Annotated in this window: 106 protein-coding genes and 3 tRNA genes (1 of these 109 running past the window's edge); 59 read left to right on the plus strand and 50 right to left on the minus strand. The window is 62.2% G+C overall.

Translation table 11 applies throughout. The annotated features are described in order from the left end of the window. The first annotated feature begins 92 nt into the window (after positions 1-92). The 3 genes from Hrd1104_RS13355 to Hrd1104_RS09940 all read left to right on the plus strand — a co-directional run bounded on the left by Hrd1104_RS13355 (position 93) and on the right by Hrd1104_RS09940 (position 3,483). Positions 93-989, plus strand: coding sequence for a hypothetical protein (locus Hrd1104_RS13355; RefSeq protein WP_229770455.1), 897 nt, complete (start codon positions 93-95; stop codon positions 987-989). Between the two features lie 50 nt (positions 990-1,039). Continuing rightward, positions 1,040-2,356, plus strand: a complete 1,317-nt coding sequence (locus Hrd1104_RS13360) for a hypothetical protein (RefSeq protein WP_229770456.1) — start codon at positions 1,040-1,042, stop codon at positions 2,354-2,356. A gap of 131 nt (positions 2,357-2,487) precedes the next feature. Continuing rightward, the gene (locus Hrd1104_RS09940; protein ID WP_154552612.1) at positions 2,488-3,483 is read left to right on the plus strand and encodes a site-specific DNA-methyltransferase; all 996 of its coding nucleotides are present in this window, start codon (positions 2,488-2,490) and stop codon (positions 3,481-3,483) included. Between the two features lie 236 nt (positions 3,484-3,719). On the opposite strand, the gene Hrd1104_RS09945 is transcribed toward Hrd1104_RS09940, so the two are convergent. Beyond that, on the minus strand, positions 3,720-4,385 hold the full coding sequence (locus Hrd1104_RS09945; RefSeq protein ID WP_154552613.1) for a hypothetical protein: 666 nt from the start codon (positions 4,383-4,385) through the stop codon (positions 3,720-3,722). Between the two features lie 54 nt (positions 4,386-4,439). On the opposite strand from Hrd1104_RS09945, the gene Hrd1104_RS09950 reads away from it, so the two are divergent. Then, positions 4,440-4,991, plus strand: a complete 552-nt coding sequence (locus Hrd1104_RS09950) for a hypothetical protein (RefSeq protein ID WP_154552614.1) — start codon at positions 4,440-4,442, stop codon at positions 4,989-4,991. 178 nt (positions 4,992-5,169) lie between these two features. Then, on the plus strand, positions 5,170-6,324 hold the full coding sequence (locus Hrd1104_RS09955) for a PH domain-containing protein (RefSeq protein WP_154552615.1): 1,155 nt from the start codon (positions 5,170-5,172) through the stop codon (positions 6,322-6,324). A gap of 473 nt (positions 6,325-6,797) precedes the next feature. On the opposite strand, the gene Hrd1104_RS09960 is transcribed toward Hrd1104_RS09955, so the two are convergent. From Hrd1104_RS09960 to Hrd1104_RS09980, 5 genes are all read right to left on the minus strand, one after another. Continuing rightward, positions 6,798-6,871, minus strand: a tRNA-Phe gene (locus tag Hrd1104_RS09960). A gap of 58 nt (positions 6,872-6,929) precedes the next feature. Next, positions 6,930-7,301 carry a methylglyoxal synthase gene (locus Hrd1104_RS09965; protein ID WP_154552616.1) on the minus strand — a complete coding sequence of 124 codons (372 nt, stop codon included), beginning with the start codon at positions 7,299-7,301 and terminating at the stop codon, positions 6,930-6,932. Positions 7,302-7,363: 62 nt separating this feature from the next. Further along, positions 7,364-7,663, minus strand: a complete 300-nt coding sequence (locus Hrd1104_RS09970) for a HalOD1 output domain-containing protein (protein ID WP_229770457.1) — start codon at positions 7,661-7,663, stop codon at positions 7,364-7,366. Positions 7,664-7,766: 103 nt separating this feature from the next. Continuing rightward, positions 7,767-8,432 carry a helix-turn-helix domain-containing protein gene (locus Hrd1104_RS09975; protein ID WP_154552617.1) on the minus strand — a complete coding sequence of 222 codons (666 nt, stop codon included), beginning with the start codon at positions 8,430-8,432 and terminating at the stop codon, positions 7,767-7,769. 301 nt (positions 8,433-8,733) lie between these two features. After that, entirely contained in the window at positions 8,734-9,198 is a 465-nt protein-coding gene (locus Hrd1104_RS09980; protein ID WP_154552618.1) for a deoxyuridine 5'-triphosphate nucleotidohydrolase, read from the minus strand. A gap of 276 nt (positions 9,199-9,474) precedes the next feature. Here Hrd1104_RS09980 and Hrd1104_RS09985 point away from each other — a divergent pair, with 276 nt between their 5' ends. The 7 genes from Hrd1104_RS09985 (at position 9,475) to Hrd1104_RS10015 (ending at position 14,423) form a co-directional block, all read left to right on the plus strand. Next, positions 9,475-11,448, plus strand: coding sequence for an aconitate hydratase (locus Hrd1104_RS09985; protein ID WP_154552619.1), 1,974 nt, complete (start codon positions 9,475-9,477; stop codon positions 11,446-11,448). Positions 11,449-11,513: 65 nt separating this feature from the next. Beyond that, the gene (gene rimI, locus Hrd1104_RS09990; protein ID WP_154552620.1) at positions 11,514-12,029 is read left to right on the plus strand and encodes a ribosomal protein S18-alanine N-acetyltransferase; all 516 of its coding nucleotides are present in this window, start codon (positions 11,514-11,516) and stop codon (positions 12,027-12,029) included. A 67-nt stretch (positions 12,030-12,096) separates the two neighbouring features. Next, on the plus strand, positions 12,097-12,576 hold the full coding sequence (locus Hrd1104_RS09995) for a DUF5810 domain-containing protein (RefSeq protein ID WP_154552621.1): 480 nt from the start codon (positions 12,097-12,099) through the stop codon (positions 12,574-12,576). Positions 12,577-12,600: 24 nt separating this feature from the next. Continuing rightward, positions 12,601-13,059: a DUF5809 family protein gene (locus Hrd1104_RS10000; RefSeq protein ID WP_154552622.1), complete on the plus strand. Its 459-nt coding sequence runs from the start codon at positions 12,601-12,603 to the stop codon at positions 13,057-13,059. Further along, the gene (locus Hrd1104_RS10005; protein ID WP_154552623.1) at positions 13,060-13,473 is read left to right on the plus strand and encodes a hypothetical protein; all 414 of its coding nucleotides are present in this window, start codon (positions 13,060-13,062) and stop codon (positions 13,471-13,473) included. Further along, positions 13,466-14,002: an NUDIX hydrolase gene (locus Hrd1104_RS10010; RefSeq protein ID WP_154552624.1), complete on the plus strand. Its 537-nt coding sequence runs from the start codon at positions 13,466-13,468 to the stop codon at positions 14,000-14,002. The genes Hrd1104_RS10005 and Hrd1104_RS10010 overlap by 8 nt, the downstream gene beginning before the upstream one ends. A gap of 73 nt (positions 14,003-14,075) precedes the next feature. Beyond that, positions 14,076-14,423 (plus strand): rhodanese-like domain-containing protein, encoded by a 348-nt coding sequence (locus Hrd1104_RS10015; RefSeq protein WP_154552625.1) that lies wholly within the window; start codon positions 14,076-14,078, stop codon positions 14,421-14,423. Positions 14,424-14,575: 152 nt separating this feature from the next. Here the strand turns inward: Hrd1104_RS10015 and Hrd1104_RS10020 are convergent, their stop codons facing one another. After that, the gene (locus Hrd1104_RS10020) at positions 14,576-15,820 is read right to left on the minus strand and encodes an NUDIX domain-containing protein (RefSeq protein WP_154552626.1); all 1,245 of its coding nucleotides are present in this window, start codon (positions 15,818-15,820) and stop codon (positions 14,576-14,578) included. Positions 15,821-15,908: 88 nt separating this feature from the next. Between Hrd1104_RS10020 and Hrd1104_RS10025 the strand changes: the two genes are divergently transcribed. From Hrd1104_RS10025 to Hrd1104_RS10035, 3 genes are all read left to right on the plus strand, one after another. Further along, on the plus strand, positions 15,909-16,403 hold the full coding sequence (locus Hrd1104_RS10025; protein ID WP_154552627.1) for a metallophosphoesterase family protein: 495 nt from the start codon (positions 15,909-15,911) through the stop codon (positions 16,401-16,403). A gap of 85 nt (positions 16,404-16,488) precedes the next feature. Beyond that, complete coding sequence (locus Hrd1104_RS10030) at positions 16,489-17,244, plus strand: coenzyme F420-0:L-glutamate ligase (RefSeq protein WP_154552628.1); 756 nt, start codon at positions 16,489-16,491, stop codon at positions 17,242-17,244. 52 nt (positions 17,245-17,296) lie between these two features. Next, positions 17,297-18,277, plus strand: coding sequence for a 5,10-methylenetetrahydromethanopterin reductase (locus Hrd1104_RS10035; RefSeq protein WP_154553234.1), 981 nt, complete (start codon positions 17,297-17,299; stop codon positions 18,275-18,277). Here Hrd1104_RS10035 and Hrd1104_RS13365 read toward each other — a convergent pair. Continuing rightward, entirely contained in the window at positions 18,231-18,452 is a 222-nt protein-coding gene (locus Hrd1104_RS13365) for a hypothetical protein (RefSeq protein ID WP_229770458.1), read from the minus strand. The genes Hrd1104_RS10035 and Hrd1104_RS13365 overlap by 47 nt on opposite strands. 114 nt (positions 18,453-18,566) lie before the next feature. Between Hrd1104_RS13365 and malQ the strand changes: the two genes are divergently transcribed. Next, positions 18,567-20,051, plus strand: coding sequence for a 4-alpha-glucanotransferase (gene malQ, locus Hrd1104_RS10040; RefSeq protein WP_229770459.1), 1,485 nt, complete (start codon positions 18,567-18,569; stop codon positions 20,049-20,051). A gap of 109 nt (positions 20,052-20,160) precedes the next feature. Beyond that, complete coding sequence (locus Hrd1104_RS10045; protein WP_229770460.1) at positions 20,161-22,413, plus strand: alpha-amylase family glycosyl hydrolase; 2,253 nt, start codon at positions 20,161-20,163, stop codon at positions 22,411-22,413. A gap of 165 nt (positions 22,414-22,578) precedes the next feature. Here Hrd1104_RS10045 and Hrd1104_RS10050 read toward each other — a convergent pair whose 3' ends face one another. Next, positions 22,579-24,177 (minus strand): alpha-amylase family glycosyl hydrolase, encoded by a 1,599-nt coding sequence (locus Hrd1104_RS10050; protein ID WP_154552631.1) that lies wholly within the window; start codon positions 24,175-24,177, stop codon positions 22,579-22,581. Between the two features lie 180 nt (positions 24,178-24,357). Here Hrd1104_RS10050 and Hrd1104_RS10055 point away from each other — a divergent pair, with 180 nt between their 5' ends. From Hrd1104_RS10055 to Hrd1104_RS10075, 5 genes are all read left to right on the plus strand, one after another. Next, positions 24,358-24,948 carry a hypothetical protein gene (locus Hrd1104_RS10055; protein WP_154552632.1) on the plus strand — a complete coding sequence of 197 codons (591 nt, stop codon included), beginning with the start codon at positions 24,358-24,360 and terminating at the stop codon, positions 24,946-24,948. 452 nt (positions 24,949-25,400) lie between these two features. Further along, positions 25,401-26,876, plus strand: a complete 1,476-nt coding sequence (locus Hrd1104_RS10060) for an extracellular solute-binding protein (protein WP_154552633.1) — start codon at positions 25,401-25,403, stop codon at positions 26,874-26,876. Positions 26,877-27,158: 282 nt separating this feature from the next. Further along, positions 27,159-28,157 carry a carbohydrate ABC transporter permease gene (locus Hrd1104_RS10065; RefSeq protein ID WP_154552634.1) on the plus strand — a complete coding sequence of 333 codons (999 nt, stop codon included), beginning with the start codon at positions 27,159-27,161 and terminating at the stop codon, positions 28,155-28,157. Between the two features lies 1 nt (position 28,158). Next, positions 28,159-29,118, plus strand: a complete 960-nt coding sequence (locus Hrd1104_RS10070) for a carbohydrate ABC transporter permease (RefSeq protein ID WP_154552635.1) — start codon at positions 28,159-28,161, stop codon at positions 29,116-29,118. A 6-nt stretch (positions 29,119-29,124) separates the two neighbouring features. Continuing rightward, on the plus strand, positions 29,125-30,315 hold the full coding sequence (locus tag Hrd1104_RS10075; RefSeq protein WP_154552636.1) for an ABC transporter ATP-binding protein: 1,191 nt from the start codon (positions 29,125-29,127) through the stop codon (positions 30,313-30,315). 55 nt (positions 30,316-30,370) lie between these two features. Here Hrd1104_RS10075 and Hrd1104_RS10080 read toward each other — a convergent pair whose 3' ends face one another. The 3 genes from Hrd1104_RS10080 to Hrd1104_RS10090 form a co-directional block, all read right to left on the minus strand. Further along, positions 30,371-31,852, minus strand: coding sequence for a glycoside hydrolase family 32 protein (locus tag Hrd1104_RS10080; RefSeq protein ID WP_154552637.1), 1,482 nt, complete (start codon positions 31,850-31,852; stop codon positions 30,371-30,373). Positions 31,853-31,933: 81 nt separating this feature from the next. After that, positions 31,934-33,037, minus strand: coding sequence for a TrmB family transcriptional regulator (locus tag Hrd1104_RS10085; RefSeq protein ID WP_229770461.1), 1,104 nt, complete (start codon positions 33,035-33,037; stop codon positions 31,934-31,936). Between the two features lie 182 nt (positions 33,038-33,219). Beyond that, on the minus strand, positions 33,220-34,218 hold the full coding sequence (locus tag Hrd1104_RS10090; RefSeq protein WP_154552638.1) for a hypothetical protein: 999 nt from the start codon (positions 34,216-34,218) through the stop codon (positions 33,220-33,222). 619 nt (positions 34,219-34,837) lie between these two features. Between Hrd1104_RS10090 and Hrd1104_RS10095 the strand changes: the two genes are divergently transcribed. Then, positions 34,838-37,114 carry an alpha-amylase family glycosyl hydrolase gene (locus Hrd1104_RS10095; RefSeq protein WP_154552639.1) on the plus strand — a complete coding sequence of 759 codons (2,277 nt, stop codon included), beginning with the start codon at positions 34,838-34,840 and terminating at the stop codon, positions 37,112-37,114. Between the two features lie 30 nt (positions 37,115-37,144). On the opposite strand, the gene Hrd1104_RS10100 is transcribed toward Hrd1104_RS10095, so the two are convergent. After that, positions 37,145-39,427, minus strand: a complete 2,283-nt coding sequence (locus Hrd1104_RS10100; protein WP_154552640.1) for an alpha-amylase family glycosyl hydrolase — start codon at positions 39,425-39,427, stop codon at positions 37,145-37,147. Between the two features lie 175 nt (positions 39,428-39,602). Here Hrd1104_RS10100 and Hrd1104_RS10105 point away from each other — a divergent pair, with 175 nt between their 5' ends. Both Hrd1104_RS10105 and malA read left to right on the plus strand, forming a co-directional pair. Continuing rightward, complete coding sequence (locus Hrd1104_RS10105; protein ID WP_154552641.1) at positions 39,603-39,791, plus strand: hypothetical protein; 189 nt, start codon at positions 39,603-39,605, stop codon at positions 39,789-39,791. A 342-nt stretch (positions 39,792-40,133) separates the two neighbouring features. Then, positions 40,134-42,065 (plus strand): alpha-amylase MalA, encoded by a 1,932-nt coding sequence (gene malA, locus Hrd1104_RS10110; RefSeq protein WP_229770462.1) that lies wholly within the window; start codon positions 40,134-40,136, stop codon positions 42,063-42,065. A 290-nt stretch (positions 42,066-42,355) separates the two neighbouring features. Here the strand turns inward: malA and glgP are convergent, their stop codons facing one another. After that, on the minus strand, positions 42,356-44,062 hold the full coding sequence (gene glgP / locus Hrd1104_RS10115) for an alpha-glucan family phosphorylase (protein ID WP_154552643.1): 1,707 nt from the start codon (positions 44,060-44,062) through the stop codon (positions 42,356-42,358). A 243-nt stretch (positions 44,063-44,305) separates the two neighbouring features. Further along, positions 44,306-44,575, minus strand: a complete 270-nt coding sequence (locus Hrd1104_RS10120) for a hypothetical protein (RefSeq protein ID WP_154552644.1) — start codon at positions 44,573-44,575, stop codon at positions 44,306-44,308. Positions 44,576-44,675: 100 nt separating this feature from the next. Between Hrd1104_RS10120 and Hrd1104_RS10125 the strand changes: the two genes are divergently transcribed. The 6 genes from Hrd1104_RS10125 to Hrd1104_RS10150 all read left to right on the plus strand — a co-directional run bounded on the left by Hrd1104_RS10125 (position 44,676) and on the right by Hrd1104_RS10150 (position 52,280). Continuing rightward, positions 44,676-46,571, plus strand: a complete 1,896-nt coding sequence (locus tag Hrd1104_RS10125; RefSeq protein WP_154552645.1) for an ABC transporter substrate-binding protein — start codon at positions 44,676-44,678, stop codon at positions 46,569-46,571. Between the two features lie 142 nt (positions 46,572-46,713). Then, complete coding sequence (locus Hrd1104_RS10130) at positions 46,714-47,721, plus strand: ABC transporter permease (protein WP_154552646.1); 1,008 nt, start codon at positions 46,714-46,716, stop codon at positions 47,719-47,721. After that, complete coding sequence (locus Hrd1104_RS10135) at positions 47,708-48,742, plus strand: ABC transporter permease (protein ID WP_229770463.1); 1,035 nt, start codon at positions 47,708-47,710, stop codon at positions 48,740-48,742. The genes Hrd1104_RS10130 and Hrd1104_RS10135 overlap by 14 nt, the downstream gene beginning before the upstream one ends. Continuing rightward, complete coding sequence (locus tag Hrd1104_RS10140; RefSeq protein WP_154552648.1) at positions 48,742-50,970, plus strand: ABC transporter ATP-binding protein; 2,229 nt, start codon at positions 48,742-48,744, stop codon at positions 50,968-50,970. Before Hrd1104_RS10135 ends, Hrd1104_RS10140 begins: the two co-directional genes overlap by 1 nt. 18 nt (positions 50,971-50,988) lie before the next feature. Continuing rightward, the gene (locus Hrd1104_RS10145; RefSeq protein ID WP_154552649.1) at positions 50,989-52,056 is read left to right on the plus strand and encodes a TrmB family transcriptional regulator sugar-binding domain-containing protein; all 1,068 of its coding nucleotides are present in this window, start codon (positions 50,989-50,991) and stop codon (positions 52,054-52,056) included. 17 nt (positions 52,057-52,073) lie between these two features. After that, the gene (locus tag Hrd1104_RS10150; protein WP_154552650.1) at positions 52,074-52,280 is read left to right on the plus strand and encodes a hypothetical protein; all 207 of its coding nucleotides are present in this window, start codon (positions 52,074-52,076) and stop codon (positions 52,278-52,280) included. 301 nt (positions 52,281-52,581) lie between these two features. Here Hrd1104_RS10150 and Hrd1104_RS10155 read toward each other — a convergent pair. The 5 genes from Hrd1104_RS10155 to Hrd1104_RS10175 all read right to left on the minus strand — a co-directional run bounded on the left by Hrd1104_RS10155 (position 52,582) and on the right by Hrd1104_RS10175 (position 60,386). Further along, a tRNA-Glu gene (locus Hrd1104_RS10155) sits at positions 52,582-52,656 on the minus strand. Positions 52,657-52,733: 77 nt separating this feature from the next. Then, positions 52,734-54,050, minus strand: a complete 1,317-nt coding sequence (locus Hrd1104_RS10160) for a helix-turn-helix domain-containing protein (RefSeq protein WP_154552651.1) — start codon at positions 54,048-54,050, stop codon at positions 52,734-52,736. Positions 54,051-54,130: 80 nt separating this feature from the next. Continuing rightward, positions 54,131-57,178: an FAD-binding and (Fe-S)-binding domain-containing protein gene (locus Hrd1104_RS10165; RefSeq protein WP_154552652.1), complete on the minus strand. Its 3,048-nt coding sequence runs from the start codon at positions 57,176-57,178 to the stop codon at positions 54,131-54,133. 96 nt (positions 57,179-57,274) lie between these two features. Beyond that, positions 57,275-58,723, minus strand: a complete 1,449-nt coding sequence (locus Hrd1104_RS10170; RefSeq protein WP_154553236.1) for an MATE family efflux transporter — start codon at positions 58,721-58,723, stop codon at positions 57,275-57,277. 295 nt (positions 58,724-59,018) lie between these two features. Further along, entirely contained in the window at positions 59,019-60,386 is a 1,368-nt protein-coding gene (locus Hrd1104_RS10175; RefSeq protein ID WP_154552653.1) for a serine hydrolase, read from the minus strand. Between the two features lie 528 nt (positions 60,387-60,914). Here Hrd1104_RS10175 and Hrd1104_RS10180 point away from each other — a divergent pair. From Hrd1104_RS10180 to Hrd1104_RS10185, 3 genes are all read left to right on the plus strand, one after another. Then, positions 60,915-61,376, plus strand: coding sequence for a universal stress protein (locus Hrd1104_RS10180; protein WP_154552654.1), 462 nt, complete (start codon positions 60,915-60,917; stop codon positions 61,374-61,376). Positions 61,377-61,497: 121 nt separating this feature from the next. Then, positions 61,498-61,641, plus strand: coding sequence for a hypothetical protein (locus Hrd1104_RS13145; RefSeq protein WP_195837578.1), 144 nt, complete (start codon positions 61,498-61,500; stop codon positions 61,639-61,641). Between the two features lie 75 nt (positions 61,642-61,716). Then, on the plus strand, positions 61,717-62,478 hold the full coding sequence (locus Hrd1104_RS10185; RefSeq protein WP_154552655.1) for a DUF1405 domain-containing protein: 762 nt from the start codon (positions 61,717-61,719) through the stop codon (positions 62,476-62,478). Positions 62,479-62,499: 21 nt separating this feature from the next. Here the strand turns inward: Hrd1104_RS10185 and Hrd1104_RS10190 are convergent, their stop codons facing one another. Then, complete coding sequence (locus Hrd1104_RS10190; RefSeq protein WP_154552656.1) at positions 62,500-62,691, minus strand: hypothetical protein; 192 nt, start codon at positions 62,689-62,691, stop codon at positions 62,500-62,502. Positions 62,692-62,766: 75 nt separating this feature from the next. After that, complete coding sequence (locus Hrd1104_RS10195) at positions 62,767-65,448, minus strand: valine--tRNA ligase (protein WP_154552657.1); 2,682 nt, start codon at positions 65,446-65,448, stop codon at positions 62,767-62,769. Positions 65,449-65,752: 304 nt separating this feature from the next. On the opposite strand from Hrd1104_RS10195, the gene Hrd1104_RS10200 reads away from it, so the two are divergent. Together Hrd1104_RS10200 and Hrd1104_RS10205 are read left to right on the plus strand one after the other, a co-directional pair. Beyond that, the gene (locus Hrd1104_RS10200; protein ID WP_154552658.1) at positions 65,753-66,016 is read left to right on the plus strand and encodes a BolA family protein; all 264 of its coding nucleotides are present in this window, start codon (positions 65,753-65,755) and stop codon (positions 66,014-66,016) included. 73 nt (positions 66,017-66,089) lie between these two features. After that, a complete protein-coding gene (locus Hrd1104_RS10205) occupies positions 66,090-66,425 on the plus strand; it encodes a glutaredoxin (protein ID WP_154552659.1) in 336 nt (111 codons plus the stop codon). A gap of 28 nt (positions 66,426-66,453) precedes the next feature. Here the strand turns inward: Hrd1104_RS10205 and Hrd1104_RS10210 are convergent, their stop codons facing one another. From Hrd1104_RS10210 to Hrd1104_RS10220, 3 genes are read right to left on the minus strand one after another with little or no spacing between them, the layout of a single operon-like run. Further along, positions 66,454-67,377, minus strand: a complete 924-nt coding sequence (locus Hrd1104_RS10210) for a DUF6293 family protein (RefSeq protein WP_154552660.1) — start codon at positions 67,375-67,377, stop codon at positions 66,454-66,456. Positions 67,378-67,412: 35 nt separating this feature from the next. Further along, a complete protein-coding gene (locus tag Hrd1104_RS10215) occupies positions 67,413-68,882 on the minus strand; it encodes a sodium:solute symporter (protein WP_154552661.1) in 1,470 nt (489 codons plus the stop codon). Next, positions 68,875-69,096, minus strand: a complete 222-nt coding sequence (locus Hrd1104_RS10220) for a DUF3311 domain-containing protein (protein WP_154552662.1) — start codon at positions 69,094-69,096, stop codon at positions 68,875-68,877. Before Hrd1104_RS10220 ends, Hrd1104_RS10215 begins: the two co-directional genes overlap by 8 nt. A 293-nt stretch (positions 69,097-69,389) precedes the next feature. Between Hrd1104_RS10220 and dnaG the strand changes: the two genes are divergently transcribed. Beyond that, positions 69,390-70,712, plus strand: coding sequence for a DNA primase DnaG (gene dnaG, locus Hrd1104_RS10225; RefSeq protein WP_154552663.1), 1,323 nt, complete (start codon positions 69,390-69,392; stop codon positions 70,710-70,712). A 14-nt stretch (positions 70,713-70,726) separates the two neighbouring features. On the opposite strand, the gene Hrd1104_RS10230 is transcribed toward dnaG, so the two are convergent. Further along, the gene (locus Hrd1104_RS10230) at positions 70,727-71,176 is read right to left on the minus strand and encodes a GNAT family N-acetyltransferase (RefSeq protein WP_154552664.1); all 450 of its coding nucleotides are present in this window, start codon (positions 71,174-71,176) and stop codon (positions 70,727-70,729) included. Beyond that, the gene (locus Hrd1104_RS10235; protein ID WP_154552665.1) at positions 71,173-72,513 is read right to left on the minus strand and encodes a DUF92 domain-containing protein; all 1,341 of its coding nucleotides are present in this window, start codon (positions 72,511-72,513) and stop codon (positions 71,173-71,175) included. Before Hrd1104_RS10235 ends, Hrd1104_RS10230 begins: the two co-directional genes overlap by 4 nt. 144 nt (positions 72,514-72,657) lie before the next feature. Between Hrd1104_RS10235 and Hrd1104_RS10240 the strand changes: the two genes are divergently transcribed. After that, positions 72,658-73,266, plus strand: a complete 609-nt coding sequence (locus tag Hrd1104_RS10240; protein WP_154552666.1) for an undecaprenyl diphosphate synthase family protein — start codon at positions 72,658-72,660, stop codon at positions 73,264-73,266. A gap of 89 nt (positions 73,267-73,355) precedes the next feature. Beyond that, complete coding sequence (locus tag Hrd1104_RS10245; RefSeq protein WP_154552667.1) at positions 73,356-73,892, plus strand: HAD family hydrolase; 537 nt, start codon at positions 73,356-73,358, stop codon at positions 73,890-73,892. 22 nt (positions 73,893-73,914) lie between these two features. On the opposite strand, the gene Hrd1104_RS10250 is transcribed toward Hrd1104_RS10245, so the two are convergent. Next, complete coding sequence (locus tag Hrd1104_RS10250; protein WP_370454837.1) at positions 73,915-74,091, minus strand: DUF5822 domain-containing protein; 177 nt, start codon at positions 74,089-74,091, stop codon at positions 73,915-73,917. A 140-nt stretch (positions 74,092-74,231) separates the two neighbouring features. On the opposite strand from Hrd1104_RS10250, the gene panB reads away from it, so the two are divergent. From panB to Hrd1104_RS10265, 3 genes are all read left to right on the plus strand, one after another. Continuing rightward, the gene (gene panB, locus Hrd1104_RS10255; RefSeq protein WP_154552669.1) at positions 74,232-75,038 is read left to right on the plus strand and encodes a 3-methyl-2-oxobutanoate hydroxymethyltransferase; all 807 of its coding nucleotides are present in this window, start codon (positions 74,232-74,234) and stop codon (positions 75,036-75,038) included. 102 nt (positions 75,039-75,140) lie between these two features. Beyond that, positions 75,141-75,368, plus strand: coding sequence for a hypothetical protein (locus tag Hrd1104_RS10260; protein WP_154552670.1), 228 nt, complete (start codon positions 75,141-75,143; stop codon positions 75,366-75,368). Beyond that, positions 75,365-77,629: a CDC48 family AAA ATPase gene (locus Hrd1104_RS10265; protein ID WP_154552671.1), complete on the plus strand. Its 2,265-nt coding sequence runs from the start codon at positions 75,365-75,367 to the stop codon at positions 77,627-77,629. The genes Hrd1104_RS10260 and Hrd1104_RS10265 overlap by 4 nt, the downstream gene beginning before the upstream one ends. Before the next feature lie 23 nt (positions 77,630-77,652). Here Hrd1104_RS10265 and Hrd1104_RS10270 read toward each other — a convergent pair whose 3' ends face one another. Further along, positions 77,653-78,375, minus strand: a complete 723-nt coding sequence (locus tag Hrd1104_RS10270; protein WP_154552672.1) for a DUF2064 domain-containing protein — start codon at positions 78,373-78,375, stop codon at positions 77,653-77,655. A gap of 118 nt (positions 78,376-78,493) precedes the next feature. Here Hrd1104_RS10270 and Hrd1104_RS10275 point away from each other — a divergent pair, with 118 nt between their 5' ends. Next, on the plus strand, positions 78,494-78,922 hold the full coding sequence (locus Hrd1104_RS10275) for a CBS domain-containing protein (protein ID WP_154552673.1): 429 nt from the start codon (positions 78,494-78,496) through the stop codon (positions 78,920-78,922). Positions 78,923-78,926: 4 nt separating this feature from the next. Here Hrd1104_RS10275 and Hrd1104_RS10280 read toward each other — a convergent pair whose 3' ends face one another. Then, positions 78,927-79,559, minus strand: a complete 633-nt coding sequence (locus Hrd1104_RS10280) for a uracil-DNA glycosylase family protein (protein ID WP_154552674.1) — start codon at positions 79,557-79,559, stop codon at positions 78,927-78,929. 105 nt (positions 79,560-79,664) lie between these two features. Here Hrd1104_RS10280 and Hrd1104_RS10285 point away from each other — a divergent pair, with 105 nt between their 5' ends. Continuing rightward, positions 79,665-81,899, plus strand: a complete 2,235-nt coding sequence (locus Hrd1104_RS10285) for a PAS domain S-box protein (RefSeq protein ID WP_154552675.1) — start codon at positions 79,665-79,667, stop codon at positions 81,897-81,899. A gap of 37 nt (positions 81,900-81,936) precedes the next feature. Here the strand turns inward: Hrd1104_RS10285 and Hrd1104_RS10290 are convergent, their stop codons facing one another. Beyond that, the gene (locus Hrd1104_RS10290; RefSeq protein ID WP_229770464.1) at positions 81,937-83,667 is read right to left on the minus strand and encodes a BCCT family transporter; all 1,731 of its coding nucleotides are present in this window, start codon (positions 83,665-83,667) and stop codon (positions 81,937-81,939) included. A gap of 234 nt (positions 83,668-83,901) precedes the next feature. On the opposite strand from Hrd1104_RS10290, the gene Hrd1104_RS10295 reads away from it, so the two are divergent. After that, positions 83,902-84,114 (plus strand): hypothetical protein, encoded by a 213-nt coding sequence (locus tag Hrd1104_RS10295; RefSeq protein ID WP_154552676.1) that lies wholly within the window; start codon positions 83,902-83,904, stop codon positions 84,112-84,114. 106 nt (positions 84,115-84,220) lie between these two features. Here the strand turns inward: Hrd1104_RS10295 and aroC are convergent, their stop codons facing one another. Next, positions 84,221-85,420 carry a chorismate synthase gene (aroC, locus tag Hrd1104_RS10300; RefSeq protein WP_154552677.1) on the minus strand — a complete coding sequence of 400 codons (1,200 nt, stop codon included), beginning with the start codon at positions 85,418-85,420 and terminating at the stop codon, positions 84,221-84,223. A gap of 117 nt (positions 85,421-85,537) precedes the next feature. On the opposite strand from aroC, the gene Hrd1104_RS10305 reads away from it, so the two are divergent. Further along, positions 85,538-86,560: a lactonase family protein gene (locus tag Hrd1104_RS10305; protein WP_154552678.1), complete on the plus strand. Its 1,023-nt coding sequence runs from the start codon at positions 85,538-85,540 to the stop codon at positions 86,558-86,560. Between the two features lie 11 nt (positions 86,561-86,571). Here Hrd1104_RS10305 and Hrd1104_RS10310 read toward each other — a convergent pair whose 3' ends face one another. Further along, complete coding sequence (locus tag Hrd1104_RS10310) at positions 86,572-86,778, minus strand: YMGG-like glycine zipper-containing protein (RefSeq protein ID WP_154552679.1); 207 nt, start codon at positions 86,776-86,778, stop codon at positions 86,572-86,574. Between the two features lie 178 nt (positions 86,779-86,956). Between Hrd1104_RS10310 and Hrd1104_RS10315 the strand changes: the two genes are divergently transcribed. Then, on the plus strand, positions 86,957-87,502 hold the full coding sequence (locus tag Hrd1104_RS10315; RefSeq protein ID WP_154552680.1) for a type IV pilin: 546 nt from the start codon (positions 86,957-86,959) through the stop codon (positions 87,500-87,502). A 263-nt stretch (positions 87,503-87,765) separates the two neighbouring features. Here the strand turns inward: Hrd1104_RS10315 and Hrd1104_RS10320 are convergent. Both Hrd1104_RS10320 and Hrd1104_RS10325 read right to left on the minus strand, forming a co-directional pair. Continuing rightward, positions 87,766-87,839 (minus strand) — tRNA-Thr (locus Hrd1104_RS10320). 117 nt (positions 87,840-87,956) lie between these two features. Next, positions 87,957-88,937 (minus strand): class I SAM-dependent methyltransferase family protein, encoded by a 981-nt coding sequence (locus Hrd1104_RS10325; protein WP_154552681.1) that lies wholly within the window; start codon positions 88,935-88,937, stop codon positions 87,957-87,959. 239 nt (positions 88,938-89,176) lie between these two features. Here Hrd1104_RS10325 and Hrd1104_RS10330 point away from each other — a divergent pair, with 239 nt between their 5' ends. Together Hrd1104_RS10330 and dph5 are read left to right on the plus strand one after the other, a co-directional pair. After that, a complete protein-coding gene (locus tag Hrd1104_RS10330; RefSeq protein WP_154552682.1) occupies positions 89,177-90,013 on the plus strand; it encodes a hypothetical protein in 837 nt (278 codons plus the stop codon). Positions 90,014-90,111: 98 nt separating this feature from the next. Next, positions 90,112-90,903 (plus strand): diphthine synthase, encoded by a 792-nt coding sequence (gene dph5, locus Hrd1104_RS10335; RefSeq protein ID WP_154552683.1) that lies wholly within the window; start codon positions 90,112-90,114, stop codon positions 90,901-90,903. A gap of 5 nt (positions 90,904-90,908) precedes the next feature. Here the strand turns inward: dph5 and artA are convergent, their stop codons facing one another. Then, complete coding sequence (gene artA / locus Hrd1104_RS10340) at positions 90,909-91,904, minus strand: archaeosortase A (protein ID WP_154552684.1); 996 nt, start codon at positions 91,902-91,904, stop codon at positions 90,909-90,911. Between the two features lie 111 nt (positions 91,905-92,015). After that, complete coding sequence (locus Hrd1104_RS10345; RefSeq protein WP_154552685.1) at positions 92,016-92,939, minus strand: hypothetical protein; 924 nt, start codon at positions 92,937-92,939, stop codon at positions 92,016-92,018. 126 nt (positions 92,940-93,065) lie between these two features. Between Hrd1104_RS10345 and Hrd1104_RS10350 the strand changes: the two genes are divergently transcribed. Both Hrd1104_RS10350 and Hrd1104_RS10355 read left to right on the plus strand, forming a co-directional pair. Further along, positions 93,066-93,359: a hypothetical protein gene (locus Hrd1104_RS10350; protein ID WP_154552686.1), complete on the plus strand. Its 294-nt coding sequence runs from the start codon at positions 93,066-93,068 to the stop codon at positions 93,357-93,359. Further along, positions 93,356-93,790: a type II toxin-antitoxin system VapC family toxin gene (locus Hrd1104_RS10355; protein ID WP_154552687.1), complete on the plus strand. Its 435-nt coding sequence runs from the start codon at positions 93,356-93,358 to the stop codon at positions 93,788-93,790. The genes Hrd1104_RS10350 and Hrd1104_RS10355 overlap by 4 nt, the downstream gene beginning before the upstream one ends. 8 nt (positions 93,791-93,798) lie before the next feature. Here the strand turns inward: Hrd1104_RS10355 and Hrd1104_RS10360 are convergent, their stop codons facing one another. Further along, positions 93,799-95,091, minus strand: a complete 1,293-nt coding sequence (locus Hrd1104_RS10360; protein WP_154552688.1) for a glucose-6-phosphate isomerase — start codon at positions 95,089-95,091, stop codon at positions 93,799-93,801. 104 nt (positions 95,092-95,195) lie between these two features. On the opposite strand from Hrd1104_RS10360, the gene Hrd1104_RS10365 reads away from it, so the two are divergent. Further along, positions 95,196-96,041, plus strand: a complete 846-nt coding sequence (locus tag Hrd1104_RS10365) for an alpha/beta fold hydrolase (RefSeq protein WP_154552689.1) — start codon at positions 95,196-95,198, stop codon at positions 96,039-96,041. A 26-nt stretch (positions 96,042-96,067) separates the two neighbouring features. On the opposite strand, the gene Hrd1104_RS10370 is transcribed toward Hrd1104_RS10365, so the two are convergent. Genes Hrd1104_RS10370 through hisB form a run of 4 tightly spaced genes read right to left on the minus strand, consistent with a single transcriptional unit; the run spans position 96,068 to position 98,149 of the window. Continuing rightward, entirely contained in the window at positions 96,068-96,499 is a 432-nt protein-coding gene (locus tag Hrd1104_RS10370; protein ID WP_154552690.1) for a TM2 domain-containing protein, read from the minus strand. Positions 96,500-96,535: 36 nt separating this feature from the next. After that, positions 96,536-96,985, minus strand: coding sequence for a DUF2085 domain-containing protein (locus tag Hrd1104_RS10375; protein WP_154552691.1), 450 nt, complete (start codon positions 96,983-96,985; stop codon positions 96,536-96,538). 55 nt (positions 96,986-97,040) lie between these two features. Then, positions 97,041-97,559, minus strand: coding sequence for an amino acid-binding protein (locus Hrd1104_RS10380; RefSeq protein ID WP_154552692.1), 519 nt, complete (start codon positions 97,557-97,559; stop codon positions 97,041-97,043). Positions 97,560-97,561: 2 nt separating this feature from the next. Continuing rightward, positions 97,562-98,149, minus strand: a complete 588-nt coding sequence (gene hisB, locus Hrd1104_RS10385) for an imidazoleglycerol-phosphate dehydratase HisB (RefSeq protein ID WP_154552693.1) — start codon at positions 98,147-98,149, stop codon at positions 97,562-97,564. A 161-nt stretch (positions 98,150-98,310) separates the two neighbouring features. Here hisB and Hrd1104_RS10390 point away from each other — a divergent pair, with 161 nt between their 5' ends. Then, positions 98,311-99,090: a sulfite exporter TauE/SafE family protein gene (locus Hrd1104_RS10390; protein WP_154552694.1), complete on the plus strand. Its 780-nt coding sequence runs from the start codon at positions 98,311-98,313 to the stop codon at positions 99,088-99,090. Positions 99,091-99,221: 131 nt separating this feature from the next. On the opposite strand, the gene Hrd1104_RS10395 is transcribed toward Hrd1104_RS10390, so the two are convergent. Then, positions 99,222-100,445: a sugar MFS transporter gene (locus Hrd1104_RS10395; protein ID WP_229770465.1), complete on the minus strand. Its 1,224-nt coding sequence runs from the start codon at positions 100,443-100,445 to the stop codon at positions 99,222-99,224. A gap of 31 nt (positions 100,446-100,476) precedes the next feature. Then, positions 100,477-101,199 carry a 1-(5-phosphoribosyl)-5-[(5-phosphoribosylamino)methylideneamino]imidazole-4-carboxamide isomerase gene (gene hisA / locus Hrd1104_RS10400; RefSeq protein WP_154552695.1) on the minus strand — a complete coding sequence of 241 codons (723 nt, stop codon included), beginning with the start codon at positions 101,197-101,199 and terminating at the stop codon, positions 100,477-100,479. A gap of 54 nt (positions 101,200-101,253) precedes the next feature. On the opposite strand from hisA, the gene Hrd1104_RS10405 reads away from it, so the two are divergent. Further along, complete coding sequence (locus Hrd1104_RS10405; RefSeq protein ID WP_154552696.1) at positions 101,254-101,394, plus strand: hypothetical protein; 141 nt, start codon at positions 101,254-101,256, stop codon at positions 101,392-101,394. On the opposite strand, the gene Hrd1104_RS10410 is transcribed toward Hrd1104_RS10405, so the two are convergent. After that, positions 101,391-103,214, minus strand: coding sequence for a glycosyltransferase family 39 protein (locus Hrd1104_RS10410; protein WP_154552697.1), 1,824 nt, complete (start codon positions 103,212-103,214; stop codon positions 101,391-101,393). The genes Hrd1104_RS10405 and Hrd1104_RS10410 overlap by 4 nt on opposite strands. An 80-nt stretch (positions 103,215-103,294) precedes the next feature. After that, the gene (locus tag Hrd1104_RS10415) at positions 103,295-104,383 is read right to left on the minus strand and encodes a glycosyltransferase family 2 protein (protein WP_154552698.1); all 1,089 of its coding nucleotides are present in this window, start codon (positions 104,381-104,383) and stop codon (positions 103,295-103,297) included. 97 nt (positions 104,384-104,480) lie between these two features. Between Hrd1104_RS10415 and Hrd1104_RS10420 the strand changes: the two genes are divergently transcribed. From Hrd1104_RS10420 to thsB, 4 genes are all read left to right on the plus strand, one after another. Next, complete coding sequence (locus Hrd1104_RS10420; RefSeq protein ID WP_154552699.1) at positions 104,481-105,341, plus strand: polysaccharide deacetylase family protein; 861 nt, start codon at positions 104,481-104,483, stop codon at positions 105,339-105,341. Positions 105,342-105,413: 72 nt separating this feature from the next. Beyond that, positions 105,414-106,562, plus strand: coding sequence for a sulfatase-like hydrolase/transferase (locus tag Hrd1104_RS10425; protein ID WP_154552700.1), 1,149 nt, complete (start codon positions 105,414-105,416; stop codon positions 106,560-106,562). Between the two features lie 26 nt (positions 106,563-106,588). Continuing rightward, a complete protein-coding gene (locus Hrd1104_RS10430; RefSeq protein WP_154552701.1) occupies positions 106,589-107,614 on the plus strand; it encodes a lysylphosphatidylglycerol synthase transmembrane domain-containing protein in 1,026 nt (341 codons plus the stop codon). 215 nt (positions 107,615-107,829) lie between these two features. Then, positions 107,830-109,464: a thermosome subunit beta gene (gene thsB, locus Hrd1104_RS10435; RefSeq protein WP_154553239.1), complete on the plus strand. Its 1,635-nt coding sequence runs from the start codon at positions 107,830-107,832 to the stop codon at positions 109,462-109,464. Between the two features lie 200 nt (positions 109,465-109,664). Here the strand turns inward: thsB and serS are convergent, their stop codons facing one another. The 4 genes from serS to Hrd1104_RS10455 all read right to left on the minus strand — a co-directional run bounded on the left by serS (position 109,665) and on the right by Hrd1104_RS10455 (position 112,876). Further along, complete coding sequence (gene serS, locus Hrd1104_RS10440) at positions 109,665-111,023, minus strand: serine--tRNA ligase (protein WP_154552702.1); 1,359 nt, start codon at positions 111,021-111,023, stop codon at positions 109,665-109,667. A 379-nt stretch (positions 111,024-111,402) separates the two neighbouring features. Then, on the minus strand, positions 111,403-111,987 hold the full coding sequence (locus Hrd1104_RS10445; RefSeq protein WP_154552703.1) for a uracil-DNA glycosylase family protein: 585 nt from the start codon (positions 111,985-111,987) through the stop codon (positions 111,403-111,405). A 58-nt stretch (positions 111,988-112,045) separates the two neighbouring features. Further along, positions 112,046-112,624 (minus strand): DUF99 family protein, encoded by a 579-nt coding sequence (locus Hrd1104_RS10450; RefSeq protein WP_154552704.1) that lies wholly within the window; start codon positions 112,622-112,624, stop codon positions 112,046-112,048. Positions 112,625-112,696: 72 nt separating this feature from the next. Then, positions 112,697-112,876 (minus strand): DUF5786 family protein, encoded by a 180-nt coding sequence (locus Hrd1104_RS10455; RefSeq protein WP_154552705.1) that lies wholly within the window; start codon positions 112,874-112,876, stop codon positions 112,697-112,699. Positions 112,877-113,005: 129 nt separating this feature from the next. Here Hrd1104_RS10455 and Hrd1104_RS10460 point away from each other — a divergent pair, with 129 nt between their 5' ends. Continuing rightward, a protein-coding gene (locus Hrd1104_RS10460) for an MBL fold metallo-hydrolase (RefSeq protein ID WP_154552706.1) crosses the window boundary here: on the plus strand, positions 113,006-113,552 show its 5' portion. 59 nt of this gene lie beyond the right edge of the window; only the first 547 of its 606 coding nucleotides appear in the window; its start codon is at positions 113,006-113,008; its stop codon lies off the right edge, out of view.

Here is a 113,552-nt window from a genome sequence, read left to right on the forward strand (position 1 = left end):
ACTAATTGGGGGACCAAGGAGGAGTGTGAACACATATCACTTTCACTTCGGCAGGCTGACCTATTTATGGTCCCCCTACAATATGTTAACCTATGTCTGAGGCAGCCCTCTCGCCCAGAGAAATTGCCGATGAACTCATTAAAGAACGCCATACGGAGCAAGAAGTTGCTGACTTACTCCACGAAATAGAGGACCACCCTGAGGTAGATTGGGTCCCTCTGGGTCGGGAGCCGAACAACTACAGTATCGTCGAGAACCAGCAGGCAGACGCAATGGCTGCCTTCACTGAGCTGGTAGTCAACAGTATTGATGCCATTATTCTCCGTGCTTTCTTCAATCGTTTTGGAGATAGTTACTCCGGCGACGAATTTTCGTCTCTTGAAGAAGCAGCCGAGGAACTGGTAGAGGACGAGAGGGACATTATCGAGGTGATTGCTACGGGTGACCAAAATGGTCCATTTTCACTCACTCTCTACGATAACGGATGTGGACAGCCCAGAGACGAGTTTGAGCATACATTCTTGAATGTGTTGACACCCGGTGAATTGAAGCAGGAATTCGATTTCCTTCAGGGGAAGTATGGAATGGGGTCAACGGGGGTTCTACCGTTTTGTGGTGAAAAAGGCTACAAGCTGATTGCTTCAGCCGCCCACGATTCTCCCGGTAACTGGTCTTGGTCAATTATCCGGAAGAACCGGGACAAGACGCGCTACGAGTACTTAGTCGTGAACGGTCAACCTCTCCAATTTAATGGAGAAATCGGTGACCACGATAGCGGGACGTTCGTCAAGTGCTTCGAATTTCAGAGCGAAGTAAAGAGTACGATTACCAAACGATTCCGCCATCGGCTGGAACGTTACATCACAGAATCTCCCATCGAAATCCAGCTAACAGATACCAGATACGATGGATGGGGGCCTGCTACCACCAAGGGACTTCTTCCAAGTATTAAAGACCGAAAGGAGTTGCTTCAGGGGAAGAGCGGATAGAACACAAATTCGATAATGATGTTCTGGGGACCAAGGATGTCGAGATTTACTTGTTCAAAGCGGAAGACCAGTTGGAAGAGATAGGCCGCTCGAAAGGAGTGAAAGAAGCCTTTGTGCGGGGAGAAAAGCAGACTCAACAGGCAATTCTATTCACTTACAACGGACAAACACACGGAGACCAAGGTCAAACCTTCATAAAACGTCGCTGTAATCTCCGTCGCATTTCCAATGACGCCCTTGTTGTCATCGACTTTACCGATATTGACGATGCAGATGTTGTAGACCTGTTCAAACCTTCTCGGGACCGCCTTCAGAATAAAACACCGGCGAAGGTGTTGAAAAGCGAATTAGAGGAGATTATCTCGGAGAATGAGATGCTTCGAGAAGAGGAGGAGCGTCGGAAAAGCAAGGACATCAAGGAGGACACTGAAGAGTTAGAAGAGGATATTCTTGATGAAATATTGGAGCGTAATCCCTCTCTCAAGGGGTATCTAAAAGCTGGAAACAAAACGCCAGTTATTGAGGAGGAAGGAGACGAAGAGGTTGACTATGAAGGTAACTTCTATCCCTCGAAATTCAATATAATCAAAAAATATCATTCACGGAGTGACTATCAGGTGTGGGAAGAAGACGAAGAAGACGAGATGTATGTAAAGCGAATTCCGAGTAATAGAAGCTCAATCCAGAGGTTTGAACTAGACGCTACCAACGATTTCCTTTCCAGAGAGAAAGACCCCGGCTCTATCGAAGCAGAGATACCATCAATCATCAAATCAAAGCGGCTAAAAGACGGAATTCTAACGTTGCGGCTCGACCCGCCGGATGGACTCTCCTCGGGTGATGCTCTTACATTGAAATTGGAGGTAGAGCCAGCAGACACATCGACCGGGGAGCTAACTCGGACCTTCAGCATCCAGATTACCGACCCTGTTGAGAAGACAAGCAGGCCTTCTCCCCAAGAGGAAGAGAGCGGCGCTGGTGGTTTCGAGTTGCCTGATGCTACGTGGGTTCCAGAGGAAGACTGGGACAATCACGGTTTCAACGAGCATTCTATTGTGAGATTAGAGCCGAGTCCAGACGGTGAGATGACATTGTTTATCAATGAGGATGCAGCCCCGTTAGTCAATTTCCGGAAGCGAAATAACCTGAAAGAGAGCGGAAAAAAGTATGTCAAGCAGACCTACAAATTAGGTGTGATTCTGTATTCTGTTGGTCAGTATATGGAGATTGAACGGGAGTATGGTGAAGACCCACACTGGGAAGAAATAGACCCTGCTGAGGTTGTTGAAACCTCAATGAAGGGTATAGCACAGTCACTTCTTGACCAAACAATCACCGACGACAAACTCGATGACATCACCTATTAAATAGAAAATCTCAAATATCCTCGACGAGTGGACGGTATCAAAATGGATGCTGACTCTCTACTCGACGACCTCGATTACCCTTCCCCAGATGCTTCAGCAACTTACGAAGTGAGAAAGGGGACGCTCGGGACTTGCCAATTGCCGAGGATAGTGTAGACTTGATTTTCACGTCTCCTCCATATTGGAAAAAGAGAGACTACGGACACGAGGACCAGATAGGCCAAGAGGGTTCTCCCGAAGATTACGTTTCCAACTTGATGGAGGCATTCGACGAATGGGAACGAGTCTTGCGAGACTCGGGAACGATACTTCTCAATATCGGAGACACTTACAAAAATAAGAGCCGGATGGGGATTCCGTGGAAAGTAGCCGAAGCCGCAAGAGAAAGAGGATGGCGGGTCAGGAGTGAAATCATTTGGCACAAACCGAATGGGATGCCGACAGCTTCCGACGACCGATTTGTAAACCGCCACGAGTATATTTTCCACTTCACCCCAAAAAGTGGGTACTATTTTGACAAGTTCGGGTACAATACCGTCTACGACGGCCCAATAGACGTGTGGAAAGTCACTCACGACCAGAACGATACTCACCTCGCACCATTCCCGAACGAATTAGTCCAACGTGGCCTTGTAGCTGCCTGCCCTCCAGCAGTTTGTCAGTCCTGTGGTCATCCCCGACATAGAGTGGTAGAGAAATCTCTAAAGCAACTGAATGAGGACCGTCCACAGGCACGGAGAGCTATGGAGATATTTGAAGATTCAGACCTTGAGGAGAAGCATTTGGAAGCAATTCAGGCAACAGGTATTGCCGATACCGGGAAAGGACGTGAAGTACAGAATGGAACCGGTTCTAATTCTGAGGAAGTGCTTGAATTAGCATATGAGGCCAAAGATGTTCTGGGCGGTTACTTTCGAGAGTTTACTTTCCCTGAGAAAACGACAGTGGGCTGGACGGAATGTGACTGTGAAGAACGGGAGACGACACCGGGGACGGTATTAGACCCATTCGCAGGTAGTGGAACCACTATTGAGGTTGCAAAATCAATGGGACTCTCCGCAGTGGGGGTCGATATTGACCCACCTGACAACCTCGAACAATTTACCGAATCCACCGTCGCTGAATAGTTCTATTAACAACAGGAATTCATTTGTACCTCCCAAAGAAATTTAACACATCTCTCCCCGAGCTAAGTAGCAGTAGTACAATTCAGAAGTTCAGTCTTCTTTTGACTGAGAGAAGTGAGTGACCTATTCTTGGCCAAATAGTTCACGTAACACCTGTATAGCGCTATCTCGGACGGTTTCACTCTCCTCCTCATCATCAACATCCGAAGGGATTGTAATCCCGAACCGTCCACTATCTAATAGCTCCTGAATATTTCCTTCAGAATCGCGTGCCCTAATAAATGATAAATGTGAAAGCTTAGCAAACCCATTTGAATGACTTCTACGTTTTTAAGGTCGTTATTCTTACGTCCGACACTAAATATCGAATTGTCAGTATCCTCCCCTGCATCATAAATTAGGTCTGCTAAGTCTTCGTCAGGCCAACTGGGATTCGGGTCTTTCTGACCGATTTCCTCTACCTTTATTTTCCTTATTTTGGGCCGAGATTTGTAGAATGAACGCATCTGTTCCAAGTTGAGGGTTTCGTACCTCTCATTATCGTACTCAGTTTGAAACGGTTCAAAAATATAGTCTAACGCATCTGAATCGGTTACTTTCCGGGTTGACTCATAAGCATATCGACCATTATCGAGGAGAAGAAATCGCATAGTATGAACAAAATACCTCTCAACTTGTACAACATCGTCATTTTCATCGAATTCGTTTACGTCTCGTCCGACCTCTTGCTCAAAGTCAAAAAAGAGATAGTCGTTACCGAGAACGACATCTCTTGTCCCTCTACGATTGCCCTCGTACCCGACAATACCACGGTCTTCAATTCTATTCGCTATTCTTTCAAGGCTGGGAGTTGCTATATCCGATGCCTCCACTTCACCGAAGCGAAAGCGAGTTCGAGGCACTAATCAAGAATATGTGCATTAGCGTTAAAATACTATTCCCATAATAAGTCACTAATGGGGCTTGACCTGCGTGATAGATATAAAGAGGTTATCCGCTCTGTAGTGTTAGTCGGGTTATTAGCAATATTATCTATCTTTGATATTGTGACTATTTCTTCCTTTTCTCCGGGATTAGCCGCAGCCATATTCACGGTGATAATTGGAACAACAGCGACTCTCTTTTCTATTTTAGTCTTGGTAGGGGAGATAATATCGAGAGCAGAGTCGAAAGAGTATCTTGAGGATGTGAGGAGAACATTTGAATGGCCAGTGAAGGCTGGCGTAATTGGATTTCTTCTTTCGATTATATCCGACTTGTACTATTTGAATCTAGAATTTATCGGGACCAATGAATTGCTTTGGTTCACTTTCTCTGAATGGAATTCTCTGGTTATTTCAGGTATACTGTTCTTTTCCATCCTCTCATTTAAGAACGCATTCGGATTTATCCTTCTGACAGTGTTAGGCTGGAAAGGGAAAGATAGCTCTGATAAAGACGATTGTGATGAAGTCGTCATAAGTAAAGTTGTGATTGAGGTAGAAGATGCCAATGAGAATGAAGATTAGGACGGATTCTGGTAGCGATTAAAATTCCTCGCCCCACGAAGAACTGTCAAGTCGGAACCTATGTTGTCTTCAGCGAAGACGAGTAAACACACCCCTCCCCCAGAGAGTCAGTGTGTTCACTTCTCTTTACGAAATGGCTACACAATCAATATGTGTATGACTTGCCATAACAATCTCTATGGGATTGTTCAGTAGTGGACCGGACGAAGAAACACAGGAGTTGATTGATACCGCGAAAGGAGATTCTGTCACAGCCGACAAGCTGACCAAAGCAGAGACAGGTCGGATGGCGTGGGACCGGCTGAATGAGGGACCACTAATTGACCACCTTTCCGATGGCGAGCAGCCTCACTATATTTTCTCTCAGCAAAGCAAGTCCGGCGTTCGAGTAACGGACGGAGAGAGCATTAAACCGGAAGGCAAGTATCGGACGATGATGGCGGTAACTGAGAACCGGGTTCTGTTCACTGCTGGCGGGGACAATGGTGATTCGATATTCTCTGTTGGTTACGACTCCATAATAGATATAGAAGCAGAGAGTGGCCCAGAGAAGAGTGATGGAAGCGGGAAGGTCACTGTGTCCCTGAACACAGAAGACACGTCGATTACCTTCCCAATCAAGACCGCAGGTTCAGTGAACTTGGCAGATGTACATTCCGATGCCAACGAGGTACAGGAAGCGGTTGATTACATTTCCTCACGGGCAGCCGCAAAAGTAGAACGGACAGAGAAAGAGAAGTCGTCTATTCGTAGTGCCCGAAGACGAATCTCAGACGAGCAGAGTGGGGATTACGTCACACCTGAGAGAGTGAACAAGGTGAAAGACATTCTGGATAGTGGTGAAGAGATTCACTATCTGACGCGAGGCTCTACCGTTGATGTTGAAGGGTCATCAGCGGGTGAATCGTTGTGGGGAGACGACAGAAGCCGGAAGAGCGGAACGAAGGGGTACGTTCGAGCAGTAATCACAGACAGCCGGGTAGCAGTCAAGATACCACAACTAACCGGTAATGACCGGCGTTCTGTACCCTACGAGAGCATAACAAGTGTGGACTTGGATACCGGTCTGGTCAACAAGCGCCTTTCTCTACAAACACCGGGACAGACCTATCATATCGAAGCTCACGAACCCGGCAAAGGCGAGGTACGGCAAGCGGTCAAATTCATCCGGAACAAGATTGCCGAATCTAATGAGGAAACAGTTGTAGTCGAAGATTCGTCTGAACCGGACCCCACAGAGCAATTGAAGAACCTGAAGGAACTCCACAAAGAGGGTGTACTGACTGACAAGGAATTTGAGGAGAAGAAATCAGACCTACTCGACAAGATTTGAATCTCGTTAAATTTTCTTAGCCCACGCAGTCCGGTCCCAGAGACAACAGTATTCAAAGTGTAGACCACCTGTGAATCATTATACAGTTGCCTTCTACGAAGGCGAGTAAACACACTCCCCCCTTAGAGAGATTCAGCAGAAAACCGGCAGGAGTGTGTTCACTTTTCTTAACGACCAGAGAGAGGGGTCGGAAAGCCAGTTAATCTGGTTGCATATGGTTGCAATTTCCAGAGCGGGGTGGGCCGGTCTTTCAATTGGCTTCCAACAGCGCGATATAAAAAAGAGGAGCCTAAGACGCTTAGACGAACAAAATCGGCCACACCGAAAGCTTCTAGGAGTCACAGCGCGTTTCGATTATTGCAGAACGCCAGACGTGAGCCGGTGCGTCCGGGGACCGGTTGAAATCTCACAAGGAAAGCGCGAATCGCAGGAGGGCGCGGATACTCTCGGCTAAGGTTCGTGCGGCCGCAGGATGCCGCCTCCCGGATTTGAACCGGGGACAGCTCGATCTTCAGTCGAGTGCTCTCCCAGTCTGAGCTAAGGCGGCGCGTACTCCGAACGTCGGTGACCGTCACAAAAAGGATTTCGAAAGCCGGCGCCGGAGCTTACTGTTCGGCGAGCCCGTCGATGAGGAACTCCGCCGACGTGCGAGTGGTCGCCATCGGGGTATCGTGGACGTCACAAATGCGCAACAGAGCCGAGATATCGGGTTCGTGTGGCTGGGCGGTCAGCGGGTCACGGAGGAAGACGATACCATCGACGGCCTCGTCTGCGACCTCCGCCCCGATCTGGGTGTCGCCACCGAGGGGGCCGGACTGTTTGCGTTCGACGGCAAGGTCAGTCTCTTCCATGATTCGCTTCCCGGTCGTCCCGGTACAGACGAGTTCGAACTCCGAGAGGGCGTCCTCGTGAGTCCGAACGAAGTCGATCATTTCGGGCTTCTCGTCGTCGTGAGCGATCAGCGCGATCCGTGTCATACGTCTACCAGACAGGGCGGCGAATAAAGAAGTTGAGTATTCACGACTGGATCGCGACCGGCCTAGGGACCCTGGACGTCGACGTCTCCCGAGCGATGGACAGTCACGTCGTACGCCTCGACAGTAAAGGAACATTCGGTAGCGCCGTCGGTGTCGTCGAATACCGACGCGAGGGCCGCTTGGTCGACGTATTCGGCCAGCGGATCGAGAGCTGCAGGATCGGTGTCGGTCGCCGCGGCGATAGCATCGAAGACGAGAGTATCGATAGCACGGGGGTGAATCCAGGAATCCTCGTCCGCGCCGTCTGGGATGACATAGCGATCACCCGGACACATGTGACTGTGTGGAAGGACGTCGTGCATAAAGCACCTCGGAGGAGTTTCGCGCGCTGAAAGAGCGCCACCGGCCGCCAGCGGCCCCTGAGACGAGACAACGGGGATCGACAAGCCAGTCGTACCGAGCCGGTCAGGAGTTTTGACAGGCCGTGGCAGGTTCGCGTTCACAGACAGTGTTAGAGACGAGTTGCCACAACCCACGGCGAAGGCGTTCGGAAGCCGCTTGCTGTGAGATATCGAGGTCGGCCGCCAGATCACCCAACGATGTCTCCCGTGGGACCGAAAAGTAGCCACGATCCCAGGCGAGAGCCAAGGTCTCTCGCTGAGAGGGCGTCAATCCGAACCCGTAGCGACTCATCTGGTCTTGATCGCGAATCGAGTTGAGGGCCACGTCGACGCCCAACTGGTTGCACTGATCGAGAAACCCGGATAGCGCGTCACGATCGGGGACCCGCATACGTACGTCCCAGCCGTCACCATCGTTGGTCGCCGCAAGGAGGACGGCATCGTGGGACAGGGCAGCATTGTAAACGGCAGTCGTCGGCAGATCAGCGCCGTGAATCGATCGATAGAGGATTGCATCGTCCATCGACGCGAGCTGTGTCGCATCGGCCACGGTCCGATCGTCGGCCAGGGCGTCATCGAGTGTCTCGGCGGTGGCTCCCCGTGCCCAAAACACCAGCCGGAGTGGAACGGATGCCCCAGCATCCATGCCCTCGACTTCGAGGTACAAGTCCGGACACGTCGAAAACGTCGCTTCGAGAACCGGCGCGGCGAACGTACAACAGGCGATCATTGTCCGGACGTCGTGGATCGATGCTCAATGCGGCGCGATATAAACGTCGCGATCGACGCACGACTGGCCAGAGAGCGGCGTTGGGAAAAACGGGACCGGACGGTGTTCCCCCCGGTTCCGACCACGGTGCCGGCAACCCCCGGAGCACAGAGATGTCAGAGGCACAGGCTCCGGAGTGGGCGGATACTGCCAACACCGTGGTCGAACATCTTACCCCACGCATAATAATGATGACACCTGTATATTCATGCAGTATATAAGCGACTAGTCTCCGGCAAGCGAGTTGCGTACGGGCGAGGTATCAAGACAGGTTTTCTCCCTGGTAGTCACCGTCGTAGGTATCGTGGTGGGCAGCTTCGGCGACCACCAGTTGGGCGATCCGGGCACCGACTTCGAGTTCGATCTCGTGATACACTTCGAGCAGTCCCTCACCACGCCCTTCGTAGCCGGCGTCCCAGACCGCGGTATCGAGCATACAGGAGTTGCGCAGCAGCGACGAGCGGGGCAACAGGAACCCGACGTGCCCGTCGGGGATCCGGACCGGTTCCGCGTATCGCACGACGTACCCGCCGGGGTCGAGATGGAAGTGGCCGTCGTCGGTCTCGACGGGCTCGCGGTCGCCAACGTCCTTGCCATCCCGTCCGATCCGTCCCGCAGAGACCTGCTCGAATACCGCCTCGACAGTCAGATCGACACCGTTTGGCTGTATCTGATCCGCGCGGAGGTCATCGAGCTGTGCCGCGACAAACTGCCCACTCTCGAACATCGTCTCTGCGGTGGCCGGGGACGACCAAGAGCGTTCCGACAGCCCTGAAACGACGGTGGCTGCGAGCGAGTCCCGAGCGAGTCGGCCGGCTCGCTGCAAACCACATCGCCGAGGCCGAACACGAGACCGCCACCACATCCGTCGTCCCGAATCAGTGCGGTGAACGAACTAACACGGTCGATCGATAGAAACCGGCAAAACCGCCCGAGGGCAAATCCGCAGCATTCGCGCCAACACCGGGGATTTATGTCCGTGCGTGGTGTGTCTCCGGACGATATGGGACAGACGCTCACGGAGAAGATCCTCGACGATCACCTCGTCGAAGGGGACCTGGTCCCCGGCGAGGAGATCGGGATCGAGATCGATCAGGCGCTCACACAGGACACGACTGGGACGCTCGTCTGGCTGCAGTTCGAGGCCCTCGAACTCGAAGAGGTACAGACCGAGCTGGCCGCCCAGTACTGTGACCACCAGACGTATCAATTCGACTTCAAAAACACCGACGACCACCGCTTCCTGCGATCGGCGGCGGGGAAATTCGGGGCGTACTTCTCGCGGCCGGGCAACGGGATCTGCCATCAGGTCCACAAGGAACACTTCGCTGCGCCGGGCAAGACGATGCTCGGGTCGGACAGTCACACGCCGACACCCGGCGGACTCGGCGAGTTGGCGATCGGTGCCGGCGGCCTCGATCTAGCGGTCGCGATGGGCGGTGGGGCCTATTACATCGAGATGCCCGAGATCGTCAACGTCCGCCTGGAGGGTGAGTTGCCCGAGTGGGCGACCGCCAAGGACGTCATCCTCGAACTACTGCGCCGGCTCTCGGTGAAAGGCGGCGTCGGCAAGGTGCTCGAGTTCACCGGCCCGGGCGTCGAGACGCTGACCGTGCCCGAGCGGACGACCATCACCAACATGGGGACGGAGCTGGGCGCGACGACTTCGATCTTCCCGACCGACGAGGAGACCAGAGACTTCCTCTCCCGGCTCGACCGCGAGGACGCCTACGTCGAGATCGGCCCCGACGCGGACGCCGAGTATCACGACCAGATCACGGTCGATCTCTCGGAGCTCGAACCGCTGATCGCGACGCCGTCGATGCCCGACAACGTCGTCCCAGTCCGGGAAGTCGAAGGCACCGACGTCGAGCAGGTCATCGTCGGTTCCTGTACCAACGGCGCCTACGAGGACATCCTCCCGTCGGCAAAGATGCTCGAAGGGCGAGAGATCGATCCGACGACCGAGATGATCGTCGCCCCCGGCTCGAAGCAGGCCTCGGAGATGCTCGCCCGCGAGGGGTGGGCTTCCGAGATGATGGCTGCCGGTGTCAACTTCTCGGAGGCGACTTGCGGGGCCTGTATCGGGATCGGCCACGTGCCCGCAAGCGATTCGGTCAGCCTGCGGACGTTCAACCGCAACTTCGAGGGGCGCTCGGGCCTGGAAGACGACAACGTCTACCTGGTCTCCCCGGAGGTCGCGACGGCCGCGGCCATCGCCGGCGAGATCGTCGATCCGCGCGATCTGGCCGAGGAGTTGGGCGACCTGGAGGCCCCGGGCATGGAACTGCCCGAGGAGTACTACGGCGCCGACACGGACATCATCGAGCCGGAGAACGCCGTCGACGACGACCTCATCAAGGGGCCGAACATCGCGGACGTCCCCCTGAAGGACCCGATGGACGCCGACCTCGGTGGGCCGACGCTGCTGAAGATGGGCGACGACATCACGACCGATCACATCATCCCGGCGACCCAGGACATCCTGATGTATCGGTCCAACGTCCCCAAACTCTCGGAGTTCACGCTCTCACGGGTCGACGAAGACTTCGCCGACCGCGCTCTGGAGGCCGACGGTGGCTTCCTCGTGGCCGGCGAGAACTACGGCCAGGGCTCCTCGCGTGAACACGCAGCGTTGTGCCCGATGTATCTGGGCGTCGAGGGTGTACTGGCCCAGAGCTTCGCGCGCATCCACAAGGCCAACCTGTTCAACTTCGGCCTACTGCCCTTGGAGATCGACGCAGACACCTACGAGAAAATCGACCAGGGCGACGATATCGAGATCGTCGACGACGTCGCGGGTGCCGTCCGCTCGGGTGCCCAAGAGTTCACGATCCGCGTCAACGACGAGTGGGAAGCGACCGGCCACCTGGATGCCTCCGAGCGCGAGCGTGAGATCCTCGCCAACGGCGGGAAGCTCCCGCACACGAAGATGCAATACGAGGATTCAGACACCGAAACGCCCGCAGACGACTGATCGCAGAGTCGTGTCGGTCTCGGTTTTCGACGGGTCGGTCACCGACTGACCAGGGCGATAGCCCTATGCCGATCGGTTTCCTACCCGTGTTTGTGACGGCGATCGCTTCCGAGACGACGACCGTGCCGTTCATCCGGTCGGCCAGGCGCTCGGATCTGCTGGCCGTCGTCGATATCGAGCAGCGGTCGTTCCCGCAGCCGTGGTCGATCGGTGCCTTCGAGCGATTTCTCGACGCCCCCGCGTTTCTCGTTGCCGTCGATCGCGACAGTGGCCAGGACGGCGCCGTCATCGGGTACATCGTCGCCGATGCCGTGCCAAATCACGGGACGCCACTCGGGCACGTCAAAGACCTGGCCGTCCACCCCGACTGCCGCCGAACGGGGATCGGCCGCCAGCTGCTCGAGCGAGCCGTCTGTACACTGCGCTCGACGGGCGTTGGCTCGATCAAGCTCGAAGTTCGGGAGAGCAACGATCCGGCAAAGCGCCTCTACCAGCGGACTGGGTTCGTCCACCGACGGACGATTCCACGCTATTACGACGACGGCGAAGACGCCCTCGTCATGTTGCAAACCTGGGGGTGAGCCCGGAGACAGACGCCAGTGGTGTACAGTCGGGAAGTCTTTCCGTGGGGCCTGCCTCGATACGACTATGGGATACGCGTGTCCGGTCTGTACGTCCCCACAGGCCGACGCCAAACACCTTGCCGACCACCTGGCGTTTACGGCACTGCTGGGTGACGACGACCACGAATCCTGGCTCGAAGAACACGCGCCAGACTGGGAAGATGCCGACGACGACAGCCTGGCCGAACAGGTCCTCGAGTATGCCGAAGAGACGGAACTCTCGCGAGACAGCGACCCGCACGATCACACGCAGGGATCGCCGGACGCGACCGGCAAACGGGCCGACCGCCCAAATGGAGTGACAGAGATCGACACTGAGGAACACGAACCTGGTGTCGCGTTCGATGACTTCGACGAGGCCGTCACTGCCGATTCGAACCCACCACTGGACACGGATGCCCAGGCTGCCCTCAAGGAGGCCTACGAGATGACGCGGGCACGACGTGAACGCGGCGGCCGAGAGCGAGCAGACGAGGGCGAAGACGAGACGGGCGAAACCGAGTAGTGGCCGCCACTCGAAACGACGCGCATGGAAACAGAGGGGCTGTTTACCCCGGACACTCGGGACGCTGCCCGCAACCGGTACGCGGAACTCAGACCGGTCGCAGACGTCGTCGTCCGGGAGGTGGCCAGGGCGATGGACCTGAGCAGCGAAGCATTCGACCGCCATGTGACCGAGACCGTCGTCGAGACGGCCCAAGACGCACTCTTTGCGTCCATGCTCGAGGTCACGGTCGGCACACGCGTGGAATTCGAGACCGTCTGTGGGAAGCGAGACGCCGAACTCGTCCAGACCGGGAGTGAAAACGTCGATCGGGTTGTCTGGCACGCCCCGCCGTTTGCCGACCGGATCGTCGCGACGACGTTCCAAGACGCCCGGGAGGCTGCCGTCGGAACCCTCCGCCGGCAAGCGTTCGGTCAGTTGTACCGTGATATCCTGGCCGATCCCGGCGATCCAGACAGCGACGATCGACAGGAGGGCGAGTAGATGCGCCGACGGACCCGCATCGCGGCGCTGGTCGTCCTCGGTATCGTCGTCTTCCTGTTGGCGCTGGGGGCGCTGCCGAGTCTCATCAAGAGCGGTGATCCCTACTACCTGACCGCGACGCCGGTCGAGGAGCACTCGGCTGTCAACGTGAGCGACCTCGACGAGCGGCGGTATCCGTACACGGCGGCCGCGATGGCTGCCGCAAGCGAAGGAGAGTCCGGGCGCTCGGATCGCTACTGGAAGGGGTACATCGGTTTCAAGGAGGCGTTCACTCACTCGCCGTTCGACGAGATCGACGCCCTCCGGCAGCGCAATCCCGACGCGAACGACGGCGACGCTATCTACGTCCGTGACGGCGACCGCTACTACAGAGTGACAATCACACAAGAGCTGGGAGGAACGGCCGATGAGTGAAGATCACGACTGGCCGATCCGGGAATCGGTCGCCGAATACGAGACCGGCTGGTTCACCGCCGGCTACGACCTGGTCGAACAGCCAGACGGGAGTACGAAACGCTACTACTGGGCCGAGCTACCGCCCGCGGTCGTCGTCCTGCCGGTGGCCGGCGACGAGATCGTGATGGTCCAGCAGTATCGGCCGGCGATCCGCAAGCACTGTCTCGAACTGCCGGCCGGAATCGTCGAGGACGGCGAATCCTACACCGAAGCCGGCGCGCGTGAACTCCGGGAAGAGACCGGCTTCGATCCGGCCGGCACTGCACTCCTCGAGGACTTCTGGGTGGCGACGGGTGCGATGCGCCACGAGCGCGGGATCGTCTTCGCGGAAGGGCTCGAACCCGTCGAGGCCAGTCTCGACGACAACGAGTTTCTGGAGGTCGTCACCGTCCCCATCGAAGACGCAGTAGATCGTGTCCGGGCCGAGCCCGCCAACGACGCGACGATCGAGGCGCTCCTGTTGGCTCAGGCAGACGGGGTACTCTAAACCGCCACCGGAGATAGCGGAATAGCCGGCGGCTATCGTCGCGGTTTTCCCGGCGACAGCACTGAGAAAGGATATGGACGGGGAACTGTCAGCTGCAGAACTACGAGAACTGCGCGAGTCCGAGGCCGACCTGCGGATCGTCGACATTCGACCGCCAAGAGCCTTCGATCGGGGCCACATTCCCGAAAGCGAGAATCTGCCGCTTTCGGGCCTGCCCGAGGAGATCGAGCGTCTCGACGGGGCCGATCGGGTGGTCACTGTCTGCCCGCACGGCCAGGCCAGCGTCCGGGCCGCCCGATTGATCGCCGCCTACGAGGGCTGTTCGGGCCCGGTCGAGAGTCTCGCATGTGGACTAGAAGGCTGGGACGGCGACCTCGAAACAGGCAGCGAGGACCCGCCGAAACAATCCGACGCGAACTGAGCGGTCGCTATCGGGCACGAAGACGGTGGCTCGGGAAAGGCTCTCATCAGAAGGGGCTCAGTGGGGGTAACTGCTCGTCATCGCCACCACTGGCCGATTGGACTGGCAAGCAGATAAGTTGCCCACCTCCAGTCGACGACGTTGCGCGTCCCTCACGCGGACCAGTCCGCGTTGGCCCGGTGTGCCCTCGCGATGTCCTCGATATCTTCGACTGAGAGGACCCCACGCTCTGTGCAAATCGCGTCGATCAGATCGGGCGGCGTCTCGTCGAAGATCGGCCTGGCGGGCGAGATGGCTGCTGGGCCGTCGTAGATCGTGGCTGGGTCAGCGCGTTCGAGGGAGCCACTCGGATCAGGGTCGATTTTGTCGACGCTAGCGACGACGAGCACATCGATACCTTCGTAGGCAGCGTCGAGGGCCGCGCTTCGCGTGCCGACCTTGTTGCGGACCGTCCCAGCAGAATAGATCGCGTCGGCTCCGACGAGGAGTGCCTCGGCGTCCCAGTCGTAAATCGCCCAGGCCAGGCCGGCGTCTGGGCTGAGCGTGACATCCATCTCCCCAGCCAGTGATGCTGCAACGTCGACCCCTTCCTCGCCCGGCCGTGACTCGGCGATCAACACCGCCTCGGGGGTCGCGCGGTCGAGCGTTGCCAGAACGGTTCCCGACCGCGACAGCGTGGCGACGCGATCGGGCAACCGCTCGGCCGCGGTTCGCGCCGCCTCGCTATCGGCATCGGCCGCACGTGCCAGTCCGTCTATGGCCGTCGTCTCGATGCTCGCCGGCGTCTGGTCCGCCCGTGCCATGACGCGGTTGACGCGATTTTCGATGACGGGCATCGACGGACGGGCCGCCCGAAGGTCTGTGGCCACGTCCGCGAGTCGATCCCAGTCACCCGCCTGCGTTCCCGTCGCTACCTGTCCGGCCTCGTCGCGGAGTCCCGCCAGCGCCCGCATCGAGAGCCAGGCCGAGCCGTGTTCCCAATCGGACTGGACGGTCTCGACGGTCGGGCGGACGCGCTCGTAGGACGCCCAGAGGGCGGGGACGGTCTCCCTACGGAGAATCGCCGTCGGGTGGACCCACTCGAATGTACTGGTCTCCCAGTTGGGCTCGACTGTTCGGTCGTCGCTGTCGAACAGATACGGATAGACGACCCACCGCGTGTCACGGCCCTCGTCGACGACATCGAGCGGTTCTCCCGCACGGATCAGCGTGACACGCCCGTCGAGTCCCGTTTGTTCGGCGATCGCCTGGCGGGCAGCCGCGTCCGGATCACCCTCTGGGTGAGCCGAGACGGCCCCCCACTGGCCGCTGTAGGAGCCGACCGCCTCGCTGCGATCCAAGAGCAACACCTCGCCCCGCTGACGCAGAAAACAGGTGACGACGTGTGTTTCGTCCATATCGAGAGTGAGAGGTCGGATGCTCTCAAAAGTGGCGCGAGGATCGGGTGACCACGAAGTTAAGACGCCCCGTCACGGTAGCCCGAACATGGAGGTTGCCATCGTCAGCGATTCACACGTCCCGTCGCGAGAAGGTTCGATACCCTCGTGGGCACGCGATCGCATGCGAGCGGCCGATCACGTCATCCACGCCGGCGACTTCGATTCCTCGAAAGCGCTGGCAGACGTTCGCTCCGTCGCCCCGCGGCTGACGGCCGTCGCGGGCAACATGGACCCCCGATCGCTTGGCCTATCCGAGAGACAGACCGTGACGCTGGGTGGCGTCGAGTTCGTCATCACGCACGGGACTGGCTCGCGCCAGGAGTACGAACAGCGCGTCGCCGAAATCGTCGACGAGGCGGCGACAGCCGGCCCGACGGTGGGTGTCGCCGGCCACACCCACGAACTGTGCGACGAGACCGTCGACGGCGTCCGCCTGCTCAACCCCGGCAGCGTCACCGGCGCGGCACCCGCAGCGGAGGCGACGATGCTGACCGCCGAGGTCGCCAACGGGGAACTCGACGTGACAGTCCACCGAGAGTAAGCCAGCCACGGACACGCAGGGTTTCGTCGTCGGCTGAAAGCGTCACGACCGGGCGACTTTTTGGGCCACCCACCCGAGTCGACGTATGGAGGTCTTCGCGGTCGATGGATTGCCGGAGGTCCGCCCGGGCGAGGACCTGACGGGCCTGATCGAGGACAACGTCGACCTGCAGGACGGTGACGTTCTCTGTGTCGCCAGCACGGTCGTCTCAAAGGCCGAGGGCCGCGGGGCCAATCTGGCGGCATTCGAACCGGGCGAGCGTGCACGGGCGATCGCCGAGCGGATCGGCGAGATCGCCGACGAGCCAAAGGACCCCCGCTTCGCCCAGGCCGTCCTCGAAGAGAGCGAGGAGATCCTGCTTGCGGCCCCGTTTATCCTCGCGGTGACGCAGTTCGGGCATATCACGGTCAACGCGGGCATCGATCGCTCGAACGTCCCCGAGACGGACCTACTGTTGTTGCCCGAAAACCCCACGGCGAGTGCACGACGGCTACACGACGCGCTCGGCGTCCCCGTCGTCGTCACCGACACGTCCGGACGACCGTTCCGACAGGGCCAACGCGGTGTAGCTCTGGGCTGGGCGGGTCTGCCAGCCTGCCGTGACTGGCGGGGCGAACACGACCGCGAGGGTCGGGAACTGACGGCGACCGTCGAGGCCGTCGCCGACGAACTCGCCGCGACGGCCAACCTGGTCACCGGCGAAGGCGCAGACGGCCGGCCCGTGGCCGTCGTCCGCGAGTTTGCGTTCGGCGACCACGACGGTCACGACGCCCTGTTTCGCGACCCCGAGTCGGATCTCGTCCGCCAGGCACTCAGGGGCTATGAGTACAGCACCGACTGAGACATCGAACGCCGACAGCACCACCGCCGACCCGATCGACAACCCCACACACATGCGAGCAATCGAACTCACCCCCGAACACCCAATCGAGGACGTAACGCGACTGGCAGAACGCGCCGAAGCAACCGGCTTCGATACGGTCTTTGCCAGCAACCACTACAACAACCGCGACCCGTTTCTGACGCTCTCGGCGATCGCGTCCGCGACCGACCGGATCGACCTGGGTCCGGGCGTCGTCAACCCCTACGAGACCCACCCCGTCAGACTGGCCTCCCGGATGGCGACCCTACAGGAGGTCAGCGACGGTCGTGGTGTCTTCGGGATCGGCGCGGGCGACGCCGCCACGCTGTCGAACCTCGGTGTCGAACGCGAGTCGCCACTCCGACGCGTTCTGGAGACCTTCAAAGTGGCCCAGCGACTCTGGGCGGGCGAGACCGTCGACCACGACGGACTGTTCGAAGTGAGCGACGCGAGCCTGAACTACGAAGTGGACGCGATTCCGGTCTACGTCGGCGCACAGGGGCCACACATGCTCCGCATGAGCGGAAAGCACGCCGACGGCGTGCTGGTCAACGCTGCCCATCCCCGCGATCTCTCCTGGTCGGCCGACCGGATCGCCGAGGGAGAAGCCGACCGGCCGGACGATCGTGGTGAACTGGACGTGGCCGCCTACGCGAGCGTCAGCGTCGCCGACGACGCCCAGGCCGCTCGCGAAGCAGCCCGGCCGCCGGTCGCCTTTATTGCCGGGAGCGCGGCCCCACCGGTGCTCGATCGGCACGACCTCGATCGCGAGCGAGCGAGCGCGATCGGTGACTCGATTCAGGAAGGCGACTTCGACACCGCGTTCGAGGCAGTCACACCGGCAATGATCGACGCGTTCACGATCGCGGGAACGCCCGAGACTGTCGCCGATCACCTCCAAGCAGCCGGCGAGTACGTCGATAGTGTCGTCGTCGCCTCACCGCTTGGCCCCGACGTCGAGACAGCTATCGATCTCGCGGCCGATGCACTCGATCGGGCCGGAATGGCGTGAGGAGATCGACGACAGCACGAAGACCCAGTACCCCGCCGGCCAGGACCGCCGCGCCGACGAACAGGGCCCCCAGCGCGACCAAAAGCGCGCTGATCGGCCCCTGGCTCGCCACGTCGACGAATTCGGCAGGTGCGTCGAAGAGACTGTTCATCAGCTTCGTGAGAAACGAGGCCATGCGACGACTTCGCAGCCAGGGCACTTGGATGCTTGGCCTGGGCACTCTCGGCCAGGCGTGAGCAGGCGCGAACGCGACAGCCTTTCAAGGGAGTGCCGTCAACCGACCGGAAGCATGGCGTTCGAAAAGCAAAGCGGGGTTTTCCTACACGTATCGTCACTTCCTGGGCCGGATGGAATCGGGACGCTCGGCGCGCCGGCCGAGACGTTCGTCGATTTCCTCGCCACGGCCGAGCAGTCACTCTGGCAGACCTGCCCGATCGGGCCGACCGACCCCGACGTGGGGAACTCGCCGTACTCGGCGTATTCAGCGCGGGCCGGGAATCCACTGTTCATCGATCTGGATGCACTCGTCGATCGGGGCTGGCTGGCCGACCTCGACCGGCCGGGGTTCGACGAGCGTGAGGTCGAATACGATCGCGTCGACGCGTTCAAGCAGGAGGCGCTGCGTGATGCCTTCGCCGGGTTCGAGGCGGACGCCGAGCCGGCGGCAAAGACGGACTTCGAGACCTACTGTGGGGAGGCCGGCGACTGGCTCGAAGAGTACGCACTCTTTCGGGCGTTGAACGACCATTTCGACGGCGAGTGGGTCGAGTGGCCAGCCGAAGCCAAACACCGCGATCCCGACGCACTCGATCGATATCGTGAGGAACTCGCCGAAGAGATCCGCTTTCGAAAGTTCCTCCAGTGGGTCTTCGAGACCCAATGGCAGGCGCTCCGGTCGTATGCGGACGATCGCGGCGTCTCACTGGTCGGCGACATGCCGATCTACGTCGGCACCAACAGCGCCGACGTGTGGGCCAATCCCGAGCTGTTCAAGCTGGACGAGGACCTCGAACCCGCCTACGTCGCGGGCGTGCCGCCGGACGAGTTCTCCGAGACGGGACAGCTCTGGGGGATGCCGGTCTACGACTGGGCGGCCCACGCCGAAGACGAGTACGAGTGGTGGCTCCAACGGTTCGAGGGGTTGCTCGACCGCTTCGACGTCTTCCGGATCGACCACTTCAAGGGCTTCGAGAGTTTCTACCAGATTCCGGCCGACCACGACACCGCCGTCGACGGAGAGTGGGTGACCGGCCCCGGCGAAGCGTTGTTCCAGACCGTCGAAGCGGAACTTGGCGAGTTGCCGATCATCGTCGAAGACCTGGGCCACATCACCGAGGAGACCCGTGCCCTCCGGGACGCCTTCGAGTTCCCGGGCATGAGCGTCGCCGCGATGGCCGACTGGTGTGATCCCAGCCAGGGACATCATCCGGCCAGTTATACCGAAAACACGGTCGCCTATGCGAGTACCCACGACACCGACACGGTACCCGGTTGGTACGCGTCACTGTCGGACGCACAACGGGAGTGCCTCCACGACGTCGTCGACGGCAACAGCGACGATCCCCACTGGAACATCGTCGAAACGATCTGGGCGTCCGAGGCCGTCCTGACGCTCGTACAGTGTCAGGACCTGCTGGGACTCGGGACTGCCCACCGGTTTAACTTCCCCGGGACCGCCGAGGGCAACTGGGAATGGCGAGTCCTGCCATCGGAGCTGACTGACGACGTTGCCGAGCGACTCGCCGCCGTGAGTCGTCGTACCGATAGAGCCTGATTTCAGCCCAGCGAAACGGGCTCTGGGCTGAAACAGCGAGTAAATTCCCGAGACACAATATTTTTAAGGAGAAAAATCGGGTATCTGGATAGTCGGCACAACGCCGCTGATGAAAAATTTCATGACATATACCGAACGCACCGGGGGCCACCACCCCGGACCACCGCGGTTTCTGCAACTCGGAGAGCGTATCGTCGATCCCGGCTTCGTCGACCTGGGACACGGCTACGACAGAGACAACCTCGCGCCGACGATCGCGGGTAACCCAGAGCGAGATCCCGACGCCTACGACGCCGACGCGTTCACCTGGCAGCTCCGGGAGAAACCAGCGGGATCGAAGGCTGGCCTGGAGTATGCCCCCAACCCGTACAGCGACGCGGTGCGGTACGACGAGGGATCGCACAATACGGCCGAGTTCCAGCCGGACGAGCCGGGAACGTACGTGCTGGAACTGACGGCCCCGGACGGCACCCACGAGTTGACCATCGAGGTGTTCCCTGGACCGGGCCTCGAAGACGGCTTCGAGCAATTCGATCTCGACGATGACGACGCCTGGGGCGAGAAAGCGGGTGGCCCACCACGCATCGACCTCGAGAGCCACTACGACCCAGAGTCCGAATCGTTCGTGATCGAATCGAACCCGGAACTCGCGCCCGACAGCTTCGCGACCGAATCTGATCTGCGCGTGTCGTTTCTGCCCGAAGACAGAGCCAGCCTCGATCGTGACGAGATCGACGTCGAGGGGAACACTGCCCGCGTGCCCATCGAGGCACTGGATGGGCCGACGCGAGTGTTCGCCGCTCCCTTCGATGGCGTCACACTCGGCGCGACCGACGAAATCGTCCTCGACCCGGACGAGACGGCGGTGTCTTACCCTAATCGTGCCCCCGAGTGGCTCGACGATGCCGTCGTTTACGAGATTTTCACGCGGTCGTTTGCCGGCCAAAAGGGCGAAACCGACTTCGAGTTCCTCACCGAGAAAGTAGAGTACCTCGACGAGTTGGGCATCGACCTCCTCTGGTTGACGCCGATCGTCCCTGCCTGGAGCGGGACGGCCGACACCCCGCCGGGCGGTCCCCACGGCTACGATACCAGCGATTACTTTACCGTCGCCGAAGACCTCGGCACGATCGAGGCGTTCGAGGCGTTCGTCGAGACCTGCCACGATCACGACATCAAAGTAGCGTTCGATCTCGTCGCCAATCACGTCGGCTGGGACCACGCGTACTGGCAAGACACGATCGCCGACCTCGGCGACGATCCCGAGGACCCCTACGCGTTTCCTGATATCCAGGCCTGGGACACCGAGTCGCCGTACTTCGACTGGTTCGACCGCCAGACAGGCTCGACTGACAACGATGCCACACCCGCACAGACGAGCTTCTTCGACGTCCGCCTACACCCGAACCTGAACTACGGCAATCTGGCGCTGCGAGAGCACATCCTCGCCGCCGTAGACTTCTGGTCGGATATCGTCGACGCGTTCCGGTGTGACATCGCGTGGGGCGTCCCCCACTCCTTCTGGACGGAGGCCCGTCGGTTGACTCGCGAGAAAGATACCGACTTCATGTGGCTCGACGAGTCGATCCCGCGGATTCCGTCGATGGGCGAGTCCGAATTCGACCTGCACTTTGACTCGATGGGATACATGCACACGGCCCACGCCGTCGCTCGGGGCGAACGGCCGCCGGAAGACCTCTTCGAGAAGGTCCGAGCCCGGCGATCCTACGGGTTCCCCGAACACAGCCGCCTCATCAACGCCACGGAGAACCACGACGAATCACGCATCTATCACGAGGCCAAAGCCAACGGGGTCCGAGAGGACCCGGCCGCCGCCGAGCGTGGGGCACTGTCGGCGTCGTTCACACTCCCGGGCGTACCGATGCTGTACTACGGCCAAGAGCGACTCATCGGTGAGTACGGGCAACGCCGGGAGAGTCCATTCAGCGATCGGGAAGACGAGACCGACGACATCGAAGCCGACCCGTACAAGCGGGCGTTCATGAATTGGGAGGAATACGACGCCCCACACCTCGAGTTCGTCTCGGCCCTCGTCGACTTCTATCACGAGTCGCCAGTCACGGGTCCCGAGGCGACGCTGGTCCGTGAAGCCTACCGGACCGACGCCAGCGAGGACGTGCTGGTGTTTGGCCGCGACGCTGGCGAGGAAAAACGCGTCGTCGTGATCAACTTCGGTGCGGAACCCAAGCAGGTCGATCTACGCAGTGTCGTGGACACGCACGATCAGTTCTCCGATACCGACCTCGAAGTTGCGAGTGCCGAAGACGCGGTGACCGTCGAAGTCGAGACGCTCGCCGTCTTCGAGACGCCGACGCTGTTCGATCAGGGCGACTCCAGGTGAGGCCGCCAGCCGAGTCGTCCCCGGTCTAGGAAGAGCTCGAACGGTCGATCGGGCCGATCCGAACAACACTCCAGGGACGCGAAGGGCTATCGCCTGGTAGCGGCCACGTTGAACTCCCAGCGTCTCCGGCTCGGTTCGGGCACGACTGTCGGCCGTCCCCTGGATCTATCGGTCTGAGAGACGCCAGACGTATTCGTGGCCATCGAGGTCGATGCCGTCGACCGTGCGTGAGGCCGTCGTCACGTTGTTGTACGTAGAGAGGGTCCGGTCGCCGTGGGTTCGCGTCGAGACGAAGACACCGTTTTCGACCCGGTAGGTCGGTTGTTCGGCGAACAATGCCGGATTACTGGTTCGAGTCCCGATCATCTCCCGAAGGCCAGTCCAGATCGTGTGGGCATCTGGATCGTCGCCGGCCATCGCGGCTGCCTTGCGCTCCTCGTCGAAGGGGCCACGATGGAGGTAGCGGCTGTCGTCGTAGCCGAGTTTCTCGTTCATCTCCTCGAAGAACGCACGATCGTTCGACATGCCGATCTCGTCACCGTAATAGATGATCGGCGTCCCCTCGATAGAGAACAGAAGCGAGTACGCAAGCAGGACACGCTCGGGATCTGTCTCGAGAAGGTCATACAGCCGCCCGGAGATACCCTCCCCGTCACGGAAGTCCCAGTCGTCGTCCCTGCGATACTCGTCGTTGAGGAGGCGGCGCTCGTCCGGGTCGACGAACTCCAAGGTCAACTCGTCGTGAACGCGCAGGAACGTAAACCACTGTGCGGTGTCGGGGATATCGAGTGTCTCTAGGCGTTCGAGCTCGTCGGTGATGTAGGTCGGATCGTTCTCGGCGAGCGCCAGGAAGAACGTCGGCATGATCGGAAAGTTGTACGCGACGTGGCACTCATCGCCGCTACCGAAGTAATCGACGACGTCGGACGGTTCCTGATTGGCCTCGGCGATCATGACCGTCCCCTCCGAAACGTAATCGAAGGCCGCCCGGAAGAGTTGCAAGATCGTGTGGGTCTCGGGGAGGTTCTCGCAGTTTGTCCCCTCACGTTTCCAGAGGAAGGGCGCGGCATCCATCCGGAACCCGTCGACGCCCGCCACCTGCCAGCGGGTCAGAATCCGGATCATATCGATCAAGACGGCTGGATTCTCGTAGTTGAGATCCGGTTGGATGTCGTAGAACCGGTGGAAGTAGTACTCGTCTGTGGGTTCGCTGTACGTCCAGTTCGAGTCCGAGACGCCTTTCAACAGGAGACGCGTCTCGGCGTATTTGTCGGTATCGTCGTTCCAGATGTAGTAGTCACGGTACGCAGCATCCGGACTGTCACGAGCATTTTGAAACCACGGATGCTGGTCAGATGTGTGATTGATGGGGACATCGAACACGACCTTGATATCGCGGTCGTGAGCTGCCTCGATGAACGTGAGGAACGCCTCGTTCCCGCCGAGTTCGTCTCGGACACGCGAGAAGTCAGCGACGTCGAATCCCTGATCGACCATCGGCGATTCGAGAACTGGCAACAGCCAGACGACCGTCACGCCCAGCTCTTCGAGATAGTCGAGTCGATCGATCAACCCGTGAAAGTCCTCGGCGAACAGATCGACGTACAGCGAGTAGACGACGCCGGTTTGATACCAGTCGGTCTCTTCGGGGACGTACGTGGCCTGTTCGTTGCGTTCCTCGAGTAATTCGAGGAGCGCGGCTTTCCTGTCTGGATACGCTGTCCCGTAGATGTCTTCCCACAGCGTTTCGATTGTGTCTGTCATCTAATCACTCCGTTCGTGGCGTCCCGCGGAGGGGCACTCTGCAATACGTCACGATGTGAGAGGTGCATACAAAGGTTCGCCGGTCGAGTCCCGACAGTTTCGAGGCGACGCTCGTCTGAGAGCGCGCCCAAGAGAGTGTCCGGAGGGACATTTAACTCCACTTACTCGAAAGGAAACGTAATGAGCGACTCGACACGGCCAGGCCGAGGCGACGGGTTGCCAAACAGGACGCGTGCACATCGAGGTGGGGGGCACAGTCCACGACATGGGCCGCCCGGTCGAGAGACGAGCGCGGCCACGTCCAACTACCGACGGGAGTTTCTGGCCATCGGGAACCGGACCGGCAGCGAGAAAGGGCACCTCGGTGTGGTGCTGGCCGATATCGGTCGGATTGCCGGTGAGGTCGGAAGCCTCACACTGCCGGTGATGCTGTATCTCCCTGTCGCCCCGGTCCGGGAACCGGTCGCCCTGTTCGAGGCGTGGATTGTGGCCCTGCTGACGATGATCGTTGTCGGGACGCTCCTCAGGGGTGGCTGGATCTCGCCACCGTTGACCGACGCTCCGGGGTGGGCTCGCTTGTTGCCCACGCTCATCTGGCTCAGACTACTCTATTTTAACGGCATCCTCCTCGTTGCGATCCACGGTGGGAGTATCGTGGCTGGCCAAACAGGAGTGGCGGCTGGAGTGCTATGGTCGCTCGTTGTCAGCGCAACGGCGACAGGACTGTTCCCCCGTGTGGTCGATGCGTGGATGGCCGACACAGGGTCCTGAAAGCGAAGCGATGAACGAGGGGAGTGTGACCTAGCGGTCCCCGCAGGTGGTTGTACGTGACGTGGAGAAGAGAGATGGGGTTGGAGGCTCTGTCCGCGGGGTGATGGCAATGTGTGAGACCGGATAGAACGAGCGCGCACTGTCTGCCAGCAGTGGGGAACGATCGAGTGTGAGCGAGAGAGACCAGCGACGACAAAGGGGCCAAGACAGCGCCAGGAGAGCCCGTCCAGGAGTACGAAGGGCGTATACAGCACGCCGAAGACCCCCAACGGCTGTCGGCCCCATTGTCGACGACCGGACACAGTACAGCAGACGGTAGAGCAGCGCTGTGAATCTTCGAGTACGTAATCATGTCACTAGAGGATGTTATTTGTCGGTAGTGAGAGAAGTTTACAACAACTGTAGTCATACCAGCGGAAGATTGAAGTGACCCCAGAACACTGGAATAAAATATGCCCAACGGCAACAACGGCAGTTCGTCGAGCGTGTCCCGGCGACGGTTCATCCAGGCTGCTGGCGCGGCAGGCGTGACAGCGGGTCTCGCAGGATGTGGCGGTGGAGACACCACGACAGACAGTGGGGGCGATACGGGCGGAGACGACCAAGACGGTGCCACGACTGGCACGGCCGACGGTGGCGAGATCGGCGGGAAGGTCTCGGTGTTCGCGGGGAAGGTGTGGGAACAGAACGAGGACAAGTTCACGAAAGTCCTTCACGAACAGGGCGTGCCGGATTCGGTCGACATCCAACTCAACTCCGCTGCCCAACAGACGGGGAGCAAACAGCAGCGTCTCAGAACACAGATCAACGCGGAGTCGAAGGACCCCGATCTCGTGTTGACGGACAACGGATGGACGATCCCGTTCATCGTTCGGGGCGATCTCGTCAATTTGACTGAGGCGATGAGCGACGAGTTCATCTCCCAGGTCTACGACGAAGGCGTCCGGTCGATGGTACAGACAGGACAACACCCAGAGACGGGCGATCTGTACTCGATTCCGGTCTTCCCGGACTTCCCGACCGTGCAGTATCGAAAGGACCTGTTCAAGGAAGTCGGCTACACCGAGTCTGACTTCGAGCAGTGGCAATCGAACCCGATCGGCTGGGATACGTTCTCGTCTATCGTCGCAGAAGCCAAGCAAGCCGGCGACGTGGATTATGGCCACGTCTGGCAGGGCAAAAATTACGGTGGACTGTCGTGTTGTACGTTCAACGAGTTCCTGACGAGCATGGGTGGGTCCTTCTTTGGCGGCGAGGACAACCTCTTCGGGCCGATCGGCGATCGACCGGTCACGATCGGCGACGAGAAAGCCATCGACGGTATCGAGCTGGCACGCGATCTGGTCTACGGTGAGGGCGAATCGCCGATGGACGTCGCGGGCGTCTCACCCCAGGAGGTCGGTGGCTGGATCGAACCCGACACGAAGAGTATCTTCGAAGCCCAAAACGCCGTCACCCAGCGCAATTGGACCTACGCCATCGGTGGTGCAGCAGACAAATTCGAGGGCACGGAAGCAGAACTCGGCGTGATGCCCCTGCCGAAAGGCCCCAACGGCTCCTGGCACGCCCAGGGTGGCTGGATCCTCTCGATGAATCCCTACAGCGACAACAAGGCTGCAGCCAAGGAAGTCATCAAAGCCTGGTGGAGCGACGCGATGCACAAGACCCAACTCGACGTCGCAAACTACATGCCGCCCAAGCCGTCGCTGTACGACTACGTCAAGGAACACCCGACCTACGGGCCGTACTTCAAACCCCTCAATTACGCCGCCGAGAACCTCATGCCACGGCCGACGACATCCGTCTGGCCCACCCAGTCGACTGTTATCGCGAAACAAGTCAACGCTGCACTCACGAAAAAGAAGTCGGCAGCCGACGCAGCCCAGCAATTGGAAACCAAGATCAAAGCGATCGAAGACCAGGCCTAGGACGATCGCGTCGAAGGCCGGTCCGGCTCGATAGGGAACACCGACCAAAGTCGACAGGGTGCCTGTAGTGGAGAAGGGGCCCAGGGACGGCGGATACCCGTGCTATCAGGCACCTCCTCGAGACGGAGAGCAGTCTGGACCGATCCCGTCGGCATGGAGAGACAACCAAAGCTGGGACACACGTTCAAACGAATCACAATATTCAAATGATAGACTTGAGGATGACCGAACGCATGATTGAGTGGCAATCACACGCAAATACTGACAGAGGTGCCCCGACCCATGGGAGTTGAGGGAACACGGTCCTCAGAGCGGGGTGGCGTCGTCTCGCGCCTGGCGACGTGGACGGAAAACCTGAGCGAGCAAACCTACGCGTTGTTGTTGCTGGCTCCAGGATTTCTCATCTTGCTCCTGTTCGCCTTCTGGCCGCTTGCATCGTCGTTCCGGATGTCGTTCTTCGAAGACGTCATCGTCGGCCCGGAGAGTCTGGGCGGGTTCATCGGGCTCGAAAATTACGTCAGTTTGCTCACCGACTCGAACGCCTTCGCGACGTTGACGTTCCTGGATCCGGCGATGGAAACGCCGCTCCTCCAGCAGGCGCTCGTCGTGACGCTGTTGTTCGCGATCATCAGCGTCGCCGGGGAGACCCTGCTCGGATTCGCGTACGCGATGTTGATGAAAGCGGAGTATCGTGGCCAGCGACTCGTCCGCGTCCTGATCATCATCCCGTGGGCCATTCCGATCGTCATCCAGGGGATGATCTTCTTCCTCCTGTTCCGGCCCGGGTACGGATTGTTGACCGGCCCACTCCATCAGCTGGGAGTGTTCTCACAGCTACCGCTGGGTGATGCATTCAGTGGCTTTGTCATCGTCACGGTAGCCGACATCTGGAAGACGTCGGCGTTCATGGCGCTTTTGATCCTGGCCGGGATGGAGAGCGTCAACCAGGACCTGTACGAAGTAGCCGACGTGATGGGTGCCTCGACCTGGCAGCGGTTCCGGTACATCACGTTCCCACTGGTCTTCCCCGCGCTCATGGTCGCGATGCTATTCCGGACGATGGGGGCACTCCGCGTCTACGGGATCATCGAGTCCACCGGAGTCGGTTGTTCGACAGTCCCATCGATGACGTGTCTGGTGACGGAGTTTACCTTCGGATCGACGACACTGTACGGGTCAGCAGCAGCCGTGAGCGTCCTCATCGCCATCACGGTCGGCGTGTTCATCTCGGTATATCTGCTGTTCATCCGGTACAGCAACCAGAGCCTGGGGTTGACATAGTATGAGTATCGACGCACAAGACCACGACGACGCAGAAACGCTCGACGACCAGGACGAGGAGTCGAAAAACCGAATCCAAGCGTGGGCCGCCGACTGGATACGCAACCCACAGAAGGCCTACGCGGTGCTGGGTGTGTTCATGGGCGGCGTCTTGCTGACGACGACGTTGTTCCCACTGTACTGGCTGTTCGCGGTCGCGATGGCACCGCCAGGCCAGACGAACATCCCACTGATCCCCACGGAGATCGATCTCTACGCCTTCGTGGATATCTTCCAGCAAGTGCCGTTCGCGCGGTTCATGTTCAACAGCCTGTTTTACGCGACTACCGTCACCGTCGTCGTGATTCTGGTCGCGAGTCTGGCAGGATACGCGTTCGGCCGTCTGGATTTCCGCGGCAAACTTCCGCTGTTGTTCTCACTGCTCGTACTGAGCTGGTTCCCGCCCGCGACACTGTTCTTGCCGTTGTTCCGGGCGTTCAACCAGCAGGTGAAGATGCTCGGCCTCTTCATGCTCCCGGCGGAGGTATACGGGACCCCAGGGGCCGTGATCGCCCCGCTCAGTGCATTCACGATGCCGCTTGCGGTCTTCATCCTCATGACCTTCTACGCGCAGATCCCCGACGGACTCGAAGACGCCGCCAGAGTCGAAGGGTCGACCCGGATCGGGGCGCTGTTCAGAGTCATCATGCCGTTGTCGGCACCGGGAGTGGCCACAGCCGGCATCCTGACGTTCATTACTGTCTACACGGAGTTTTTCTTCTCGTTCCTGATGACCGGCGATGCAGCAAGCGAGTGGGCACCGATCGTCAACGGCGTCCTCGCCTTCCAGTCGCGGTACACCGTTCGGTACGATCTACAGGCCGCAGCGAGTCTCGTCGCGATCGTGCCGGTCGCGATCCTCGTCGTCCTCGCACAGGATAAGATCGTAAGCGGACTGACACAAGGAGCACTCAAGGAGTAACTAACGATGGCACGAGTCAAACTCGACGACGTATCGAAATCATACGAGGACGTAATGGCAGTCAACAACATGAATCTCGATCTGGAGGACGGCGAGTTCATCACGCTCGTCGGTCCGTCCGGCTGTGGGAAATCGACGACACTCGAGACAGTCGCCGGGCTCACCAAGCCGACATCGGGGACCATTCACATCGGCGACAGGGAAGTCACGAACCTCCCGCCAAAGGACCGTGGGATCGCGATGGTGTTCCAGAACATCGCACTGTTCCCCCACATGGACGTCTATGACAACATCTCCTTTGGCCTCCGGCTTCGTGATTTCCCGAAAGACGAGATCGACGAGCGGGTCGAAGACGCAGCCGAGGTTGTCGAGCTGGAGGGGATGCTCGACCGGATGCCCGACGAGTTGTCCGGTGGCCAGCGGCAGCGCGTCGCGATTGCTCGGTCGATCGTCCGGGACCCGGACGTGTTCCTGATGGACGAGCCGCTGGCGAATCTGGATGCCAAACTCCGGGTCAACATGCGGACCGAACTCCAGCGGCTACACAAGCAACTGGAGACGACGATCATCTACGTCACCCACAACCAGGCCGAAGCGATGACCATGTCCGATCGGATCGCCGTCATCAACGGGGGCGAACTCCAACAAATTGCCCCGCCGTTGACCTGTTACAACGAGCCGGCCAACCGGTTTGTCGCGGGATTCATCGGCTCGCCGTCGATGAACTTCGTTCCCGCAACGGTGGGAGACGGCGACCTGCAGGCGGACGGGTACTCCCTGTCGTACGATACCGCCGCCGTCGACGGCCTCGCCGCCCGCGAGGCGGTCGAAATCGGCATCCGGCCCGAAGATATCTATCTCGTCGAAAACGAAGCAGAAGCGGCCGAGCCAAGTACCCGCGTCGAGGTCGTCACCGACGTGCTCGAACCGATGGGCGATGAGATTTTCGTCTATCTCAAACCGGTCGAGGCCGGCAGTGAAGACGGGATGGGAAGCGTCGAAGAGCGTGAAGGCCTGTTGATGAGTGTCGATCCGGCGACCGACATCACCGAAGACCAAACGGTCGAGATCGTCTTCGACCGGTCCCGGCTCCACCTCTTCGATACGGATAGTGGCGCTGCGATCTCACACGGAGTGATCCAGGGTGCGATGATGGGTACCGGGTCCGGCGAAGACGAAGCACAAGCCGACGACTGAACGGCGGTCGTTTTTCGGGCGATAGTCTGGCCGGACCGATCGTCGGGCGTCTGACTCACTCGTTGGCGTGCCAAATATCGTCCATCGTCCAGACGTCCAGAGAGTGCAGGTGGGCCGATCCCCGACGCGCGAGCAACGAGATAGCAGTACTCTCCACGTTCGGATACACCCGCGCCGTAAGCGTCTGGCGGCCGTTGGCGAACACCTCGACGATAGTTGTATCGACGAACACCCGGAGGTCCAGTAACTCGTCGTCGTCGAGTACGAGCGAACCGACTTCCGGCGGGCGGGCAAGTACCGCGGCGTCGGTACTCGAGTGACTCGTGTCGATCCCGAGGGCGTCGCTTCCACGCCAGTAGGAGATCGTCGTCCGTTCGGACCCATCCTGGGACCCCAACACGCCGAGATCGAGTTGGTCAGCATCACCGAGATCGACCGTCGCGTGGAGTTCGATGCTCCGACCGCCGGGTTCGGGGAACTGCCACTCGTCTTCGGGCGAGAGGGAGACTGATTCGACACGACGGTGATCGCGCCGTATCGTCCGGAGTTCTTCGACGGGTTCGAGGCGGAGTTGGCCGTCCTCGATCGAGAGGTCGCGGGGCAGACCGATCACGCCCGCCCAGCCCTCAGTGGGAGTGTCCTGCCAGTTCCGCCGGCCCTCGACCACGTTGAAGAAGGCGACGCGTCGGTCGCCCTCGTGGAGGACCGACGGTGCGTGGAGGTTCCCCTGGTCGACGGGGCCGTGATTCAAGCGGCCGTGCGTTTCGATATCGAAGGTCGGCCCTGTATCGTCGTACTCACCGACGTAATAGTGAGGCCCTCGCGGATGGGAAAAACAGAGAAGGACGTGTTTTCCGTCGAGGGCAAAGAAGTTCGGGACCGCCCCGTCTTCGTCGGGGTCGGTATAGAACCCGTCTTCGAGGAGTGGCCCGTGATAGGTCCACTCCCGGAGGTCGTCGGATTCGAAGAGAAACTCGGTGGCCCGGCGGTCGGTCTTCCAGCCCGACAGCAAGCGATAGATCTCACCGTCGGCCCACAGGCAGGGATCGAAGATCTCGTAGGGCGCGTCCTCGTCGACCGGAACGACCGGATTCGCCTCGAACTTCTGGAAGTCGAGGAGATACTCGTCAGTTCCAGTCGCGAGGCAGATCCCCGCATCCGTTCCGAAGTACGCCAGGAGTACGCGCTCGTCTTCGACGAGTGCCTGTCCGCTGTAACACCCGCGTTCGGGACCACTGTCTGGCCCGAGAGCGATCGGGAGATCACGCCAGTGGACGAGATCGTCGCTGACAGCGTGCCCCCAGTGCATAGCTGCGTCCCACTCGCGGGTTTCGGGGATAGTCGGCGGCCAAAACTGATAGAACAGATGATACCGACCGTTCCAGTACAGGGCTCCATTAGGATCGTGAAGCACTCCCCCCGGCGGGAAAAAATGGTAGTTGGGACGGAACGGGTCATCGTCGAAGCGTCGTCGCCGGGCCCGCGCCTCGGCGGTTCGCTCCGCAATCCGGTCCGGAAGTGCCGTCACGTGGTCCATACGTTGGTGCGAGCGTGCGGGAGTATAAAACCCGACGGACGGCCCCGACGTTTCGTCGGCGAATTCGTCTCGAAGCGGTCGTCAGTCTTCGATCGATTCGATGACGATGCGGGTCGCCTCGTAATCTTCGATGACGGCACCCCAGCCCCCGATCTCGATTTCCCGCTCTCCAGTGTCTAAGACGATGGTCGCCTGCCCGCCGTGATACAGGACTGGCGCGTCGGCCGGATATTTCTCGAGTCCGGTGTAGTAGACGTCGACGATCGTCCCGGCGAGGGAACGAGACGCCTCGGTGTCGACAGCAACAGCGTCGATCGTCGCCGTAATCGTGGCCCCGTCCGAGAGGGGCGTGGCAATGTCTCGGATGCATTCACGGACGTTGATGTACGTCATCGGTGGGGCGTCAGCGTCCGTCACGAGTTGCTCTAAGTTCGACTCCCAGATACCGGCGAGGAAAAACCAGTGGAAGATGTAGGCGTAGGTTCGATCCTTGACGATCATCCCGTATCGATTCATCGACAGTTTGTGCGGCGCGAAACAGGTCGTCGTCCGATCGACGACCGCCACGAAGGGGACCGGGACTGGCCGGTAACCGACTTCCGTCGCGACGTTTTCCAGCTCGTCGAGGTCGGGAAACGGTTCGTCACTGTCTTCGTCGATATAGATCCCAATCCGAATGTGAACGCCGTTCTCGTGGGCCGCCTCAAGCGTGGGGCGGAGTTGCTCGAACTGGTCGAGGTTCACTGCCAGCTGCACCTGGTCGCTCGCTTCGCGGATGATCGCCGCAGCTTGATCGAGAACCGTGTCGATCCGCTTGACGAAATTCACCGTGTGAGTCTCGATTGTCGGCGCTTCCCACAGGTTCTCGATCTCGTCGGCAGCAGTCTCGAAGTTGGTCGCCCGCTCACGGAGATCCTCCAAGATGGCCGCGGGACTGAACGCTCTGGCCCGGAGGCTGTCCTGTTCGTAGGTCTCGATGTACCCAGCTTCCTCAAGATCTCGCAGCACGTCGTAGATCCGCGGATCGGGAACGTCACTCTCCTTGGCGATTGTCGTCGCCGACGCCGATCCGAGCTTGAGAATCTCGACGTACGCACTGGCCTGGTACGGAGAGAGCCCAGCGTCTTCGAGTATCGTCGTGAGTGTCGCCTCGTTCATCGCCTGCGTTTCGGAAGTGTCAGTCATTGTATTCGATAGATGTCGTCGATACGATCGCGGTCGGCACGCTACCGGCGATTGTCCGGCTGTACCGACGTGTCGAACCCGGGCCACCAGTATCGCCTCGCAAAAGCGACGTGAACTGCGGAGTGTCGTGACCCATACTAGCAATAGATTTACAACTCGAATTGTAAAAATCTTTTCGCGGGTCAGTTCGTCGACTCGAGGGACATAACGCGCCTTCGAAGAGACGCCCGCAGACGGCGACGTCCCGGACAGCGGTGGGACACAGCGAACCGATCGGCTGGCACAGACGAATTTGCCCGTGATGGCGACGTCCCTCGGGTACTCCTGAACGGCTGGTGACCGTAAACTGGCACTGGCACCTGATCAGGCAACGCTGTCTTCGGCGGGAAACTCGAACACTCGCTGTTCACACTCCGGGCAGACGAGGAGATCCTTCGGGGGACACCGGAATCCGCGTAGGCCCCACAGCAGTTGGCCTCTGTCGAGGGGACGATCTCGGAGCCACAGACGGGACAGACAGAGAGAAACATCCGGAGAGAGCGTGCCCCGGCGAGTCGAAGCGAATCGTCGAGAGACGATTCCAGCGCCCGATAGGCACCCAGTTCGGTGATTGCGACGAGTTGGGAGAGATATTCGTCGTTGGCCCCGAGCACGAACCACAGTTGGTCCTCGACGTCCAGTGGTTCGGCGTCGGTGATATGTGGAATCGTTCGTTCGATCTCGGTTGCAAGCTCCTCGTCGGAAAGGGCCGCGAGTCGCTCCATTTCGTCGTGCCAACTCGAATCGACCGCATCAGTGAGTTCGACCGTGTCGTCGGCGACCGTGACGACACCAGCTGCCGCGAGTTCGTCCAAGACGGCATCGCCGTCGTCTTCGACGTCGCCGAGCGATGTAGATGCTTCGGGACCTGGTGTCGGTGTTCCGTCGTGAAATATCGAGGACGGGATCGGGGCCGCCTCGACGAGGCGCGGAGCGAACTTCGGCGTGTACGGGACCACATAGCCACGGAGGTAAACCAGGCCCGCGCCGATCGCGGCTACCGCGAGACTGGTGAGCGTTCGCTCTCGTCGATACAGCAGCGCCGCGGCCACACCCACCAGAACGGTGTTGACAACAGTACACGGCAAGCACCGATTCTCGCCGGTGTAGGCTGGCTCCGTGAGTTGCTCGAGAGGATCCATATCTCCGATTGTCGTGACGGGTCGTAATGACTGCTGTGGATACGATGTCTCACAATGACATTCACGTGGCGGAGGGCCAATCGAGCAAGCGAGAGCGAAGGCAGTCTCGATAGATGATCGCCAGGCCGCCTGCCAGGGGCGCGTTCTCGTCGTTGTGGGGGCACCCCGGAAGGAAATGCAGCGGCTGTTCGAACGTCGAGCAGTGAACCCAACCGAGCGGGCGTCTATCACCGAACTGCGCCAACGATCGATCAAAACAGCAATGAGCGAGGCCCGCAGATGAGCGTACGAGACCCAAACGAGAGCTCGCGTTGTGAGACGGGCCAGGACCGATAACGCCGTCAGTGCCGACACCGGGATGCCAGCAAAGCGAAAGGGGACGGTAGGCTCGAAACGAGCCAGCAGGCAGGTTGCCGTCCCGTCTCTCGGGACGATCGGACGGCTATATCCGGTCGATCCGGGAGTGACCGACGACGATTCGTCTCACAGAGTGACGCGGACAAGAACACCCCCACAGGAGGCACCGACTCGGTGCCGACGGTCGAAGAAACTAACAGAAGAGCGGAGCATCGAGCGCTAGTGACGGACACTGCACACAGTATAAGAGAAGCCTGATACGATGGTTAGACACGATCCCGATGTCAACCCAGCCAACTGGGACGACAACAATCCGGTAGAAGCACTACACGAACGACTCACGGACCGCTATGCCGACCACCCTGAGGGCGAGACCATCCTCGACCGTCTCGAAGCGAACCTACAGACGTTCTGGGAAGCGTTCTCGACGGTCTACGGCGACGACGCCCGATCGGCCGAGTGGGCGATTCGAGCCGTCGATGCGGCGGTTTCGGGATACGAAAGTCGCGACGAGGAACTCCGGGCACTCGATCGTGAGCGCGCCCAGCAGCCCGACTGGTTCCAGCAACCCGACCACGTCGGGTACATGGCCTACGTAGACCTGTTTGCCGGTGATCTCGATAGTGTCCGCGAGAAGATCCCGTACCTGAAAGAGCTCGGGGTGACCTATCTCCACCTGATGCCACTGCTAGAGCCCCGGGACGGGCGGTCTGACGGAGGGTACGCAGTCAAAGACTACCGGTCGGTCGATTCCGATCTCGGGACGATGGGGGATCTCCGCACCCTCGCCGCGGATCTCCGAGAGGAAGACATCTTGCTATCGTTGGACTTCGTGATGAACCACACTGCCCGAGAACACGAGTGGGCACAAGCCGCCCGTGCCGGCGAGAAGCGCTTCGAGCAGTTCTATCTCACCTTCGAGGACCGGACCGAGCCCGACCAATACGAGGAGACCGTTCCCGAGGTCTTTCCCGACTTTGCGCCGGGCAATTTCACCTACGATGAAGCGATGGACCGGTGGGTCTGGACGAGTTTCTACGACTTCCAGTGGGATCTCGATTACGCGAATCCGGACGTCTTCGTTCAGATGCTGCGGGAGATGCTGTTTATCGCAAACGTTGGGACGGATTCGCTTCGCCTCGATGCAGTCCCGTTCCTCTGGAAAGAGATGGGGACAGACTGCCGGAACCGGCCGGAGGCCCACGAGATTCTCCGGGCCTACCGCGCCCTGGTGCGGATTGCCGCGCCGGGTGTCCTCTTTAAGGCCGAAGCGATCGTCTCACCCGAAGAGACGGTCAAGTACCTCGGGACGGGCGGCCACGAGGGCGAGGAATGTGAGATTGCCTACGGCGCGCCGCTGATGGCCCACGCCTGGCACGCACTGGCCCGTGAGGACGCCCGATTGCTCTCTCAGGCGATGGCAAAACTCCCACAGACACCCGAGTCGGCGACCTGGCTCAACTACGTCCGGTGTCACGACGACATCGGCTGGGGACTGGACAACGGCGACGTCCAAGCCGCCCTCGGGCGCGATCCGACGGCCGAACGCCGGTTCTGTGCGGACTTCTACGCCGGCGACACGACAGACAGTTACGCAGAGGGGTACCGTTTCCAGGTCGATGAAGCGACCGGCGAGGCCCGTACCTCCGGAACGATGGCGGCCCTAACCGGTCTCCAGCGTGCCCAAATCGAAGGCGACAGTGAAGATGTCGATACGGCGATCCGCCGTGGCCTCCTGTTGCACAGCGTCGTCTACGCAATGAAGGGCATGCCACTCCTCTACAGCGGCATCGAGATCGGACAGCGCAACGACTTCTCGTATCTCGCTGATCCGCTCAAGGCCGACGACAACCGGTGGGTCCACCGCCCGTCGTTCGATTGGGACGCCGCCGAGAAGCGAACCGAAGACGATACCGTCCAACAGCGGCTATTTGACGGGATCGCCGCGCTCTCGGATGCCCGAAAGGGACTGACGCCGGTACACGCCCAAGGCGACGAGCGCGTCCTCGAGGTCGGGCCAGCCGAGGTCTTCGCCGTCGAGCGCGTCTACGACGACGAGCGCATGCTGGCATTCGCGAACTTCTCGGGCGAGCCACAGGCAGTGCCACTGGACGGACTCGCGGACGTCTGGACGCGGGGCGGACTCGTAGACATCCTCGACGACGAGACAGTGACCTTCGCCGACCGCCGACTCTTGGTGGCTCCGTACGGGTATCGGTGGGTCCAGCCCGCTCCCGAGTTCGAGTCGGGTGAGCCAGTCTCGACGCCCATCGCGGTCGATGTCGAGACCGAATGGGGAACGGAAGTCTACCTCACAGGGAGTCTCGACGCACTCGGGAACTTCGATCCCGACAAAGCAGTCCCGATGGCCGCCGACGAGTACCCGACGTGGACGGCCGAGATCGAGGTTCCCGAAGGCACCACCTTCGAGTTCGAGTGGCTCAAAAAGCGTGACGGCAAGGTAGTCGAGTGGTCACCAGACCGCTACGGGGCAACGGCCGGCGATGGGACAGTACTCAGCGGGCTGGATCGTCCGTAACCAGGGTCCGACACGGGACCGGGAGATAAGTTACGGATCGTTCGGCAGTGGTTCGTCCTCGTGCCAGTAGTTGCCACCCTGCTCGAACAGCGTCGGCGTCTCGAAGACGGCGAGCGTCTCGACTTCGACGGTCACCGCGTCGTCTTTGCGATCGACGAGCAAGTCCTCGCCAGTGAATAGATCGTGTGTCTCGACCGGCAGCCGGAGGTCGACCCAGTGAGAGTGATCAGCGAAGTTGATCACGACGACGCGTTTTTCCTCGCCAGCGTCGCGGCCAAACACCAGCACGTCGTCACCGGCCGCCGCCCGGTGGGCCTCCCGAACGAGGGTCGCCTCTGGACCCAAGACCGGCGACTCGTGATAGAAGTCGACGAGGGCCGAGACGAACTCGAGGTGTGGGGCGTCGTATTCCGCCCAGTTCATGAACGCCCGCTTGTACGGGTCGGCCTTGATGTCGCCCGTCTGGTCCTCGCGACCGGCATAAGGGCTCTCCCGGCGCTCCCCGTATTCGGAGATCAGGCGCTCTTGGCCATAATAGAGGAAGGGGACGCCCGGCAGCGTGAACGCGGCGGCGAGGGCCGCACGCTGGGCCGCCGCGGGGTCGGTGCGGTGGCCGTTGGCTGTCGCCTCGTAGTAGAGTCTGGACTCGTCGTGGTTCTCGGTGGCGTTGATGAGGCGTGAGTACGACGGGAAGCCATCGTTTTGCCGCACCTCGATGGCACCGATGAGGTCTTTTGGCGGTCGTTCCCCGCGAGCGACGGCGTGGGCCGTCCGCATGAACTCCGTCGAGTCAAAGTGCAGGTCGAATTCGGACTCGCCCATCTCCGGGATGCGTGGGATCGATTCATCGAGCCACAGGAAGGCCTCGTCTTTCTCGCGGGTCAACCGCCGGGCTTCCGTCCAGAAGGAGTGAGGGACGCCCCACGCGATGTCACACCGGAACGCGTCGACGATATCCGACCAGAAATCCACGACGGCAAGAATGTGCTCTCGCAGCGCCAGATTGCCGTAGTTCAGGTTCGGGTGCAGGCGGACGTCGAAGAAGCTCGTCTGGGCCGGGGTGGCGTCGATGCCGTTGGTCCGGGATTGGCGGTCGAACCAGTCGAAGTACGGCGAGTCGGTATCCCAGGCGTCGACCTCGGGGAACCCGTTGGGATCTTCCGGCCCGTCGCCGAGATCGGCGATCGTGTCTTGCCAGTACGCGTGGTCCCAGCCGACGTGATTGGCGACGAGATCGAACGCTACTTTGATGTCGTGATCGTGGCAGGTCTCGACGAACGCCTCGAACGCCTCGATCGTGCCGAGGTCTTCGGCGACGGTAAAGTAATCGCTGGTATCGTAGCCGTGGGGACCGCCCGGCGGGGTGTCGGCCGTCCCGCTCCAGGCAGGGACGATCGGCGTCAACCAGAGGAGGTCGATGCCCAACTCGTCGAGGTACTCTACTTTCTCGGTGAGGAACTCGAAGTCGGTTTCGCCCTTTTGGCCGGCAAACGACCGCGTGAAAATCTCGTAAACGACGGCATCGTCGAGCCACTCGGGGGCACGATTAGGGTAGGATACTGACGTCTCGTCCGGGTCGAGGACGATTTCGTCGGTCGTGCCCAGGCGGACGCCATCGTAGGGAGCGGCGAACACTCGCGTCGGCTCATCCAGTGCCTCGATGGGCACGCGGGCAGTGTTCCCCTCGACGTCGATCTCGTCACGATCGAGAGACGCGGCGTCGTGCGGGAGAACCAAGACAGCCAGATCCTCGGGGGCCGCGTAGCTATCGGGCGCGAGTTCCGGGTTCGATTCGATCACGAACTCACCGGCGTCAGCATCGTAGGCCCCGTCGAGTGCGAGCCGTGGCGGCCCGCCGGTCGCCTCTCGGGCGTCGGTTGGGAGTTCGTCTTCGATATCGAATAGCTCGGTGCCGTCTTCGGTAACTGGCGGCGGAACCACCTCGATGGTCAGCTCGTGGGTACCGTCTGGTGCATCGAGTTCGAAGACGTACGTCCCCGATTTGTCCGGTTCGAATTCGGCGGTATTGTGTGTCCCCTCGTCGTACTGCTCGGCGTCGTTCTCGAAGGGCGTCGGCGCGTACTCGAGGCCCGCTTTGCTGCCCTCTGGTTTCTCTCGGAGGCGCCAGACGAACGTCTCTTTCCGATACGGGTCGGGATCGCGTTCAGGCGTGCCCGTGATCGTCGGCGCGAGGTTGTCTCTGTCGTAGCCATGTTCCATGTCGACGTAGATCGGGTCGGCGATGCTCTCTCCCAACTGGAGAAACCGTGGCGGACCCGGATGGTGGCTGTCAGAATCGTCGTGTTCTGTCATCGTATTTATCGAGTGATGTTCTCTCCGCCATAAGCGGAGAGGGACGGCGTCCCGTACCGCAAGTCGGACATTTGCCGGTCGACGAGACGGCCTGTTCTCTCGTGGTGGACGTCCCGCCCGCGCAGTCGAACAAGTGTGGCGATAGCTGTGCCACACGGCCGTTAGCTATCACCGAGTGGGAAGTCACGGGGAGCGGTTTCTGTCTGCTGGTATCGACTCCGTGCACGTCGCCAGGTGCAACGATACCGCATCGGGTGCACTCCCACAAGCCACGCCCAACACGACCGGCATCATCTTCGTCCGCACACACTGGACGGCGATGATGACCGCACTCGCCGGGCATTTCGACCGTGAGGCCGTGTAGTCGATGAGATGCAGCAACCATCTGGGAGTGGTTCTGGATACGACAGACCCAAAGGCTGCATGCGGTTTATATCTGCTACCCGTTGGTATGGGTCGCTTATTTTTAAACACCGGGGAAGGGCCAGCTGTGGTGTTGCCGATGGATTGTATCGTGGAGTGCCAACGCGAATCCACGGTCGAATAGTCGTGGTATTGCGTTTGCTCCGGCGATAATGCGAAAGGGTGTCCGAGAGCGTGATCCCCCTTTGCCAGTGAACTGCCTCGGGGTCAAGTCCCGAGGCAGAGTGGTCGGTGAACGTCATCCCCACAGTTATTTTCAACACCCGTACCAAACAGGTAGAGTATGTCCATGCACCATCCTGGACCACCGCGCTTTCTCGCCGTGGGAGAGTCGACCGAGCTCGCCCCGCGAAAGCCCGACCCGTCGGGTACGTACACCTGGCGTATCGAGGAGGCTCCAGATGGGAGTCACACAGTAGTGGGCGACGATGCCGTCGAGACGTTCGCCCCGGATGTCCCGGGGCGATACACTATCGTCCTCTCAGCACCGGACGGGGAACACGAACTCACCATCCGAACGTTCCCGGCTGAGATGGCAATCGCCGACGAGACAGCGACGCCCACGAACGGACACAGCGGCGCGAGCGGTAGCAGTGAGACTGGAAAGACAAGCGGGACCACAGGCCGATCCGATTCGGGCGTTGGCTCCGGGCATGGCCCTCCAAAGCCCGGCAAAGCGCGACCACGACTGACACTCGAAAGCGAACAAGACGGGAGCACAGTCGTCTTGCGAGCCCAGCCACAGACCGAACCACACCGCGGCGCGCCAGCCGCTGATCTCGACGTCGAATTCTACGTCGACGACCGTGATACACTGGATGGGTATACAGTCGACGGTCGTGAACTACACGTCCCAATCGAGGCACTCGACGACGACGCCCGCGTTCATGCCATCGCGGTCGGCGAGCAGTACAGCGTACCCGATTCGGTTTGCCTCCACCCGGATGGGACTGTCGACCGGCTCAACGAGCCCCCGGCCTGGAGCAAGGAGATGACGCTCTCGGAGATCTACGTCCGAGGATACGTCGACCCCGAGCCCGGCCAGTCGATGTTCGAGGCGATCACCGAGAAACTCGATTACATGCAAGATCTCGGCGTCGACACGCTGTGGTTCACGCCCGTCCTCCAGCATGACGGCAACGATCACGGCTACAATATCACGGCGTTCTTCTCGATCGCAGAAGACCTCGGTGGGGAAGACGCGTTCCGGACGTTGGTCGCCGAGGCCCACGATCGGGACATGCGCGTCCTCTTCGATCTCGTGCTCAATCACTCGGCCCGGGACCACGAGTTCTACCAGCGTGCCCTGGCCGGTGACGAACAGTACCTCGAATGGTACGACTGGAAGGACCGCGAGGCCCGTGAACCCGAGACGTACTTCGACTGGGAGTTGATCGCGAACTTCGACTATACGAACCTCGAAGTCCGTCGCCACCTGCTGGATGCGGTCCAGAAGTGGGCCGGGATCGTCGACGGCTTTCGGTGTGACATGGCCTGGGCTGTCCCCATGCCATTCTGGCAGGAAATCCGCGAGACAGTCAAGACCGTCGACGAGGAGTTCCTCTTGATGGACGAGACGATTCCGTACGTCGCAGACTTCCACAACCTCTGTTTCGACGTCCACTTCGACGCCGGGCTGTACTTCGACCTGTTGCAGATCGGACGGGGCAATCAGCCGGCCAAACAGCTCTATGAGTCCCTGGAAAGTCGCTACCGGATCGGCTTCCCGGATCACGCAGGCTTCCTGACGTACATCGAGAACCACGACGAGGAACGGTACGTGTCGGCAGTCGGGACCCACGCTGTCCGGGCGGCCGCGACAGCGACGTTCACGCTGCCCGGCATGCCGATGCTCTATGCGGGCCAGGAGTTCGGCGAGCGCAAGCGGCGCGGGGAGCCCGACTGGGACCACCCGGACGAGGAGTTACTCGAATTCTACCGACAACTCAGTAGCACGCGCGAGGAGATCGACGCCCTAGGAGGCGAGGCTGAGTTCGAACCCGTCGAAGTCGAAACAGACTCCGAACGAGTCATAGCCTACGCTCGCGGGAGCGGGACGGACCGCTACGTCGTCGTGTTGAACTTCGGCCACGAACCGAGAGCAGTCGGACTCCCCGAGACAGCTGTCGAGCCAGTCGACGAACTGAGCGACGAGAACGTAGCCACAGAGGCCGGTGTTACCGTCGAGGACGCCGTCATCCTCCCGGCAGAGTAAGGAAACGGGAGCGTTTCGACCGGGTGCGTGAAAAGACGTGTACACGGCTGGGCAGTCCGCCAGTGCCGGATGTCGTACAGCAGCCAAGAGAAAACAGGCAGAGACTCCACGAAGGCACCGCCAGTGAGTTCGAATCGTGCCTCCACGCTGGCACGGCAATCGTGTCTCCGCGCCGCCACAGTGGTTGATCACGCGTGCTCCCCGCTGGTCGAAGGCGGGCGAGTGGACGTATCGAAGCGATTCCCGCGACGAACACAAAAGAGACGCGAAGAAAGTGTTCTCAGCGCCGGTCAGTTCGTATAGGCGTCCATCAGGTACTCCCGGACCATCCGGCGAGTGTGATAGTACGGACCGTTGAACGCGATCGTCTGGCGCATCACGTCGATCCACTGCTCGCGGTCGTCGTAGTACGTCGGGACGACTTCGTTCTCGAGTTGATCGTACAGCGCCATCGCGTCCTGACGGGTCTCTTCTTCGTCGGAGGTCTGGTCAGGGGTGCTCTCTGCAGGTTCGGGGCCGATTTTCCAGCCTGTTTCGCCCTCGATGTGGCCCTCGACCCACCAGCCGTCCAGGGTTCCAAACTGCGGGATACCGTTGTAGGCAGCCTTCATCCCGGAGGTCCCACAGGCTTCGAGTGGGCGGCGAGGGTTGTTGAGCCAGACGTCGACACCCGAGGTCAGCTTTGCGCCCAGTTCCATGTCGTAGTTCTGGACGTACTCGACGTCGACGACGCCCTCGAGGTCTTTGGCGTTGGCGACGACATCGCGGATCTTCTGCTCGCCGTTCTCGTCTCCCGGGAACGCCGTCCCGGCGTAGATGACCTGGAAGTCACCGACGGTCTCGGCGATCTCCCGTAGACGGTCAGTATCGTAAAACAGCAGGTCGGCACGCTTGTAGGCGGCCGCCCGCCGGGCGAAGCCGATCGTCAGCGTCTCGGGATCGAGGTCGGCGCCCTCACGCTCGTTGATGAACTCGATTGTCTCGCGCTTCTGTGCCTGGTGGGCCTCCCAGAGATCCTCGTCGGGAAGCACCGTGGCGTGTTTGAACTTGTAGGGGTTCTCGCGCCACCCCGAAATGTGGTCGTCGTAGAGGTCACCGAAGGCGTCCCCGATCCAGTAGGGGACGTGAACGCCGTTGGTGATCGCATCGATGTCGAACTCGGGGAACATGTTCTGCGAGACCTCCTGGTGTTTCTTGGCGACACTGTTTGCGTACCCCGAGAGGTGCAACGCCAGCAGCGACATGTTCAGGCCCTGATCGTGACTGTAGGCCCGAAGCGCGTCGACGTCGAAGGACGGGCCGAGGGCGTCCGTGACCATCACCCAATCGAACTCGTCGTGACCGGCCTCGACCGGCGTGTGGGTCGTGAACGCGCTCTTCTCACGAACCTGCTCCGGGGAGAGTCCGCGGCCCTGCAGCAGTTCGGTCGTGAGAAACGCCGCGTGGCCCTCGTTCATGTGGTAGGTGTCGACGTCGTAGCCGAGCTCGTCGAGGATCCGGGTCCCGGCGATCCCGAGAACGAGTTCCTGGGCTAGAGTGACGTCCTCACCGTATCCCGGCGCATAGAGGCGCTGTGTGAACTGACGGGCTTTGTCGTCGTTGTCGTCGACGTTGGTATCCAGAAAGATGATCGGGACGACGCCGTCACTCTTCGTCGACTCGACGTCGTACCGCCAGGCCGTCACGGTCACATCACGGCCGAACACGGAGACGGTCGTCTCGACGTCCAGTCGGTCACAGTGTTTCTCTACCGGCCAGGGGTCCGGTTCGCTGATCTGTGAACCGTCTTCTTCGAGGGTCTGTCGGCAATACCCTTTCTCGTTGAGCTGTGTGACACACACAGCGGGAACCTCCATATCGGCCATCGAGCGGATCGTGTCGCCGGCGAGGACACCCAGACCGCCGCTGTAGGTGTTGAGGGCATTGTCGATGGCGATCTCCATCGTATAGTAGGCGATGCGTCCATCGAAGTCGGTGGTCGTATCGGTTGCGGTCATCGTTCTCGCATCTCGATTACCCGCATTTAAAAATCTGATGGAATATTCGAGTGCTAACGAAAACGACAGATATCGAATGAACGACCGATACTGCTAAATACCGACGTTAGAAGAGCTCAACGATGATTTTTCGCTATTTTATATTCAATCTGAAAAAGAGATAGTTTTATTCAGATTTCTGCGACCCTATGTTTTTATAAGCAACTCGCGTCGCGCGGGCAAAGCGTGAACGTGTCCAGTTCCTCACGTGGTGAAAAAGCGCACACTGAGGACGATAGCGAACCCGATCGTCCCGACAACGCCGTAAATGATCGCGACGGCGAACAATAGTCCAGCCAGCTCGTTGAGTAACGTTTGTTCACCACCTTGCCCGCCGGCGAGAACACTCGTCATGACTGATAAGAGTACCACAGCCAGCTCCAATACGACGAAACCGACGATTGCCGGGTGGTCGTCCCTGAAGCCACCAAGCAGCGACTGTGGAGCCGCTTTGGCGGTAGAATCTGCGTTCATACTGGTACATTCTCGTCTTCCGTTATAAATATTGTGTCACCAATCGGGGTGAATAACTGGAGCACAAATTATTTCAACCACGGCTATAAACTATGGGGGTATGCCGGACGGCAATACCGACGCGACGGAGATGAACTGGATGACACGACGCCGGCTGCTGGGTGCCGGCGGTGCGGCGGCAGTTGGCATGTTGGCCGGGTGTGGTGGCGGCGACACGACGACACAGGCAGACAGCAATGGGACGCCGACGGAGACGGACACCGGAGGGGGAGACACTGGCGAGGAAACCGAGACCAGCGAGCAGGGCGATCCGGCAGATCCAACCCTCTCGTTCGCCCAGTGGCCCAATCCGAATTCGTCGAACTACAACCCGTACAATACGAAGAACTTCCCGAAGCCCCGACGGTTCATGTTCGACCGGTTCATGTACTTCAACCTGGCGTCGGGAGAGTACGAGGGCTACGCTGTCTCGGATTGGGAGTGGGACGGCAACACGATTTCCCTGACCGTCCGGGACGGACTCACGTGGCAGACGGGCCAGTCCGTCACCGCCGACGACCTCCTCGCCCAGCTCGAACTGGACATGTACACCGGCGGGACCCTGAAGAATTACCTGGCTGAGGACATTCAGGAATCCGTCCAGAAGATCGACGACAAGACGGTCGAGCTCCGGTTGAGCGATGTCAACACGTCCATCGCGATGGGCCTGTTGCAGCCAAAGCACATTTACACGCCCTACACTCTCGATGGGGCGTCCTACGACGGCTTCGGGCGGTTCGTCGAGCGCTATCACGACGCCACGACGGACGACGAGCGCTCGGCAGTCACCAACGAACTGACCAGCAAGTGGACGATCACGCCCGACGACGATCCGGTCGGTGCCGGACCGTTCCAGTTCGAAGACGCCGACTCTCAGCGGACCCTCCTCACGAAGTACGAGGATCACCCGGACGCAGACCAGTTCAACTACCCGGAACTCGAGTACCGGTACTCACCGTCGAACCAGAAGCGCTGGCAGATGCTCCAAAACGGCGTCACGGACGGGTACGATACCCTCTTCATGCCCGAAAATCAGCTCAAGAAGCTGCCCGACAACGTCGTGGTCGGGACGATCCCGCGCCACTACGGGATGGGGCTCATTCCCAACTGGGAGAACAAACATCTCGGAAAGCGAAAGGTCCGCCAGGCGTTCGCCTACGCGATCAGGCGTCAACTCGTCGCTCGTAACTCCGGCGGCGGCACCGGCACCAAGGCCGGCGTCAACGTGCCGAGTGGAATCACCAGTCAGCTGACCGGTGACGTCAAGGAGTGGCTCGGTGACGACTACGACAAGTTCGAAAAGTACCAGTACGACACCGAGAAGGCAGCCACGCTGATGCGCGAAGCTGGCTACTCCAAATCCGGCGGCATGTGGCGCGACAGCGACGGGAACAAGATCTCGATGGATCTGAAAGTGACGTCGGCGTTCTCCGATTGGGTCTCTGCCGACCAGACCATCGTCTCACTGCTACAGGACTTCGGGATCGACGCCAATTTGATCACGGAATCGTCCTCGACGTACTGGGGGAAATCCTACGTCAACAGCGACTTCGATATGGCCACCCAGTCCTGGACGGACTACGGCCGACGGTACCCGTTCTTCCACCAGAGCTGGATGCTCAACAGCAACGATGCGACGTCCTACTGGAACGTGCCCGAGACCGTCGAGGTCCCGCCGTACGGGCAGCCGAACGCCGAACCGGAAGAAGTCAACCCGCTTCCGAAGCTCCAAAAGCTGTCGTCTGCGACCGGTGACCAGGCCGCGCAACTCGTCAAAGAGCTGGCCTGGATCATCAACCAGTCACTGCCGGCGATCCCGATGATGGAGAAACAGGCCCAGACGTTCATGACGACCGACGACTGGAACGTCCCGGCCAAGGATAGCGACAAGCTCCAGACCTACTGGCCCAACGAGTGGCTCCCGCGACGGGGAGACTGGACGGCCAAGCTCGAATAGACAACGACACACCGGCTGGCGAGCGAGCGGTTGTCCACCACACGCCGATCGTCCACTTCCCCACAGGGTTGCTCGCTCGGCACGCCGGTGACGAAACCACCACAAATACTTCCGTTTCGTCCACAATACACGACGAATAACCATGAATTATGTACTAAAACGAACCGGACGCGCTGTCTTTACCGTCTGGGCCGTCATCACGCTCACGTTCGGGTTGATCCGATTGTTACCCGGTGGCCCAATGCAAGCCCTGCGCGGCTACCTCATGCAGCAAAATCCGAGCATCTCTCCAGCCGAGTTGCAGGCACGGATCGAGGCATTGACGGCGATCTCTCCGGACGAACCAATCTGGGTACAGTACGGCAATTATCTCTGGGGGCTCCTCCAAGGTGACTTAGGCCAGTCCGTCTGGCTCAACGAGCCAGTCTCGATGGTCCTTGCCGAGCGAGCGCCGTGGACGCTGTTCATCATGACGACTGGGTTGTTCCTGATGTTCGTCATCGGGATCGGACTCGGGGCGTTCATGGCCTACCGGGAAGGGAGCAAATTCGACATCACGACGACGGGCGTTGGGATCCTCCTGCAGTCAGTCCCGTTCTACGTCGTTGGACTGGTGTTGATCGCGTTCGTCGGCTACCAGTGGGAACTGTTGCCCACCGGAGGCCACTACGCGTCCGGGGTCACACCTGGATTGAACCTCGAATTCGTCATTAGCTCGATCAAACACGCGACACTCCCGGTCGGCTCACTCGTGTTGACCGGGTTCGGGGGCTGGGCGCTGAACATGCGGGGCAACAGTATCCGAATCCTCGGAGAAGATTACCTCCGGGTCGCGCGACTCCGGGGACTCTCGGAGGGCCGCATCGCGCTGCGATACGTCGGCCGGAACGCGCTGTTGCCGATGTACACGCTGTTGCTCATCTCGATTGGCTACATGTTTGGCGGCTCGGTCATCCTCGAAGAGATCTTCGCGTATCCGGGGCTGGGCCGGAAGCTGATCCAGTCGATCGGGCGGCGTGACTTCCCTGTGATGATGGGTGCGTTCCTCCTCATCACGATCGCAGTGGTGATCGGCGTCTTCATCGCCGATCTGACGTACGGTCTTATCGACCCGCGAGCTAGCGGAGGTGCTGAACGTGAGTCGTACTAACGCAGATTCGGAGTATGCATTCGAAGTAACGGCCGAAAAGACACTGTCACGGCGCGATCGGATCCGCCATCGCGTCGACCAGTTCCTGCTTGCCCCAGCCCGGATCCTCTGGACAGACTGGCGAGCACGCATCGGACTATTCATCATCGGGCTGTTCCTCTTTCTCTCGTTGATCGCGCCTAGCCTGGTCGCGCGGCCGGAACCACTCGGCCCGCTCCTGGCAGCACCGTGGCCGTGGGGAACCCTGGAATATCCGCTTGGGACGACCTATCTCGGCGAGAGTGTACTGGCACAGCTCGTCCACGGCGCGCCGAGCATGCTGAAGATGATCCTCTCCGGGGCCCTGTTCACCGTCGTCGTCGCGACGGTGATCGGGACGACGGCCGGATACAAGGGCGGGACTGTCGATGGCGTCCTGATGACGATCTCTGACATCGCCATGACGATCCCCGGCCTGCCCCTGGTTATTATCCTCGCGGCATCGCTGCCGATCGCCGGGAATCCGTACCTCATTGGCATTCTGCTGTCGATCAACGCGTGGGCGGGACTGGCCCGCTCGCTGCGCTCGCAGGTGCTGACGCTCAGGGAGTCTGAGTACGTCGAGGCCTCACGGATCATGGATATCTCGCTGACGCGCATCCTCGGGATCGACATCATTCCGAATCTGATGCCGTACATCGCGATGAACTTCGTCCAGCAGGCCCGCTGGGTGATCTTCAACTCTGTCGCACTGTACTTCCTCGGCGTGTTGCCCTACAGCAGCACGAACTGGGGAGTGATGATGAACTCGGCATACCAGAAAGCCGGTGCTGTCACGTCACTCGAGGCGTTCCACTGGCTCGCAGTGCCGATGTTCGCAGTCGTCCTCGTCGCACTCGGCCTGACGTTGCTCGCGCAGTCGGCAGACAGGTTATTCAACCCGCGCGTGCGTGCGCGCCACGCCGAGACAGTAACCGGGGAAGACGGACCCGAAGAGGACGAAGAAAGTGAACCGACAACCTCCGTAGGAGCGGTTTCATAATGGCAACGAACGATTCTATCGACACGGTGACGCAGGCGGAACCGATCGGCGGTCAGCAAGACGATATCATGACCGTCCGAGATTTGGTCGTCTCCTACGAGACGGGCGAAGGCAAGGCAAACGTCGTCAACGGCGTCGACGTCGATATCCACCGAGGAGAGATCCTCGGTATCGTCGGCGAAAGCGGCAGTGGCAAGTCGATGTTCGCCTCGGCACTGCTCGACGCCGTCGAGAAGCCCGGAAAGGTCTCGGGAGACATTACCTATCAACCAGCAGAAGGTGAGGCGATCGACGTCCTCGACATCCCGACCGCACAGCTGAAGTCGCTTCGCTGGGAGGAGATTTCGATGGTCTTCCAGGGGGCACTCAGTTCGTTCAACCCGACGATGACGATCAAGGGCCACTTCGAGGAGACGCTCAGAGCCCACGACGTCGGTCAAAACGAAGGCATCGAGCGGGCTAGGGAACTGCTCTCTGACCTGTATCTCGATCCGGATCGGGTACTGGATTCGTATCCACACGAACTCAGTGGCGGCATGTCCCAGCGAGCACTGATCGCGCTGAGCATCGTCCTCGAACCGTCAGTGCTAGTCATGGACGAGCCGACCGGCGCCCTGGACCTGTTGATGCAGCGCTCGATTTTGAGCCTGATCGACGACGTCCAGGAGAAGTACAATCTCTCGATCGTGTTCATCACCCACGACCTCCCGCTGGTCGCGGGGCTGGCTGACAGATTGGGTGTCCTGTACGCCTTCGAGATCGTCGAGTTGGGGCCATCAGACGAGATCATCACGGAGCCGGGCCACCCCTACACCAGATCGCTGTTGAAGGCCGTTCCGAACCTCGATGCGCCACTGGACACGATGCAACCAATCGACGGATCGGCCCCACATCCCTCGAATATCCCGGCAGGTTGTACGTACGCCGACCGGTGTTCGCTCGCGACCGAGGAGTGTCTAGAAGAACACCCGCCCTTCCACGACATCGGGACGGACAACGGCGGGGCAGCGTCGACGGACGAAGACCACTTCGCGGCGTGTTATCATTGGGAGCGAGCCAGAGCGGAGATGCCACTCGAGATCGACGCCGACGCCTACGAGGGTACCGTCGATCGGGAACGGCGCCCGACGGCCGACGACGAGACAGTCGTCACTCTCGATGACGTCGAAGTCCACTTCGAGAAAGACCAGAACATCCTCGATCTCTTCGAAGAGCCGGACATCGTCCGGGCCGTCGACGGCGTCTCCCTGGAAATTCCAGAAAACGACGTGGTGGCGCTGGTCGGGGAGAGTGGCTGTGGCAAGACGACGCTTGGCAAGACCGGGATCGCCGCCCAGCGACCAACGGGCGGGACTGTCTCCTATCGGGGTCAGGACATCTGGGCCACCAAAGACGACGGGATCGGCGAGATCGACTACAAGGAGATCCGCAAATCCCTCCAGATCATCCACCAGGATCCGGGCGGCGCGTTGAACCCCAACCGGACCGTAATGGCATCTCTCGCCGCACCGCTAAAGCGGTGGCAACCGGACTTAGAGAGCGAAGACCGACAGGCACGCGTCCTGGGAATGCTCGAGCGGTGTGGGCTCGAACCGGCAGCTGATTACGCCAATCGCTATCCACACCAACTGTCGGGTGGCGAACAACAGCGGGTCGCACTGATCCGCGCACTGTTGATGAACCCCGACATGATCTTGGCCGACGAGGCCGTCTCGGCGCTCGACGTCTCGCTGCGCGTCGAGATGATGAACCTCATGTTGGAGCTCCAAGAGCAGTTCAATACGTCCTACCTGTTCATCTCTCACAACCTCTCGAACGCCCGGTATCTCGCCGAGAAATCCGACGGTCGACTCGGCATCATGTATCTGGGCGAGATCGTCGAGATCGGTCCTGCGGGCGAAGTGCTCGCAGATCCGAAACATCCCTACACGAAAGTCCTGAAGTGGGCAACTGCCTCGGTCGAACCCGACCAGGAGGTTTCGGAGCCGCCGATTCGATCGATCGACATCCCCGATCCGGTGAACCCGCCGTCGGGCTGTCGGTTCCACACGCGGTGTCCTGAAGCCCGAGAAGTCTGTAAACACGAGTCTCCGGCCCTCGGTGGCGACATCGAAGGTGGACGAACCCATTCCGCAAGTTGCTTCCGGGACGACGAAGATCACGAATACTGGGACAGTGAACCGCTCACCGACGAAGACACAATGGCTTCCATCGACGAAACGGTATAACGCCCACATTCGCCTGTCATGAGTCAAGCGAAACAGCGATCACAAATCATCGAGCAACTCGAACGGCTCGACCTCTCGGATAAGGAGATCGAGACGTATCTGGAGATCCTTGATCTGGGGAAGGGGACTGCGAGTGAGATCGCCGAGAACGCCGATATCTCGCGGCGATACGTCTACAGTCTCGTCGAAGAGCTCGAAGACCACGGCTTCGTGAAAGTCCACGACTACACCGAACCCCGGATCATCGAAAGTCGACCGCCACAGGAAGTGATCGACGAGATCGTCGGCGATCTCGAAGCGGTTGGTGATCTCCTCTCACGGCGATACGACGAGAATCCCGACGAGATGATCACCTTCGACGTGATCAAATCCCGCCAGACGGCCCTCAAACAGCTTCGAGAAATGATCGGGGACGCCGAAGAAGAGCTGTTCCTCGTCGCCCCGAAGTCCACCTTCGACGAGCTGCGGCCGTCACTCTCTGGGGCGATCGATCGGGACGTCTCGATTTACCTGCTGAAAACAGCCGGGAACCGACAAGACCTCAGAGAGAATACCGAACAGTACGAGGGCGCCGCGACCGTCGTCCGACATTGGGGAGAGCCGACGCCGTTCGTCCTGGCGCGGGACAACCGGGCTGGCATGATCGGTGATCACGACCTCATCGCCGGGTCACGGCCCGAAGCGGACAGTATCTCGGTCGTCGAGCGACGCCTGACGACCGCCCTGTTCGGTTCGTACGTGAGTGGGTTCTGGCAGATGGGCGAAGAGATATATCTGGCTCCGCCGCGGGACCTGCCGCTCACCTACCATCATATCCGCCCGGCAGCCATTCAGGCGATCCTCCACGTCGCCAGAGACCAACCCATCAAGGCCACGGCTACTGCCGTGCCGGTCAACGGGACCCGGAAACGAGAGATCACAGGCGATGTCATCGATGTCATCCAGGGCCTCGTCGCCCCCACGACGAACAGTTTCCCCCTCGAATACGGCCTCAAACTACAGATCGGGGCAGATGAGATCAAAGTGGGTGGCGAAGGGGCGTTCCTCGAGGATTACCGGGCACTTGATATCACCCTGCACAAGTAATAGAGTAGCTGCCAGCTATGAGTATGAACACGCTGTGGTCGTTCCTGTTGACGATGGATCTCATCCTGATGACGATGCTCGCACTGGTGTTCCCAGTGATCGAACCTGGCACGGCCGTCCACGCCATCGCAATCGTGACAGGTATCCTACAGCTCATCATTCTGGCCGGTATCGTCCTCATTCTCCGTGTCGATTGGGTGCCGTTTTCGGGATCTGAAGCGTAGCCGACACCCGGCGCTGATTGCTCGAACTCACTTGGTTCTCGAGTCGCACGTGAGTGGTGATCGGTCAAAACCCGGGGAATGTGCGTCACTCACGGATTTGCTCGCGACAGAAGTGCACCGTGAGACGAGTGCCGCCCGTCTCCCGTGCCCTCGTTCGCTCGCGAACGCTCGCTCACGAGAACTCCGGCAGGGATTGAGCCGAGTGAAGACGTCCCGGGGAGCTCACTTCGTTGCAGTTCCGGGACTGTGGCCCCGGTTCAAATGCTGCATGCGTCACTCACGGATTTGCTCGCGACAGAAGTGCTCCGGCAGGGATTTGAACCCTGGTCCTTGCCGTGAGAGGGCAAGATGATTGGCCGGACTACACCACCAGAGCGCACTCAGACGTTGCGTAGAGACGGGTTTAACGGTTCCGCTTTCACTCGATTACGCTATTCTCTCACAGGGCCACGCTCACTGCTCGCTGTCATCGATATCGTCGAACGGTGATCGAGCGGCCGCAGGCTCGTTGCCCGGCAAACTAATGATGTTCTCTCGGCCGACCCGCAGTTTGGTGATCTCGTCGTCGTCTTCCATCTCCGAGAGGAGCATACTCACCTTGGACTTCGACCACTCGGTGGCGTCGACGATAGCGGTCTGTCGCATCCGCCCACCATGCTCCTCCAGAAGATTCACAACCCGATCACGGTCGCTGAGCAACTCGGCCTCGTCGACGCTCGGTTCGGCGGGGGTGGGGGAGTCGGCCACAGTGTCGGCCGGTCGGTCAGTGTCGTCGGTGGTCGTCCCGCTGGCGCCCGCTTCATCCGGGTCGAAGACGCCATTCAGCCAGGCTGCAACCCCGATCCCGAGGGCGATGAGACCGAGTGCTGCCAGGACCACCAGGGGACCGAAATCGGGACCCGTGGCCCCGGCGGCGGTCGTCGGCGATTGACCGGTGGTCGTCAGGGCTGGTGTCGCAGTCGGTGTCGATCCGGTTCCGCCTGGCTCGGTCCCGCCAGCTTGGCGCGTTGTCGTCGTTGGCGTGAGAAGGGCACTGGACGGTTGGAAGACGACGGACGGATGCTGGTCGGTGAACGTTTGCTCGCCAACCCAAGTGATGGAGTCGCTCTGTGGGATCGTCAATCCGGAGCTGTTGGTCGGTGATGGGGTGGCGCGTTCGAACGCCAACTCGGGCCCGGCGACGAACCGCAGTCGCTGGTCGGACTGGATGTGGAGGCCGCCCTGGAAGACGTCACTCACGAGGATGTCCTCGCCCTGGCGTGTCCCGAAGTTCGTCCACGTGAACGACATTTCGACGACGCCACGGTTACCCAGTGGTGTGACGTAGGCATCACGGCTGAAGTTCGTCGCGTTCATCGAGCGCCCGGTGACGTTCGCCCCAGTCGCCGCGAGCGCTGTTGCTTGATCGACGAACCCAGCATACAGATCCGTCTGGTTGGTCCGGAAATTCGCTGCAAACGCCTCGAAGTTGTCCCGTTCAGACTCGTTGTCGCCGAATACCCGCGCATACTGGAACGTCCAACGTGCAGCAGTCGTCTGTGAAACCTCGATGCGGAACAAGGTCTGATCGAAGTCCTCGGCCCCGACCGCCAGCAGCGTCGCCCCACGATCGGGAGCCGCGACGGCAGGTGAGGGGGAAGACGGAGCCGCCTCGTCCAGCTGGTCACCGGACGAGAAGGCAAGAGGCAGACCGTTTGCAGCTGCGATCGGGGCCCCGACGAGGGCGGCGACCACCAGGACGAACCCGACCGCAGCGACCCGTCGGGACATCTGTTCGACTAGTCCGCTCGCCAGCATATAAGCGCTGTGACTGGGTTCGTCCCCGCCACGTCGGGTGAATCGGCGACCAATTACGCCACGAGGTCCGTGGCCAACACCTCGACGGGATGGGGTGGATCGTCACTGGCAGTCTCACCTTCGCCGATCTGGTGGCGGCAAGACGCACCAGGGGCGATGACGCGCTCGCCCGGACTCGACTCGATCTGATCGAACAAGATCTGCCCGACGGCCTGGCTCAACGAGTAATGTTCGGCCTCGTAGCCGAAGGAACCAGCCATCCCACAACAGCCGCTGTCGAGATGATCGACTGCAAACCCGACGCGCGACAGCACCGACGACGTGTGATGGTCTTTCTTGACGGCCTTCTGCTGGCAGTGTCCGTGGTAGGTCAACGTCTCGCCGGTCGGCTCGACGTCGAGTTGCTCGACCAGCCCGTGCGTCTCCAGATACTCGAAGACGCCGTAGGCGTTCTCGGCGAGCGTTTCGACGTCCGAACCCGAGAGGAGATCCAGATAATCGAGCTGGAACATCACCGCGACGGAGGGTTCGACGCTCACCACGTCCCAGCCCTCGGCGACCCGGGGCGCGAGCGTATCGACGTTCTCGCGGGCGTGCTCGCGGGCCATATCGAGAAAGCCCTTCGAGTGGGCTGCCCGGCCGCTGTCTTCGACCGCGGCGGGGACCTCGACGTGGACCCCGGCAGCTTCGAGCACTTCCACGGCAGCTTTGCCGGCCTGGGGCCGGTTGTAATTCGAGAACGTATCGGGAAACAGCAACACCTTGTGCTTGGCCTCCTCGATGGGGACCTGCGGTCCGCGGTCGGCAAACCAGTCGACGAACGTCTCCCGGTAAAACGTCGGGAAACTCCGTTCGCGAGCGATCCCGAGAAGTTTCTCCTGGAGGAAGCTCGCTCCGGGCACCGACTGTGCCCAGTTCGAAACCGGCGCGAGTGCACTCCCGAGTGGGAACAGTCGATCGACGTTGGCAAACAGCTTGTCCCGGAGGCTGGAGCCGTGTTCCTGGTGGTGCTGGTGGACGACTTCGGCTTTGAGCTTGGCCATGTCGACCTCGCTGGGGCAGTCTTTGGCACAACCTTTACAGCCGATACACAGATCGAGCACCTCCGTGACGAACTCCTCGTCGGTCACGTCGTCGGGCAGGTCGCCACTCATGGCCTGGCGGAGCATGTTCGCTCGACCCCGAGTCGAGGTGATCTCTTCCTCGCTTGCCCGGAAGGTGGGACACATCACGCCGCCGGTCGTATCCTGGGGACCGCGACACCCACCACAGCCGTGACAGAGTTCGACCATACCCTGCATCCCGTTGTCGTTGTCCCAGTTGAGGGTCGGCTCGAACCCGAGCTCGAAGTCGTAGTCGGGGCTGAACCGGAGGTGCTCGGTCATGTCGTGGTCGCCACAGATGTTGCCCGGATTGAGCAACCAGTCGGGATCGAACGCGGTCTTCAGTTCCTCGAAGGTCTCCCAGAGATCATCGCCGTACAGTTTGCGGTTGAACTGCGAGCGAGCCCGCCCGTCACCGTGTTCGCCAGAGACGCTACCGCCGTACTCGACGACCAGATCGGTCGCCCCTTCAGCGATAGCCTCGAACTGCTCCATGCCCTCCGTGGTCTTGGTGTTGACCAAGGGCCGGATGTGCAGACAGCCCGGGCCGGCGTGGGCGTAGAAGGCTGCAAAGGTCCCGACGTCTTCGAGCAACTCCTGGAAGTCCGCGACGTATTCGGGGAGATTCTCCGGCGGGACGGCCGTGTCCTCGATGAAGCTGATGTGTTTGGCGTCGGTCGTCCGGCCCAGCAAGATTGGGTTGCCGCTCTTGCGGAGTTTCCAGAAGCGCTTGCGCTCGTCGTCGGCGTGGGCCTCCTGAGCGTCGAAGGCGTAGTGGGGATCGTCGGTGATCTCTGTGGCCCCGTCGCTGGGTTGCAGTTCGCTTTCGCCATCGGGCACACGGTCGGCGATCAGATCGGCGACTTTCTGGCGGCCCTCCTGGTCGGTCTCGGCGTAGAATTCGACGAGCAACATCGCCCCCGTCCCCTCGGGAACCATCTCCGCGACGAGCGGGCCGAAATCCTCGGTTTGCCCCGCAAGCTCCAGCAGTGTCTCGTCGAGCACTTCAAGCGCCGATGGATCGTGTTCGAGGATGACGGCGACGTCTTCCATCGCGGCGACGAGATCCTCGTAGGCCAGCAATGCGATGGACTTCGTTTCGGGGACCGGCTCCAGGGAGACCTCGGCCTCGGTGATGACGGCGAGGGTACCCTCGCTCCCGGCCAACAGGCGCGCGAGGTTGACCGTGCCCTCCGCGGCCTCCTCGATCAGCCGATCCAGGTTGTATCCCGAAACGTTGCGTTTCAGGTCCGGGAACCGCTCGTCGACGGTGTCGGCCTCCTCCTCGAGAATCCGATCGACCTCCGCGTAGATCCGCGATTCGAGGTCGCCGTCCGGATCGGCTCGATCCTGTAGTTCCTCCAGCGTGACCTCGCCAAATTCCGTGACCGTCCCATCCGCGAGGACGACTTCAACCGAGTCGACGTAGGCGTCGGTCTTGCCGTACTTCAGCGAGTGTGAGCCGGTAGAGTTGTTGCCGATTGCGCCGGCGACGGCGCTTTTGTCGCCGTAGGCCGGGTCGGGCGCGAATTTGAGATCGTGTTCGGCGAACTCCTTGTTCATGTCGCCGATGTACGTCCCGGCTTGGACCCGAGCCCGAGCGTTCTCGGGGTCCGTCTCCAGCACCGAGTCCATGTAGCGAGTGAAATCCAGGACCACGGCCTCGTTGACAGTCTGGCCGGCCAGACTCGTACCCCCACCCCGTGGCAGGACCGGAATCTCCCGTTGGGCACAGTATTCGACGACACTGGCCACGTCGGCCGTCGATGTCGGGAAGACGACGCCGATGGGCAACACCTCGTAGGCGCTTGCGTCGGTCGCGTACAGTTCCCGTGAATACTCATCGAAGCGGACGTCCCCGTCGATCCGCTCGCGAAGATCCGCGACGAGCCCCGGCCGCTGTACCTCCTCGCTCGTATAGTCATAATCCGCGCGGACGTCCGTAGCCGGATCCGTGTGCTCGGGTACCCCCGGTCCGACCTGGTTACTCGTTCCCATGGGAGTAGGCTACGACCCAACCGAGATATATGTCACGCTCTCGGCGCGGCGGGTGTCACTGACCGAACAGGGAACGGTGGCCGCGGCCGTTGCCGTCTATCCAGCAGAGGGAGCCTCCTCGCTAGCGGACTCCTCGCCACTGGACTCTTCGATGACGGCCTCTTTCCACGTCCCACGAGTAAACCACAACACGGCGACGATCCCACCGATGACGTCACCGGCCGCGAAGCCGATCCAGATACCCAGTTCGCCGAGCATCCCTGGATCGACCGCGAGCAGGTACACGAGCGGGACACGACCGAGCCACAGCGCGACGATCGAGAGGACCATCGCGATTCGGGTGTTGCCCGCACCGCGGAACGCCCCCAGAATGACCTGAAACAGGCCCATAAAGCCAAACTCGAAGGCCCTGACTTGCAGGTACGTCGCCGCGAACGCGAGCGTAACTGCCGCTTTTTCAGTCCCGGTCCCGAGGAACACGCCGACGATCTGCTCGGGGAAGATGAAAGCCACCACGGCCGCGACCAACAGCACGCCGACAGCGACTTTCGAGGCGAGCCAGGTGGCCCGTTCGGCCCGCTCGGGCTTGCCGGCCCCGAGGTTCTGGCCGACCATGGTGTTGGTCGCCCGACCCAGCCCCATCGACGGCAGGAACACGATCGTCCCGATGCGATTCGTGAGGCCGTAGGCGGCCACGACCGCGGGCGAGAACATCGAAACCATCGCCGTCATCGTGATCTGTCCCAGCGCTGCGGCCGATTGCTCGGCCGTCGTCGGCAAGCCCAGGTCGACGATATCCCGGATGACACGCAGATCCGGCCACAGGTGGCGGATCTCGACAGCCGGGCCGTACCCGCCAAAGAACAGCAGCGCGATCCCGACGACGGCTGCCAGCCCGCGCGAGGAGACCGTCGCGATGGCTGCACCCTCGATGCCGAGGCCGCCAAAGGCCGTCAGGTCGGCCAGCGTCGCACCGATCGCGTCGAGACCGGGCGGGTAGAACAGTGGGTTGTCGGCGAACCCGAAGATGAGGATGGGATCGATAACGAGGTTCAGTGCGACGCTGCCGGCCATGACGTACATCGGCGTCTTCGTGTCGCCGTACCCACGCATCACCGTCGAGAACACGAAGAAGGTAAACAGGAACGGCAACCCGAGGTAGAACACTTCCATGTAGTCGTTGGCCATCGGGATGATCCGCTCGGTCGTCGCCGCCCCGGACGGCAGCAAGGCGAGCAACTGGTCGGACAACAAAAAGCCCGTGATGCCCAGAATCGCGGCCATACTGATGACGAAGGTCAACTGGTTGCCCGTCACTTTGCCGGCCGAGCCATCGCTGTCAGCACCGGTGTACTGGGCAACGAGGATCGCGCCGGCGGAGTTGAACCCGCCAGCGATCGAAATAAAGAGAAAAATGAGGGGCCAGGCGATGCTCAGCGCACCGACGGCGTCGGTCGAGTAGTGGCCCAGCCAGATCGTATCTGTCACGTTGTAGGCGACGTTCAGCAGTTGAAAGACCACCAGCGGCCAGGCGATAGAGAGCATCGGGCGGATAAGCGTCCCCTCGGTGATATCGCTCTGGGACTCAGACTTCTCCACGAAGAAATAGTTCACCCGCTGTGGTTTAATACTCTTCGGATCGTTGCCGTCCGGGTGTTCGCCGGTCGTCGGTCCCCCCCGCAAACAGTCACTGGCCGTGGAATCCTCTCCGCAAACAGCCAGTCGGTATCCTCCGGGAGGTTGACAAAGTGCGTTCGAACGAGGTCAAAAGCGATTCCGCAACCAGCTAGACGGTGTGTGCCTTCGACCGTATTCGTCTCCAATCGTGGTCGCCCCTGTCTCAGATGTCGTTCTCGAAGTAGTCACGAGTGGGCCAGGTGTCGACGTTGCGAGTGGCTCGGAGGAGGGTTCGCTGGGCGGCCACGTTGAACTGTTCGAACAGCTGGTCCGGTGACCGTCCGTTGAACAGGGCGAGGAGGGTTCGTGAGTTGGTCCGGTCGTGTGCGAGGAAGGCGTAACTGCCGGGCAGCGATCCGTTATGCCAGAGCAGCGTCCCGTCCCCACTGCGATCGACGAACCAGCCCAGGCCGTAGTACTGATCGGCACCGTCCCAGTGGCTCACGTCCGGGCGAGCGAACATTTGCTCCCTGGTTTCGACGTCGAGTACGTCCGGGACACCACCCAGCCCATCGATGCCACGGACGAACCGCAACAGGTCCGGGGCCGATCCGACCCACCCGCCGTCGGCGTCCAGGGCTTCTCCCAGGACTCCGGCGCCGTAGGGACGCGGAACCTCCCCTTCACCGGGGAACGGGGACTCGACCGTGGCGTGACTCAGATAGCTGACCTCCTCTGCGCGGAGGTTCGTCTTTCGGGTCGCACCGATGGCGACATCCCCCGCGCCGAGCGGTTCCAGAATGGTCTCCCGGACGTGACGCTCGTAGTCCTCGCCGGTGACACCCTCGATAACACGGCCAAGGACGCAGTAGCCCAAATTAGCGTACTGGAATTGGGTGCCGGGATCGTAGCCGAGGTCCCGGTCGAGCGCGAATTCGATCGTCGTTTCGGCGCTGGCTGGCGGCGTTGTCCCTTGGGCTTTGGCCACCTTGGTCGGCGCGAATACCGGATCGAACCCGATCGTCCCGCGGTCCCAGCCAGCCGTATGGGCGAGAAGTTGGCGGACCGTGATCTCCTCGACACGGGGATCGGCCGGTCCCTCGGCCGGGAGCAGGTCCGAACGGATCTCGAAGGCCCGATCGTCGAGCGACAGTGTCCCCTTCTCGACGAGATCAAGGGTTGCGACGGCGGTGATCGGCTTCGAGAGGCTGCCGATGCGGAATGGGGCCGCCGGGCGGACGGGTTCGTCGCTGTCCGGGCCGACGGTTCCGTATCCGCGCGTGAACACGAGTTGTTCCCGCTCCATCACCGCTACCGTCGCGCCCGGAATTCCCCATTCCGCCAGCAACGGCGGAAGTGCCTCGTCGAAGGTCTCGACGCCGCCCGGCTGACCGGTCTTCGGGATCGTTTCGGCCCGGGCTGTCGTCTCGGTCCCACTGTGCGTCGGCGTCGCTGTAGTGGTCCCCATCGGTGCGGTCGTGTCGCTGGGTCCGCTGTTGGTCGGTGACGTCGTCGCGTCCGAACAGCCGGCGAGTCCGGCGATTGCCGTCCCGAGGCTCACGAGCACCGATCGTCTGGAGGGCTTTCCCATACGTACACCGTGACCCCAAGATGCGCTTCAAGGTTTGGAACGCGGAAAAATGGCTCCGTTGGCTATTGACACCTGTCGGCGAGTCATCGTGGACATGGAGAGCAAAGACGCCTCGGGCGAGTGGACAGCGATCGGGCCAGGACATGTGGCGTCGACCCTCCGCTCACAGCGACCAGCATCGCCGAGGATTTGCCACTGGACAGCGCGCCGACGGCGTCGGCCAAGTACTGGCCCAGCCAGATCGCATCTGTCACGCGATAGGCGCCGTGCAGCAGGCGAAAGACCACCAACGGGCCACACAATAGTGAATACTGGACAGGTGAGCGTGTCCTCGGCGATATCGCGTTGGGACTTGGACGTATCTACGAAAGATGATTTTTCGCCTGATTTCACTCCTCTTCGGATCGACTCCCGACGGCCGGCTTCAGTCTCGCTCGTACCCCCGTCGGGCGGGATTGCACGGGCGGATCTGACTCCGGTGCCTGGCTGACCGCCACGTTGATTACGGTTTCGGCCGGACGTGTGGGCATGGCACGACACTTGGTTGTCGTCATGGACGGCAACGAGCGAGAGATCGAGCTGCTGGAGACGGCGACGGCGTTCAGTGACTGTCGTGGAGCGGAGTTGCTGGTGTTGCGTACCGCTTCCCCGGCAGACTACGATCAGATGGCAGAGACCATGGAGACGATCGGTGAGGTCGAACAACGGAGTTACTCCGACGACGAACTCCGGGAGGGGCTGAAAAGCGATGCCAGGAAGGCAGCCGAGGAAGCCACCGACGGAACTGACGTGACTGCCGAGGTGCGCCTGGCTATCGTCGACGACGACGAGCGTGCCGAGACGATCCTCTCGACAGCCAGAGACAACGACTGTGAACACGTATTCCTCGTCGGGCAGCGACGCTCACCGACCGGCAAAGCGTTGTTCGGCGACGTCACCCAGGAGGTTATCCTGAACTTCGACGGAGAGATTACGCTCTCGATGGAGTGATCGGCTCCTGAACGCCACGTCAGCGACCGTCGCCGTCGAGCCCAGGTGGGCAGCCACAGAGAACCCCTTCGAGATTGCCCCTTCTGTAAGTTCTTTTTGTCAGGCCATCGATTCGTCGGCCATGGCAACGAGTGTGTCATCCCTCTCGGCGTGTCCGGCATGTGGCAGCGGCGACCGCGAACGAGTCAGCACCGATCAGGTCCCGGGCGGCATCGACTGGCGCTATTTCGCCTGTGAGGCGTGTGGCCACGAGTGGCGAGCCTGACGGGATCTGGGCTCGATATCACCGACACACTCGCCGATCACGGGAGTTTTGCCTCCGGTCGCCGTTGCCCTGTGTATGACCGACAGCCACGGGCCAGGGCGGCGCCCGGGAGGGATCGTCGCCCGATATACGTCCGCCGACCTGCCACAACGGGGTGACGCCCCACGCTACGTCGCGCCGTTGCCCGCGTGGCTCGAAGACGTTGGTTTGGGACTTGCCTGGCCGATCGCCATCGTCAATCTCGTTGGCACTGTCTTTGGGGTCTGGTACTACGCCGGTCGACCACTGGACGTCACCCCGCCGCTGATCGAAGGGCAACTCGGCGCGGCGCCACTTGCAGCTTGGCCGCTGATCCCCGACAGCCCCGTGGCGACGCTGTTGATCGGGCTCTCGTTGATCGCCTGGCGACTCGATCTCGACGTCGATTGGCTGCACGTGCTGGCCTTTTTTGGCTGTATCAAGCTCGGATTCTGGACCCCGTTTGTCCAGCTATTTCTCAACGGCCCTGAGGGGATCGCTACCTGGCTGTACGTCTTCCTGATCGGCAGTCACCTGGCGATGGCTCTCGAAGCGTTCGTCATCCACCGCTACGCTACCTTCAGCTTGCCCGCGATCGGCCTCGCCGTCGGCTGGTACGGGCTGAACGATCTCGTCGACTACTTCTGGCCGGTACTGGACGGGCCACATCACACCTGGCTGCGGGCCGAACCCTACGTCAATGGCGCCTTCGACCACACTGTCGCCGCCCACCACCTCGCCGCTATCGGGGCGGTTGGATTGACCGTCCTCGCGACGGTGCTTGCGCTCTTGACCCACCGTATCAAACAACGGGAGTGAACGCCCAGAAACGAGTCGTGGTCAGTGCCCGGCGCGATACTCGCCGTGTTTGACGCCCAGCAACAGCGTCACCAGGCCAAAGACAGCCAGCCCGCCCGAGACCATCGCGACAGTGCTCGTTTGCATGGGGCTCATCACGGTACCACCGATCAAGACGGCCAGGAGGACCAGAAAGGCAATACCGGTCGTCGTGCCGTCGAATTCGAGTGCCATCGAGTCGGCCTACGGGTTCGACGGATAACCCACGTCGGGAAGCGGCGAAGGCTGTCGGGAGTTATCGGCCAGTGTTCAATCCTGCACGACGACCGCCAGGTCGCCCTCGGTCTCGAGTAGCTCGCCCTCGCCGGCGTAGGTGTGAGCCTCCCGAACCTCGAAGGCGTCGGCTTCGAGGGTGATGTCGCCAGCGTGTAACTGCTCGCCGTCGATCTCGTAGTCACCCTGACCGATCGCGGCCTCGATATCGCCAACCTGGTCGCCGTACTTCGGGCCGACCGTCGCGTAATCGAGGTCGATGTCGACGATTTCGGTCCCGATCTCGGGGGCGTCGTCCCTGACGATCAGTTCCTCGACGTGCATCGCGCCGCTGATGGCCTCGGCGAAGCCACTGACGTCCGCGAAGACCTCGACGCGGCCGAGATCAGCGTTCAGTGCGAGTCCTTGCTCAGTCTTGTACCGGCGGAGAACCCCGATGACTGCCATCGCCTGCTCGCCGGCCGCGATGTCGGCCTCGTAGCCCCGTGGCTCGGGCCAGTCGGTGGTGTGGATCGAGGCCGTCGTCGTGTCGTCGGCGTAACGGGCCTGCCAGATCTCCTCGGTGACGTGGGGCAAGAACGGGGCGAACAACTGCAGGAACGTGCGGTGAGCGACCGAGAGTGCGTAGGCCGCCGAGTCGTCCTCACGCTGTTTGGCGATTTCGAGGTAGTCGTCACAGAACGTCGACCAGAAGAAGGTTCGCAGTTCGTCACGGGCCTTCGAGAACTCGTAGTCGGTGAGTTTCTCGGTGATGTTCTCGACGGTGTTGTCCAGACTCGCCAGCAGCCAGCGGTCGATCGCCGCCAGCTCGTCGGGCTCGTCAGGATCCGTCTCGGGGGCGAGTTGGTCGACGAGCTTCGAGGCGTTCCAGAGTTTCTGGAGTAAGCGCTCGCCGGCTTCGAGGTCGTTCTCCTTGAAGGGGAAGTCGTCGCCGATGGAGGTCCCGGCGGCCCAGTAGCGGGCGGCATCGACCGGGAACTCGTCGAGAACCTCCGCAGGCGTGACGACGTTGCCCTTCGATTTGGACATGGCCTCGCGGTTCTCATCGAGCACCATGCCGTTGACCATCACCGATTCGAAGGGGACCTCGCCCGTGTGCTCGTAGCACTTCACGATCGTGTGAAACAGCCAAAAGGAGATGATGTCGTGGCCCTGGGGCCGGAGGTTCATCGGGTACAGTTCCGGGTTGTCGAAGGTGAACGCCTGGGCGTCGGAATCGTAGTCCCAACCGGAGTTGATCAGCGGCGTCAGCGAGGAGGTCGCCCAGGTGTCAAAGACGTCCTCCTCGGGCGTGATCGACTCCCCACCACACTCCGGACAGGCGTCGACGGGGGGGTCGTCACTGAGTGGATCAACCGGCAGGTCTTCGTGGTCGGCGAGGATCGCCTCACCACACTCATCACAGTACCACACCGGGATCGGGATACCCGAGTCCCGCTGGCGGGAGATACACCAGTCCCACTCGAGCCCTTCGATCCAGTGTTGATAGCGGGAGAACATCTTCTCGGGGTACCAGTCCATCTCCCGGCCGGCTTCGAGGTATTCGTCGGTCCGATCGAGCATCTCGACGTACCACTGCTCGGTGACGAGGTACTCGACTTCGTGCTCACAGCGCTCGTGGACCTGGACCGTGTGCTGGTGGTCGCGACTCTCAAGGAGGTGTCCCGCGTCGTCGAGGTCCTCGATGATGGCCTCGCGGGCCTCCTCGGTACTCAGACCCTCGTACTCGCCGGCGCGGTCGGTCATCGTCCCCGACTCGTCGATAGCGATCCGGAGGGGCAGGTCGTGGGCCTGGTACCACTCGATGTCGGTCTGGTCGCCGAAGGTACAACACATGACGACGCCGCTACCGGTCTCTAAGTCGACGCGCTCGTCCTCGATGATCGGGACTTCCTGACCAAAGAGGGGGACTTCGGCGGTCCCGCCGACGAGATGCTGATTTTCGTCGTCGTCGGGATGGACGAAAATCGAGACACAGGCCGGCAGGAGTTCCGGGCGAGTCGTCGAAATCGTCAGCGTCTCACCGTCGTCGGCATCGCCCGCCCCGTCCTCGATCAAGGGGAAGGCGATGTCGTTGAACGTGGTTGCCTTGTCCGTGTCCTCCTGTTCGACCTGGGAGATGGCCGTCTCGCAGTCGGGACACCAGATCGTCGGCGCGCGCTGTTGGTACTCCCGGCCCTGTTCGTACAGGTCGAGAAAGGACAGTTGAGAGAGGCGCTGGACGCGGGGTTCGATCGTCTTGTAGGTGTTGTCCCAGTCGATCGAGATAGCAAGCGACTGGACGTTGTGGGTGAAGGCGGCCTCGTAGTCGGCACAGACCTCTCGGCACTTCTCCTGGAACTGGTGGCGCTGGTAGTCCTGGTGGCGAATCCCCAGTTCCCGCTCGGTCAGGCGCTCGGAGGCGATGCCGTTGTCGTCGTAGCCAAAGGGGAAGTACGCCGTGTCCTCGGCCATCCGGTGAAACCGGGCCACGAAGTCCTGTAAGGTGAACTGATAGAGGTGACCCATGTGCAGATCGCCTGAAACCGTCGGCGGCGGCGTGTCGATGGTGAACTGCGTATCGGCGTCGGGCGTGTCGGGTTCCTCGTAGGCGTAGGTATCCGTCTCGACCCAGTAGTCCTGCCACGCAGGCTCTGCCTCGCTGGGGTCGTAGTCCCCATCGAGTGTGGCATCAGGTGTCGGTTCGTCGCTCGCGTCGTCTGAGTGATCCGTGCTCATTATTTGTCCGTTGGTGGTCGGTGATTTCCGTGTTCCGTATTCGCTGACTGGCTGTGCTCACAATCTGCAACTGAAACGTTGGTGAGGAGAGTGGTGGGGCTAGGCCGCCCCTACTACTACGAGATGGGCGTCCACAGCGGGCTCGGTCGGCGGCGTGGCGCGGCCGGCAGACTGGACGTACCGTCGCATATACCCGATTCGACGGCCCGCCGGATTGAAGGTTTCGTGTTGGTTCGGACAGAGACCGCGGGACGAAGATTGTCACGAGCACAATCCCTTTGGCCGGTGATCAGCCAGCACAGCTATGGACCCCGCCGACGTCGAGGCCCGAATCGAAGCGGCCATTCCCGATGCGGAGGCGACCGTCACCCACCCGCGACCGAACGACACCGAGCACCTCGCCGCCGAGGTCGTCTCACCCGCCTTCGCCGGGAAATCACTCGTCGACCAGCACGAACTCGTCTACGACGCCCTAGAAGACGTGATGACGACAGAGATCCACGCCCTGAAGGTGACGACCCACACGCCGGCGGAAGCCGAGTCGAGCGTCGACGACCCCGACCCCTGATAGCACGTCACAGGAAGGGGCGGATATTGCTCCGTCCCCAACAGGTAGCCCGCCACGAGGCGTGGCACTGACGATGTCAACAGAGACACCCACAGGCTCGGAAGCTGTCGCCGATCAGGTCGATCGAATTATCGCCGACAGCGAAGTAGTCCTGTTCATGAAAGGGACACCACAGCGCCCCCAGTGTGGATTCTCTCAGCGGGCGGTCGGGTTGATACGTGCCCATCGCGAGGACTTTGTGACGGTAAACGTCCTCGAATCGTTGCCCGCGTACCGGGGGGCCTTAGAGGACCACAGCGGCTGGGAGACAGTCCCCCAGACGTACGTCGACGGGGAGTTCGTCGGTGGCAGCGACATCCTGCAGGAACACGAGGACAGCGGCGATCTCGCCGCCGTTCTACAGGCCTGAGAGGGAACAGAACGCTCACCGACGGCGACTACGAGCCGGTGCCGGAAACAGCGGCGTCCGGTCGCTCGCCAGAATGGGCACGAACCCAGAGTTCGCCGATCCGCGAGAGGCGCGTCCGATAGGACTTGCCGTGTTCCTCTTGCTCGATGTAGCCTTTCCCGCCCGGCCCGAGGCGATCGACGTTGTAGAGAACTTTCGAGCGGAAACTATCAGTGTACTCCTCCTCTAGGTCCTCGGCCAGGGCCTGAGCGAGTTCCGAGACGGATTCGAACTCGCCGTGTTCGCCCAGCGTAAAGAGGATGAGTTCTTCGAAGGGTTTGATGTTCGAGAAGGAGGCGACGGGGATTTCGACCATGTAGCTGCCGTCGATCTCCTTTGCGCCGATGGTCGTCCCGCGCTCGTCGAACTCCTCGATGAGATCCGTGGCGCTGGCCAGGCGGTCGTCGATCTGTTCGGCGTCGACATCCGCCGAGAGATCCTCTAAGAGGTCTATCTGCTCGCGCAACTCTTCGGCGAGTTCCGTTTCGAGGTACTTCTCGGGGGCCGTGTAGTAGGTGTGGATCCGCTCGCGATCGCCCTCCCGCTCGACGGCGATCGAGTGGGCCGCAGTGGCGAAGGCGAAGCTGACCGTCCGTGGCATCGCCGAGATGTTGAGCCAAACTTCGGCGTCGGGATCGCGGTCGAGTTCCGCGCTGATCAGCGAGAAACCCTGCTCGAAGGCGGCATCGTAGTCGTAGACGTCCTCGACGAGGATGCGCTCGGTGTTCGAGCCAAGCAGGTTCTGGAAGTCTTTCTCCAGTTGGCTAGTCAACAGCCGAGAGTATTCGGCGTTGGCTTCGGTGCCGATCGCTCCTTCCAGCAGGATGGCGCGGTCGACGGTACGTTGCTCCCGGACCAGCGGCGCGATGAGCCGGTCGTAGTCGAACCCGACCGGAACGATGTGTGTTTGCATGGGTATGAGTTCTCAGGTACACCTGTTAAACGTACTCAGTCTGCGTTCAGCCCCTCGAACAGCGACCGATCGGCGTCCTGGCTGGCGGTGGTCACCAGTGAGACACCGACCGTCAACACGAGGCCAAGCCCCATCCCGACGAGACCGGCCTGCCAGCCCAAGTAGGTCGCCGGTACGACGTCGGTGAACGTCGCCAGCAGGTAGAACGCCTGACTGAGACCGATCCCGGCGAGCATGCCCGCTCGCGTGGTTCCCCGCCAGTACAGCGCGACCAGTACGGGCAAGGTCAGCTGTGCGTAGCCCTTGAAAGCCGTCGCGCCGATCTCGATCAGCGTCAAGTCCGTCCCGAGACTCATCACGAGCGCGATCAGCGCGAAGGCAACCACAGCCAGCCGAGCCACGAAGTCCTCCCGACGGTCACTGGCATCCGGGTCGACGAAGGGCCGATAGAGGTCCCGCGTCAGGTACGACGACCCGGACAGCAGCATCGAGTCACTGGAAGACATCATCGCGGCCATCGCGCCGGCGACGACCAGCGCCGCGAACCACGTCGGCGTGTAGGCGTTCAACAGCGGCGGGAGGATATTGCCCTCGGCGTTCGGGGCGATGCCGAGTCCGGCCGCCCAGGCACCGAGGATGAACGCCGGGACGAACAGCAAGATGACCAGCACCGGCCACAACGCGAGGGTTCGCTTGAGGACGCGCTGGCTGCGGGCAACGAAGAATCGCTGGTTGATTTGGGGGAACATGGCGACGCCAAAGGCGATGGCAATGGCCATCGAAAGCATGTATTGTGGCGAGTACAGCCCCCCGCCCAAGGCGAGAAACGCGGGCTTGGCCTCGCCCATCGCCGCCGTCAGCTCGCTCGGCCCGCCAGCAGAGAGGACGACCCAGCCCAGAGCGATCCAGACCAACCCGAGCATGAACAGCCCCTGGAGCGTGTCCGTCCAGGCGACACCACGCATCCCCGCCAGGACGACGTACCCGATCATGAAGACGGTGATCAGTGTCGCGCCCGCCCAGTAGGGGATCGCACCGTCAGTGAGCGATTCGAGTGCGCGACCGGCCCCGACCTGCTGGAGCATCACGTACTGCAACAACCAGAACAGACTGATCGCCGCGATCAGCCCGCGCAAGTTGCGGGAGTTGAACCGGTCGCCGAGCATCTCGCCGACGGTGACATAGCCGTGTGCCCGGCCGATCAGCCACTGCTTGTAGCCCATCACGTACCACAGGATCCCGAAGATAACGCCGTCCATCAGGCCCATGACGAGGATCCACTCCGGGCCAGCACCGAACGCCAGGTTGGGGCCGCCAAAAAAGGTAAACGCCGACAACAGCGTCGCGAAGGTCGTAAACAGGAGGACGACAGTCCCGATCGTCCGGCCGGCCAGGTAGTAGTCCTCGGCCGAGCGCTCGGTGAGGCGGTACGCGACCAGTCCGACCGCCAACGCGACCAACAGATAGCCGACAACGATGCCGACCTGGACGGCCACGTTAGCCATCCGTGACACCCCCGTCGATGCCGACACCCCAGGCGCGCCTGGTGAAGAGATAGAAGACAACGGCTGTCAGACCCATCCAACCGACGTGCCACCACAGCCACACCGGAAGGCCGGCGACGACGGTGTCGCTGCCCCAGAGAAACCACGGAATCGCCAGGCCACTCAACAGGAGGGCAACGGCACCCCAAAACCACGTTTCGCGGGCGTCTCCCATCTGTATATTCGATGTGTCGACGTTTCGGTTTAATAGTTACTACCCATATCCAATCGGCCCGTTCGAAAAGAAAATCTGAACAAATTGGAGTCAAACGGAAGAAGGCCATTCAGTACGCGAACGGCCCAAAGAGGGCAACGGCAGCCGGCGAGAGTGCCTCTGCCCCTGGCAACGGACACCCGATGTCTGCATCCCGACAGGTATTTGCTATCGGATACCGTACTCGTGGGCGTCCATGCGACCGGCCATGGCATCATCACCATCATCACGCCTCATCACGGGGCAGATCACCAATGCAAGATTCATCGAAATACCTCATTCACGCACAGATCGAAGCCAACGGGGTGGTCGAGCGGAGTGACGTCGTCGGCGCGATCTTCGGCCAGACCGAAGGGCTCCTCGGCGACGACCTCGATCTCCGGACGCTTCAGGAGTCTTCGAAAGTCGGCCGGATCGACGTCGAAGTCCAGGCACAGGACGGGCAATCGCGCGGAAACGTCACTATCGCCAGCGGCCTCGATCGCGTCGAGACGGCCATTCTCGCGGCTTCCCTGGAGTCGATCGACCGCGTTGGTCCGTGCCGGGCTGACGTCGAAGTCACCGAGTTAGAGGACGTCAGGACGGCAAAACGCAGGGCGATCGTCGATCGAGCCGAGGAACTGCTCGCGGCCTTCGACGAAGAGGCCGTCACCAGCGAGGAACTCGTCGAGGAGGTCCGCCGTCGGGTCCGGGTCGACCGGATCACCGACTACGAGGGGCTGCCGGCCGGCCCACGCGTCGCAAACAGTGATGCGATCGTCGTCGTCGAAGGTCGTGCCGACGTAACGACGCTGCTCGAATACGGAATCAAGAACGCGGTTGCTGTCGAAGGAACTGACGTTCCCGATTCCATCGCCGAGTTGACCCAGCGGCGAACCGTGACCGCCTTTCTGGACGGCGATCGCGGGGGCGACCTCATCCTGAAAGAACTCGCGCAAGTCGGCAGCGTCGATTACGTCGCTTTTGCCCCAGCGGGCCGGTCCGTCGAGGACCTCTCGCGGTCGGAAGTGACCGGGGCACTACAGGAGAAGGTCCCCGCCAAAGCAGTCACCGAGGAGACGATCGGGCGGGCCGACAGCGGGGACGCTTCCGCGAAAGGAGCCGACGGCGGAGCCACAGAAGACAGCCTACAAGCACAGAGTGAACGCGGGGGCCGCGAGGACGAGCAGACCCCACCCACCGACACCACCCAAGAAGCGAGAACGGACGAGGCGACCAGCGAGCAGCCCGCGACACGCGAACGTGACGGTGAGGGCGAGGGAGAGACAGAGACCGAGCCGGCTGCAGACGAGACCCTGGACGATCACGTCCAGGCCGTGATCGGTGACGGCACCGCAGCCGTCCGCCTTCTCGATGACTCACTGGCAACGTTGGCCGAGGCCCCGGCCGAGGAAGCGTTCGAAGCGGTCCGTGGCGCCGATCCGGTCCCCGCGACGGTCGTCCTCGATGGCGCGGTCACCCAGCGGTTGCTCGACGTGGCCGCCCAGCGCGGTGTGGGCCGGATCGTCGCCGCCGACCGCGACGAGTTCGTCAAACAACCGACGAGCGTGCGCGTCTCGACCGTGGAAGTGGCCTGACGTCCACCCCTCGATCACCCGCAGTCCCGGACCAAGAGCAGACCGACACCGGACCCGGCATCGAACTGCTCGGGCAGACGCTTCTCGATGTCGAACCCGCGGTCGCGATAAAACCGTCTGGCCGACTCGTCGTCGGCATGAACAGTCACACGTAGTTGCCTCGCTCCATCGGCTCCCGCTCGCTGGACGACACGTTCGAGGAGTTGGGTCCCGATCCCGTTCCGCTGGTGGGCGGGCACAACGGCGAGTTCCGGCACGTACGCGAGTTTGCCCGGCGTCAACGCCAGCACGTAGCCGACTGGCTGGGCACGGACGGCAACCAGGGCCAGCCCAGCCCCTCCGACGATCGCAGTCAGAACGTCCGGGGCTGGTTCGGCCAGTGTTCGGTGCTGAATCGACCGGAGCACCGGCAGGTCACTCTCCCTGGCAGACCTGATCCGGACGGCCGGTGTGGCGTCGGTCACACCAGCCCCACGCCGACGGCGAGCACCCCGCCGACCACACCGGCCGACAGCGTAGCCAGGAAATTGACACCCTGGTTGCCCAGCCACTGGCCTTCCAGTGTCGCCCCGAGGAGACTGTCGACGGTCATGCCCACGAATCCGCTACAGACGATGACTGTCGCGCCCAACGCGGCGATGGTCTCGAAGGCGACCAGCGCGATAGCCGCAATGAGCGCCGCGCCCGACAACCCGGCGAGTTCCCCCTGCCAGGTGACACCACCGTCAGTGCCCGGTTCGACGCGTTCCAGCGTCGTGATCAGTCGCGGCGCGTCGTAGAGCCCGCCAAACTCACTCGAGAGTGTATCACTCATGGCCGCCGCAACCGAACCGGCAAACACGAACAAAAACACCTCCGGGGAGAGCGTCGTGAGTCGGGGGCTTGCGGCGGCCGCCAGGACGGCCCCGAGAGCGACCAGCGAGTTCGCCAACACGTTCCCGCTGCCGCGTGCCCCCTCGTTCTCCTGGGCGACCCCGCGCTTTACTTTCTCGGCGTATCTGAACTTGCTGGCCAACCCGCCACCGCCAAAGAAAGTGATCAGCATGGCGAACCAGCCGTAGTCGCCGACGACGATCGTCAGCAGGCTGAGGAAGACGCCGGTCAACATCCCCGGCAGCGAGGCGGTGTCCAGGGCATAAGAGACGTACCCCAATGCGACCGTGATCGCGAGCGCGAGCGCGATGCCGGTCGGCGTCACCGAGAGTGGCAGATCGGCGAACAGCCACAGCAGCAGTCCGATCGAAATGAGCACGAGTGGATCGTCGCGTTCGAACAAGACAGACCGGAGGAGCGCACCGAGTAAGGCACCGCTGACGGCCAGGAACACGGTCACGGGCATCGCCGCTGTGGTTCCGACGATCCCATTGCTCGCGAGCTGGCCGAGGACGCCGGCGACCGAGCCGGTGGCAACGAACCCGGCCGTCGATCCCACGGGGTCGGCCCCCAAGTCGCTAGCGACGTGGCCACCGAGATTGCCGACCCCGAGGACGAACGCGGCCATCACCGGGACGGCGACCGGCATGTCGAACTGCAAAGCGAGCAGCCCGAGTGCGGCGATCGAAAGCGAAAATCCGGCCAGGCCGTACAATCGCCCGTCTCGTCGGTCGCCCGGGCGAGCGAACAGCTCGAAGACGAATCCCGCGTCGATAAACTGCAAGGCGGCGGCTGCCAGCGCCAGAAACGGGACCGTCCCGAGAACCGTCGCGGCCGCCGGCGGCAGCTGTCGAGCGGCGAGTGGGATGAGGAGCGCCCCCGCCCCGACGACGGCGAACGCTCCCGCGCGTCGGACTGCGGTCGTCACTGTCGGCGGTTTCCCCGAGAGATACTTACCAGTTCCGACCCGCGCCCGACCGCGAGCGGACGTGTTCGTCCAGTGTCTCGTTTGCGGGCGCCAGTCAGTCGGCAATCCCGTGACCTTCTTGTCGACCCGGCCAAAAGCCGGGCCGTGGGATTGTACGACCGCTACCTCGCCGCTCGCGTCCGCTACAGTGACGCTGCCCTGCCCGAGCGCGTCGCGATCGTCCTGGCAGAACGGGACTTGCTCGAACAAGGGGCATACGAGACACTCGAATCCGTCTTCGAGTGGGCCATCGAGTACGGTGCCGAGCAGCTGATGGTCTACGTGAGTGTCCTCGACGAGGGCGCTGTACCGACCCTACAGCGAGAACTCGAAGCGATCGATGCCCCGCGAGCGGTCGCCGTCCGTGGCCCCGAAGACGACCAGCGCGCCCAGGCCCCGATCGCGATCTCGATCGGTCTGGGAGGTAAACACGAGTTCGCCACCGCCGTCAGGCGGCTCGCCAGGGAAGTCGAGGCCGGCGATCTCGACCCCGCTGCCATCGACGAAGACGAGATCGAACGCCGACTCGTGTTTCCGACCGAACCCGATCTCGTCATCAAGACGGGTGCCGAGCGACTCTCGGATTTCATGATCTGGCAATCGGTGTACTCCGAACTGTACTTCACCGACGTCAACTGGCGGGACGTCCGCAAGCGGGAGTATCTCCGGGCGATCCGTGACTACCAGCAGCGACAGCGGCGATACGGACGGTGATCGGAACAGCCATCCCGTGCGCCCAGCCCACCCAGGAAAGCAGCAGGTGACGTCGAAGCGCCTTTGGTGTGGACCCGAAAACGTCCGGTATGGGCGAGTCGTATCAGGCGGTCGTCTACGACCTCGATGGAACCCTGGTCGGCCTCGACGTCGACTGGGCTGTCGTCACACACGAGGTCGCCGACCGTCTCGAATCTCGGGGTGTGGCGACGGCTGACGTCGATCTGTGGACGCTGCTGAAACGAGCCGATGCTGCCGGGGTCGGCGACGTCGCCGAAGAAGTCATTTCGGCCCACGAACGCGTGGGAGCGCGGACGTCAGATCGGCTGGCACTGGCGGAGGAACTGCCGCTTGGGGTCCCGGTCGGGGTGTGCTCGTTGAACGCCGAGTCGGCCGTCCGGATGGCCCTCGAGCGCCACGACCTGGCAATGGCCGTCGACGCCGTGGTCGGCCGAGATAGTGTCGCGACACAGAAACCCCATCCCGAACCGCTACGTACCGTCGTGCATCGGCTCGGCGTCGATCCAGCCGAGACGGTGTTCGTCGGCGATTCCCGGACGGACGAGACGACGGCCGAGCGCGCCGGCATGCCGTTTCAGTACGTCGAACAACGGCTGTCGGCATAGCCCAAAGAAGCCTCGGAGAGGCTTATCGCCGCGAGCGTGCGTACAGATAGACTGCACTCGCCGTGAGGAACCAGACGACAGCTCCGACCCGGACAGCGAAGATCGCTTTTTCACTCCAGGTCGGAAGCGCCACACCGAGGGAGGCAACCGCGACGATCGGAGCCCCGGCGACGATCGTCAGCGCGAACGTGACCTGCATAACCCACCCGTAGTCGACGCCCTCCGGGTCAGTACTGCCAAGACGGTCTGGCACACGAACTGCTGGGGACGCCTGGGTCTTGCGTCTATCGGTCGTTCCGGACCCGAAGGCGTAAGACCGAGCCACGAGGATCTTCGGCTATGCCTACGGTCAGGGACGTCAGGGAGAAGGCTGGCGAGCAACCGATTACGATGCTGACGGCCTACGACGCCACGACCGCCGAGCTGGCCGAGCAAGCGGGCGTGGACGTGCTCCTGGTCGGGGACAGCCTGGGCAACGTCGTCCTCGGGCACGACACTACGCTCCCAGTGACCGTCGAAGAAATGCACAGCCACACGGCCGCGGTCGTCCGCGGGACCGACGACGCGCTGGTCGTCGCCGACATGCCCTTTCTCAGCGTCGGCGTCGACGAGAGCGAGTCGATCGAGCACTGTGGGCGCATGCTCAAGGAAGCCGGCGCGAACGCTGTCAAAATCGAGAGCGGTCCCCACACCGTCGAGTTGACCGAGCGCCTCACCGACCTGGGCATCCCCGTCATGGCCCACCTCGGACTGACACCCCAGCACGTCAATCGCCTGGGCTATACCCGCCAGGGGACGACCCAGCAAGCGGCCGACGAGATCCGCGAACTCGCCCGCGCCCACGAGGACGCCGGCGCGTTCACACTGGTCCTCGAACACGTCCCCGCGAACCTCGCACGTACCGTCACCGAGGACCTCTCGATCCCGACAATCGGCATCGGCGCTGGTCCGGAGTGTGACGGCCAAGTGCTGGTCGTCGACGACGCCGTTGGCCTGAGCGAATCGACGCCGCCGTTCGCCGAGGCCTTTGGCGACGTCCGTTCAGCGTACGCCGACGCGATCGAGTCGTACGTCGAGGCGGTCGAAGACGACTCGTTCCCCGCGAGGGAACACACCCACGACGAATCCACCCTCGATCTCGACTGAGTTCGGTGTGAACCGCAATTCAACCGTTAGTCTGTTACCCCCGGACTGAAGGGTCACATTGGAGAAAGATTTATATACTCCTAGAGCTAACTCAAGGTTAGCATGACACTCGAACAGCAGACGGTCGGCGACGCGGAGATCCGCCGGTTCGATTACGACGACGCGACGACGTTCGTGGCTGATCTCGGTGACGGGGCCGAGATCGACGTGGTGGGCAACACCGCGATCGTCGTCACCGACGACGGGCAGTACGACCTCTCGCTACCCGAAAATCAGGGCGCAACAGCGTTTATGAAAAACGGCGTCCTCACTATCGAGGTGGACCAATGAAGCTCACTGTCAAACCACTGAAACAGAAAGACGCCGGCCGTGGCCTGGCCGCCGTCGATCGCGCGGCGATGGACGAAATCGGCCTGGAGAACGGGGACTACGTCGTACTCGATGGTCAAGGCGGGCGAGCGGTCGCTCGCGTCTGGCCGGGCTATCCCGAGGACACGGGCGAGGGAATCGTTCGGATCGACGGGCAACTTCGCCAGGAGGCCGACGTCGGGATCGACGACCGTATCGACGTCGAGAAGGCTGACGTCAATCCCGCCCGATCGATCTCCGTCGCTCTCCCCCAGAACCTCCGCGTCCGGGGCAACATCGGCCCGCACGTCCGCAACAAGCTCTCCGGGCAGGCCGTCACGACCGGCCAGACCGTCCCGTTCTCGCTGGGACTGGGGCCGGTCTCGTCGGTCGGCGGCCAGAAGATTCCGCTGAAGATCGCCGACACTGACCCCGAAGGGACGGTCGTCGTCACCGACCAGACCGAGATCGAGGTCAGCCAGCAACCGGCCGAACAGATCACCGGGGAGGCACCCGAGGAGGCGCGCCAGACCCCGGACGTGACCTACGAGGACATCGGTGGACTCGACGACGAGCTAGAGCAAGTCCGTGAGATGATCGAGTTGCCGATGCGCCACCCCGAGCTGTTCAATCAGCTCGGTATCGAACCGCCCAAAGGCGTCCTCCTGCACGGCCCACCGGGAACCGGCAAGACGCTGATGGCCAAGGCCGTCGCCAACGAGATCGACGCGTTCTTCACGACGATCTCGGGGCCGGAGATCATGTCCAAATACTACGGCGAGAGCGAAGAGCAGTTGCGGGAAATGTTCGACGAGGCCGAGGAGAACGCCCCCGCGATCGTCTTCATCGACGAGATCGACTCCATCGCGCCCAAGCGCGACGACACGAGCGGTGACGTCGAACGTCGGGTCGTCGCCCAACTTCTCTCCTTGATGGATGGGCTCGAAGAGCGTGGGGACGTCATCGTCATCGGTGCGACCAACCGCCTCGATGCGCTCGACCCCGCCCTCCGGCGTGGTGGGCGCTTCGACCGGGAGATCGAGATCGGCGTCCCGGACAAGAAAGGCCGCAAGGAGATCCTGCAGGTCCACACCCGCGGGATGCCCCTAAACGAGGAGATCGACATCGACGAGTACGCCGAACGGACCCACGGGTTCGTCGGGGCCGATCTCGAACAACTGGCAAAGGAGGGGGCGATGAACGCCCTCCGGCGCATTCGCCCCGAGATCGACTTAGAAGCCGACGAGATCGACGCCGAGATCCTCGAATCCCTGGAGGTGACCGAGACGGACATCAAGGCCGCCCACAAGGGTATCGAGCCCTCTGCACTCCGGGAAGTGTTCGTGGAAGTGCCGGACGTCTCCTGGGAGGACGTGGGTGGCCTCGAAGACACGAACGAACGCCTCAGAGAGACCATCCAGTGGCCCCTGGAGTACCCGCAGGTCTTCGAACAGATGGACATGCAGTCCGCGAAGGGCGTGTTGCTGTACGGCCCGCCAGGGACCGGCAAGACGCTGCTTGCGAAAGCCGTCGCCAACGAGGCGGACTCGAATTTCATCTCCGTGAAAGGACCGGAACTACTCAACAAGTACGTCGGAGAGAGCGAGAAGGGCGTCCGCGAGGTCTTCAGCAAGGCTCGTGAGAATGCCCCGACCGTCATCTTCTTCGACGAGATCGACTCCATCGCCGGCGAACGCGGGGCCAACATGGGCGACTCCGGCGTCGGCGAGCGCGTCGTCTCTCAGTTGCTGACGGAACTGGACGGCCTGGAGGACCTGGAGGATGTCGTGGTCATCGCGACGACCAACCGACCGGACCTCATCGACGCTGCACTCTTGCGGCCGGGGCGACTCGACCGACACATCCACGTCCCCGTTCCCGACGAGGAGGCCCGCCGGAAAGTCTTCGAGGTCCACACCCGCGACAAACCACTGGCCGAGAACGTCGACTTAGACGAGTTGGCTCGCCGGACCGACGGGTACGTCGGGGCCGACATCGAAGCCGTCGCCCGCGAAGCCGCCATGGCAGCCACCCGGGAGTTCATCCGGAGCGTCGATCCCGAGGACGTCGACGACAGCATGGGGAACGTCCTGATCAACGCCGAACACTTCGAGACTGCGATGGACGAGGTGGGTCCGAGCGTCGACAGCGACACCCGCGAGCGCTACCAGGAGATCGAACAGCGCTTCGACAAGCGCGAAAACGAACTCGAAGAGACCGAAACGTCCCGGACTTTCCAGTAGCGACCGCGAACGTCGCCAGTCCCCTACGATTTCTCTATCTCGACGCCGTTTTCGGCCGATTCAGTGACGTGTAGATCCAGGTCGGCGAGATACTGACTCGTCCGCTCGGGGACTGGCAGACCGGCCTGGCGACGCCCACGCAGGATCGGCAGCGTCGATTGCAAGTCCGGCACGGTCGACAGTGTGGGCGACGGCGCGAGGACGTCCGTCGAGAGCCCCGCCTCGGCGGCCCGATCGACGAGGGTTTCGACCATCGGCTGGCGATCGATGTCTTCGAAGTCCAGCGTGTCGGTGAACCCCGCGTAGTAGATCCCACCTGCGGCGGCCGGCCCGACGACGACTGCGCTGGACCGGAGTTTCATCGCCGCTTGATCGATCGTGCTCCGGGTGGCAAGCACGGCCGTCGGATCGAGCACCGCCACCGACGATTCGGCTTCTTTCTCGAGTAAGTGCGTGACCGTGTTCCCCATGCGCGCCGCTGGCGTCGACCCGACCTGTGGCTCGAATCGTGCTTCCGAGGGGTCATCGAGCGCCGGCTCGACCATCTCGATGACTTGTGCCTCGCTCCCCTCCGGATAGGTGACGAGCAGCGATGCCCCACTGGACTCGGCGATTTCGGCAACATCCTTGCAGGCGTGGCGATACAGCGTCGCCGCCTCAGTGTCGGTCAACGGCGTCCCGGCCGCCAGTTCAGCCAGTGCGTTGCCCTCGACTGGTCGCTGTGTGCGGAGTGCGACAGTAGCCATGTCGTCACCTTCGCGTAGTGGATCCTTGAACCCGCCGCTCGAATGAGTGTGCGCAGTGAGTCGTCATCGTGCCACCAGGTGCCATTATACGTCTCGGCCACGTAGTTATCCCAGGCAAATGCTCGTCGAGGACCTGATGTCGACCGAGGTCATCACGGTCCCGGTCGATGCGAGCGTGCGAGATGCAGTCGGGCAGCTACTCGAACACGCAGTCGGCTCGGTGGTCGTCCTCAGCGACGAGGGGAACCCGGTGGGAATCGTCACCGAATCCGACACACTCCGGGCGGGCTACGTCACCGAGCGCCCCTTCGAGGAGATCCCTGTCGACAAGCTCGCCCACCATCCGGTCGTAACGACGGATCCCGCGACGACCGTCCAGGGGGTCGCAGAGAAGATGGCCGACAACGACATCAAGAAAGTGCCCGTGATGGACGGGCTGGAACTGGTCGGCATGATTACGCTGACCGACATCGTCTGGCATCTCTCTGACATCCGCGCGGAAGTCGGCAAGTTGAACACGCGACCCGAGGAATGGGAGCTAGATTGAGCGCTCACTTCCGACGTTGCCCTTTGGTCTGTCGATAATCCCGACCGAGTTCGTCGGCGAAGTGTGCTCGGAACGCTTCCAGTTGGGCCTCACTGGCCTCGCTCGGCGAGCGCATCGGCAGAATCTCGAAGCCACGGCCCCGGATCGTCGTCGCGTGTTCGGTAGTCACGTCTAACTCCTCGGCGCTGCGGGTCGTGTACTCGAACGCCAAGGCGTCCAGAGCCGCCTGCCCGACGGCGACGATGAGTTCGGGGTTGATCATCCGCAACTCGGCGGTCCGATACCCCTCGCAGTTGCGCGTCTCGTCGTCGGTGGCGTCGCGATCCGGGTGGCGACAGCGCGTGACGTAGGTGAGATAGATGTTTTCGAGCTCGGGTTCGGTACTGTCCGGGGCAGCGTCGTTGAATCCCAACTCGGCGAGGATCCGCTGGACGCTCCGGCCGGGCTCGTCGCCCGTGAAAGGGACCCCGGTGCGATCGGGGCCGGCAGTGGGTTCCGAACCGAGGACGACCACGTCGGCTTCGACGTCACCGTACCCATGGACGACCTGTTCACGCGTTTCGACGAGTGCCGGGCAGTTCTGACACTCCGCGTCCATGCCGTAGGGGTTCTGTGGATCGGGCGCGTGGGGAGTCATAGGACTTGACTAGTGGGGCTGGCTCAAAACGCGACTGGTTGCGGCGACGAGGCCCGCCATCGGGCACCCAGTTTAAGTCCCATACCGACGACAGTAGAGATACTGATGGCCGATCCCGGGGACACGGCGACCAACGGCGACCAGGCGGGGCCAGACTGGTACCGCCAGCTTGTCGAGTTGTCACCCGACGCGGCAACGATCGTAGACGCAGATGGGACGATAGTGTACGTCAGCCCTGCGGTAGAAGCGATTCTCGGATACAGCCCAGACGACCTGACGGGCGAGCTGGTCAGCGAATACATCCATCCCGCTGATCGTGCGTCCGTCAGTGAGACGATCGAGGAACGACGGGTCAGTGCCGACGAACCACAGACCGTCGAAGTCCGCACACGGCGGGCAGATGGGTCCTGGAGGTGGGTCGAATCGAGAGTGGTGTGTGTGCCCGACGGCGTGGGCGGTGAGTTTCTCGTGACCAGCCGCCCGATCGACCAGCGCGAGGTCCGCGATACCGATTTCGCCACCACGAAAGAACGCATGCGGATGGCCCTAGAGGGGGCAAACCTCGGGATCTGGGACTGGGATATGGTGACCGACGAGGTAGAACGCGACGAGTTGTTGACCGAGATGCTCGGCTACACGCCCGCCGAGATGGGGGCGCACCTGCGTGACTGGGAAGCGCTCGTCCATCCGGACGGAAAGCAACGACACAACGAAGCACTGACAGCACACGTTGCAGAACGGACGCCGTACTACGAATGTGAGTACCGCCTGCAGACGAAGGCGGGCGACTGGAAGTGGGTCCGGACGATGGGGACGGTAGTCGAGCGTGCCGATGACGGCACGCCGTTGCGGGCGGTCGGCATCCACCAGGACATCGACGATCAAAAGCGGGCCGAGCTGGCGCTAAAAGAAGAGCGGGACATGTTCACGGATGGGCCGGCCGTCGTGTTCAAGTGGGCGGACGCGGCGGGGTGGCCGATCGAGTACGTCTCGGAAAACGTCGAGGCGGTGTTTGGGTACGCGCCCGAGAAACTCCAGACGGGAAACGTCCGCTTCAGCGACCTCCTCCACGACGGCGATCGCGAGCGGGTCGCCAAAGAGGTTGCCGAGCAACGCTCAAACGGGAGCAACCGCCTCAGTCCGGACCCGTATCGAATCAGGACCGCGGACGGGGCTGTTCGATGGGTGATGGAGCATACGAAAATCGTCGACGAACCGGCAGCGCAGGGCTACTTGCTGGGCTATCTCGTCGACGTCACGGAACGGAAAGAACACGAGCGCGAGTTGGAAGCGCGTGAGCGGAAGTACCGAAATCTGTTCGAAGACACCCGTGACGCGCTCATGGTTCTCGACCGGGACGGCTACATCGACTGCAACGAACGGACCCTCGAGTTGTTCGGCCTCGATTCGGTCGGGGCGTTCGTCGACCGCGCACCCTGGGAACTGGCCCCACAGACACAGCCCGACGGCACACCTTCGAAGGACGATGCCTTCGAACACATCGAGCGGGCCTTCGAGACGGGCGAAGCGTTCTTCGAGTGGACCCACCAGCGGGCCGACGGCACGACGTTTCCCGCCGAGGTGAAGCTCAGTCGCTTCGAGTACGAGAACGAGCCCGCCCTCCACGCCCTGGTCCGGGACATAACCGAACGCAAAGAGTACGAACAGCGCCTCCAAACCCAACGGGACAACCTCGACGTGCTCAATCGCGTGTTGCGCCACGATATCCGGAACGATCTGCAACTGGTCACCGCCTACGCCGAGCTCGTCGCCGAAGAATCCGACGACGAATCGACCGGAGAGTACATCGAAACGGTGCTGGAAAGTGCCGAACACGCGATCGAACTCACGCAGACGGCCCGAGAGATGGCCGACGTGATGCTCTCGGCGGACGACGACATCGAGCACGTCGACCTCGAAGGAGTCCTCGAACGCGAACTCGACGAGGTTCGCTCGGCCTATCCCGACGCCGTCTTCACCGTCGACACCGAGATTCCGGCCGAAACAGTCCGGGCCAGCAGCATGCTCGCGTCGGTCTTCCGAAACCTGTTGAAAAACGCCGTCCAGCACAACGATAAAGACGTCCCGGAAGTCACCGTTTCGGCGACGGCCCAAGAAGCGTCAGTTGTCGTTCGCATCGCGGACAACGGCCCCGGGGTCCCGCCCGCACAGCAAGACGCGATCTTCGGCAAGGGCGAGACGGGACTGGAAAGTTCGGGGACCGGTATCGGACTGTATCTGGTCGAGACACTGGTCGAAAGCTACGGCGGCGCGGTCGACATCGAGGACACCGATCCCGCGGGCGCGGTGTTCGTCGTAGAACTCCCGAGAGTGACCTGAGCGTGTGACACAGCAGGCGTGCAACGTGGCAGAAACGTCACTCCCTCCGGCCGCGGGCCTTCGACGACGAGTCGCCAGCGGTAGTCCCCTGGTCTGTAGCGTCCTCGACGGCCGCGCGATACGCTGGCGACCGGTGGATATCGAGTTCACGACGCAGACCGAGGAAGATCGTATAGACCATCAGCAGCATGATCGCGCCGAAGGGCAGGCCAGCCGCAATCACCGCCGTCTGGAGGCCGTTCAGGCCGTTCCCGACGAGCAGTGCCACCGCGGTGGCACCGATCAGGAGTGGCCACAGTACCCGCTGGCGGGCGAGAGTGTCTTGCTTGCCGCCAGCAGCCAGATAGCTCGTCACTAACGCCCCCGAATCGGTCGAGGTGACGATAAACGTGAGCAGATTCGCAGTGACGACGACGCTCGTGAGGAAGGTAAGCGGATAGGACGACAGCAGTTCGAACAACGCGACCGCTCGCCCGTGTTCTTGCAGCGGGCCGAGGATGCCACCACTGAGGACGTTGAGTTCGACGAACAGCGCCGAGCCGTTGAACACCGCCATCCAGAGCAGCGAAAACAGCGTCGGGACGAGTAACACGCCGCCCACGAACTGGCGGATCGTCCGCCCCTTCGAGATCCGAGCGATGAACATGCCGACGAACGGCGCCCACGCGATCCAAAAGCCCCAGTAGAAGATCGTCCAGTCGTGTTGCCAGCCGGCATCAGCCCCAGCGAACGCTTCCGCGTAGAAGCTCAACGCCAAGAAGTTCCCCAAGTACACACCGAGACCGCTGGCGAAGCCATCGAGTAGATAGACCGTCGGCCCAGCGACGAGCGTGAACCCGAGCAGCCCGACCATGAGCACTACGTTCACCGTCGACAGCCGTTTGATCCCGCCTTCGAGCCCGGCCACGACCGAGAGCGTGGTGAGGCCGATGATGACCGCGACGATCGCAGTCGTCACCCAGGTCGCACTTGGCAAGCCAGTGGCGAGGTAGTTCCGGCCCAAGAAGTCGAGGCCGGCATGGATCTGGAGTGCGCCCAGCCCCACCGTGGTCGCCAGTCCGAACACCGTCGCGAGAACGGCTGCGAGGTCGACGATGTGGCCGGGCCAGCCGTAAATCCGTTCACCGAGCAGGGGGTAAAAAACCGATCGCACGGTGATCGGCAGGCCACGGTTGAACGAGAAGAAGGCGAGTCCGAGGCCAACGATCCCGTAAATCGCCCACGGGTGCAGCCCCCAGTGGAACATCGACAGGGCCGTCGCCGACCGCGCCGCGGCCGGTGAGCGAGCCGGCACGTCGAAAAACGATCCACCGCCCGACAGGAAGTGGTACATCGGTTCGGCCACACCGAAAAACAGGAGCCCGATCCCCATGCCGGCGCTGAACAACATTGCCAGCCAGGCAACGGTAGAAAACGCGGGGTCGGCATCGGGACCGCCGAGCCTGATCGTGCCGTACTCACTCAGCCCGAACGCAACCAGCGCGATGAGGAAGACGTTGACCGACAGCACGTAAAACCAGCCGAAGTTTGCAGTGACGGCATCGAAGACCGTTTCGTACGCGGTGGCGGCACCGTCACCGAATCCGACCGTCAGCGCGACGAATCCGACGATGAACGCCAACGCGAGCGGGAACACGACCGGGTGGACCTCGATACCCCAGTGGCGGACGTTGGTATCGCCAGGCTCCCGCGCCACGTCCGCATAGAACAGGCGTTCCCGGATCGTCTCTTCACCATCTGTCACCGTCTCTTCGGTGGGATCGGTCACCGGGCACCACCGACGCTGACACGGCGAGAGGTCCGATCGCGGTGCCGAAGCGACGAGTCGGCGAGGCCGCGAACGCGCCCGAACGCCAGCACACCGGCGTCGAGACGAGACATACACGAGCAATCACAGTCCGCCATCAAATAAGTAAGCCGCGTCGGCAGGCAATGGCACGAACGCCGCGAGACGTTCGGCTACAGTCCGTACGCTCATATGCGTGAGGCCCTAACACGACGTATGTCACGTCGACGCATCGGACGCGTGGTGTACCTGTTCGCGTTCATCGTCGTCCAGCAGTTCACAGGCGTGTTCACAACGTATCCAACACTCGAGTTGCTCGGGATCGTCGGCGTCGCCATCGTGGGCCTTGACTCACTGGTGTGTGCCGTCCGCGGGTGGCGGTCGATGGACACCTCGCTGGTGGGTGAGGACGCATCAACCGGGGACTGACAGACCACGAGGGTAACAGCCAGTCCGCCGCTTTCACGGCCTGAGAGAGCGGCTTCGCCCGTCGCTCGTCCGCCAGCTGCGACGTGGCCCTGGCCCGTGCACAGACTTACTCGTCGTCGAGTGTCTCGGCCTGCGTGGGGGCGTCGTCTGGATCGTTGACCGGACTGCTCGGGTGATAGTCGGTGTCGTACTCGCCGGGCCGGTCGTCGAGTCGGTCGGGATTGAGGCGGCCACCCAGCAGCATGAAGTCGAGCACTGTACAGTACAGCAGGGACTCGACGACGGGGACCGCACGGGGTGGCAAAACGGGATCGTGGCGGCCGACGACCTGAACCTCCTTACGTTGGCCCGTCTCCCAGTCGACGGTCTCCTGGGCTTTCGGGATCGAAACCGGCGGATGCCAGGAAATCTCGCCGTAGATGGGATCGCCGGTCGTGATCCCACCCTGGATCCCGCCGTGGTCGTTGCCGACGGGCGTGGGATCACCGTTCTCGTCGAACTCCCAGTCCTCGTTGTACTCAGTGCCGGCCATCGTGCGAGCGTCGCGGCCGACCCCGTACTCGAAGTCGTTGACCGCCGGAATCGAGTAGATGAGCTGGCCCAGCCGCGACGGGATGGAGTCAAAGCGGGGCGCACCCAGCCCGCGCGGGACACCGCGGGCCTCGAAGTAGACCGAGCCGCCGATGGAGTCGCCCTCCTGCTGGTACTGCTCGGCGAGATCGCGCATCGCCGCGGCCGTCTCGGGATGGGCACACCTGATGTCGTTGTCCTCGGTGTGTTCGAGCATCTCCTCGAAGGAGACCTCTGGGGCCTCTATGTCACCGATCTGGTTGACGTGGGCCTTGATCTGGACGTCGTACTCGCTCTGGTCTAAGACCTGCTTGGCGATGGCCCCCGCGGCGACCCAGTTGACGGTCTCTCGGGCCGAAGAGCGCCCGCCCCCGCCCCAGTTGCGCGTGCCGAACTTCGCCGAGTAGGTGAAATCGCCGTGGGACGGACGGGGAGCCGTGACGAACGGCTCGTACTTGCCCGACCGGGAGTCTTTGTTCTGGATGACCATCCCGATCGGCGTGCCCGTCGTGTAGCCGTCCTGCAGGCCAGACTTGATCGAGACGGCGTCGGGTTCGTCCCGCGAGGTGGTGATCATCGACTGGCCGGGCTTGCGCCGGTCGAGGTCCTGCTGGATGTCGTCCTCGCTCAACTCGACACCGGCGGGGACACCCGAAACGGTACACCCCATCGCCTCGCCGTGGCTCTCCCCGAACGTGGTGACGTCGAAGAGTCGACCGAAACTGTTGCCGTTCATTGTCCCGGTGTGGGGTGTGGGGCCATTTAGTTGTTGAGAATGGCCGGGTCCCTGGCCGGTGACCGGCAGGTCCTCACCGCCGACACGCTCATGGGCCGGCCGGACGACAGGCCAGCAATGCCTACCGCCCACACGTACGTCGGCACGTGCACCGACGGCGACAGCGAGGGGATCTACCGCGTCGATACCGACGGTGGACAGCGTGGCGAGGCACGGCTAGGTGCCGACGCGACGGATCCGTCGTATCTGACCGTTCATCCGTCCGGTGACTATCTCTACGCCGTCAACGAAGTCGAGGACGGTGGGGCAACCGCGTTTGCGATCGAGGCCAACGGCGACCTCCGCCGACTCAACCGCCGGGCGATCGGTCCGGCCGATCCCTGCCACTGCAGCGTCGATCCGACGGGCCAGTACCTACTGGTCGCCCACTACACCGGCGGGGCACTCTCGGTGGTGCCGATCGACGACGACGGTCGCCTGGGTGAACCGACGGTTCAGGAACGTGCAGGCTCGAGTGTCGATCCGGAGCGACAGACCGGTCCCCATCCGCACACGATCAAACCAGGCCCTGACGGTCGCTTCGTCTACGTCGCCGATCTCGGGACGGACGAGATCGTCCGCTACGTGCTTGAGGCCGAGACGGGAACACTCGATACGAAGGGGGCTGTCTCTGTGCACGACGGTGCCGGGCCGCGCCAGTTCGAGTACGCTCCCGACGGAAGGATCTACTGCGTCAACGAACTCGATTCGACGCTTTCGGTCTTCGATCGGGCGACCGACGGCACGCTGACGGTCCGCGAGACTGTCGAGACGATCCCGCCCGACTACGACGGCGAGAACGCACCCGGTGCTGTCGCCATCCATCCCTCGGGCTGGTTCGTCTACGCGTCCAACCGGGGCCACGACAGCATCACGACGTTCGAAGTCACTGCGACCGGCCTGGATGTCGTCGACACCGTTTCGACCCGCGGCGAGTGGCCCCGCGATTTCGCGCTCGATCGCGACGGCGAGCAGCTGCTCGTCGCAAACGCTGAGACGGATACACTCGTCCCGTTCGCCATCGACGACGCGACCGGGCGCCTGGCGGCAACAGACCAGCCGATTGCTGTCCCGGCCCCCGTGTGTGTTCGCCCGCGGTAGTACCCAGCACCTCACTCGGCGGAACGGTCCGTGACTTTCTCGGCCATGTCACCCAAGTCGACGCGTTTCTCGCCGATCGTCGCACCGACGAGTGCGCCCACGCCCGCGCCCGTGCTGGCGGCATTGCGGCTGATCACGGCACCGGCGGCGGCACCGATCGCTCCACCGGCCGCGGCGAACTTCGCTCGACTCAGGGCTTTCTGCATTCGTTTTCCCATACGGAAACGAACGAGTGAAAGCATCATAAAGGTACGCGAGGCGTGAGCAAACGACGGGCGAGGAAAGACCCAGCCAATCGCCGGCCCTCGCCACTGGAACCGATCTGTTTCGCCCACGGCTACAAGTGCTGACAGAGGGGAAACGAATTAGTGGCACTGGACGACTACAAGACATAACGTGTTCTCCGAATCATCGCGGGCGGCGACACCGGTCGTCGGGAATATTTTGCTGGTCGCGATCGTGGTGGTACTCGCCGCGACGGCCGCCACGTTTGCACTCGGGGTTGCCGAGGACGGGACCCAACCCGGCCCGATCGTCGGCCAGTCGAGCGGGGAACTTCTAATCCAAGACGGATACGACGGTGGCAAAGTGAATATTACGCATGTTGCCGGAGACACACTGTCGGCTTCCGATCTCGAAATTGCCGTCGATGCACAGGCAGCCTGTGGGAAGTCCGGACGGTTGGTGAACTTACCTGCGGATGGTGGCGATCCGCAACCGGAGAGCGAGTACGTGCGTGGTGAGGATATTTTCGATAACTCTGCTAATGCAGTGGGTGGGCCGATTGGTGAAGCAGGCGGACAGTGGACAGCAGGCGAGACTGCAACATTCCGGATCGCCGGGACACCATGCCAACTCAACAGCGGTGAGACGATCACTGTCCGCGTCGTCCATACGCCGACAAACGCGGTCGTAATCGAACAAACGTTGTCCGCAACCTAAGCGAGCACGGATCCCGACAGGACGGTGTACACAACGGCGTTGCAGAGACGCCACCGAAGCCGATGGAGACGTGTGAACGCCGCCGAGACGACGCGCTTGGCTACGCGTCTCGTCTCGCTCAAATCGCTATGACTTTCGCTGGGCAGGTTCGTTCACAGCAGAAAGCCGGTGGGGGAGATTGTGAACCACGGTCGTTGCGCTCTACTCTCTGGTTCAAATCCACGCCGTCTCACACCGGGCTCACGTTTGTTCGCCCGTAGAAGAGCCGGTGGGGGATTTGAACCCCCGGCCTAATCCTTACGAAGGATTCGCTCTAGCCAGTCTGAGCTACACCGGCGCGCTCGTCACTCCGTTCCTCGCGCCCCGAGCCTTGCCTCGCTGCGTTCGGCGAGACACCGGCGCGTACCACAACGTAGGTCTGATTACCACAATAAGGATTGCGAATCCGAATCCCTTAGCGAGTCAGTGCCACGTCCAGAACCACGTTCAACTCGTGGGGGGCGTACGACCGGACGGTTCGTCGAGTCTGGACGTCGACGTCGTACTCATCGCCGGCCGCCTCGCGGATCGCGCGCTCGCCCGGGCCAAAGGGGTCGTCCTCGTGTTGAATGTCGTAGTAGTGGATCACGGCCTCGTCACCGGCCAGTTCGGTCGCCGTGTCGAGAAACTCCCCGGCACTGTGGGGCAGATTCATGACGATCCGGTCGGCCCAGTTTGCGTACTCGGGGACGATCTCCCGAACGTCGCCCTCGATTGCTGTGACGCGTTCCTCGACACCGTTGTGCCGGGCGTTTGCCTGCAGGTACTCGATCGCATCGGGATTGACGTCGACGCCAACACAGGTCACACCGCGGTCGGCGAAGGGAATCACGAAGGGACCGACGCCGGCGAACATGTCCAGAGCCTGCTCGCCGGCCGTGACCTGCTCGGTGACGCGGTGGCGCTCGGTGGCCAGACGCGGCGAGAAATACACCTTCGCGAGGTCGACCGCGAATTCACAGCCGTACTCCCGGTGGAGGGCTTCGGTGCCATCGCCGGCCAGGACGTCCCACTCGCGGACGCGCTGTTCGCCTTTGACTTTCGAGGCACGGTTGAGCACCGTCTCGGCCGGCAGATCCGAGGCCATGATCGCCTCGGCGATTTCCCGGGCGCGGTCGGGATCATCTTCGTCGAGGATGACGACCTCACCCAACCGCTCGTAGCTGGGCTCGAACCCCAGAATATCTTCGGGCATCGTCTGCGTGTTCCGTACGGGCACCGCTCGCTCGACGACGGTGTATGCCGACGGAACTGTGTCAGGGTTTGTCACAGGAATGAAAAGCGATCCGTCCTCGACGGTGATCTGGTAGTCTTCGGCGATGACGTCCCGGTCGGCAAGGGCCGCTCTGGTTTCCTCGCCGTCTGCACGCGGGACGCGAACGCACGGGACGGTCATACGTCGAGTCAGTCCCTGCTCGCGGTAAGCCTAACGTTTCACCGACAGACCGGTGGGACGGCGCGAAGACGACTCCGCTGTAACTGGCTGCGAACCACCCGAAACAGTGGGCCAGACCGCTATCACAGCCGAGCGTGTCGAAAGTGCCCACAGGAGACTGTCGGAGCCGATGCGTGCCCAGAATCGACAAACGAACAATGATTTATTAGGAATGGCAACAATACACACAGCAACGGCGGATGAAACAGTCCAATCAGCAAGACGAACTATTCGAAGCGACCGCTGGAGACGAGATCGAAGGGAGGGCACCGGAACTCCGGGCCGAGATCTTCTTGTTCGCCCGGGATCGAGCCCGGAAGCGGTCGATTCAGGAGGCAATTCCGGAGGCAATTTCCGTGCGAACCTACGAAGACGCGGACACGCTCACAGAGGGACTGGCCGGAAACGTTGCAGTGGTGTTGCTCTCGATGGGGCTCCCCGAAACCGAGTTACTGACAGCGAGTCTCAGCACGGTCCAGGAAACGAAATACGCGAGAATTGGACTCCTGACGGGCGACCGGGACCGAATCAGGGAGAAGCCGATCCCACACGACGAAATTTTCTACAAGTCGGCCGACCGCAAGACGTTTCAAAATCGGCTCAAGCGGCTCTACATTCGGGCATACTACGAAACGGCACTACAACGGTACTACTCGCTGTGTATCGCCAGGCAAAACCGACTCGCCAAGCTGGAAGAGGAACACGATGACGAACGACTCCGGAAACTCACGGCGTCGCGAGATCTGATGGAATCACACCTCACGTACTTCAACCAGTATCTCCAACCCGGCGATCTCGACAATATACGGGATCGCCGAGAGGAAATGAAACGGATGATCAACGATGTTCGCGAGGATAACGATCCGACAATGAGTGGCCTGCCAAAGCAGTGTCCGGATTGTAGCCTCAGTTGGGGCACGTGGCACGGCCCCGACCTCGAATCCGGCTACGAGAAAGTCGGGGCGAACGCCTGGCGCTGTAGCGGCTGTGGCACCGTTATCGGCGGCAACGATCCCGACAACTACTGGATCGGCTGAGACCGGCGTTCTCACGCGGCCACGGGAAGGGGCTTCGCCGGTCGATACTATCGATAGCGGATCCGGGCGCTTTTCCCGCCAGCACGCCGAGAAACAGTATGCTCACGTTCGTCGGGCTCGGGCTCTACGACGAGCGCTCGATCACGCTCGCCGGCCGGGACGCCATCGCCAACGCTGACCGTATCTTTGCGGAGTTTTACACCAGTCGCCTCGTCGACGCGACCGTCGCTGACCTCGAAGTGTTCCACGATGTCGACATCGAGGTTCGCGACCGAGCGGGCGTCGAGCAAGCGCCGGACCCGATTCTCGACGCTGCAGCAGCAGGCGACGCGGTCTTCCTGACGGCCGGGGATACGATGATCTCGACGACGCACGTCGACCTCCGCCTGCGGGCCGAACAGCGAGGCATCGAGACCCGCCTCATCCACGGGACGACTGCCCAGGCGGCCGCCAGTTCGCTGACTGGCTTGCAAAACTACCGGTTTGGCAAGGCAACGACCCTCCCCTTCGAGCGCTCACACGGCGGCGACGGGGTGCCAGCGAGCGTTATCGAGACGATCGAAGCAAACGCCGAGCGTGATCTGCACACGCTGGTCTTTCTGGACATCGACGTCGACGACGACCGAGAGGCCTACATGGCCGGTGACACCGCTGGCGAACTGCTCGCCGAACACTGGCGTCCAGATGCCCTCGGGGTCGTCGTCGCTCGGGCCGGGAGTCCCGATCCCGTCGTCCGGGCCGACCGCCTCGACGCACTCGCTGAGATGGACTTTGGCGAGCCGCTTCACTTGCTTTTGCTCCCGAGTTCACTCCACTACATCGAGCGGGATGCACTGGCGACGATCGCCGACGCTCCCGAGTCACTGCTCGAAGACTCCCTCGCCGAGTGAATCGGCTATTCAGTCGTTTCGACGCCCAGTGCCCCTTTGAGGTCGTACTCGCGGCGGGTGAGGAGGTACATTCCCTCCTCGACGACGCGGAGGACGTCCGGTACCCAGCGGACGACGAGCCACGTGATGGCGAGGAGCGCGATCACGGAGCCAAACTGGGCGATGATGCGATCACCGATGAAGTACGACACCAGATACGGATCGGTCGCGGAGAACAGCGACAGGATCACGTCGGGGAAGATGTGGAGCCGCTGGTTGCCCATCGTGTAGGCGATAAAGACGTTCCGAACGATGTTGAGGACGTAGATGACGCCGATCGAAGCCGCAAGTGCCGTGGCTTTTTTCCGAAGTGTGCCCCGGACCGCACCGATCAGACCGACGAAAATGGACATACTACCGATGCCAGTACAGGCCATCCGGATCGTGTACGTGACTGCATGCCCGTCGGGCGCATAGAGGAACGTGTTCCGATACGGGAAGTTCTTGTCCGGGAGCGTGCTCTCGGTGCCCAGCGTCGACCCGCCGGGGAGTTCGAGACCAGCCGGGAGTGCCGGATACCAGTCTCCGAGTTGATAGTTGTTCCCCAGCAGCGACAGGACGAAATCGGTGTGAGCAGTCGTCAGCTCGATCAGTGGCCGGCGGACGAACGCCAGTGCCGACAACGGGAGGAAGAACACCCAGGCAAAGGTCACGGCTCGTGAGACAACCAGCAGACGATGGCGCCCGTCGACGATCAAGTAGGCGACGTACAGCGAGAGCGGGATACCGATGATGACGCCGGCGCTCTCGGTGATCGACTTCTGAGCGAATACGAAGTAGTGGACGTACGCGAGCCAGTACCCGGAGAGGACCACCCACCCGGCAGCGTAGACGCGAGCGCCCAACTCCTCGTCGTACCGTTCGAGGAGAGTCCCGGCGAGGAACACCCCGAGCACGAGCCAGGCGATCGAACCCGCATAGCCGTGTAGCGCCGCCAGGGCGTCGATGATCGGCTCTACCATTGAGTCTGTCTATCCTTTCGTCAGTCCGAATAAAGGGCTTGTCGTTGTCGACTGCTCGGCGATTGCTGTCGGACCGACGTACCCCACACGAGATCAGTCCACACCGGCCGATCACCCGGCGACGATGCGGATATCCTGCTCCAGCCGATCGCCGATCAAAGCGAGGTTGTAGGTCATATCGGGTTCGCCATCGCCGATTTGTTCATCTCCGCCGGGTGCCCGAATATCGTAGGTGTCGGTCAGAGACCAGGAGACGGTCTCACCAGCCGGGATCGACTTGCTGATCCCTGCCACGGGCATGGACACGATCCCGCCGCCAGTTCGGTTGAGTGCCGCCACGAACCGCCCCGGTCGGTCGCTCTCGTTTGTCACGGTGAACTCGATGGGCGGCTGGTCGCCCACAGTAACGGTGTCGGGGGCCGACCACTCGACGGATAGCGATGGGGCCTGTGAGGAAAGGCGTTGGCGGATGTCAGCCCCTGGTTGCCACTCGCCGCCGGGCCAGACCAGCGTTGGATCGCTTGCATCGTCGAGGTCGGGGAGTTCGAAGAGAACCCAGCCAGAGCCGCGTTCGGCATCGTAGCACTTCTCGCTGTGGTTGTACGCCCGCCAGAGCCCAAGCGTGTGCTCGGACGGCCGGAGCGCGTGGCGCTCGCCCCCGAGGCGAAATGTCAGATCGTCCCGTGCCGGCGCTTTCCCTGCCGCCACCTCGATCCAGAGATAGAGGTACTGTGTTTCTTCGCCGCCGGTCACTGTGAGGCTATCTGGCGTCCCCATCTCCACGACGGCCGGCTGGAGACGCTCGATAGAGACTGACAACTGAGAACTCTCTCCAATCGTGGTGGTCTCCGTCGGTGTCTCCGTGTTCGTCTCGGTCGGCGTGGTCGTCCCAATTACGGTCGATGTGTTCGTGTCTGTTGGTGTCGATGGCTCTGTTTCGGTCTGGTCGTCACCGCTGGTCCCGGAGTTGTCGAGACAGCCGGCGAGACCGGCGAGAGCGAGTCCGCCGAGTGTCAGAAGCTCGCGTCGGTGCATAGCTGTCATTTGGAAATCTCGTGTAAAGGGGCTTGAGATGACTACAACAGGCGTTTGAGTTATCGGGAAGACCGTGGAGAGTAAAGGGTGGAAAAGTATACAGAGTAGTAACTACTACGGGTAATCATGACGACGTCTGTGAAGATCGCGACGAACACGAAGGACAAGCTCGAGCAGCTACAGGCCGAGATCAAGCTCGAAACGGGGCGGAAGGTGACCCAACAGGAGTTGCTCGATCGGCTCGTCAGACACGGGTTCGACTCGAAGGGGGCGCTGATCGACTCCTTCCGGGACGACTTCGAGGGACTCTCGGAGGCGGAGATCGAACAGTTCCTCTCGGGGACGAGCGACTGGGGAGTGGAAACGAGTGAGGCAGAGGTCGACCGAATCCTCTACGAGGAGGAGCCACTGGACGAATGAGCGTGTTTCTCGATACCGGGCTGTTCTACGCGCTCCAGAACGAACGGGCAACCCGTCACGAGGTAGCAAAAGCCGCGTTCGAGACTGTTCTCAGCTCGGAGTGTGGCCTGATTTTCACAAGCGATTACGTGTTCGATGAGACAGTAACGCTCGTCCGGGCTCGGACCGACTCTTACGACGAAGCACAACAAGTCGCGGACAGAATTCTCGGGCGTGGAGCGTTTCCATCGGCCATCGACTGCCTCGTAACCGACCAAGCGGACTTCGAACGCGCCGTCGACACGTTCGAGCGCTACGACGACCACGATCTGAGTTTCACCGATGCGACGACGATTGCACTCGTCGAGGATCGTGACATCGACCACGTACTGGCGTTCGACGACGATTTCGACGGGATCGTCGACCGTCTCGATCCGGGCGAGATATCCTGAGAGGAGGCCTACTCGATCGTGAGCTCGGTCTTTTCGGCCACTTCGTCGGCTTCCTCGAAGTCGCCACCGCCCAGCAACCCGCGGGTCGCTTTCTTGCCCCACTCGACGGCCGGCTGGACGAACGCGTCGACGTTGTACAACTCGCCGGCCATGACCGTCGCGGCCTCCATGCTGTAGAGGAGTTCGCCGATCCCGTGCTCGTCGACACGGTCGATCTCGACGCGGACGTTCGGGAGTCCGGCGTTGGCGAGGCTGGCCTCGGTGGCCTCGAATTCGGCGTCGATCAACTCACCCAGCGTCGAGCCGCCCAGATACGAGAGACCCTCCAGATCGGTCTCGGGAATCGCCGTGTCCTCACGCTCGGTCGGGCGGATGAACGTCACCATCTTGTTATGGGGGCCAGCCCGGTACAGTTGCAGTTGGGAGTGCTGGTCGGTCGCGCCCATCGCCCGGACGGGTGTCTGGCCGAGCCCGTCTTTGCCGACGCTTTCTGCCCACAGCTGGGAGTACCACTCGGCGAGCGTCTCTAAGGATTCGGCATACGGCAAGAGTGCGTTGATGCCCGCACCGCGCTGGTCGAGGGCGTAGGCGACCGCGCCGTAGGCGTAGGCCGGCGAGTCAAAGAGCGACGGGCCGAGGTCCTCGTCGGCAGCCCGCGCGCCGTCGAGAATGGCCTCGATATCGTGGCCCTGGAGGGCCGCCGCCGCCAGCCCGACCGTCGAGAGGACCGAGAAGCGGCCGGGCACGCCGTCAGGGACCCGGAGCGAGGGCAGATCGTGTTTCTCGGCGAGGTCCCGAAGGTTGCCCTCGGGACCGGTCGTGACCCACGTCCGTTCGGTCCAGTCGACGCCAGCCTCGTCCATGGCGTCCCGGACGACCAGGAAGTTCGAGAGCGTCTCGGCAGTCGTCCCGGATTTCGAGACGACGTTCAACGCCGTCTTCGAGAGGTCGATCTCGTCGACGTGATCGGCCACCCACTTCGGGTCGACGTTGTCGAGGTAGTAGGCCTCGACGTCGCTATCGAGGGCAGCCGAAATCGTCGCCGCACCCAGCGCACTGCCGCCGATGCCGACGTTGATGAGCGTCTCACAGTCCTCGAACGGTTCGACGGCCTCCTGAATGGCCGCGACGTCGACGTTGTCGGGCTGGTTGAGCGCTTCGTACCCGTGTTCGTTGTTGGCTCGCCCGTCCTCGATGCGTTCGTGGGCCGTCCCAACCCGGTCGTCGAGTCGGTCGAGTGCGTCACGGGGAATACCCGGCGAAGCGACTTCCGCAAGTGCGTTGCCGATGTCTACCTGCATACGACAGGGATCTGTCGGCACCCACGTACCTCTATCGATCCCGAGCGAGCGTCGAACGGGAATCGACCGGAGCCTTTTGATCGCGTCCGGTGAATACCCGATCGATGAGCGACGAGACGCCCGGACTGGCGGCGGATTGGACGAGCGCGACGGTGCAGGCAAACGGCATCGAGCTGCACTACGTCAGAACAGGGACCGACGGCCCGCCGCTCGTGATCGCCCACGGGGCCTTCGACGACGCGCTATGTCGAGAGCCGTTGATAGCGGCACTCTCCGGGGAGTACGACGTGATCGCCTACGACGGCCGCGGGCACGGTCGTTCCTCGGCTCCACAGTCGGGATACGCGATGGCCGATCGTGTCGCCGACCTCGTGGGCCTGCTGGACGCCTTGGAGATCGAGACAGCAACACTTGTCGGTCACTCCATGGGCGGGGATACCGTCGCGGCGACCGCTGGGACCCACCCCGACCGCGTTCGTGCCCTCGCGCTGATCGATCCTGCCGGACTGCTCGACAGCGGAAGAGACGACGATCCCGAACGGGACCACGACGAGATCGTCGCGGCGGTCCGCGAACAGATCGCCGAGTGGCACGACCACACGACCGAGGAGCTCATCGAAGCCGATCCGGAACTCCAGGCACACGTCGAGGCCGGGGAAAAGCGGTTGGCAAAGCGACTTGCGGCCGCCCGTCGACGCGTCGATCCGGCGATCGTGGCCGTCTTCGAGGACGGGTGGCTGGATCCACGCGAAACCTACCCCGACATCACGGCACCGACGCTGCTCATCAAGGCCGACGCCGACAAAGCGGCACGGAACCAGCATCGATCGATCGCCTCACAGCTCCCTGACGGCCAACTCGTTCACGTCGACGGTGCCGGCCACACGGTCTTCCGGGACGAGCGCGAACGGGCGACGAGCGAACTCCAGGCGTTTCTCGATTCAGTCTGACAGGCGGCCGTCGAAGCGACTGTCGCTTACTTCCCGAGAATTGAGCCATCCGAGAACTGCTCGTCGTATTCGGCTTCGTCTGCGACGAGCATGAGAATCCCCTCGATCAATCCCAGCAAGGAAGGGATCGCAGTCCAGAAGAAACAGAGGTAGAGCACGCCATTGCGTGTGTTCCCCTGGTAGAACTTGTGGACGCCGAGGCCGCCAAGCAGGATCGCGAGGATGCCCGCGGCAACCTGGTCGGTGTCGCCGGAGCCAGTCGACGGTTGGTCGACGCCACAGGCCGGACAGATGGCGGCTTGTTTGTAAATCAGTTCGCCACAGGCGAGACAGTACCGCTCGTCCGGTTCGCGATCGCCGTACGAACCGTCGAGTTCGGTCGACTGGTCGACGCCACACTCCGTACAGACGTCGGCTTGCTCGGCGATCTCGACGCCACAGTTGATGCAATGTTTCATCTCGATGGGTAGTATTCGGCCACGACAAACAAATAACTACGCCGACCAGCGGGCGCGCTCGACGCCCAGAAGGACCGCCGCGATCGCGGCGTAGCCAACCCCGATACCGAGGACACGAAGGTCGCCATCGAGAAACAGCGTGGCCAGTCCGAGGCCGTACGCGTAGCCCAACAACGCACCGGTCGCCGTCCGGATCACGTTGGATCCGCGACGATCACGCACCGACGTCACGACCCAATCACAGAGCGCCGGTGCCGGAAGTAACGCGATCAGTACCAGGCCGACAAACGGCGGGCCAGCGAGAAAGAACGCGATGAGTCCGACCGCGACACCCGGGTAAAGGCCCGAACACCGCGCACAAAGGGCGATCCGGGAGCCAAAGAGAGACACTCGATAGCAGCGATAGCGCCGCTCGGGGCGGTGATGGGCGAGGAGGTACGGACGGGCTCGGGCGAGGCCCCGTCGCAGTTCGATCCACAGACCCATATCGATAGCGTGGGCCGACCCGGACATCAATCCCCGCCATCAGGGGCCCGAGCGGTCACTGCAACTCGATTTTGATGACGAAGGGTAACGCGCGAATCTCGTTGATGAACTCGCCGGGGAGTTGCTCGTCGGTGATGACGTACAGCCGCGGCTGGTCGGTGAACTCCGGATCCTCGGTCATGACCTGCCGGATCGGAATCTCCCGCTCGGCGAGCATGTTCGTGACCCGGGCGACGATCCCCGACTCGTCGGCCTCGCGAACGGTGACGGTCATCGCCGCCAAGTCGAGGACGGGAGCCAAATCGAGGAGACTCGGAATCGAGGAGATATTCTGAAAGATCCGACGGAGTTGTGGATCCGCCAGAATCGCGTCGGTCGTGGCGTCGACCACCCGACGATCGACATCGATCTCGCGGGCGATGCCCGTATTGGGGATCTCGATGCCGCCCGAGACGACCCGCCCTTCGTCGTTGACCGAGAACCCGCGTGCAAGCAAGAGCCGGATGACCCGCTGCTGGCTGGGGCTGTCTGCGAACTTCTCCATGATCGCCTCGAAAGAGGCCGACTCGGCCATGGTCACAGCTCGCCCTTCGTCGAAGGCGTGTCGGTCCGGCGGTCGTCGATTCGGGTTGCATCATCGAGCGCCCTGGCCAGACCCTTAAACAGCGCTTCGATCTCGTGGTGGGCGTTCTGGCCGTTGACACTCGCGTGTAGCGTTAAACCGGCGTTGGTCGCCAGCGAGCGCAGGAAGTGTTCGGCCATGACACTCGTGAGATCCCCGACCTCGCCCTGAGAGAACTCCCCGTCGAAGGCAAAGAACGGGCGACCGGACACGTCCAAGACGATCTCGGCGACGGCCTCATCGAGGGGAACGCGTCGGTCGGCAAAGCGGACGATGCCCGTTCGGTCACCCAGCGCCGCGTCGATCGCTTCTCCGAGCGTGATCGCGACGTCCTCGGTCGTGTGGTGGTCGTCGACAGCGAGGTCGCCGTCACACTCGATGGCCAGGTCGAACAGGCCGTGGGTGGCAAACGAGTCGAGCATGTGATCGAGGAACCCGATCCCCGTCGCGACGGTCGCCTCGCCGCTGCCGTCGAGATCGAGGGTCACCTCGATCGACGTCTCGCCCGTCTCGCGGGAGACTACGGCGGTTCGATCGGTCATATCCTGGAACACGTCGCCATGGGTTAAGTGTCTACCTCACTGGAGGTCCCGCTTGCGGCCACCACTCTCAAGATGCCGTCAGCGACCGGGATGCAAGATCACTCACACGGGCGAGTTCGAACCCGCGATCAGAAATACCGGCGAGCGCTATCACCGGCTGCATGGAATTGCTTGTCGTCTTGCTCGCTGGTATCGGTGCCGGCGTCGTCACCGGGCTGATCGGCGCGTCCGCGGTAGTGGTCGTCACGCCGGTACTCGTCACAGTCCTGGGATACGACCCCTACACGGCGATCGGCATCAGTCTCGCGACGGACGTCTTTGCCTCTACTGTGTCCGCAGCGACCTACTGGCGGAACGGGAACGTCCGACTCCGGAGCGGCCTGGGGATCGCGATAGCGGCGGTTCTCGCGGCGATCGTCGGGAGCTGGGCGTCAGGGGGCGTCGATTCGACGACGCTCGGCGGGCTATCCGGGATCGTCATTTTGCTCATGGGCGTCTCGTTCATGCGGAAGTCACTCGACGAGCGGATAGCGGCCTTCAGAGAGCGGGCCGACCTCTCGACTGTCCGGGCCCACAAGACAGGCGTCTCGGTGCTCGCTGGCGCGTTCATCGGAACGATGACCGGCGTCTTCGGCGCTGGCGGGGGCGTGATGATCCTCATCGCCCTCACGTTCGTCCTCGAATATCCGGTCCACACCGCCGTCGGGACGTCCGTCCTCATCATGATCTTTACCGCGCTGTTCGGTGGCGTAAGCCACTTCGTCGTCGAGTCGTCCGTCCCGTTCGTTGCCGTGGGTGTCAGCGGGATCGGTGGGATCGCCGGGGCCTTCCTCGCCGCGCGGTACGCGAATCTAGTCTCCGAGGAACGCCTCTCGACAGTCATCGGTCTCGCGTTCGTCGGCCTCGGTGGGTTCGTCGTCTTCCAGCAACTCGTGCTGTGAGAGGGGCGAAAGCGTTGGACTCGAAAGGCGGGAACCGTGCGTTGAACAGGACAGTCGAGGACTCGGACCGTCGGTGAACAACCCGACCTGTGTGGGAACCGAAACGACGATGAAAGCGAGACTGGAAGGGGTTACGTTCCGACCCCGTCCCGAATCGAGATCGACCGCCGGGCGGCCAGAATCGTCGGCAACACGCCGACTGTCAGGGCAAGCGGAATCCACATCGCCGGCCGGATACCCTGGGCTTCCGCAACGAACCCCATCGCCATCGGAACGAGCGCGAAACTGATCGACGAGGAGACCGCGGCGATGGCGTTGATCGGGGCGCTGTACTCTGGGGCGGCGTCGGTCCCGAACGCGACCAGCAAGGGATAGACCCCAGAGACAAGCATCCCCAAGGCGAACACCATCGGGAACGTGGCGACCCCGCCCACGACGAAAAACGAGGCGAAGAAGGTCGGAACCAGTAACAGTTCGATCCCGACCAGCAACAGGCTGTAGTCGTAGCGCTCGACGATGGCCGTCGCGATGAGTCGACCGGGAACATAGGCGATGGTAAAGGTCGACAACAACAGGTTTGCATTCGACTGGGAGAGTCCAGCGGCCTCGATGCCGAAGGTGGGCAACCAGAGGAACAGGCCGCCCTCCAGACCGGTGTGAAAGAACATCGCCAGCGCCATCGCGACGATCTCACTGGTCCGGAACAGTTCGCCCAGCGCTTCGCGGTCGAGGATCGCCTCTCGCCCCGCCTCGAAGGGGAGATCGAGACGCCAGACGAACGCGACTAGCGGGACGAGCGCTGCCGCCAGTCCGAAGTAGGCCAGCCGCCAGTCGCCAAGCGCGATGGCGCCAGTCATCACCAGCGGGCCGGCGGCCGAGCCGACTGCCCACGCCAGGTCGTAGATCCCGAAGGCTCGACCCCTGTCGTCGGGATAGAGGTGACTGAGTATCGGACGGTCGAGCCCGCGAATGATGCCGTCACCCAGGCCGCGAACGACGAGGACCGCGAGGAAGGTCAACAGCGTCGGGGCAAGTCCCAGCCCGGCAATCGAGAGAGTCGTCACCGCGAGGCCGACTGTGTACCAGCGAACGAGATGGAGCCGTCCGGCGATTGCGCCGACGACCGCGATCGAAAGGACATAGCCGAGGGTGCCAGCGGGTCCGACGAAGCCGAGCAGGTCCTTGCCCACGACGAACTCGATTTCGAGTTCCGGAACGACGGCACCCCGCATCTGGAGGCCGAGCCCCGACAGGACGACCGCCAGCAGGATCGCTCCCGTCCAGAACCGCCGGGTCAGAGCCTGCCCGTTGTCGGTCACGCTCTCGGCGTAGGCCCAGAGGCGAGTTGAGTCCACCGATGTCGACCGGGCGTCGAGCGACAGGTGCTCACCGGAGCGTCTCGATCGCCTCGCCGAGTGTGAACGAGCCCTCGTAGAGTGCGCTACCGACGACGACTGCGGCCGCGCCGGCCCCTTCCAGGGCGCGAACGTCCGCGATCGAAGCGACGCCGCCGCTTGCAATGACGGGGAGATCGACGGCCTCGACAACGCGCTCGACCGGGCCGGTGCGGACCCCATCCAGTTTCCCCTCGACGTCGACGTCGGTGAACAAAATTCCCCCGGCCCCGAGATCCGCGTACCGTTGGGCGGCTTCGGCGGGATCGAGTCCCGTGCCCTCCGTCCAGCCCGAGACGACGACCTCGCCGTCGCTGGCGTCTAAACTGACGAGGACGCTGCCCGGATGGGTCTCGCTGATTCCGGCGACGATCTCGGGATTCTCGACGGCAGCCGTCCCCAGGATGACCCGATCGACGCCGGTATCGAGCAGGGCGCGGGCGTCCTCTGCCGTACGGATGCCACCGCCGAGCTGGATATCGACATCCACAGCGTCGATGATGGCTTCGATCGCCGGGGCGTTGTGGCGTTCGCCCTCGAAGGCACCGTCCAGATCGACTACGTGGAGCGTGTCCGCGCCGGCCTCGACCCATCGCTTTGCCGCCGCCACTGGCTCGCCGTAGGTCTTTCCGGTCCCACGTTCACCACCGACCAGCTGGACGACCTCGCCGTCCTGCATGTCGACCGCGGGGATGATCTCGAACTCCGGGAACATACCTCTCTGGCCGTCAGCCACCCCATAAAGGGTGTCGATCGAGGCGAGACCACGGTGGCGAATCTGGCAGCGATCCTCGAGCAAGGCGGGACGATCGCCCAAGCAGTCGCCAAGGTCGCTGCCGGGAACGAAGTACAGACAGCCAACGGAGACCAGATCCAAGAGGCAGTCGGGCGATTGAACCGGGACGGTTAGGAGCCGGTCGCGTTCCCGACCGAACAGGCCCCGGTCCGTTCGAAGACGATCGCGTACTGGTCGACACCGAAGTCCTGCGGATCACCGTATTGGATCGAACGCGGGTTGACGCCAGCCTGGAGGAGATCCCACGTCGAATCGCGAGGCGCGCCAGTCGACCGGAAGATCGGTGCTGGGCCGAACCGGCCGCCGATCTCGTAAGGGTAGGTGTCGGTAGCGAGGAGGTCCCGGAGGTACGCTTCGACGATCGGATCCTCGTAACGTGCCGCGAGAGCGCTGTGGTTCGAAGGGGCAAGATACAGCAGCGCCTGCTGGTGGTTGAGAACAATGAACTCCGGACACCGCGCTGGCAGATCACGCATCCACTCGCCGATCGACTGGCCTGGATCAGTGCGGTTCGACCAGCGATAGGTCTCGACCCCGTGCGGGACGGCTGCTTCCTGTGGATCCCACGGGTAGGTTTCGACCGTGGCGTTCGGGCCGGCATTGTTCGAAACGTACGAGACAGCCTGGTCACGGGGCTGTGTAGCGTAGCCGACCGTGCCGATCCCGGTATAGACGGCCGTCGACACCACCAGGGCAACGGCCAGCACGCGGGCGAGGCGCTGGCGGCGCTCGGCCAGTCGTCTGAGCGCGATCGAAAGCAGGACGACGAGCAGCGGAATCGTCGGCAAGAGGTGGTGGGTCCGGAGGTACGACCACATCGAGAACACCGCGAGTGCGACGAACAGTCCCGAGAGGACGACGAGCAGGCCATCTGTCTCTCGCGTTCGGTCACGGAGTCGCCCGAGAGAGACGGCGACGCCGCCGAGGACACCGACGAACAGCGGCCAGCCGAGGCCGTTGAGGTAGCTTCTGGTGAGCCACCACCACGAGGGGTGATCGTACAGCCAGCCGTGGGGCGAGGACTTCGCGGACACACCGCGACCGATCCGTTCGAGCACGACCATCGGCCCCTCGGCGAAGACACTCGGGAACGAGAGGAAAAACACCACCAAGCCGAGTAGCACCGAGCGCTTGATCACCGTCGGTCGGTACACCGACCCCCAGAAATCAGCCGACCGTCGGGCCCGAAGCAGGTACGCGACCCCAAAGAAGATCACGCCGATCCCGGCGGTGAGCTTGAACGCCATCGCCAGTCCAGTCAGCCCGGCCCCAGCGACCACGAGGTTCCCGTCGCCAGTTTCCAGAAACCGGAGCGAGAGATAGAGGACCAAGAGTAAACAAAACAGCATGGGGATGTCCTCGCCGGCTTCGTGGGCCAGCGAGACCAGCGCCCAGGTCAGTGCCAACAACAGCGCGGCCAGTCGACCGGTTGCCCGGTCCCGTAACTGGGTTCCGATCCGATAGACGAGATAGACACAACCGACGGCCAAGAGCACCGTCACGAGTCGCGCGGCGATGATACTCCCCGTCCAGACCCACCCTGGGAGCGCGTGCCAGTTGGCAAAGAGATCCTTCGTCGCCGTCGCCCGGATATTGGCGAAAGTCTCGAAGTCTCCCGTAAACGCCGTCGCGGCGATGACGGGCAAGGCCGTCAGTCCGTAGAGGTACATCGTCGGACCGTAGGCCCGCCAGTGAGACAGGCCGTCCCGGATCCCCTGGATGCTTGGATCGTCGAGATAAAAGCCCAGCACTTCGAGCGGATCCACGACGCGCCAGCGCTCGTCTCGGGTCGCGAAGTTGGGCACGCGGTGCCAGATCCAAAACAGCGACAGGACCGCCGACAACAGCAGGATATACCGGAGTTTCCGGTCTACCGCCAGGTCGGTTTTGACCTGTCTGCGTGCACGACCGACCCACTCACGGAGGGCGCCCATCGGGGGATCATCCGGCGCTCGCCCGAATAAACCTGCCGAGAGCGACCGAGCAGCGGGCCAGCGTGGGCCAGACAGAACGCCTACCGCAGCCAAGTAACGAAAATCGTCCGCGTCAGGCCGAACGCGTAGCCAAGCGTCGGTTTCTTGCTCTCGCCGTCGTCTCGCTGCCGGATCGTCACCGGCACCTCCTCGATCCGGAGCGCGTTCTTCCGGGCCTCGATGAGGAGTTCGGGGGCGCTGAATCGCTCTTCGGTCAGGGTCAACGCGGAGAGAGTAGACCCACGTATCGCCCGGTACCCGTTGGTACAGTCGGTGACGTCGAGTTTCGCGACCAGATTGATCAGTGCGGTGAACACCCGGATGCCAGCCTGTCTGGCCGGCCCGTTGTCCGAACGGTCGGTGCCGACGTACCGCGACCCGACCACGAAGTCGGCCTGGTCGGTCGCGATCAACTCCAACAACTCTCCGAGGTACTCGACGGGGTGTTGGCCATCAGCATCCATCGTCACGACCGCGTCGGCACCGTTGCGCTGGGCGATCGCGAAGCCAGTCTGGAGGGCGCCACCCTGGCCCTGGTTGATCGGATGTTCGGCGACGATCGCGCGCGTGTCGGCGACCACGCTCGCGGTGTCGTCCGTCGAGCCATCCGAGACGACGACCGGCTGGATGGCGTAGCCACCGGCACGCTCGGGCAGCGAGGCGACCACATCGGCGACTGCCCCACCCTCGTTGTAGGCCGGAATGACGACGAACGCGACCTGGCCCTCCGGCGTCTCGACCGTCGGGGCGCGTTCGACCGTCAGCGAGCGGGTGAGGTCACCGATCGTGAGCTGATTCGAGCGTGTCCGGGCGAACAGCCAGAGGACAAGCACCGTCAGCGTCACGTTCGACAACAACGCGATGACCAGCGGGCGCTGTTCGATGTTGAGCAGGGTCCCAATCCGATTGAACAGCGTCGGCGCGACGGCCATGAGCGCGATCCCACCGGAGAGAGCCAGCGAGACCAGTAGCTCCGCCTTCGAGAAGGTCGTCCGGTAGCGCTCCAGGCCCCACAGGAAGACGATAACGGCCAACACACCCAACACAGCCGTCAGTTCTGGCCCTCCCAGCGCGGGCGTCTGGAGGACCGTCGCTCCCAAATCGAACGGCTTGAGGGGCAATACTCCCATTGGATAGACGATCGGCGATGCGGATATTAGGCCTTGTGCATCGGGCCCCGACACCGACAGGCGTAGGTGGGCCGGGCGAGAACTCCCGGGCCGACCCATGGCGTCACCACCGCGGGCCGTCCTCACGATCGACGCCGAGAGCTTCGCCCACACGCCCGCCTACCGGACGGCCGGTGGCACCGTCGCCGATCCGGATGTCGGCCCCGAACAGATCGACCGACTCGTCGAGACGATGGCCGAGTACGACGCCCGAGGGACCTGGTTCGTCGTCGGCGAGTTGGCACGCGATCACCCCGATCGGATCGAGGAGGTCGCCGCGAACGGCCACGAGATCGGGTCCCACACGGTGACTCACCGTCACCTCACGGATCTGGCTGCCGACACACGCCAAGCGGAACTGCGGGACTCCCGGGAATCGCTCGAAACCATCACGGGCCAGTCGGTGACTGGCTTCCGTGCCCCATCCTTCGATATTGGGGCCGATCACTTCGAGATGCTCGCCGAGACGGGCTACCAGTACGACTCCAGTACTGTCCCGTGCCGGTCGATTCCGGGCTGGTACGGCGGCGAGTGGTCGATCCAGCGGCCGACGACCGCCGACACAATCCAGTCGGGCGCGAACGCGTCGATCGGTGAACTCCCGGTCGCCGTGATGCCCGGACTTCGACTGCCACTGACGGGGTCGTGGCTGCGCTTTTTCGGCGTCCGCTATACGATCGCCGGCATGCGATGGCTGGCACGGCGCGGGATTGCGCCGGTGCTGTACGTCCACCCCTGGGAGTTCGCCGACCTGCCACGCGTCGAAGGGGTGCCCCGTCGGGTGTACGTCCGGACCGGCGCGTGGATGTGGCGAGCGCTCGAACGCATCTTGGAGGCCGACTTCGAGTTCGTGACTGCCCGTTCGGTACTTGAGAGCGAGACCGACACCTTCGAACCGGGCGCGGCGCCGGACAACTAGGGTACCCGACCAAGCCCATCGCCAGACCGAAGCTATTGTATTCGCCCGGGGGGAGGTTGACCCAAGATCGACATGACCGACGACATCGTTCTCGTGACGGCCGACTCCGTGCGACGCGACTTCGTCGACGCGATGTCGTTTCTCGACGGCCACGACGTCCTCACCGGGGTGACCGCCGGCCACTACACGCGCCCGAGCCTGGCGGCACTGCAATCTTCCCGGGTGCGCGCTGCCGTCGAGTCGAAAGTCATCGGGCCGACGCTTGCGGAGGTGCTCGGCGAGGCGGGCTACACCACCATCGGTCTCGTGCCATCCGCCCAGGCCGATCCAACCTTCGATTTCGACGCCGGCTTCGAGTACTACGACAACTTCATGTCCGGGGCAGGCAACCCCGCGAAGAACCGACGCAGCCGGTTCCGGGAGTACCTGGGCTCGTTCGATCTCGTCCGGCAGGTCTACCGGCGCGTCTACCCGATGGCCGCCAATATGGACGACCTGCCCGACGACGAGGAAGTCCTCGAAACCGCGATCGAGCAGTTCAACGACGCCGATGGGCCGCGGTTTCTGTGGGTCCACCTCATGGGCACCCACCGCCCGTACGGCTCGGGCGACGACGCGATCCCGAACGCCCTCGATCGAACGGCCGAGGCCGCGGGCGGGCGCCACTGGTTTGGCTCGAACGAAGTGAGCGACGCGGGCCACGAACGGATCGTCTCGGCCTATCGGGACGCTCTCGGGCGGGCCGACGAGCGGATCGAACAGTTGCTCGACGCACTCGACAGCGATCCCATCTTCGCGTTCGCGGCCGATCACGGCGAAGAACTCGGCGAAGAGGGCTACTACTACCACCAGGGCTATCGCCGCCGGGTAGCCGACTCGTTGATACAGGTGCCGGTGGTCCTCGACGGCATCGAGACGCTTGGCGAGCGGCTGAGTCTGCTCGATATCGCGCCGACGCTGGTCGCGGGCGTCGGCCTGGAGACCCCTAACGCCTGGCAGGGGACAGATCTCACGAGTGGACGGACCGAGCAGACACTAACGGTTGCGCCGTGGCACGAGCAGGCGACGGTCTGCTGGCAGGACTTCGAGCGGAAACTGATCGCTCGCGACGCCGAGGTATCGTTCCAGCGCGGCGAGGAGACGGCGGCCGTCAGTTCGAGTGACGTCTCGGCGGACGTCGAGCAACAACTCAAGGATCTGGGGTATGCTGACGCTGGCTAGTCAGCGCCCAAGCGAGGCGCGAGACGATGAGTGAGAGCCGACAGCGCCTGGTGACCGCTGCCCGCTACGCGATCGGGCTGGCGGTGTTGGCGTGGCTGGTGAGCCAGACCGACTGGGGGAAAGTCGCCGGCACTCTCGGGCAGATCGATCCGCTGGTCGTCGTGGCGATCCTCGGCCTCTCTATCGTGGGACTGTTGGCCCGCTTTTGGACCTGGCACGTCCTGCTCAATCGACTCGCCCGGACGCCGTTTCGCGTGGCTGCGGGCACGACCCTGTCGGTCGCGTTCGTCAATCACCTCAGCCCGACCCAGGCCGTCGGGCGGTCGCTCGCTCCCGTCGTCCTCAGACAGTACACCGGCCGATCGTGGGGGACACTCGTTGCTGTCGCCGCACTCCACACCGCGCTGTACGCGACGCTGTACGGGCTGGTCGCTACCGTCGGTCTACTCGTGTTCGGGTTGTCGATGGCGCCGTGGCTGTTGGCCGCGCTGGCGGTCTCGGCGGCGGTCTACCTCGTTGTCGGAGTGACGGTGATCGTCGCTGGGACACGCCTCGACGGGGTAGGCACACTCGCCAGCGGGCTCGAACGACGGCTCCCGACTGATCGCATTCCGCTCGCGGGCGAGGCAATCGAGCGGTTTCTGGGAGCGCTGCCGGACCTGGGCGCCGATGCCGCCGAGACGTTTTCCACGCTGCTTGGCTCTCCCCGGACGCCAATCGCGTACGCTGCCGGGTGGATCGTCGCGCTCATGGCCGTCCCCGCCGCACGGAGTTGGTTGCTCTTAGACGCCGTCGGCGAGCCGTTTACCCCCGCGATCCTCCTCCCACTGGCGTTGGTGACCGCCTACGCCGTCACGTTCGTGCCGGTCACGCCCGGCGGTGTCGGCGTCGCCGAAGCCTCGGGAACGCTCGTCCTGGCCGCGCTGGGCGTCCCACCGGCGGTCGGTGCGCCGACGATCCTGGTCGATCGATTCCTGGGAGTCTACCTGCCGGCGTTGGCGGGTTGGTACCCCACGATCCAGCTCGATCTCTCCCGGACGAGCGGCGAGTGAGCAAGCGTCATACTGTATATAAATACCGCATCGGAGACGATGCATGGCCCCAGGCCAGTCGTATGCCATTCCATGGCACGATAGTCGATTTCTGCCCGCTGTACGGCGATTATCGGGCAAACTGTGAGCCGTGAGCGCCCTCGCGGGCGGAGACAGAAACCCGTACATTTATATAGAACCACAGACAAACTTTCGATCGACACATGAGCCAGCAAATGCAGGGCCAACCGATGGTCATTCTCGACGACGAGGCCCAGCGGATGAAAGACGACGACGCCCAGAGTCACAATATTTCGGCGGCTCGGGCGGTCGCACAGTCGGTCCGGTCGACACTCGGACCGAAAGGAATGGACAAGATGCTCGTCTCCCAGATCGGGGACGTCACCGTCACCAACGACGGCGTCACCATCCTCCAGGAGATGGACATCGACAACCCGACGGCAGAGATGGTCGTCGAGGTCGCCGAGGCCCAGGAGGACGAGGCCGGCGACGGCACGACGACGGCAGTCGCGACGGCCGGCGAGCTCCTGAAAAACGCCGAGGACCTGCTCGAACAGGACATTCATCCGACGGCGATCATTCGTGGGTTCGACATGGCCGTCAAGCAGGCCCGCGAGGAGATCGACGACATCGCCGAGGCTGTCGACCCTGACGACGAGGCGATTCTCAAGTCCGTCGCCGAGACGAGTATGACGGGCAAGGGGGCCGAACTCAACCTCGACCTCCTCTCGGATCTGGTCGTCAACGCGATCCAGGCTGTCACCGTCGACGCCGAGGACGGCTCGACGATCGTCGACCTGGAGTTCGTCGACATCGAGTCCAAGCCGGGCCGTCCCGCAAGCGACTCCACGCTCGTCGAGGGCGCGGTCGTCGACGAGGATCCCGTCCACGAGGACATGCCGACAGACCTCACGGACGCGAACGCTCTCTTGCTGGATACGGCACTCGAACTCGACGAGACCGAAGCCGACGCCCAGCTCAGCGTCGACGATCCCGAGCAGCTCCAGCAGTTCATCGAGCAAGAAGAGGCCCAGCTCCGGGAGATGGTCGAGACGATCGATGCGGCCGGCGCTGACGTCGTCTTCTGCCAGAAGGGCATCGACGACATGGTCGAGCATCTCCTGGCCAAGCGAGACATTTTGGCCGTCGAACGCACCAAGAAATCCGACATCGAATTCCTGACCGAAGTGCTTGGCGCACGGATCGTCTCGGACCTGGAATCGCTGACCGAGGCCGACCTCGGCACCGGCGACATCACCCGGGAGGAAGACGATGGCTGGTTCGTCGTCGAAAGCGACGGCCACGGCGTGACGCTGTTGATCCGTGGCTCGACCGAGCACGTCAGCGACGAACTCGAACGCGGGATCAACGACGCCCTGGACGTCGTTGCCTCGACAGTCAGCGACGGGCGAGTGCTTGCCGGTGGCGGCGCGACAGAAGTCGAACTCGCGGGCCGGATCCGCGATTACGCCGACAGCGTCAGTGGCCGCGAACAGCTCGCCGTCGAAGCCTTCGCCGATGCGCTGGAACTCGTCCCGCGCGTCCTGGCCGAGAACGCCGGCCTCGATTCGATCGACACGCTGGTCGAACTCCGCTCGGCCCACGAGAGCGGCGACAAGCGCGCCGGTCTGAACGTCTTCAGCGGTGACGTCGTCGACACGTACGACGACGGCGTCGTCGAACCGGCCCACGCCAAGACCCAGGCCCTCTCCAGTGCGGCAGAAGCCGCCAACCTGGTCCTGAAGATCGACGACATCATCCAGGCCGAGCAGACGGAAGGCGAAGGCGGTCCGGGCGGCGCCCCCGGCGGCATGGGCGGCATGGGCGGCGGTATGGGCGGCATGATGTAGGAGAGCCGAGGAACTGAGACTCTCCGGACAGCCGAGCGGGCCATCGGCCCCCAGCCCAGCCGGCGTCTCCCCCGAATCGCTCTCGACGCAAAGCAACGCGATTCTGTCCGTTCGATACGTAGGTTTTGACCAAAGAGTACAGCTACCTGCTTCGAAGTGCCAGATAGAAACTTTGAGGGCGACGGAATCGAGTCAGTCGTTCAGTCCCGGTCGCCGGCACCGAGGGCACTTTCGCCGACTTTCTCCGAGCCTTCGATGCGTGCTTGGCCGTCCATGTACGGGCGTAACGCCTCGGGGACGGTCACGGTGCCGTCGTCGTTCTGATAGTACTCCAGAATCGCCACCAAGACGCGGGGCAGCGCGACCCCGGAGGCGTTCAGCGTGTGGAGATACTCGGCCGATTCGTGCCGTTCTGGCCGGTAGCGTAGCCCGGCCCGGCGGGCCTGGAAGTCCTCGAAGTTCGACGCCGAAGAGACCTCGAGCCAGCGACCGCCCTCCGCCGGACCCTCCGCCATGTCGTCGCCGGGGGCCCAGACCTCGATATCGTAGGTTTTGGCCGACGCAAATGTCAAATCACCAGTACAGAGATCGAGTACGCGATAGGGGAGGCCCAACCGCTGGAGGACTGCTTCGGCTTCATCGAGCAATCCGTCGAGACGTGCGTCGCTGTCGTCGGGTTCGACGAAGTTGACCAACTCCACCTTGTTGAACTGGTGGACACGAACGATCCCACGGGTCTCGGTGCCGTGCTCGCCGGCTTCCTGGCGGAAGTTCGGGGTGTAAGCCTGGTGTTTCAACGGCAGATCCTCAGAGAGGAGGATCTCGTCGCGATACATGTTCGTCACCGGCACCTCGGCGGTCGGACACAACCAGAGGTCCTCGTCTTCGAGTTTGTAGGCGTCGTCGGCGAATTTGGGGAGTTGACCCGTCCCTGTCATCGACTCACTCGAAACAGGGATCGGCGGAAACACCTCTTCGTACCCCTGCTCGCGGTGGATATCACGCATGAACTGGATGAGGGCGTGTTCCAGCCGGGCAGCCTCGCCCTTCAAGAAGTAGAAGCCGCCGCCCGAGACTTTCGCGCCGCGTTCGAAGTCTAAGATGTCAAGTTCCTCGCCAAGGTCGTAGTGTGGGGCCACGTTCTCGGGGAGATCTCGGCGCTCATCGAAGCCCCAGCGGCGGACTTCGACGTTATCGCTCTCGTCGTCACCCTCGGGAACGTCGTCCTGTGGGATATTCGGAATTTCGAGGAGGCGCTGTTCCAGCTCGCGCTCGAGTTCGTCGGCGCGTTCCTCGACGTCTTGAAGTTCGGTCTTGAGTTCCTGGGAGCGCTCGATAGCGTCCTGGGCAGCCTCGTCGTCGCCGTCCTGTTTGAGCTGGCCGATCTTCGAAGAGACTTCGTTGCGCTCGTGTCTGAGGTCGTCGCCGCGGGCCTTCAACTCGCGCCACTCCTCGTCGATCTCCAGGATGGCATCGAGATCGACGTCAGTGACGCCGCGGGCCGCGAGCATCTTCCGGACGTCTTCAGGGTGCTCGCGAATGTACTGGCGTGGTAACATGGACGCGGATTCTCGGTGGCGTCCCAAAACCGTATCGTTCTGGCCGTCGCCACGGCTGCTGACTGACGGCACAGCCGCTTTCAGCGAAGTGTCCCGGAGAAACCCCGTCTACATCTTCACCTTGTAACCAGAACCACTTAAAGGAAACCGCGATCGTCATCCAGGGCCGATTGGGCTGCCGTCAGGTGGCCTGTACCGGGTTGTGGACGAACGGAATCCAGCGGTATCAGAGGCGCTCGCCGTCCCACGACGTGGACCATGGAGCCGCGATGACGCTGCGATTCGACCACGCCTGGCGTCACCTTGGGTGACAGGTGGTGGCAGTTACACGCGCGAACCTCCGTCGAGTCCAGCCGAGGCGTCGTTGCTCGGGATGGAGTCAAAAGTCGCCCAGTTCCGCTTGCCCGCCGTCGCCGGCCAGGTCGCTCGCTTGCTGGATGGTCGCGTCGAAGGTTTCGCGCTGACTCCGATCGTACAGCGTCGCGGCAGGATGAACACACACCAGCACACGCCGGGTCGTCCCTCTGATCTCGACGTCTTCTATCGAGCCGGCTTCGTTGGTGACGGCAACGTCTCGCCCGAGCAGGTGCTCGCCGGGTACTTTTCCCAGCGTGACGATCACTTCGGGGTCGACGATCTCGATCTCGCGTTCGAGGTACTGTCGACAATGCTCCAGTTCTTCGGTCGTCGGATCGCGATTCTCCGGTGGCCGACACCGCAGACAGTTAGTGATGCGTACGTCCGCGCGGGCGAGTCCCGCGTCCCGCAATCCCTCGTCCAGTACGCCCCCGCTCCGGCCGACAAAGGGTTCGCCCCCCTGATCTTCCTGCTCGCCCGGGGCCTCACCGACCAACAGCAAGTCGGCGTCGGCGGGGCCAACGCCGTCGACGATCCGCGAGCGCGACTCGACGAGCGCCTCGCAGCGTCGACACCCCCTCACGGAGAGGCCGTCCATGTGTTCCATAGCCGGGTCTGGGGCGCGGGGCGGCAAAAGCGTCGCTATCGCTCCCGAGCCGTGTGCTCTAGTCTCTCGATCGACTCCCGCTGTCGTCTTCGAACCGTTCGTCGGCAGCTCTGGCGGCCAGTCGAGCCACTCGGAGTGGTTCGGGTCGCCCGCCGTCGGGCGTAAACGCGGCGAGGAGTTCTCGGGCCTCCGCGTGATCACAGCCGACCTGCCGGACGAAGACCGTCTCGCCGTTGACACTGACGGACTCTCGTGTCGGTTGTGCCCGGTAGGTGGCCAGCCGCCAGGCGAGTGCTTCGCCGTCGAATTCCTCACGGAGCGTCGCTTCGAGGCCCGAACTGTCCTCGAAGGTGACGGCAACGACAGGCAGCCCCGTCTCCTCGTGGAGCCGCGGCAGGTCGAAGAAGTTGAACCACGCGGGCGCGATCCCCGCGAGCAAAAGCGAGCGGACGTCCGCTCGGTCTAAGCGATCGACCATCCCGAGGACGGCCGCGGTCGCGTCACGCCCGCCGACGGTACACCGCCCGAAGACGAAACCGTCGGCGACACGACTCGCACGGACCACTGCGCCACAGAGCGTCGACTGCTCGTCGACGAAGGATTCGGCGATCCCGAGGACACGGACGCCGGATTTCACGACAGGAACTGTCCCGAGTAGTCGACAAGGTGCCTCTCGAAGGCGGTCCCGGAGACGGCGACGCTGCTCACGTTACGTGTTCTCCTTGATGTCGGATAACTTATCGAGCAGTTCGTCGTTCGAGGCGGTAAACTCGAATTCGACGTCACCGTTGTGTGTGTTTTCCGCGGCGTTAACCCCTTCATCATCGTCGAAATCGGCATCGAGGTCCTGGTTCTCCTGTTCGGATTCGTCGTAACTCCCGAACCCCATATCGTGTGATGCTATGACGTTCGTGGTGAAAAATCACACGCACACTCCACGTTCCATGCTAACGCGACACGACAGAGCGCATCGTAGACCACCGTCAGACTCAACAGCGCGCTGGCCCCACGCTCGTCTATGGACGTGTACAATGTCACAGCCGACGCGGAGACGTTCACCGCCAACGCCTACCTGGCGACCGGCGAGCGTCCGACGCTCGTCGATGCCGGTGCGATGGCTGGTGTCGTCGACGTGATCCGGAACGATACCGACACAGTGGACGCCGTCGTGCTCACTCACCAGCACGGCGATCACGTTGCCGAACTCGATGCGGTCCTCGATGCCTTCGACGCGGATCTGTACGCCGAGGCTGGGCATCCACGCCGGACGGACGCGCTCGCAGACGGCGACACGCTCCAGATCGGCGACGAGTCGTTCGAGGTCATCGCCACGCCCGGGCACGCCGACGATCACGTCTCGCTGGTCAGTGAGTCGGCGCTGTTCTCGGGTGACGTCGTGGTCCACGACGACGGTGCCTTCGAGAACGGCAGTTTCGGGCGGACGGACAAGCCGGGCCAGTCCCGTGAGCGACTTATCGAGAGCATTCGCGAGATCCTCGATCGGCTACCAGCGGGAGTCGAACACATGTATAGCGGTCACGGCGGTGTCTTCCACGGTGACGTCC

Source organism: Halorhabdus sp. CBA1104, assembly GCF_009690625.1.
Classification (GTDB): Archaea; Halobacteriota; Halobacteria; order Halobacteriales; family Haloarculaceae; genus Halorhabdus.

Coding starts and splice junctions, on each gene's coding strand:
- Hrd1104_RS10065 (WP_154552634.1), top strand. CDS start 27,159: ATGGGAGTTGAGGGAACACGGTCCTCAGAGCGGGGTGGCGTCGTCTCG.
- thsB (WP_154553239.1), top strand. CDS start 107,830: ATGCAGGGCCAACCGATGGTCATTCTCGACGACGAGGCCCAGCGGATG.
- Hrd1104_RS10380 (WP_154552692.1), bottom strand. CDS start 97,559: ATGGCCGAGTCGGCCTCTTTCGAGGCGATCATGGAGAAGTTCGCAGAC.
- hisB (WP_154552693.1), bottom strand. CDS start 98,149: ATGACCGATCGAACCGCCGTAGTCTCCCGCGAGACGGGCGAGACGTCG.
- Hrd1104_RS10120 (WP_154552644.1), bottom strand. CDS start 44,575: ATGAACGCAGATTCTACCGCCAAAGCGGCTCCACAGTCGCTGCTTGGT.
- Hrd1104_RS10425 (WP_154552700.1), top strand. CDS start 105,414: ATGACCGACGACATCGTTCTCGTGACGGCCGACTCCGTGCGACGCGAC.
- glgP (WP_154552643.1), bottom strand. CDS start 44,062: ATGACCGCAACCGATACGACCACCGACTTCGATGGACGCATCGCCTAC.
- Hrd1104_RS10045 (WP_229770460.1), top strand. CDS start 20,161: ATGAAAAATTTCATGACATATACCGAACGCACCGGGGGCCACCACCCC.
- panB (WP_154552669.1), top strand. CDS start 74,232: ATGCCTACGGTCAGGGACGTCAGGGAGAAGGCTGGCGAGCAACCGATT.
- Hrd1104_RS10185 (WP_154552655.1), top strand. CDS start 61,717: ATGACCGACAGCCACGGGCCAGGGCGGCGCCCGGGAGGGATCGTCGCC.
- Hrd1104_RS10175 (WP_154552653.1), bottom strand. CDS start 60,386: ATGGGAAAGCCCTCCAGACGATCGGTGCTCGTGAGCCTCGGGACGGCA.
- Hrd1104_RS10075 (WP_154552636.1), top strand. CDS start 29,125: ATGGCACGAGTCAAACTCGACGACGTATCGAAATCATACGAGGACGTA.
- Hrd1104_RS10020 (WP_154552626.1), bottom strand. CDS start 15,820: ATGGACGAAACACACGTCGTCACCTGTTTTCTGCGTCAGCGGGGCGAG.
- Hrd1104_RS10025 (WP_154552627.1), top strand. CDS start 15,909: ATGGAGGTTGCCATCGTCAGCGATTCACACGTCCCGTCGCGAGAAGGT.
- Hrd1104_RS10325 (WP_154552681.1), bottom strand. CDS start 88,937: ATGACCGTCCCGTGCGTTCGCGTCCCGCGTGCAGACGGCGAGGAAACC.
- Hrd1104_RS10420 (WP_154552699.1), top strand. CDS start 104,481: ATGGCGTCACCACCGCGGGCCGTCCTCACGATCGACGCCGAGAGCTTC.
- Hrd1104_RS10245 (WP_154552667.1), top strand. CDS start 73,356: ATGGGCGAGTCGTATCAGGCGGTCGTCTACGACCTCGATGGAACCCTG.
- Hrd1104_RS10180 (WP_154552654.1), top strand. CDS start 60,915: ATGGCACGACACTTGGTTGTCGTCATGGACGGCAACGAGCGAGAGATC.
- Hrd1104_RS10370 (WP_154552690.1), bottom strand. CDS start 96,499: ATGAAACATTGCATCAACTGTGGCGTCGAGATCGCCGAGCAAGCCGAC.
- Hrd1104_RS10130 (WP_154552646.1), top strand. CDS start 46,714: ATGAATTATGTACTAAAACGAACCGGACGCGCTGTCTTTACCGTCTGG.
- Hrd1104_RS10195 (WP_154552657.1), bottom strand. CDS start 65,448: ATGAGCACGGATCACTCAGACGACGCGAGCGACGAACCGACACCTGAT.
- Hrd1104_RS10060 (WP_154552633.1), top strand. CDS start 25,401: ATGCCCAACGGCAACAACGGCAGTTCGTCGAGCGTGTCCCGGCGACGG.
- Hrd1104_RS10200 (WP_154552658.1), top strand. CDS start 65,753: ATGGACCCCGCCGACGTCGAGGCCCGAATCGAAGCGGCCATTCCCGAT.
- hisA (WP_154552695.1), bottom strand. CDS start 101,199: ATGTTCCCGGAGTTCGAGATCATCCCCGCGGTCGACATGCAGGACGGC.
- Hrd1104_RS10015 (WP_154552625.1), top strand. CDS start 14,076: ATGGACGGGGAACTGTCAGCTGCAGAACTACGAGAACTGCGCGAGTCC.
- Hrd1104_RS09950 (WP_154552614.1), top strand. CDS start 4,440: ATGGGGCTTGACCTGCGTGATAGATATAAAGAGGTTATCCGCTCTGTA.
- Hrd1104_RS10085 (WP_229770461.1), bottom strand. CDS start 33,037: ATGACTGACACTTCCGAAACGCAGGCGATGAACGAGGCGACACTCACG.
- Hrd1104_RS10145 (WP_154552649.1), top strand. CDS start 50,989: ATGAGTCAAGCGAAACAGCGATCACAAATCATCGAGCAACTCGAACGG.
- Hrd1104_RS10350 (WP_154552686.1), top strand. CDS start 93,066: ATGACGACGTCTGTGAAGATCGCGACGAACACGAAGGACAAGCTCGAG.
- Hrd1104_RS10150 (WP_154552650.1), top strand. CDS start 52,074: ATGAGTATGAACACGCTGTGGTCGTTCCTGTTGACGATGGATCTCATC.
- Hrd1104_RS10165 (WP_154552652.1), bottom strand. CDS start 57,178: ATGGGAACGAGTAACCAGGTCGGACCGGGGGTACCCGAGCACACGGAT.
- Hrd1104_RS10265 (WP_154552671.1), top strand. CDS start 75,365: ATGAAGCTCACTGTCAAACCACTGAAACAGAAAGACGCCGGCCGTGGC.
- Hrd1104_RS10055 (WP_154552632.1), top strand. CDS start 24,358: ATGAGCGACTCGACACGGCCAGGCCGAGGCGACGGGTTGCCAAACAGG.
- Hrd1104_RS10125 (WP_154552645.1), top strand. CDS start 44,676: ATGCCGGACGGCAATACCGACGCGACGGAGATGAACTGGATGACACGA.
- artA (WP_154552684.1), bottom strand. CDS start 91,904: ATGGTAGAGCCGATCATCGACGCCCTGGCGGCGCTACACGGCTATGCG.
- Hrd1104_RS10280 (WP_154552674.1), bottom strand. CDS start 79,559: ATGACTCCCCACGCGCCCGATCCACAGAACCCCTACGGCATGGACGCG.
- Hrd1104_RS10220 (WP_154552662.1), bottom strand. CDS start 69,096: ATGGGAGACGCCCGCGAAACGTGGTTTTGGGGTGCCGTTGCCCTCCTG.
- Hrd1104_RS10365 (WP_154552689.1), top strand. CDS start 95,196: ATGAGCGACGAGACGCCCGGACTGGCGGCGGATTGGACGAGCGCGACG.
- Hrd1104_RS09975 (WP_154552617.1), bottom strand. CDS start 8,432: ATGATCGCCTGTTGTACGTTCGCCGCGCCGGTTCTCGAAGCGACGTTT.
- Hrd1104_RS10390 (WP_154552694.1), top strand. CDS start 98,311: ATGGAATTGCTTGTCGTCTTGCTCGCTGGTATCGGTGCCGGCGTCGTC.
- Hrd1104_RS10205 (WP_154552659.1), top strand. CDS start 66,090: ATGTCAACAGAGACACCCACAGGCTCGGAAGCTGTCGCCGATCAGGTC.
- Hrd1104_RS10430 (WP_154552701.1), top strand. CDS start 106,589: ATGAGTGAGAGCCGACAGCGCCTGGTGACCGCTGCCCGCTACGCGATC.
- dph5 (WP_154552683.1), top strand. CDS start 90,112: ATGCTCACGTTCGTCGGGCTCGGGCTCTACGACGAGCGCTCGATCACG.
- Hrd1104_RS10080 (WP_154552637.1), bottom strand. CDS start 31,852: ATGGACCACGTGACGGCACTTCCGGACCGGATTGCGGAGCGAACCGCC.
- Hrd1104_RS10160 (WP_154552651.1), bottom strand. CDS start 54,050: ATGTCCCGACGGGTCGCTGCGGTCGGGTTCGTCCTGGTGGTCGCCGCC.
- Hrd1104_RS10260 (WP_154552670.1), top strand. CDS start 75,141: ATGACACTCGAACAGCAGACGGTCGGCGACGCGGAGATCCGCCGGTTC.
- Hrd1104_RS09955 (WP_154552615.1), top strand. CDS start 5,170: ATGGGATTGTTCAGTAGTGGACCGGACGAAGAAACACAGGAGTTGATT.
- Hrd1104_RS10305 (WP_154552678.1), top strand. CDS start 85,538: ATGCCTACCGCCCACACGTACGTCGGCACGTGCACCGACGGCGACAGC.
- Hrd1104_RS10070 (WP_154552635.1), top strand. CDS start 28,159: ATGAGTATCGACGCACAAGACCACGACGACGCAGAAACGCTCGACGAC.
- Hrd1104_RS13355 (WP_229770455.1), top strand. CDS start 93: ATGTCTGAGGCAGCCCTCTCGCCCAGAGAAATTGCCGATGAACTCATT.
- Hrd1104_RS10250 (WP_370454837.1), bottom strand. CDS start 74,091: ATGCAGGTCACGTTCGCGCTGACGATCGTCGCCGGGGCTCCGATCGTC.
- Hrd1104_RS10275 (WP_154552673.1), top strand. CDS start 78,494: ATGCTCGTCGAGGACCTGATGTCGACCGAGGTCATCACGGTCCCGGTC.
- malA (WP_229770462.1), top strand. CDS start 40,134: ATGTCCATGCACCATCCTGGACCACCGCGCTTTCTCGCCGTGGGAGAG.
- Hrd1104_RS10030 (WP_154552628.1), top strand. CDS start 16,489: ATGGAGGTCTTCGCGGTCGATGGATTGCCGGAGGTCCGCCCGGGCGAG.
- Hrd1104_RS13365 (WP_229770458.1), bottom strand. CDS start 18,452: ATGGCCTCGTTTCTCACGAAGCTGATGAACAGTCTCTTCGACGCACCT.
- Hrd1104_RS09980 (WP_154552618.1), bottom strand. CDS start 9,198: ATGTTCGAGAGTGGGCAGTTTGTCGCGGCACAGCTCGATGACCTCCGC.
- Hrd1104_RS10355 (WP_154552687.1), top strand. CDS start 93,356: ATGAGCGTGTTTCTCGATACCGGGCTGTTCTACGCGCTCCAGAACGAA.
- Hrd1104_RS10345 (WP_154552685.1), bottom strand. CDS start 92,939: ATGCACCGACGCGAGCTTCTGACACTCGGCGGACTCGCTCTCGCCGGT.
- malQ (WP_229770459.1), top strand. CDS start 18,567: ATGGCGTTCGAAAAGCAAAGCGGGGTTTTCCTACACGTATCGTCACTT.
- Hrd1104_RS10035 (WP_154553234.1), top strand. CDS start 17,297: ATGCGAGCAATCGAACTCACCCCCGAACACCCAATCGAGGACGTAACG.
- dnaG (WP_154552663.1), top strand. CDS start 69,390: ATGCAAGATTCATCGAAATACCTCATTCACGCACAGATCGAAGCCAAC.
- Hrd1104_RS10090 (WP_154552638.1), bottom strand. CDS start 34,218: ATGGATCCTCTCGAGCAACTCACGGAGCCAGCCTACACCGGCGAGAAT.
- Hrd1104_RS09985 (WP_154552619.1), top strand. CDS start 9,475: ATGGGACAGACGCTCACGGAGAAGATCCTCGACGATCACCTCGTCGAA.
- rimI (WP_154552620.1), top strand. CDS start 11,514: ATGCCGATCGGTTTCCTACCCGTGTTTGTGACGGCGATCGCTTCCGAG.
- aroC (WP_154552677.1), bottom strand. CDS start 85,420: ATGAACGGCAACAGTTTCGGTCGACTCTTCGACGTCACCACGTTCGGG.
- Hrd1104_RS10330 (WP_154552682.1), top strand. CDS start 89,177: ATGAAACAGTCCAATCAGCAAGACGAACTATTCGAAGCGACCGCTGGA.
- Hrd1104_RS09970 (WP_229770457.1), bottom strand. CDS start 7,663: ATGCACGACGTCCTTCCACACAGTCACATGTGTCCGGGTGATCGCTAT.
- Hrd1104_RS10095 (WP_154552639.1), top strand. CDS start 34,838: ATGGTTAGACACGATCCCGATGTCAACCCAGCCAACTGGGACGACAAC.
- Hrd1104_RS10310 (WP_154552679.1), bottom strand. CDS start 86,778: ATGGGAAAACGAATGCAGAAAGCCCTGAGTCGAGCGAAGTTCGCCGCG.
- Hrd1104_RS10005 (WP_154552623.1), top strand. CDS start 13,060: ATGCGCCGACGGACCCGCATCGCGGCGCTGGTCGTCCTCGGTATCGTC.
- Hrd1104_RS10210 (WP_154552660.1), bottom strand. CDS start 67,377: ATGCAAACACACATCGTTCCGGTCGGGTTCGACTACGACCGGCTCATC.
- serS (WP_154552702.1), bottom strand. CDS start 111,023: ATGTTACCACGCCAGTACATTCGCGAGCACCCTGAAGACGTCCGGAAG.
- Hrd1104_RS10050 (WP_154552631.1), bottom strand. CDS start 24,177: ATGACAGACACAATCGAAACGCTGTGGGAAGACATCTACGGGACAGCG.
- Hrd1104_RS10445 (WP_154552703.1), bottom strand. CDS start 111,987: ATGGAACACATGGACGGCCTCTCCGTGAGGGGGTGTCGACGCTGCGAG.
- Hrd1104_RS10140 (WP_154552648.1), top strand. CDS start 48,742: ATGGCAACGAACGATTCTATCGACACGGTGACGCAGGCGGAACCGATC.
- Hrd1104_RS10000 (WP_154552622.1), top strand. CDS start 12,601: ATGGAAACAGAGGGGCTGTTTACCCCGGACACTCGGGACGCTGCCCGC.
- Hrd1104_RS10295 (WP_154552676.1), top strand. CDS start 83,902: ATGTCACGTCGACGCATCGGACGCGTGGTGTACCTGTTCGCGTTCATC.
- Hrd1104_RS10010 (WP_154552624.1), top strand. CDS start 13,466: ATGAGTGAAGATCACGACTGGCCGATCCGGGAATCGGTCGCCGAATAC.
- Hrd1104_RS10455 (WP_154552705.1), bottom strand. CDS start 112,876: ATGGGGTTCGGGAGTTACGACGAATCCGAACAGGAGAACCAGGACCTC.
- Hrd1104_RS10375 (WP_154552691.1), bottom strand. CDS start 96,985: ATGGGTCTGTGGATCGAACTGCGACGGGGCCTCGCCCGAGCCCGTCCG.
- Hrd1104_RS10285 (WP_154552675.1), top strand. CDS start 79,665: ATGGCCGATCCCGGGGACACGGCGACCAACGGCGACCAGGCGGGGCCA.
- Hrd1104_RS10170 (WP_154553236.1), bottom strand. CDS start 58,723: ATGCTCTCTATCGCCTGGCCGCTGGTGGTCTTTCAACTGCTGAACGTC.
- Hrd1104_RS10360 (WP_154552688.1), bottom strand. CDS start 95,091: ATGCAGGTAGACATCGGCAACGCACTTGCGGAAGTCGCTTCGCCGGGT.
- Hrd1104_RS10415 (WP_154552698.1), bottom strand. CDS start 104,383: ATGGGAGTATTGCCCCTCAAGCCGTTCGATTTGGGAGCGACGGTCCTC.
- Hrd1104_RS10410 (WP_154552697.1), bottom strand. CDS start 103,214: ATGGGCGCCCTCCGTGAGTGGGTCGGTCGTGCACGCAGACAGGTCAAA.
- Hrd1104_RS10215 (WP_154552661.1), bottom strand. CDS start 68,882: ATGGCTAACGTGGCCGTCCAGGTCGGCATCGTTGTCGGCTATCTGTTG.
- Hrd1104_RS09995 (WP_154552621.1), top strand. CDS start 12,097: ATGGGATACGCGTGTCCGGTCTGTACGTCCCCACAGGCCGACGCCAAA.
- Hrd1104_RS10270 (WP_154552672.1), bottom strand. CDS start 78,375: ATGGCTACTGTCGCACTCCGCACACAGCGACCAGTCGAGGGCAACGCA.
- Hrd1104_RS10100 (WP_154552640.1), bottom strand. CDS start 39,427: ATGACAGAACACGACGATTCTGACAGCCACCATCCGGGTCCGCCACGG.
- Hrd1104_RS09965 (WP_154552616.1), bottom strand. CDS start 7,301: ATGACACGGATCGCGCTGATCGCTCACGACGACGAGAAGCCCGAAATG.
- Hrd1104_RS13145 (WP_195837578.1), top strand. CDS start 61,498: ATGGCAACGAGTGTGTCATCCCTCTCGGCGTGTCCGGCATGTGGCAGC.
- Hrd1104_RS10190 (WP_154552656.1), bottom strand. CDS start 62,691: ATGGCACTCGAATTCGACGGCACGACGACCGGTATTGCCTTTCTGGTC.